Annotated in this window: 99 protein-coding genes and 1 rRNA gene (1 of these 100 running past the window's edge); 43 read left to right on the top strand and 57 right to left on the bottom strand. The window is 71.7% G+C overall.

Translation table 11 applies throughout. The features are described 5' to 3' along the window. Positions 1-170, bottom strand: the start of a protein-coding gene (locus ABT147_RS26470; RefSeq protein WP_351410418.1) for a TetR/AcrR family transcriptional regulator. 448 nt of this gene lie to the left of the window's left edge; the window shows 170 of its 618 coding nt (coding positions 1-170); the start codon lies at positions 168-170; its stop codon lies off the left edge, out of view. 316 nt (positions 171-486) lie between these two features. Here ABT147_RS26470 and hmgA point away from each other — a divergent pair, with 316 nt between their 5' ends. The 3 genes from hmgA (at position 487) to ABT147_RS26455 (ending at position 3,858) form a co-directional block, all read left to right on the top strand. Continuing rightward, positions 487-1,803, top strand: a complete 1,317-nt coding sequence (hmgA, locus tag ABT147_RS26465) for a homogentisate 1,2-dioxygenase (protein WP_351410416.1) — start codon at positions 487-489, stop codon at positions 1,801-1,803. 27 nt (positions 1,804-1,830) lie between these two features. Beyond that, a complete protein-coding gene (locus ABT147_RS26460; RefSeq protein ID WP_351410414.1) occupies positions 1,831-2,580 on the top strand; it encodes a GntR family transcriptional regulator in 750 nt (249 codons plus the stop codon). 72 nt (positions 2,581-2,652) lie between these two features. Next, positions 2,653-3,858 (top strand): type ISP restriction/modification enzyme, encoded by a 1,206-nt coding sequence (locus tag ABT147_RS26455; protein WP_351410412.1) that lies wholly within the window; start codon positions 2,653-2,655, stop codon positions 3,856-3,858. 117 nt (positions 3,859-3,975) lie between these two features. Here the strand turns inward: ABT147_RS26455 and ABT147_RS26450 are convergent, their stop codons facing one another. Further along, positions 3,976-4,683, bottom strand: a complete 708-nt coding sequence (locus ABT147_RS26450) for a TetR/AcrR family transcriptional regulator (protein WP_351410410.1) — start codon at positions 4,681-4,683, stop codon at positions 3,976-3,978. A gap of 63 nt (positions 4,684-4,746) precedes the next feature. Here ABT147_RS26450 and ABT147_RS26445 point away from each other — a divergent pair, with 63 nt between their 5' ends. The 3 genes from ABT147_RS26445 (at position 4,747) to ABT147_RS47385 (ending at position 6,802) form a co-directional block, all read left to right on the top strand. Beyond that, positions 4,747-5,715, top strand: a complete 969-nt coding sequence (locus ABT147_RS26445; protein WP_351410408.1) for an ATP-binding cassette domain-containing protein — start codon at positions 4,747-4,749, stop codon at positions 5,713-5,715. Next, positions 5,712-6,494, top strand: a complete 783-nt coding sequence (locus ABT147_RS26440) for an ABC transporter permease (protein ID WP_351410406.1) — start codon at positions 5,712-5,714, stop codon at positions 6,492-6,494. The genes ABT147_RS26445 and ABT147_RS26440 overlap by 4 nt, the downstream gene beginning before the upstream one ends. A 140-nt stretch (positions 6,495-6,634) precedes the next feature. Then, the gene (locus tag ABT147_RS47385; protein ID WP_502983162.1) at positions 6,635-6,802 is read left to right on the top strand and encodes a hypothetical protein; all 168 of its coding nucleotides are present in this window, start codon (positions 6,635-6,637) and stop codon (positions 6,800-6,802) included. A gap of 40 nt (positions 6,803-6,842) precedes the next feature. Here the strand turns inward: ABT147_RS47385 and ABT147_RS26430 are convergent, their stop codons facing one another. The 3 genes from ABT147_RS26430 to ABT147_RS26420 all read right to left on the bottom strand — a co-directional run bounded on the left by ABT147_RS26430 (position 6,843) and on the right by ABT147_RS26420 (position 8,662). Further along, the gene (locus ABT147_RS26430) at positions 6,843-7,109 is read right to left on the bottom strand and encodes a hypothetical protein (RefSeq protein ID WP_351410404.1); all 267 of its coding nucleotides are present in this window, start codon (positions 7,107-7,109) and stop codon (positions 6,843-6,845) included. 115 nt (positions 7,110-7,224) lie between these two features. Continuing rightward, the gene (locus ABT147_RS26425; protein WP_351410402.1) at positions 7,225-8,037 is read right to left on the bottom strand and encodes an anti-sigma factor; all 813 of its coding nucleotides are present in this window, start codon (positions 8,035-8,037) and stop codon (positions 7,225-7,227) included. Between the two features lie 82 nt (positions 8,038-8,119). Next, complete coding sequence (locus tag ABT147_RS26420; protein WP_257547173.1) at positions 8,120-8,662, bottom strand: sigma-70 family RNA polymerase sigma factor; 543 nt, start codon at positions 8,660-8,662, stop codon at positions 8,120-8,122. A gap of 265 nt (positions 8,663-8,927) precedes the next feature. Between ABT147_RS26420 and ABT147_RS26415 the strand changes: the two genes are divergently transcribed. From ABT147_RS26415 to ABT147_RS26400, 4 genes are all read left to right on the top strand, one after another. Then, positions 8,928-10,451 (top strand): DUF4331 domain-containing protein, encoded by a 1,524-nt coding sequence (locus ABT147_RS26415; protein ID WP_351410399.1) that lies wholly within the window; start codon positions 8,928-8,930, stop codon positions 10,449-10,451. Positions 10,452-10,588: 137 nt separating this feature from the next. Continuing rightward, entirely contained in the window at positions 10,589-12,241 is a 1,653-nt protein-coding gene (locus tag ABT147_RS26410; RefSeq protein ID WP_351410397.1) for a tetratricopeptide repeat protein, read from the top strand. Next, the gene (locus ABT147_RS26405; RefSeq protein ID WP_351410395.1) at positions 12,238-14,154 is read left to right on the top strand and encodes a nickel transporter; all 1,917 of its coding nucleotides are present in this window, start codon (positions 12,238-12,240) and stop codon (positions 14,152-14,154) included. The genes ABT147_RS26410 and ABT147_RS26405 overlap by 4 nt, the downstream gene beginning before the upstream one ends. A 94-nt stretch (positions 14,155-14,248) precedes the next feature. Then, entirely contained in the window at positions 14,249-15,994 is a 1,746-nt protein-coding gene (locus ABT147_RS26400) for a serine/threonine-protein kinase (protein WP_351410393.1), read from the top strand. On the opposite strand, the gene ABT147_RS26395 is transcribed toward ABT147_RS26400, so the two are convergent. After that, entirely contained in the window at positions 15,978-16,784 is an 807-nt protein-coding gene (locus ABT147_RS26395; RefSeq protein ID WP_351410391.1) for an SGNH/GDSL hydrolase family protein, read from the bottom strand. The two genes, ABT147_RS26400 and ABT147_RS26395, sit on opposite strands and share 17 nt — an antisense overlap. Before the next feature lie 315 nt (positions 16,785-17,099). Here ABT147_RS26395 and ABT147_RS26390 point away from each other — a divergent pair, with 315 nt between their 5' ends. The 7 genes from ABT147_RS26390 (at position 17,100) to ABT147_RS26360 (ending at position 27,002) form a co-directional block, all read left to right on the top strand. Then, entirely contained in the window at positions 17,100-18,305 is a 1,206-nt protein-coding gene (locus tag ABT147_RS26390; protein ID WP_351410389.1) for a S8 family peptidase, read from the top strand. Positions 18,306-18,539: 234 nt separating this feature from the next. After that, positions 18,540-18,902, top strand: coding sequence for a hypothetical protein (locus ABT147_RS26385; RefSeq protein WP_502983161.1), 363 nt, complete (start codon positions 18,540-18,542; stop codon positions 18,900-18,902). 3 nt (positions 18,903-18,905) lie between these two features. Beyond that, on the top strand, positions 18,906-20,027 hold the full coding sequence (locus ABT147_RS26380; protein ID WP_351410385.1) for a GNAT family N-acetyltransferase: 1,122 nt from the start codon (positions 18,906-18,908) through the stop codon (positions 20,025-20,027). Between the two features lie 352 nt (positions 20,028-20,379). Beyond that, positions 20,380-21,234 carry a glycosyltransferase family 2 protein gene (locus tag ABT147_RS26375; RefSeq protein WP_351410383.1) on the top strand — a complete coding sequence of 285 codons (855 nt, stop codon included), beginning with the start codon at positions 20,380-20,382 and terminating at the stop codon, positions 21,232-21,234. After that, complete coding sequence (locus tag ABT147_RS26370; RefSeq protein ID WP_351410381.1) at positions 21,231-22,253, top strand: glycosyltransferase family 2 protein; 1,023 nt, start codon at positions 21,231-21,233, stop codon at positions 22,251-22,253. The genes ABT147_RS26375 and ABT147_RS26370 overlap by 4 nt, the downstream gene beginning before the upstream one ends. A gap of 74 nt (positions 22,254-22,327) precedes the next feature. Next, entirely contained in the window at positions 22,328-23,098 is a 771-nt protein-coding gene (locus tag ABT147_RS26365) for a polysaccharide deacetylase family protein (RefSeq protein ID WP_351410468.1), read from the top strand. Continuing rightward, positions 23,091-27,002, top strand: coding sequence for a lipopolysaccharide biosynthesis protein (locus ABT147_RS26360; RefSeq protein ID WP_351410380.1), 3,912 nt, complete (start codon positions 23,091-23,093; stop codon positions 27,000-27,002). Before ABT147_RS26365 ends, ABT147_RS26360 begins: the two co-directional genes overlap by 8 nt. 80 nt (positions 27,003-27,082) lie before the next feature. On the opposite strand, the gene ABT147_RS26355 is transcribed toward ABT147_RS26360, so the two are convergent. Next, positions 27,083-28,498: a GH39 family glycosyl hydrolase gene (locus tag ABT147_RS26355; protein WP_351410378.1), complete on the bottom strand. Its 1,416-nt coding sequence runs from the start codon at positions 28,496-28,498 to the stop codon at positions 27,083-27,085. A 202-nt stretch (positions 28,499-28,700) separates the two neighbouring features. Here ABT147_RS26355 and ABT147_RS26350 point away from each other — a divergent pair, with 202 nt between their 5' ends. Further along, positions 28,701-29,795 (top strand): DUF5925 domain-containing protein, encoded by a 1,095-nt coding sequence (locus ABT147_RS26350; RefSeq protein ID WP_502983160.1) that lies wholly within the window; start codon positions 28,701-28,703, stop codon positions 29,793-29,795. Positions 29,796-29,824: 29 nt separating this feature from the next. After that, positions 29,825-30,592, top strand: a complete 768-nt coding sequence (locus ABT147_RS26345) for a DUF72 domain-containing protein (RefSeq protein WP_351410375.1) — start codon at positions 29,825-29,827, stop codon at positions 30,590-30,592. A gap of 101 nt (positions 30,593-30,693) precedes the next feature. Here the strand turns inward: ABT147_RS26345 and ABT147_RS26340 are convergent, their stop codons facing one another. Beyond that, entirely contained in the window at positions 30,694-31,062 is a 369-nt protein-coding gene (locus tag ABT147_RS26340; protein WP_351410373.1) for a GntR family transcriptional regulator, read from the bottom strand. A 71-nt stretch (positions 31,063-31,133) separates the two neighbouring features. Here ABT147_RS26340 and ABT147_RS26335 point away from each other — a divergent pair, with 71 nt between their 5' ends. After that, positions 31,134-32,063, top strand: coding sequence for a GNAT family N-acetyltransferase (locus tag ABT147_RS26335; RefSeq protein WP_351410371.1), 930 nt, complete (start codon positions 31,134-31,136; stop codon positions 32,061-32,063). Next, on the top strand, positions 32,044-32,547 hold the full coding sequence (locus tag ABT147_RS26330) for a ribonuclease FAU-1 family protein (RefSeq protein ID WP_351410369.1): 504 nt from the start codon (positions 32,044-32,046) through the stop codon (positions 32,545-32,547). The genes ABT147_RS26335 and ABT147_RS26330 overlap by 20 nt, the downstream gene beginning before the upstream one ends. A gap of 56 nt (positions 32,548-32,603) precedes the next feature. On the opposite strand, the gene ABT147_RS26325 is transcribed toward ABT147_RS26330, so the two are convergent. Beyond that, positions 32,604-33,263 carry a class I SAM-dependent methyltransferase gene (locus tag ABT147_RS26325; protein WP_351410367.1) on the bottom strand — a complete coding sequence of 220 codons (660 nt, stop codon included), beginning with the start codon at positions 33,261-33,263 and terminating at the stop codon, positions 32,604-32,606. Positions 33,264-33,400: 137 nt separating this feature from the next. Between ABT147_RS26325 and ABT147_RS26320 the strand changes: the two genes are divergently transcribed. Beyond that, positions 33,401-33,535 (top strand): hypothetical protein, encoded by a 135-nt coding sequence (locus tag ABT147_RS26320; RefSeq protein ID WP_267893159.1) that lies wholly within the window; start codon positions 33,401-33,403, stop codon positions 33,533-33,535. 107 nt (positions 33,536-33,642) lie between these two features. Here ABT147_RS26320 and ABT147_RS26315 read toward each other — a convergent pair whose 3' ends face one another. Then, positions 33,643-34,413 carry a dienelactone hydrolase family protein gene (locus ABT147_RS26315; RefSeq protein WP_351410365.1) on the bottom strand — a complete coding sequence of 257 codons (771 nt, stop codon included), beginning with the start codon at positions 34,411-34,413 and terminating at the stop codon, positions 33,643-33,645. A gap of 315 nt (positions 34,414-34,728) precedes the next feature. Here ABT147_RS26315 and ABT147_RS26310 point away from each other — a divergent pair, with 315 nt between their 5' ends. Then, positions 34,729-35,871, top strand: coding sequence for a lytic polysaccharide monooxygenase auxiliary activity family 9 protein (locus tag ABT147_RS26310; protein WP_351410363.1), 1,143 nt, complete (start codon positions 34,729-34,731; stop codon positions 35,869-35,871). Positions 35,872-35,935: 64 nt separating this feature from the next. Here the strand turns inward: ABT147_RS26310 and ABT147_RS26305 are convergent, their stop codons facing one another. Both ABT147_RS26305 and ABT147_RS26300 read right to left on the bottom strand, forming a co-directional pair. After that, positions 35,936-36,805: an esterase/lipase family protein gene (locus tag ABT147_RS26305; protein ID WP_351410361.1), complete on the bottom strand. Its 870-nt coding sequence runs from the start codon at positions 36,803-36,805 to the stop codon at positions 35,936-35,938. A 173-nt stretch (positions 36,806-36,978) separates the two neighbouring features. Then, a complete protein-coding gene (locus ABT147_RS26300) occupies positions 36,979-37,425 on the bottom strand; it encodes a MarR family winged helix-turn-helix transcriptional regulator (RefSeq protein ID WP_329900417.1) in 447 nt (148 codons plus the stop codon). A gap of 129 nt (positions 37,426-37,554) precedes the next feature. On the opposite strand from ABT147_RS26300, the gene ABT147_RS26295 reads away from it, so the two are divergent. Continuing rightward, a complete protein-coding gene (locus ABT147_RS26295) occupies positions 37,555-37,929 on the top strand; it encodes a cupin domain-containing protein (RefSeq protein WP_329900418.1) in 375 nt (124 codons plus the stop codon). 30 nt (positions 37,930-37,959) lie between these two features. Here ABT147_RS26295 and ABT147_RS26290 read toward each other — a convergent pair whose 3' ends face one another. Both ABT147_RS26290 and ABT147_RS26285 read right to left on the bottom strand, forming a co-directional pair. Next, positions 37,960-38,928: a DNA polymerase Y family protein gene (locus ABT147_RS26290; RefSeq protein ID WP_351410358.1), complete on the bottom strand. Its 969-nt coding sequence runs from the start codon at positions 38,926-38,928 to the stop codon at positions 37,960-37,962. Continuing rightward, entirely contained in the window at positions 38,925-42,485 is a 3,561-nt protein-coding gene (locus ABT147_RS26285; protein WP_351410356.1) for a DNA polymerase III subunit alpha, read from the bottom strand. Before ABT147_RS26285 ends, ABT147_RS26290 begins: the two co-directional genes overlap by 4 nt. A gap of 206 nt (positions 42,486-42,691) precedes the next feature. Between ABT147_RS26285 and ABT147_RS26280 the strand changes: the two genes are divergently transcribed. Continuing rightward, positions 42,692-43,744, top strand: coding sequence for a DUF3533 domain-containing protein (locus ABT147_RS26280; protein WP_351410354.1), 1,053 nt, complete (start codon positions 42,692-42,694; stop codon positions 43,742-43,744). 25 nt (positions 43,745-43,769) lie between these two features. Here the strand turns inward: ABT147_RS26280 and ABT147_RS26275 are convergent, their stop codons facing one another. The 6 genes from ABT147_RS26275 to ABT147_RS26250 all read right to left on the bottom strand — a co-directional run bounded on the left by ABT147_RS26275 (position 43,770) and on the right by ABT147_RS26250 (position 52,913). Beyond that, the gene (locus ABT147_RS26275; RefSeq protein WP_351410352.1) at positions 43,770-44,849 is read right to left on the bottom strand and encodes a S1 family peptidase; all 1,080 of its coding nucleotides are present in this window, start codon (positions 44,847-44,849) and stop codon (positions 43,770-43,772) included. A 739-nt stretch (positions 44,850-45,588) separates the two neighbouring features. After that, entirely contained in the window at positions 45,589-46,464 is an 876-nt protein-coding gene (locus ABT147_RS26270; RefSeq protein WP_351410466.1) for a slipin family protein, read from the bottom strand. 268 nt (positions 46,465-46,732) lie between these two features. Continuing rightward, positions 46,733-47,635 carry a S1 family peptidase gene (locus ABT147_RS26265; RefSeq protein ID WP_351410350.1) on the bottom strand — a complete coding sequence of 301 codons (903 nt, stop codon included), beginning with the start codon at positions 47,633-47,635 and terminating at the stop codon, positions 46,733-46,735. A gap of 545 nt (positions 47,636-48,180) precedes the next feature. Then, positions 48,181-49,380: an LLM class flavin-dependent oxidoreductase gene (locus ABT147_RS26260; protein ID WP_351410464.1), complete on the bottom strand. Its 1,200-nt coding sequence runs from the start codon at positions 49,378-49,380 to the stop codon at positions 48,181-48,183. An 82-nt stretch (positions 49,381-49,462) separates the two neighbouring features. Beyond that, complete coding sequence (locus tag ABT147_RS26255; protein ID WP_351410348.1) at positions 49,463-51,304, bottom strand: FAD/NAD(P)-binding protein; 1,842 nt, start codon at positions 51,302-51,304, stop codon at positions 49,463-49,465. A 397-nt stretch (positions 51,305-51,701) separates the two neighbouring features. Then, positions 51,702-52,913, bottom strand: a complete 1,212-nt coding sequence (locus ABT147_RS26250) for a DUF5685 family protein (protein WP_351410346.1) — start codon at positions 52,911-52,913, stop codon at positions 51,702-51,704. A gap of 302 nt (positions 52,914-53,215) precedes the next feature. Here ABT147_RS26250 and ABT147_RS26245 point away from each other — a divergent pair, with 302 nt between their 5' ends. Further along, positions 53,216-53,659, top strand: coding sequence for a cell division protein SepF (locus tag ABT147_RS26245; protein ID WP_329900427.1), 444 nt, complete (start codon positions 53,216-53,218; stop codon positions 53,657-53,659). A 51-nt stretch (positions 53,660-53,710) separates the two neighbouring features. Here ABT147_RS26245 and ABT147_RS26240 read toward each other — a convergent pair whose 3' ends face one another. Together ABT147_RS26240 and ABT147_RS26235 are read right to left on the bottom strand one after the other, a co-directional pair. Beyond that, entirely contained in the window at positions 53,711-54,886 is a 1,176-nt protein-coding gene (locus tag ABT147_RS26240; protein WP_502983159.1) for an acyl-CoA dehydrogenase family protein, read from the bottom strand. A gap of 128 nt (positions 54,887-55,014) precedes the next feature. Further along, positions 55,015-56,625, bottom strand: a complete 1,611-nt coding sequence (locus ABT147_RS26235) for an MFS transporter (RefSeq protein WP_351410342.1) — start codon at positions 56,623-56,625, stop codon at positions 55,015-55,017. 337 nt (positions 56,626-56,962) lie between these two features. On the opposite strand from ABT147_RS26235, the gene ABT147_RS26230 reads away from it, so the two are divergent. Continuing rightward, positions 56,963-58,156, top strand: a complete 1,194-nt coding sequence (locus tag ABT147_RS26230) for a glycosyltransferase family 39 protein (protein ID WP_351410340.1) — start codon at positions 56,963-56,965, stop codon at positions 58,154-58,156. A gap of 239 nt (positions 58,157-58,395) precedes the next feature. Continuing rightward, positions 58,396-59,496 (top strand): phosphatase PAP2 family protein, encoded by a 1,101-nt coding sequence (locus ABT147_RS26225; RefSeq protein ID WP_351410338.1) that lies wholly within the window; start codon positions 58,396-58,398, stop codon positions 59,494-59,496. Positions 59,497-59,603: 107 nt separating this feature from the next. Here the strand turns inward: ABT147_RS26225 and ABT147_RS26220 are convergent, their stop codons facing one another. Continuing rightward, positions 59,604-59,819: an I78 family peptidase inhibitor gene (locus tag ABT147_RS26220; RefSeq protein ID WP_351410336.1), complete on the bottom strand. Its 216-nt coding sequence runs from the start codon at positions 59,817-59,819 to the stop codon at positions 59,604-59,606. Between the two features lie 380 nt (positions 59,820-60,199). Here ABT147_RS26220 and ctaD point away from each other — a divergent pair, with 380 nt between their 5' ends. Next, positions 60,200-61,933, top strand: coding sequence for an aa3-type cytochrome oxidase subunit I (ctaD, locus tag ABT147_RS26215; protein WP_351410334.1), 1,734 nt, complete (start codon positions 60,200-60,202; stop codon positions 61,931-61,933). On the opposite strand, the gene ABT147_RS26210 is transcribed toward ctaD, so the two are convergent. The 5 genes from ABT147_RS26210 to ABT147_RS26190 all read right to left on the bottom strand — a co-directional run bounded on the left by ABT147_RS26210 (position 61,842) and on the right by ABT147_RS26190 (position 67,101). After that, complete coding sequence (locus ABT147_RS26210) at positions 61,842-62,852, bottom strand: helix-turn-helix transcriptional regulator (RefSeq protein ID WP_351410332.1); 1,011 nt, start codon at positions 62,850-62,852, stop codon at positions 61,842-61,844. The genes ctaD and ABT147_RS26210 overlap by 92 nt on opposite strands. 93 nt (positions 62,853-62,945) lie before the next feature. Next, positions 62,946-63,782, bottom strand: a complete 837-nt coding sequence (locus tag ABT147_RS26205; protein WP_351410462.1) for a hypothetical protein — start codon at positions 63,780-63,782, stop codon at positions 62,946-62,948. Beyond that, positions 63,782-65,044, bottom strand: a complete 1,263-nt coding sequence (locus tag ABT147_RS26200) for a glycosyltransferase family 4 protein (protein ID WP_351410330.1) — start codon at positions 65,042-65,044, stop codon at positions 63,782-63,784. The genes ABT147_RS26205 and ABT147_RS26200 overlap by 1 nt, the downstream gene beginning before the upstream one ends. 202 nt (positions 65,045-65,246) lie before the next feature. Next, positions 65,247-66,539, bottom strand: a complete 1,293-nt coding sequence (locus ABT147_RS26195) for an ABC transporter substrate-binding protein (protein ID WP_351410328.1) — start codon at positions 66,537-66,539, stop codon at positions 65,247-65,249. Then, entirely contained in the window at positions 66,514-67,101 is a 588-nt protein-coding gene (locus ABT147_RS26190; RefSeq protein ID WP_351410326.1) for an MTB12 C-terminal domain-containing protein, read from the bottom strand. The genes ABT147_RS26195 and ABT147_RS26190 overlap by 26 nt, the downstream gene beginning before the upstream one ends. Positions 67,102-67,233: 132 nt before the next feature. Between ABT147_RS26190 and ABT147_RS26185 the strand changes: the two genes are divergently transcribed. From ABT147_RS26185 to ABT147_RS26175, 3 genes are read left to right on the top strand one after another with little or no spacing between them, the layout of a single operon-like run. Next, a complete protein-coding gene (locus ABT147_RS26185) occupies positions 67,234-67,725 on the top strand; it encodes a hypothetical protein (protein WP_351410324.1) in 492 nt (163 codons plus the stop codon). Next, positions 67,725-70,940, top strand: a complete 3,216-nt coding sequence (locus ABT147_RS26180) for an ABC transporter permease subunit (protein WP_351410322.1) — start codon at positions 67,725-67,727, stop codon at positions 70,938-70,940. The genes ABT147_RS26185 and ABT147_RS26180 overlap by 1 nt, the downstream gene beginning before the upstream one ends. Beyond that, positions 70,937-71,578, top strand: coding sequence for an ATP-binding cassette domain-containing protein (locus tag ABT147_RS26175; RefSeq protein WP_351410320.1), 642 nt, complete (start codon positions 70,937-70,939; stop codon positions 71,576-71,578). Before ABT147_RS26180 ends, ABT147_RS26175 begins: the two co-directional genes overlap by 4 nt. Positions 71,579-71,609: 31 nt before the next feature. Here ABT147_RS26175 and ABT147_RS26170 read toward each other — a convergent pair whose 3' ends face one another. Then, positions 71,610-72,287, bottom strand: coding sequence for a LysM peptidoglycan-binding domain-containing protein (locus ABT147_RS26170; protein ID WP_351410318.1), 678 nt, complete (start codon positions 72,285-72,287; stop codon positions 71,610-71,612). A 536-nt stretch (positions 72,288-72,823) separates the two neighbouring features. Here ABT147_RS26170 and ABT147_RS26165 point away from each other — a divergent pair. Together ABT147_RS26165 and ABT147_RS26160 are read left to right on the top strand one after the other, a co-directional pair. Further along, entirely contained in the window at positions 72,824-73,600 is a 777-nt protein-coding gene (locus tag ABT147_RS26165; protein ID WP_351410317.1) for a DUF8842 C-terminal domain-containing protein, read from the top strand. 226 nt (positions 73,601-73,826) lie between these two features. Further along, positions 73,827-74,195, top strand: a complete 369-nt coding sequence (locus ABT147_RS26160; protein ID WP_351410315.1) for a hypothetical protein — start codon at positions 73,827-73,829, stop codon at positions 74,193-74,195. Between the two features lie 101 nt (positions 74,196-74,296). Here the strand turns inward: ABT147_RS26160 and der are convergent, their stop codons facing one another. From der to aroH, 5 genes are all read right to left on the bottom strand, one after another. After that, positions 74,297-75,757 (bottom strand): ribosome biogenesis GTPase Der, encoded by a 1,461-nt coding sequence (gene der, locus ABT147_RS26155; protein WP_351410313.1) that lies wholly within the window; start codon positions 75,755-75,757, stop codon positions 74,297-74,299. Between the two features lie 108 nt (positions 75,758-75,865). Beyond that, positions 75,866-76,576 (bottom strand): lysophospholipid acyltransferase family protein, encoded by a 711-nt coding sequence (locus ABT147_RS26150; RefSeq protein WP_502983158.1) that lies wholly within the window; start codon positions 76,574-76,576, stop codon positions 75,866-75,868. Beyond that, on the bottom strand, positions 76,573-77,250 hold the full coding sequence (gene cmk, locus ABT147_RS26145) for a (d)CMP kinase (RefSeq protein ID WP_351410309.1): 678 nt from the start codon (positions 77,248-77,250) through the stop codon (positions 76,573-76,575). Before cmk ends, ABT147_RS26150 begins: the two co-directional genes overlap by 4 nt. 286 nt (positions 77,251-77,536) lie before the next feature. After that, entirely contained in the window at positions 77,537-78,622 is a 1,086-nt protein-coding gene (locus ABT147_RS26140; RefSeq protein ID WP_351410307.1) for a prephenate dehydrogenase, read from the bottom strand. After that, positions 78,619-78,981, bottom strand: coding sequence for a chorismate mutase (aroH, locus tag ABT147_RS26135; protein WP_351410305.1), 363 nt, complete (start codon positions 78,979-78,981; stop codon positions 78,619-78,621). The genes ABT147_RS26140 and aroH overlap by 4 nt, the downstream gene beginning before the upstream one ends. A gap of 270 nt (positions 78,982-79,251) precedes the next feature. Between aroH and ABT147_RS26130 the strand changes: the two genes are divergently transcribed. From ABT147_RS26130 to ABT147_RS26115, 4 genes are read left to right on the top strand one after another with little or no spacing between them, the layout of a single operon-like run. Next, positions 79,252-79,941, top strand: a complete 690-nt coding sequence (locus tag ABT147_RS26130; protein WP_351410303.1) for a hypothetical protein — start codon at positions 79,252-79,254, stop codon at positions 79,939-79,941. After that, positions 79,938-80,519 (top strand): DUF6529 family protein, encoded by a 582-nt coding sequence (locus tag ABT147_RS26125; RefSeq protein WP_351410301.1) that lies wholly within the window; start codon positions 79,938-79,940, stop codon positions 80,517-80,519. The genes ABT147_RS26130 and ABT147_RS26125 overlap by 4 nt, the downstream gene beginning before the upstream one ends. Then, positions 80,516-80,950, top strand: coding sequence for a Rieske (2Fe-2S) protein (locus tag ABT147_RS26120; RefSeq protein WP_351410299.1), 435 nt, complete (start codon positions 80,516-80,518; stop codon positions 80,948-80,950). The genes ABT147_RS26125 and ABT147_RS26120 overlap by 4 nt, the downstream gene beginning before the upstream one ends. 22 nt (positions 80,951-80,972) lie before the next feature. Further along, positions 80,973-81,788, top strand: coding sequence for a nucleotidyltransferase domain-containing protein (locus ABT147_RS26115; protein ID WP_351410297.1), 816 nt, complete (start codon positions 80,973-80,975; stop codon positions 81,786-81,788). Here ABT147_RS26115 and ABT147_RS26110 read toward each other — a convergent pair. The 12 genes from ABT147_RS26110 to pyrG form a co-directional block, all read right to left on the bottom strand. Continuing rightward, positions 81,705-82,466 (bottom strand): nucleotidyltransferase domain-containing protein, encoded by a 762-nt coding sequence (locus ABT147_RS26110; RefSeq protein ID WP_351410295.1) that lies wholly within the window; start codon positions 82,464-82,466, stop codon positions 81,705-81,707. The two genes, ABT147_RS26115 and ABT147_RS26110, sit on opposite strands and share 84 nt — an antisense overlap. Before the next feature lie 3 nt (positions 82,467-82,469). Beyond that, positions 82,470-83,492, bottom strand: a complete 1,023-nt coding sequence (locus tag ABT147_RS26105) for an ADP-ribosylglycohydrolase family protein (protein WP_351410293.1) — start codon at positions 83,490-83,492, stop codon at positions 82,470-82,472. Further along, on the bottom strand, positions 83,492-84,217 hold the full coding sequence (locus tag ABT147_RS26100) for an NUDIX hydrolase (protein ID WP_351410460.1): 726 nt from the start codon (positions 84,215-84,217) through the stop codon (positions 83,492-83,494). Before ABT147_RS26100 ends, ABT147_RS26105 begins: the two co-directional genes overlap by 1 nt. Positions 84,218-84,418: 201 nt before the next feature. Beyond that, the gene (locus ABT147_RS26095) at positions 84,419-85,540 is read right to left on the bottom strand and encodes a pseudouridine synthase (protein ID WP_351410291.1); all 1,122 of its coding nucleotides are present in this window, start codon (positions 85,538-85,540) and stop codon (positions 84,419-84,421) included. Continuing rightward, positions 85,540-86,193, bottom strand: coding sequence for an SMC-Scp complex subunit ScpB (gene scpB / locus ABT147_RS26090; RefSeq protein WP_351410289.1), 654 nt, complete (start codon positions 86,191-86,193; stop codon positions 85,540-85,542). Before scpB ends, ABT147_RS26095 begins: the two co-directional genes overlap by 1 nt. Continuing rightward, positions 86,190-87,383 carry a segregation and condensation protein A gene (locus ABT147_RS26085; RefSeq protein ID WP_351410287.1) on the bottom strand — a complete coding sequence of 398 codons (1,194 nt, stop codon included), beginning with the start codon at positions 87,381-87,383 and terminating at the stop codon, positions 86,190-86,192. Before ABT147_RS26085 ends, scpB begins: the two co-directional genes overlap by 4 nt. An 18-nt stretch (positions 87,384-87,401) precedes the next feature. Then, positions 87,402-87,980 carry a hypothetical protein gene (locus tag ABT147_RS26080; RefSeq protein WP_351410285.1) on the bottom strand — a complete coding sequence of 193 codons (579 nt, stop codon included), beginning with the start codon at positions 87,978-87,980 and terminating at the stop codon, positions 87,402-87,404. Further along, complete coding sequence (locus ABT147_RS26075; RefSeq protein ID WP_328840009.1) at positions 87,965-89,092, bottom strand: ParA family protein; 1,128 nt, start codon at positions 89,090-89,092, stop codon at positions 87,965-87,967. Before ABT147_RS26075 ends, ABT147_RS26080 begins: the two co-directional genes overlap by 16 nt. Before the next feature lie 402 nt (positions 89,093-89,494). Beyond that, positions 89,495-90,619: an alanine dehydrogenase gene (gene ald, locus ABT147_RS26070; protein ID WP_351410282.1), complete on the bottom strand. Its 1,125-nt coding sequence runs from the start codon at positions 90,617-90,619 to the stop codon at positions 89,495-89,497. Between the two features lie 166 nt (positions 90,620-90,785). Further along, entirely contained in the window at positions 90,786-92,876 is a 2,091-nt protein-coding gene (locus ABT147_RS26065; protein ID WP_351410280.1) for a tetratricopeptide repeat protein, read from the bottom strand. Between the two features lie 261 nt (positions 92,877-93,137). Next, a complete protein-coding gene (locus ABT147_RS26060) occupies positions 93,138-93,764 on the bottom strand; it encodes an NUDIX domain-containing protein (RefSeq protein WP_351410278.1) in 627 nt (208 codons plus the stop codon). Positions 93,765-93,860: 96 nt separating this feature from the next. Further along, the gene (gene pyrG, locus ABT147_RS26055) at positions 93,861-95,519 is read right to left on the bottom strand and encodes a CTP synthase (protein WP_351410458.1); all 1,659 of its coding nucleotides are present in this window, start codon (positions 95,517-95,519) and stop codon (positions 93,861-93,863) included. A gap of 575 nt (positions 95,520-96,094) precedes the next feature. Between pyrG and ABT147_RS26050 the strand changes: the two genes are divergently transcribed. The 3 genes from ABT147_RS26050 to ABT147_RS26040 all read left to right on the top strand — a co-directional run bounded on the left by ABT147_RS26050 (position 96,095) and on the right by ABT147_RS26040 (position 101,130). After that, entirely contained in the window at positions 96,095-97,897 is a 1,803-nt protein-coding gene (locus tag ABT147_RS26050) for a glycoside hydrolase family 15 protein (protein WP_351410456.1), read from the top strand. A 179-nt stretch (positions 97,898-98,076) separates the two neighbouring features. Then, complete coding sequence (locus ABT147_RS26045) at positions 98,077-99,459, top strand: FAD-binding protein (RefSeq protein WP_351410276.1); 1,383 nt, start codon at positions 98,077-98,079, stop codon at positions 99,457-99,459. A 21-nt stretch (positions 99,460-99,480) separates the two neighbouring features. Continuing rightward, positions 99,481-101,130, top strand: a complete 1,650-nt coding sequence (locus ABT147_RS26040; protein ID WP_351410274.1) for a PucR family transcriptional regulator — start codon at positions 99,481-99,483, stop codon at positions 101,128-101,130. Between the two features lie 63 nt (positions 101,131-101,193). Here the strand turns inward: ABT147_RS26040 and ABT147_RS26035 are convergent, their stop codons facing one another. The 5 genes from ABT147_RS26035 to ABT147_RS26015 form a co-directional block, all read right to left on the bottom strand. Next, entirely contained in the window at positions 101,194-102,330 is a 1,137-nt protein-coding gene (locus tag ABT147_RS26035; protein ID WP_351410272.1) for a glycosyltransferase family 4 protein, read from the bottom strand. Positions 102,331-102,689: 359 nt separating this feature from the next. Continuing rightward, a complete protein-coding gene (recN, locus tag ABT147_RS26030; protein ID WP_351410270.1) occupies positions 102,690-104,432 on the bottom strand; it encodes a DNA repair protein RecN in 1,743 nt (580 codons plus the stop codon). A 149-nt stretch (positions 104,433-104,581) separates the two neighbouring features. Continuing rightward, positions 104,582-105,487 carry an NAD kinase gene (locus ABT147_RS26025; RefSeq protein WP_351410268.1) on the bottom strand — a complete coding sequence of 302 codons (906 nt, stop codon included), beginning with the start codon at positions 105,485-105,487 and terminating at the stop codon, positions 104,582-104,584. Continuing rightward, positions 105,484-106,299 (bottom strand): TlyA family RNA methyltransferase, encoded by an 816-nt coding sequence (locus ABT147_RS26020; protein ID WP_351410266.1) that lies wholly within the window; start codon positions 106,297-106,299, stop codon positions 105,484-105,486. The genes ABT147_RS26025 and ABT147_RS26020 overlap by 4 nt, the downstream gene beginning before the upstream one ends. 55 nt (positions 106,300-106,354) lie before the next feature. Continuing rightward, positions 106,355-106,699: a hypothetical protein gene (locus ABT147_RS26015; RefSeq protein WP_351410264.1), complete on the bottom strand. Its 345-nt coding sequence runs from the start codon at positions 106,697-106,699 to the stop codon at positions 106,355-106,357. 42 nt (positions 106,700-106,741) lie between these two features. On the opposite strand from ABT147_RS26015, the gene ABT147_RS26010 reads away from it, so the two are divergent. Further along, positions 106,742-107,089 (top strand): SCP2 sterol-binding domain-containing protein, encoded by a 348-nt coding sequence (locus ABT147_RS26010; RefSeq protein ID WP_351410262.1) that lies wholly within the window; start codon positions 106,742-106,744, stop codon positions 107,087-107,089. Here ABT147_RS26010 and ABT147_RS26005 read toward each other — a convergent pair. From ABT147_RS26005 to ABT147_RS25990, 4 genes are all read right to left on the bottom strand, one after another. Further along, positions 107,073-107,996 carry an ABC transporter ATP-binding protein gene (locus ABT147_RS26005; protein WP_351410260.1) on the bottom strand — a complete coding sequence of 308 codons (924 nt, stop codon included), beginning with the start codon at positions 107,994-107,996 and terminating at the stop codon, positions 107,073-107,075. The two genes, ABT147_RS26010 and ABT147_RS26005, sit on opposite strands and share 17 nt — an antisense overlap. Then, positions 107,993-109,096: a FecCD family ABC transporter permease gene (locus ABT147_RS26000; RefSeq protein WP_351410258.1), complete on the bottom strand. Its 1,104-nt coding sequence runs from the start codon at positions 109,094-109,096 to the stop codon at positions 107,993-107,995. Before ABT147_RS26000 ends, ABT147_RS26005 begins: the two co-directional genes overlap by 4 nt. Positions 109,097-109,107: 11 nt before the next feature. Then, positions 109,108-110,151, bottom strand: coding sequence for a FecCD family ABC transporter permease (locus ABT147_RS25995; protein ID WP_351410256.1), 1,044 nt, complete (start codon positions 110,149-110,151; stop codon positions 109,108-109,110). Positions 110,152-110,318: 167 nt separating this feature from the next. Continuing rightward, positions 110,319-111,347 carry an HAD hydrolase-like protein gene (locus ABT147_RS25990; protein ID WP_351410254.1) on the bottom strand — a complete coding sequence of 343 codons (1,029 nt, stop codon included), beginning with the start codon at positions 111,345-111,347 and terminating at the stop codon, positions 110,319-110,321. A gap of 137 nt (positions 111,348-111,484) precedes the next feature. Here ABT147_RS25990 and ABT147_RS25985 point away from each other — a divergent pair, with 137 nt between their 5' ends. Further along, positions 111,485-112,777, top strand: a complete 1,293-nt coding sequence (locus ABT147_RS25985) for a DUF1015 family protein (protein WP_351410252.1) — start codon at positions 111,485-111,487, stop codon at positions 112,775-112,777. 102 nt (positions 112,778-112,879) lie between these two features. On the opposite strand, the gene ABT147_RS25980 is transcribed toward ABT147_RS25985, so the two are convergent. Together ABT147_RS25980 and rrf are read right to left on the bottom strand one after the other, a co-directional pair. After that, positions 112,880-113,806: a tetratricopeptide repeat protein gene (locus ABT147_RS25980; RefSeq protein ID WP_502983163.1), complete on the bottom strand. Its 927-nt coding sequence runs from the start codon at positions 113,804-113,806 to the stop codon at positions 112,880-112,882. A gap of 1,444 nt (positions 113,807-115,250) precedes the next feature. Further along, positions 115,251-115,343 (bottom strand): 5S ribosomal RNA (rrf, locus tag ABT147_RS25970); the annotation flags it as partial.

The following is a 115,343-nucleotide window of genomic DNA, read 5'->3' as shown; positions in this document are numbered from 1 at the left end:
GAGCCGATGGGCACACCCGCGCGCAACGCCACGGCACGGGTGCTCAGCGCGTCGTAGCCCACCTCGTCGAGGAGGTCGGCACAGGCGTCGAGGATCCTGGTCAGTCGTTCGGCACTGCGCCGCTGCACGGGTGCGCGGCGCAGGGAGGTCGCCTGGGACACGGGCTTCATGATGCCTTTCCGCCGAGGTCCGATGAGCCTTCCGAATATCAGTACGGGCGCTACCGCCGCCCCCGCTCAGCAGTGGACGTGAGAACGGCAAACATCCGCACGACCACAGCCTGCCGGGAGACTAAGGCACCGCACTGACAGGACGGATCCCCTCCCGATCCGGTTCTCCCTGTCCGCCCGATGCACCCGATCTGTCGACGTCCCGACGGCGTCCGGTTGTCGCCCCGTCCCCTCGCCGCCCCGAGCTGTCCTCTTGCGCCCGCCCCGGGCGAATCCTACGGTGAAGCATAGGAATCAGGATCGCGAAGGAGCGGGCATGAGCGGGGACGCGAGGAAGACGGCCGAGGGGCTGGAGTACCTCTCCGGTTTCGGCAACGAACACGCCTCGGAGGCGGTCCCCGGCGCGTTGCCGCACGGCCGCAACTCCCCGCAGCGCGCCCCCCTCGGCCTGTACGCGGAGCAGCTCAGCGGCACCGCGTTCACCGAACCGAGGGCCCACAACCGGCGGTCCTGGCTCTACCGGATCCGGCCCTCGGCCGCGCACCCCGCCTTCACGCGCACGGACCACGGCACCCTCCGCACGGCCCCGTTCACCGAGACGGTGCCCGACCCCAACCGCCTCCGCTGGAACCCGCTCCCGGCGCCCCCGGCGGGCACCGACTTCCTCGGCGGCCTGTGGACCCTCGGCGGCAACGGCGACGCGGCGCAGCGCACGGGTATGGCCGTGCACCTGTATCACGCCAATTCCGCCATGGAGCGGGTGTTCGGCGACGCGGACGGCGAACTCCTGATCGTCCCGGAGCGCGGCGGTCTCCTGCTGCGCACGGAGTTCGGCCTGCTGCACGCCGAGCCGGGTGAGATCGCCCTGATCCCCCGGGGCGTCCGCTTCCGCGTGGACCTGCTGGACGCCTCCGCCCGCGGCTATGTCTGCGAGAACTTCGGCGCCCCCTTCCGCCTGCCCGACCTCGGCCCGATCGGTGCCAACGGTCTGGCGAACGCCCGTGACTTCCGGGCGCCGGTGGCCGCGTACGAGGACGTCGAGGGCCCGGTGGAGGTGGTGAACAAGTTCTGCGGGAACCTCTGGACGGCCACGTACGACCACTCCCCGCTCGATGTGGTCGCCTGGCACGGCAACTACACGCCGTACGTCTACGACCTGCGGCGGTTCAACGTCATCGGGACGATCTCGTACGACCACCCGGACCCGTCGATCTTCACGGTGCTGACGTCGCCGAGCGACACCCCCGGCCTTGCGGGGGTGGACTTCGTCGTCTTCGCGCCGCGCTGGCTGGTGGGCGAGGACACGTTCCGGCCGCCGTACTTCCACCGGAACGTGATGAGCGAGTACATGGGCCTGATCGAGGGCGCGTACGACGCGAAGGCGGAGGGCTTCGTGCCGGGCGGCGGTTCGCTGCACAACATGATGTCGGCGCACGGCCCGGACCGGGAGACGTTCGACCGGGCGAGCGCGGCGGAGCTGAAGCCGCAGCGGGTCGACGACGGGCTCGCCTTCATGTTCGAGACGCGCTGGCCGATCCTCACCACGGCACAGGCGGCGCGCGCGGAGCACCTGCAACAGGGGTACGACGAGGTGTGGTCCGGGCTCCAGCGCCACTTCGGCCCGTTGCGCTGAGCGCGTCCCCCGGGTACGGATACCGTCGTGACCTCATTCGCTCCGGATTCGATCGTCCTGAACCGCAAACTGCCGCTCTGGTACCAGGTCTCGCAGTCCCTGCGTGCCTCGATACTCGGCCGAACGCCCCGGGATCCCCTGCGGCTGCCCACCGAGGAGCAGTTGGCCGGGCACTACGGGGTGAGCGTGCTGACCATGCGGCAGGCGCTGAAGGAGCTGGAGGACGAGGGGCTGATCTCCCGGCACCGCCGGCGCGGCACGTTCATCGAGCCGAGCGCCCAGCGGGGCTCGCCGGTACGGCTGCTCGGCTCGGTGGACGCGATCGTGGCCCAGCAGTCGGGCATGACGACCGAGCTGCTGGACCAGGGCAGCACCCCTCTGTCGGGTGAACTCTCGGAGTACTTCCCCGACTTGACCGAGGTGGCCACCTACCACCGGCTGCGCGGCGACGAGCGGACGGGCGAGCCCACCAACCACGCCCGCAACTACGTCCGCCCCGAGCTGGCCGCACGCATCGACCGCGACGATCTGCTCCGCTGGCCGATGACCAAGGTTCTGCGGGATGTCGTGGGCGTGGCCATCGGCCGCATCACCGACACCGTGGAGGCCCGTATCGCCGACCCGGAGACCGCCCGCCTCCTCCAGGTCCCCCTGCTCAGCCCGATCCTCCACTACACGGGCGTCACCTATGACGACTCCGGCCGCGTCCTGGACGTCGCGGTCATCCATTACCGCGGCGACCGCTTCTCCTTCACGGTGACCCTCGATGCCAACTGATGCCTCACCGGCCGCCGCGATGCCCGCTGATCCTTCGCCGGCTCCTTCGACGCCCCTGGACGAGGTCGTACGATGCCCAGCGTGACGCCCGACGACGTTCCGCCGCTCGCGGACCTCATGCCGTGGTCCGTCGCACCGCCACGGCTGGGCCGGGGGTGGCCGACGGCTCCCGACGCGGCATCCCTGAAGGCTCGCTGGGACGCCCTGATGAAGGCGGAGGGCCCGGACCGCGAGGCCCTGTTCGCCCCCACCCGCTCCCGGACCCTGACCTCGGCGGTGACCCAGCTGCCGGGCCAGTCCAGCGGCACCGGCCGGCTGGCCCGTGAGTCGGGCCCCTGCCCCGAGCCCGTACGGATCCTGGCCGCTCCCTTCGACGAGCAGTGGCTCATCCCCGACCACCGCCTGATCGACTCCGCCCGCCCCGAACTGTGGCGTGTGGCGGACGAGCGGCAGGTCTTCGTGGTCGAACAGACGGTCACGCAGACGGGCGCGCCGGATTCCGCCGGCCCTGTGCTCCTGGCGTCGTCCGTCCTCCCGCTGGCCCTTCCCCACGGCCCGCGCATCGGCCCGGTCCGCCCGCTGTACCGGCGCCCCGGGGGCGTGGAGCCGAACCTCGCGCCGGGTCTGCCGGAGTACGTCGGCGAACGCCTCGGCACCGGCCCCGTCGCGCCCCTCGACCTCCTCGCCTGGATCCTGGTGGCCGCGCGCCCCGGCCCCCGCCGCGTCGAGGTCCCCCTCCCCACCGACCCCGAGACCTGGTCCCACGGCGTCGAACTGGGCCGCCGCACCCTCTGGCTGATGCGCCGCGACGGCGACCGCCCCAAACTCCCCGGTGGCCGCCGCCCCTACGTCCGCGCCCCGCTCCCCTCCCGGCCCCTGGAACTGCGCTACGACCGCGACGACGAGACCCTCCTCATCGACGAGGGCCGTGTCTCCCCCGTACCGTCCGAGGCCTGGGACTTCCAGGTGGGCGGCGTCCGCGTCCTGGAGGAGTGGTTCACCCGCAGGACGGAACAGGTGGACCCGGGCACGCTGGAGGCGATCCGCCCGACGACCTGGCCGCAGCCCTGGACGTCGGAACTGCTGGAGCTGATCACCGTGCTCGCCCTCCTGGCGGAACTGAGGCCGCGCCAGGCCGAGTTGACGATCGACCGGCCCATCACGACAGCCGACCTCCGCAAGGCGGACGTACTCCCGGTCCCGGAAACCTCCCGGGCCCCCGCCTCGGTCCTGGACCACCACGAGGAGGGCCCGGAGGGCCAGTTCACGTTGTTGTGAGGAGGGGGAAACTCTCGAAGCCGCCGGGTACCCCCTCCAGGGGCGCGGGGAACTGCGCGACCAGCCCCCACCGAACCCGCACCCGCCCACGCACCCCGCACCCCCGCCCCGCACCCCCTACGGCGCGAACGAATCCAGCACCCTCCCCACCATCCACTCGAACGCCGCCTCCAGATCGATCGGCCCCGAGTCCTCCGTGAACGCCGCCGCCATCCGCGGATACGCCCCGGAGGCGATCTGCCCTCCGAGATACGCGATCCGCACCTCGTTCTCCCGCTCCACCGACCACGGCAACGACCGCGTCCGCTCGGCCGTCGCCAGTTCGTTCGAGACGTACACCGTCACGCAGCCGTTCAACATCGCCAGCAGCTGGATCTTCGTCCCGTACGGCGCCTCGATCGGATCCAGGCAGCTCAGACAGTGCTCCAGATACCGCAGCGCGTTGGGGCTGAAGCCGTACACCGGTGACATCAGCCGCGGCAGCCACGTGTGCCGGTGCATCAACTCACGCGACTGGTACGCCACCCGCCGCATGTCGGCCCGCCAGTCCCCGCTCGGCTCCCACAGCTCGTGCTCACCGCCGACCGCGTCGACCATCAGCTCGTACAGGTCCTCCTTGCGCGGCACGTAGTTGTAGAGCGACATCGTGCCGCAGCCCAGCTCGGCCGCTACATGACGCATGGACACCGCGTCGAGACCCCCCGCGTCGGCGAGCCGCACGGCCGCCGCCGCGATGTCCGCGCGGCTGAACGCGGGCCTCGGGCCTCGGCCGGTGCGCTCGGGGCGCGCCCAGATCACTTCGGGTACGGCAGGTCGGCCGGCCATCGATCATCACCTCGGCCACCATCCTAGTTACGTACAGCGTACGTAGTGCGCTATGGTCAACCCATGACTACTACGTACGCTGTACTTAGTGAGGGTCTGGAGAAGCGCTTCGGGGACGTCCATGCCGTCCGCGGCCTCGATCTGGCCGTGGCGGAGGGCACGGTCGTCGGGATGCTCGGCCCGAACGGGGCGGGCAAGACGACGGCCGTACGGCTGCTGGCGACGCTGCTGCGGCCGGACGCCGGCTCGGCGCGGATCGCGGGCCACGACCTGGTCCGGGAGCCGGGCGCGGTCCGGCGGGCGATCGGGGTGACGGGGCAGTACGCGTCGGTGGACGGGGATCTCACCGGGCGGCAGAACCTGCGGCTGTTCGCACGGCTGCACCGCGTCCGCGACACGGCGGGCCGCGCGGCCGAACTCCTCGACCGCTTCGGTCTTTCCGAGGCCGCCGACCGCCCGGCCTCCACCTACTCGGGGGGCATGCGCCGCCGTCTCGACCTGGCGGCGAGCCTGATCCGGCACCCGGCGGTGCTCTTCCTCGACGAGCCCACGACCGGCCTCGACCCGGTCAGCCGCAATCAGATCTGGGACGCCGTGCGCGCCCTGAAGGCGGAGGGGACGACCGTGCTGCTGACCACGCAGTATCTGGAGGAGGCCGACCAACTCGCCGACCGGATCGTGCTGATGGAGCGGGGCCGGATCGCGCACAGCGGCTCGCCGCCTCAGCTCAAGGCGCTCATCGGCTCGTACGCGGAGGTCGTCGTCGCCCACGCGGACGCGATGATCGCGGCGGCGGGCGTCCTCGACCAACTCACCGGCGCGGAGCCCTCGTTCGACCACGACCGGCACGCGGTGGGCGCGGTCACGCTCGACCCGACGCTCACGCTCCCCCGGCTCGTGCGTGAACTCGACGCGGCGGGCGTGCCGTTGGTCGACGCGAGCCTGCGTCCACCCACCCTCGACGACGTGTTCCTCCGCCTCACCGAGGGTCCCGTCACGGACCTCTCCGACCTCAAGGAGCGTGCGGCATGAGCGGGTTGGCGTACGACGGCACGGCGATGCTGGGCCGGCAGTTGCGGCGGGTCCGGAACAACCCGGGGCTGCTGATCCTCACCCAGATCATGCCGATCTCGATGCTGCTGTTCTTCGGGTACGTCTTCGGCAGCGCCCTCGCCGTGCCGGGCGAGGAGTACCGGCGGTTCCTGGTGCCGGGGCTGCTGGTGGCGACGGCGGCCGGCGGGATCATGACCGGGATGTTCCAGGCCGCCGGGGACACGCACCGGGGTGTGATGGACCGCTTCCGGACGCTGCCGATGAGCCGGGCCGCCGTGCCGCTCGGGCAGGCGCTGGCGGATGTGCTGGTGACGGCCGCCGGGACGGTGCCGTTCCTGCTGGTCGGGCTCGCGGTGGGCTGGCGGATCGAGGGGGGTGTGCTCGCGGCGGCCGGTGCGTTCGGGCTGTTGCTGCTGTTCCGGTTCGCGGCGGTGTGGATCGGCATCTTCCTGGGCCTGCTCACCCGCAGCGAGGAGGCGGCCGGGCAGCTGGGCGGGGCGACGTTCCTGCTGCCGCTGCTGTCCAGCGCGTACATCCCGACCGAGGGGCTGCCGGGCTGGCTGCGCACGGTCGCCGAGTGGAACCCGATCAGCGCGGTGGCCACGGCCCTGCGTGACCTCTTCGGGAACGCGCCCGTGCCGGCGGGAGCCGCCTGGCCGGTGACCCATCCCGTGGCCGGGTCGCTGCTCTGGTGCGCGTTCCTGCTCGCGGTGTTCGTGCCGCTCGCGGTCCGTACGTACGCGGCCGGGCCGAAGTGACCTCCGGCCCGTTCGGGGGACGGGCCGGAACCAGCTGGTGGCGGCGGCTCGCCGACGGGGTGCCGAACAGGTGGCGGGGCGGCCGGAGTTGGCGGACCGGGATCAGGACCGGGGACCGGTGGTGGGAAGGGGAGTCACCGGTGGGGTCGCTCCGGGCGCTGCCGGCGCCGATCGCGCTGCCGGGCGGGGGCGAGGCGCGGGTGGGTGCGGTGCCCGCGCTCGGGGAGTACACCGGGTCGCCGCTGCGTGCCGCGGGGATGACGGACGAGGAGATCGCAGCGCTGCGCCGGGACGGTGTGGTCGCCTGAGCGCGGGCCTTCTGCGGGAAAGCCCTTGGTGCTTGTGGTGCTAGCGGCTGCCGAACAGCGAGCGGCGCAGCCTCTTCAGGGGTGCGAACAGCGAGACCCTGCCGACGCGCGTGTCCTTGCGGCTGCTGCGCTCCTGCGGGGAACGTGACGTTATCTCAAGCATCAGCGAGGTCGCCTCGGCCGTCTCGCGCTGTGGCACGGCGGGGCCGCCCAGCACCGAGAGATGGCGGTCGAGGCGCGAACTGGTCGCGCTGCTCCCGCACGTGATCGCAGGGACTCGCGCCCTGCGCACCGTTATCTGTTCCATGTCACTCCCCACCCGTACGAGTCCACCCGGCCCGGGCAGCGTAACCATATCGCTCCGTCGGAGCACTCGGGAATCATGGCCCCGGTATTCCTCTACCCCGTGACAACACTGTTGACTACTCTCCGAATCCGACCGATTCCAGGGCGAGTTGGACAACTGGCTGGCTGGTGGGTTGCGCTGATCCTCCGTCGGGTTCGACGGTCACGGCGAGTGACGTCGCGTCGGTGTTCATTCCGCTGGTGACCAAGGGCGTGTCGCCGTCGAAGAGGCCCAGGGAGCGTGGTTGCACGTCGGGGCGCATGAGCCAGAGCTGGTGCACCCGGTTCTTCGGGAGGTCCTCGAATCCGCTGAGGGTCACGACCGCGCTCCCCTCCTCGGCGGAAGCGATCACTCCGATTCGATGGCCCTCCGTGTCCCGGTCGCTGGTCGCGCGGGCGTCCGGCGCGGCGAGAACGTGGGCGATCTCACTGGCCTGTTCGCGCTCGGCGGCCAGTTGGTCCTGTGTGCGGTTCGCCTGGACGGCGAAGAGGGACGCCACGACGAGTGCGGCGGCGGCCGTGGCGGTGGCCAGCGGGGCGAGCAAAGAGCGCATCCGGGGCGCACGGGCGCGCGCATGCGGCGGCGGCTCGGTGCCCCACACATGGCGTGGCAGATGCTGGGGCCGCGTGGGCTGGGCGCTCCAGGACCGGTTCTCCTGGGGTGTGTTGCGTACGGCGGCGAAGACCCGGTCGCGCATCGCCGCGGGCGCCGGGGCGGCCGTCGACCAGGCCAGGCGTACCGCGTCCTCGGACAGGGCGCGCACCTCGGCGGGGCAGCGGTCGCAGCGCTCCAGGTGCTTCTCGAAGCGGCGCCGCTCGTCGGGCTCCAGGGCGTCGAGCGCGTAGGGAGCGGCGAGCGAGTGGAGGTCCTCACGACGGAACAGGCTCACGCCGCACCTCCCCCGGGCACACACGCCCCACGTGGCGCGCGGACGAACGGGGCCTCACGTGCCGCGAGGCCGATCAGGGCGCTCATGCGACTCCTCCCAGGCATTCGCGCAGCCGTGTGAGTCCGTCGCGCATACGGGTCTTGACCGTGCCGAGGGGCAGCGAGAGCCGCTCGGCCACTTCACGGTAGGTGTAGCCGTCGTAGTAGGCGAGGGTGACGGACTCGCGCTGGAGGGTGGTGAGCTTCTCCAGGCAGTGGCGCACCCACTGACGTTCGAGTCCGGCCTCGACCTCCTCGGCGACCTGGTCGAAGGCGGGGTGGTGGTTGCGCCGTCCCTCGCGCTGCTCGCGCTCGGTGGCGGCGCGGGCGCTGCGCACCCGGTCCACCGCCCGCCGGTGCGCGAGGGTGAGTATCCAGGACAGGGCGCTGCCGCGGGCGGGGTCGAACCGGCCCGCGGAACGCCAGAGTTCGAGCAGCACCTCCTGAGCCACCTCCTCCGACTGCGCCGGGTCCCGTACGACCCGGCGGACCAGCCCGAACACCGGGCCGGACACCAGTGCGTACAGCTCCTCGAACGCCCGTTGGTCGCCTCCGGCCACCCGGACCAGAAGCTTGTCCGCCTCCACTCGCTCCCCCTCGCCTCCGGTCGAGCACGGCCATCCCCGCGCGTAAGGCATTCGCAACCAACCCACCTCCGGATGGGGTTACGGATCAGCCTGCCCAAAACGCGGGTCGCCGGTCGACCGATCCGAACATCGGATCAACGAATCCCGCTCTCCGCTGAAACAACCTTTCAAACGCGCCGTAAGAACGTTTGGGATTCGACCAATCCACCCTGCCGACCGCACCGAATGGCGTTCGTCAGGCAAGTTGGGACAGAGGACGGACGGCATGACGACACCTACTTCCAGGAGCGGCGCGGGACGGCGGAGCATCGCGTCCCTCATCTGTGCTTCGCTGGCCGCCGGAGGGCTCGCAGCCGCCGGCGTGACCGTGTTGCAGCCGGGGGCGGCTTCCGCCTCCAGCCACCGGGAGGCCCCGCTGATCTCGGGTGAGCCCCAGTTCGACAACACCGATGTGTACGCGTTCGTCAGCCCCGACAAGCCGGACACGACGACGGTGATCGCGAACTGGATCCCCTTCGAGGAGCCGGCGGGCGGCCCGAACTTCTTCACGTTCTCCGAGGACGCGGAGTACGACATCCGCGTCGACCAGGACGGCGACGCCCAGGAAGACCTGGTCTTCCGGTACACGTTCAAGACGAAGACGAAGAACGACAGGACCTTCCTGTACAACACGGGCGTCGTGGAGAGCCTCGACGACCCGGACCTGAACATCACGCAGACGTACGACATCGACCTCATCAAGCTGAAGAACCGCCGCGCGGTGTCCAAGACGAAGCTCGCGGACGATGTGTGGGTGGCGCCGTCGAACGTCGGCAAGGCGTCGATGCCGGACTTCAAGAAGCTGCGCGACGAGGCCGTCTACAAGACCGCGAGCGGGGTGACGACGTACGCCGGCCAGGCCGACGACCCGTTCTTCCTGGACCTGCGCGTCTTCGACCTGCTGTACGGCGGTGACCTCTCCGAGGTCGGGCGGGACACGCTCAAGGGCTACAACGTCAACTCGATCGCCCTGCAGATCCCGAGCGAGGCGCTCGTCCAGTCCAAGGACCAGCCCATCGTCGGCATCTGGTCGACGACCCAGCGTGCGGGCGCCGACGGCCAGTACCACCAGGTGTCGCGCCTGGGTATGCCGCTGGTGAACGAGGTCGTCAACCCCATCGGGGACAAAGACAAGTTCAACGCGTCCTCGCCGGTGGACGACGCCCAGTTCCTGAAGAACGTCACCGAGCCCGAGCTGCCCAAGCTGATCGAGGCGATCTACAAGATCCCGGCTCCCAAGGAGCCGCGCAACGACCTCGTCGACGTCTTCCTGAAGGGTGTCGAGGGCCTCAACCAGCCGCCGCACGTGACTCCTTCGGAGCAGCTGCGCCTCAACACCTCCATCGAGCCCACCAAGAAGCCGAAGCGGCTCGGTGTGCTGGACGGTGACAACCAGGGCTTCCCGAACGGGCGCCGGCTCACCGACGACGTGCTCGACATCGCGCTGCAGGTCGTCGAGGGCGAACTGGTCGACGCTCCCAACGACCTGGGTGACGCGGTCGACAAGAACGACAAGAAGTTCGGCAAGTCCTTCCCGTACGTCGGTCTGCCGACGGCCGGTTCGCGGGGCAAGACCGTCAAGGGCAACACCACGAACAGCGTCCGCAGCGCGATCGGCACGGGTGTCGAGGGCGGTACGGACGACACCACGCTGATCGCCGCCTCGGCCGGCGCCGGCGCGGCCGGTGTCCTGCTCATCGGCTCGGGCCTGCTGTGGTGGCGTCGTCGGAACGACCGCGCGTACTACTAGTCCGCCCCGACCGGGCCCACTCCCATCGGGCCCGGTCCACCGAGACCGGCGCGGCCCGCTCGTATCCATCCCCCACGGCGCGGGCCGCGCCCCACGATCACGATCACCGCACTCGGCAAGGATGTTGAGGAGAGGGCATGTCCCCGCGTACGAACGAGAACGCGTCGAAGGACGGACGTCCACGTCCCGACGCGGGGGCTCCCGAGGACGCCCGCCCCGACTCGGCCGAGTCAGGTGCCGCGTCGAAGGCCGAGGCCGGCCCGTCGTCCGAGACGAAGGCCGACGGGCGTGACCTCACCAAAGCCCGGCCCGTGTCCGGTGCCCACGCCGAGGCCAAGGCCGACCGGCGTGACCTCGCCGAGGCCGGCCCCGCGTCCGAGGTGGAGCCGGGCCCGGAGCCCGGTCCCGTACCCGTACCCGGTCGTCGGCCCTCGGCCCGCGGCGCCGGTCCCGAGCCGGCCCGGTGGCGGGTGCTGCGGCTCACCGCGTGTGCGGCGGCGCTGGCCGTGGCGTTCACCGGGTTCGCCGTGGCGCTGGGTGCCAAGGACGACGACCGGACCGTGGCGATGTCCTCCTCGCCGGGTGTCTCGGCGGCGCAGCTCGCCGGAGGCGATCTGGACACGGCGGTCGAGCGGCTGCAGGCCCATCTCAAGGAGCAGCCCAAGGACTTCGGCTCCTGGTCCACGCTGGGCCTCGCCTATGTCGAGCAGGCCCGCGTCAAGGGCGACCCCTCCCGCTACCCGCAGGCCGAGCAGTCCCTGAAGCGCTCGCTGAAGCTGCGGCCGGACAACGACCCGGCCCTCGCGGGCCTCGCCGCGCTCGCCGCCGCCCGCCACGAGTTCGAGGACGCGCTGCGGTACGCGGACTGGGCGCTCGAAGAAAACCCGTACAGCGAACGCGCGTTGTGCAGCCGCGTCGACGCCCTCGTCGAACTCGGCCGCTACGACGACGCGTTGAAGGCGGTGAAGCTCGCCGACACCCGCCGCCCCGGCATCCCCGTCTTCACCCGGTACGCCTACGTGTACGAGCTGCGCGGCGACGTGAAGACCGCCCGGCGCGTCCTGGAACGGGCCCTGAGGTCGGCGGCCACCCGGGGCGACATCGCCTACGTGGCCACCCAGCTCGGCCAACTCGCCTGGAAGCAGGGCGACTACAAGACCTCGCTCGACCACTACGCCCGCGCCCTCGGCGCCGACGACACCTACCTCCCCGCTCTGGAGGGCCGCGCCCGCGCCCAGGCCGCGAGCGGCGACGGCGCGGAGGCGATCCGCGGCCTGGAGCAGGTCGTGTCCTCCTACCCGCTGCCCGGGCCGCTCGTCGTGCTCGGCGAGCTGTACGAGGCGAAGGGCGACAAGACGCGGGCGGGCGACCAGTACGCGCTGGTGGACGCCTACACCGCCATCGCCCGCTCCAACGGCGTCAACGCCGACCTCGACACCGCGCTCGCCGCCGCCGACCACGGCGACACCAAGGCCGCGCTGCGGGCCGCCGAGGCCGAGTTCGAGCGCCGGGAGACAGTCCACACGGCGGACGCCCTCGCCTGGGCGCTGCACGTCAACGGCCGCGACGACGAGGCCCTGCCGTACGCCCGCCGCGCCACCGCCACCGGGTACAAGGACGCGACGTTCCTGTACCACCGGGGGATGGTCGAGTACGCGGCCGGCGACAAGAAGGAGGCCCGTACCTCCCTGAAGGCGGCGCTCGACCTCAACGCCGGTTTCTCGCCGCTCGGCGCGGCGGAAGCCCGTAGGACCCTCAAGAAACTGCAGGCTCTGGAGACCGCCAAGTGATCTCTCCCCGGCGCGTGTTCGCCTCCGGCACGGCGGTCCTGGTGGCCGCCTGCGCGCTCGTCCTCGGCCCCGCCCAGGCGGCGAGCGCCCACCCGCTCGGCAACTTCACCGTCAACCGGTACGACGGCCTGGTCGCCGCCCCCGGACAGCTGAGGATCCTCCATGTCGAGGACCTCGCGGAGATCCCGGCGACCCAGGCCGCGCCCGCCATCAAGCGGCAGGGCAAGGAGAGCTGGGCCCGGGAGCGGTGCGAGAAGGCCGCCGAGGGCAGTGAGGTCACGGTCGACGGGAGTGCCGTCGAGGTGGCTCTCAAGTCGAGCCGGGCCGAGGAGCGGCCGGGCCAGGCGGGGCTGAAGACGCTGCGCGTGGAGTGCCGGCTGACGGCTCCGCTGCCGGACCGGGCCGCCGACGTACGCTTCCACGCGGCCGTCGACTCCGGGCCGGGCTGGCGCGAGGTCACCGCTCAGGGCGACCGGGCGACGCTGACCGGGTCGGACGTGCCCGAGGAGTCGCTGTCGAAGCAACTCACCGACTATCCGGCGGAGTTGTTGCAGTCGCCGGAGGACACGGCGAAGGCCTCCCTCCAGGTGCGGCCGGGCGGTCCCGCGCTGGCCGAGCAGGAGAGCGACGCGCCCGGCGCCTCGATCCTCCCGCGCGGCGCGGACCGCTGGACCCGGGCCCTCGACGACCTGGTCTCCAGCCAGGACCTCACCTTCGGCTTCGGCGCCCTCGCCTTCGGTATCGCCCTGTTCCTGGGCGCCATGCACGCGCTCGGCCCGGGCCACGGCAAGACTCTGATGGCCGCGACGGCCGCCGCCCGCGACCGGGCCCGGATGCGTGACGTCCTCCCCATGGCCGCGTCGGTGACGGTGACCCACACCCTGGGCGTCGTCGCCCTCGGACTCCTCGTCCTGGCCGGCTCCGCCGCCGCCCCGTCCGTGATCACCTGGCTGGGCATCGCGAGCGGCCTGTTCGTGATGGGCGCGGGAGTCACACTCGCCCGCCGCGCATGGCTGAACCGCAAGCTGACGCTCACCCACGCGAAGGCCCACGGACACGGGCACACGCACGATCACGATCACAGTCATGGCCACGACCATGACCACGAGCACGGCCATGACCACGATCACCAGCACGGGCACGGGCACTCCCACAGCCACGAGCACGAGCACGAGCACAGTCACCAGCACGGCCACGGGGACGGCCACTCCCACACGCACGACCACGCGCCCGAGCCCGGCCGGGAGCTCGTACTCGCCCAGGCCGCCCCCGCGCGCACCCACGCGCACGGCGAGACCCACTCGCACACCCACGCGTCGGTCGCGACCCACACCCACGACCACGCACCGGCCGGGCCGCACACCCACTCCCCCGGCGAGGGTCACTCCCACAGCCACGACCACAAGCACGGTCATGACCACAAGCACGACCACGGTCACGACCACAGCGCCCCGCACACCCACGACCACGACCACGATCACGACCAAGCCCCCACCCAGAAGCGCTCCCTCTTCGGCGGCGGCATCACGCACACCCACGGCGGCTTCACGCACACCCACCCCACCGCGCCCACCCTGCGCGGCACGATCCTGCTCGGTTTCGCGGGCGGCATGGTGCCGAGCCCCTCGGCCGTGGTCGTGCTGGTCGGCGCGGCGGCGCTGGGCAAGGCGTGGTTCGGGCTGCTGCTGGTGCTGGCGTACGGCATCGGGCTGGCGCTCACGCTGACGGCGGCCGGGTACGCCGTGGTGAAGGCGGGCGGCTGGGTGACGCGGGTGATGGACAAGGGCGAGGGCCGGCTCGGCGGGCCGACGGCCGCGCTGGTGCGCAGGACCGTACCGCTGGCGTCGGCGCTGCTGGTCGTCGCGCTCGGGGCCGCTCTGGTCGTCAGGGGGGCAACATCCGCACTCGTCTGAGCTACTTTTGGGGAGAAATCACACGGAGTGCTCGGAGTACGCCGCGTACTCGGAGCACGAGGTGGAGATTTCACGCGGATACGAGTGACGGGGGATGGCCGTGTCCGAAGAACCCGGCAGTGAACGTGTGATCGCGGGCCGCTACCGCCTGCTGACCCCGCTCGGCGAGGGCGGCATGGGCACCGTGTGGCGGGCCCGCGACGAGGTGCTGCACCGCGAGGTCGCCGTCAAGGAGGTGCGGGCGCCGGGCGGTGTCGCGGTGTCCGACGTCGAGCGGATGTACGCCCGGCTGGAGCGGGAGGCGTGGGCGGCGGCCCGGGTCGCCAACCGCAATGTCGTCACGGTGTACGACGTGGCCATGGAGGACGGCCGCCCGTGGATCGTGATGGAGCTGGTGCGCGGGGTGTCCCTCGCCGATCTCCTGGACGCCGAGGGCCCCCTCTCCCCCCAGCGCGCCGCGCACATCGGCGCCGAGGTGCTGTCCGCGCTGCGGGCCGCGCACGAGGCCGGGGTGCTGCACCGGGACGTGAAACCTGCCAATGTGCTGATGTCCAACGACGGCCGGGTCGTCCTCACCGACTTCGGTATCGCCACGGTCGAGGGCAGCTCCGCGCTGACGATGACCGGCGAGGTCATCGGTTCCCCCGAGTTCCTCGCCCCGGAGCGCGCACTCGGCCGTGCGTTCGGCCCCGAGTCGGACCTGTGGTCGCTCGGTGTGCTGCTGTACGCGGCGGTCGAGGGCAACTCGCCGTTCCGGCAGAACACTCCGCTGAGCACCCTGCGCGCGGTCGTCGACGAGGAGCTTCCGCCGCCGCTGCGGGCCGGTCCGCTGGGCCCGGTGATCGAGGGGCTGCTGCGCAAGGATCCGGCCGACCGGATCCCCGCCGAGCGGGCCGAGCGGGATCTGCGGATCATCGGCGCCGGGGGCACCCCCTCCGGCGGAGACGCCCCGCGCTCCGACACGGTCCCCTCGGCCCCGTACAGCCCGACGGTGGCGGCCTTCCCGAGTCGGGGCGGGGGCCCGGGGCGGGGCACGAACGAGTTCGGGCCGCCGACCCCACCGCATCCGGTCCCGGCCGCCGTGACCCACCCGTCCGGGGCGCCGACCCGCGAGCCCGATCGCAACCGCCGGGCCCTCGTCTTCCTGGTCGCCGGTATCGCGGCGATCGCGTTCGCCATCGCCGGACTGACGTACGCCCTGGTCAACCGTGGCGACGACGGGAAGGACGGCAACCCCACCAACGGGGCGGGCACGGTGGGCGGCACGAACGAGCAGACGGGCGACGGGGGCACGGGCGAGGAGACCGGCGACGACACGGGCGACGACGGCGGCACCCCCTCCAGGACACCCGACGAGGAGAAACCGACCACCGAGCCGCCCGCGCAGTCGGTCGGGGTGACCGTCGAGGGCACGAACACCGACTACTCCGGGGCCTGTCCGCCACAGGACGCCGAGGCGCCCGCCTTCACCGCGACGTTCACCGTGGGCAGCGTCCCCGTGGACGTCGACTACCGCTGGGTGGCCAAGAGCGGTGAGGTCGAGGACCCCGGCTGGAAGACGCTGTCGTTCGGGTCCGGCGGTGAGAAGACCAAGCAGGACAAGGTCGTCGTCTCGACGAACGGGAGCTACACGGACGAGATCAGCGTCGAGGTCCGCGGACCGGTGAAGGTGACGTCCAACTCCGTCGCGTTCTCGGTGACGTGCGAGACGGAGGCCCCGACCACGGGCGGGACCTCCCCCTCCGACGACTCGGAGAACCCCGGCGAGTACAGCGACTCCGAATCCGACTACGAGAACGAGGCCGGAGCGCTGAGCGGAGCCGTCAGGCCGCGTTCCTGAACACCGGCAGATAGCCGCCCGACTGGCCCGCGGCCTTCGGGTGGTACGACTCGCCGATGTTCAGCAGGTTGAGACTGTGCAGCCACGCGCTGCCCGAGCACAGTTCGTGCCCGGTGAACGCGGAGCGGACGTCGCCGAAGGTGAAGCCGTGGTCGGCGGCGCGTTTCGCGAGGGCGGTGTTCAGGTAGTCGGCGGCGTTGTTGATGGCGGTCCGCTTGGCCTGGGAGAGGCCGGGGCAGGTGCCGCCGAGCTGGTAGAAGCGGGGGTAGCCGAGCACCACCACATGGGCGGCCGGTGCCTTCGCGCTGATCGCCGAGTAGACCTTGTCGAGCTGGCCGGGGAGCGTCGAGTCGACGTACGCCTTCGCCGTGTTGATGCGGGAGACGCAGGAGCTGTCGGACTGCAGGACGCAGGTGGTCATGACGTCGGCGAAGCCGGCGTCGTTGCCGCCGACGCTGACCGAGACGAGCCCCGTGCCCGCGCCGAGCGGTCCCAGTTGATCGGCCAGAACATCACCCGTTCGGGCGCCCGAGCAGGCCGTGAAATGGAACGACGAGGGCGCGTTGGCGGCCGCCCAGAGGTACGGATAGGCCTTCGTGCTGCGCTTGCAGTCGCCGCTGGAGGAGATGTAGCTCCCCGCGCCGACGCCCGAGGAATAGGAGTCGCCGAGCGCCACATAGCCGGTGGCGGCGGCCTGTTGGGACGCCTGCGCCGTCGTGGCCCCGGTGAGGGCGGTGCCGACGGCGAGGAGGAGTGAGGTCATGTATGCCGCGAGTCGGGAACGTCTCATGGAACCTCCCTTTAGCAGGATCTCTGCCTCAACCGTCGTAGCAACTACGCGTGTTGATCGGAAGTGTCCATGTCAATACTTTCCCTCCCGCAAGGGAACGTACCGACCGCGTTCCGCCCTTGTTCGATTTCACGTCTGTGACAGAAACATGACAACACTTCAACTCTCTTGAGCTACACCCGTAGATCACCCAGTCTGCTTACAGCCCCGAGCGGAACGCGACGCTCCCGGCCGTGAGTGCGATCCCGCACGCACCCCCCACAGACGTACGCCCCACCCAAGGCGTGCGCCGCCTATGAGGAGGAATCCCTCGTAATGGCACAACTGCGTATCAAGAACATGCGTGTCGCCGCCGTCACCACCCTGGCGACCGCCGCCCTGCTCGGCGGCCTCACCGCACTCCCCGCCCAGGCCGCTCCGGCCGAGGGCAAGGTGCTCGCGGCCGACTCCCCCACCGCGATCAAGGGCAGCTACATCGTCACGCTCAAGAAGAGCGCCGGCCTCAAGGCCGCGTCGAGCGCCGGCAAGGGCCTGGTCGAGGAGTACGGCGGCTCGGTGAAGCGGACCTTCAAGACCGCGCTCAACGGTTACGCGGCCGAGCTCTCCGCGACCGAGGCGAAGAGACTGGCCGCCGACCCGGCGATCGCCTCCGTGGAGCAGAACCAGGTCTTCACCGCCGACGCCACGCAGTCCAACGCCCCGTGGGGCCTGGACCGCTCCGACCAGGCGTCGCTGCCGCTCTCCGGCACGTACACCTACCCGGACACGGCGGGCAGCGGTGTGACGGCGTACGTCATCGACACCGGCGTACGCATCTCGCACTCCCAGTTCGGCGGCCGGGCGTTCAACGGCTACGACGCGGTCTCCGGCGACAACGTCGCGCAGGACGGCAACGGCCACGGCACACACGTGGCGTCCACCATCGCGGGCTCGACCTACGGCATCGCCAAGCAGGCGAGGATCGTGGCCGTGCGCGTGCTGGACAACGCCGGTTCGGGCACCACGGCCGGTGTCGTGGCGGGCATCGACTGGGTGACCGCGAACCACAGCGGCCCCTCGGTCGCCAACATGTCGCTCGGCGGCGGCGCCTCCACCGCGCTCGACACGGCCGTGGCGAACTCCATAGCCAGCGGAGTGACCTACGCGGTCGCGGCGGGCAACAGCAGCGCCAACGCCTCCTCGTACTCCCCGGCCCGCGTCGCCTCGGCGATCACGGTCGGCGCCACCACCAGCACGGACGCCCGGGCCAGCTACTCCAACTTCGGCTCGGTCCTGGACATCTTCGCGCCGGGTTCGTCGATCACGGCCGGCTGGTACACCAGCGACACCGCGACGAACACCATCTCGGGCACCTCGATGGCCACCCCGCACGTCGCCGGCGCGGCCGCCGTCTACCTGGCCGGTCACACCTCGGCCACCCCGGCCCAGGTCGCCACGGCCCTGACCGGCGGCGCCGTCACCGGCAAGGTCACCAGCCCCGGCACCGGTTCGCCGAACCGTCTGCTGCAGCTCGTCCCGTAACGGCGACCGCACCACTGTGAACACCGGATTCCCCGGAGGCGCGAGTCGCCTCCGGGGAATCCTCGTACGCGGCCGGGCGTTCTACTTTGCCGAGGCATTGCAAATCGGCCGTACGGCCGCCCGGCCCGTCTCGACGTATTGACGCCCCCGCGCCCGCTGAGCGACATTGAAGCCCGGCATCCGGCGCTTCAGGGGGCAAAGTCGCCAATGCAGACCTTGGGTATCAAGCCATCCTTGTCAGGCGGTGGCGGGCCACTGCTGGCGGGCGTGGCCGCGGCCGTGGCGGGGGTCGGCGCGGCGCTCGCGTTCGCCGACGCGGACTCGGTGCTGCGCGGCCCGTTCACCCTCTTCTTCCTCCTCGTCGCGCCAGGAGCCGCCATCGGGGCCGTACTGCGCGGACTGGAGCCGTTCGGCCGGGTCGTGACGTCCCTCGCGGGCGCGATCGCGGTGAACCTCCTAGTCGCGCAGGGCATGATCGCCACCCACTCGTGGTCGGTGACCGGTGGGATCGCGGCCGTGACCGTGATCAGCACGCTCGTTCTCCTGCCGAGTCTGGTACGGCGCCGCGGTGCCCGTACGGAGAGAAGACGGACCTGAGACGTGGACATCAGTGTGTACCGCCCCGGCGAACTGTCCGCCGCCGACCGGGCGGCCTGGACCGCCTTGCAGTCGAAGGCCCATCTCCACGGCAGGCCAGAGCTGGCGAACCCGTTCCTGTCCCCGGAGTTCGCGCTCGCCGTGGGCCGCTGCCGGCGCGGGGTGCGGATCGCGGTCGTCCGGGAGGACGGTGAACCGGCGGCCTTCTTCCCGTACCAGAGATCCACCGTCGGGGTGGGCAGAGCCGTCGGTCTCGGCCTCTCCGACTGCCAGGGTGTGGTCCACCGCCCCGGATTCACCTGGGACGCCCAGGAGCTGCTGCGGGCCTGTGGGCTCGCCGTATGGGAGTTCGACCATCTGGCCCAGGGCCAGACGCCGTTCGCGGCCCACATCACCGGCACCTTCCCCTCCCCGGTCATGGACCTGGAACAGGGCTACGAGGCCTATCTCGGCCAACTACGGGCCGACTCGCCGAAGTTCGTCCGCTCGACGCTCGCCAAGGAGCGCAGGCTCGGCCGCGCGATGAGCGAGGTGCGCTATGTGCACGACGAACGCGACCCGAAGGTCCTGCGCACGCTGATGGCCTGGAAGTCGGCGCAGTACCGCAGGACGGGTCGCAGCGACCGCTTCGCGCACCCGTGGATCACCCGCCTGGTGCACCGGCTCTTCCACACCCGCTCCGAATCCTTCGCTGGACAGCTCTCCGTGCTGTACGGGGACGGCGAACCTGTCGCGGCTCATTTCGGGCTGCGCTCCGAGCGGGTACTGACATGCTGGTTCCCGGCGTACGACCCGGCGTTCGCGAGGTTCTCGCCGGGCCTGCTCCTGCATCTGCACATGGCCGAGGAGGGTGCCGCCGACGGCATCGCCTATCTGGATCTGGGCCGGGGGCAGAAGCAGTACAAGGATTCCCTGAAGACCCGGGAGATCTCCGTGTCGGAGGGGTGGGTCACCCGGCGCCATCCGGTGGCACTCGGGCACCGGGCTCGCCGAGCCCCGGTCCGGGCGCTGCGGAACGCGGTGCTGGCACGACCGGAACTGTTCGAACCCGCGGACAGACTGTTGAAGCGGATGGGAAGAATCCGGTCGGGAGGTCAGGTAACGGACACAACAACAAAAAAGTGAGGCCTCGTACTAGGCCTTGCCATTAGGGCTCAACCATCAATACCGTCTTACATCGTTGTACTTCCACCCGCATCGGTCCGTCGGCACATGCTCCTAGGGGAGGGCTCAAGGAGCGCGACGGTCCCGGCGCGGGGCGCGGTAGGGGGGTGCCGTGCTCGGTGACCGCACCGTTTACCGAGTCGTGCCGCGCGACCGACTGCCGAGCCGCGACAGTCGGCCGGCTTTGCCAGCTCACCCGGCGTGCACGGAGATCGACTTCGGCATGCCATGAGTGAGAACCCCCCTTTCGAACCGGACACATTGCCGGACCGCCCAGGGGCGGGTGGTCCACCGGACGAGAGGGACCAGACTCATGAGCTCAGTTCTGCGCCCGGCGATATCCGAACCGACATCGCCGACATCACTGTCCGATACCACCGACGCCGACGAGTCGGCGCTCGCGAAGTACCGGCCGATCTCCAACCACCTGGCCATCGCGCCGCCGGTGAGTGTGGTGATCCCCGCCATGAACGAGGCGGAGAACCTTCCGTACGTCTTCAAGACGCTGCCGGGCTGGATCCACGAAGTGGTCCTGGTCGACGGCAACTCCACCGACGACACCGTCGCGGTGGCCCGTGAGCTGTGGCCGGACGTCAAGGTCGTCCCGCAGCGGGGCAAGGGCAAGGGCGACGCCCTCATCACCGGCTTCGCGGCCTGCACCGGCGACATCATCGTGATGGTCGACGCGGACGGCTCGGCCGACGGGCACGAGATCGTCTCCTATGTCTCCGCCCTCGTCTCGGGCGCCGACTTCGCCAAGGGCTCCCGCTTCGCCAACGGCGGCGGCACCGACGACATGACCCTGATCCGCAAGCTCGGCAACTGGGCGCTGTGCACCACCGTGAACCGCAAGTTCGGCGCCCGCTACACGGACCTGTGCTACGGCTACAACGCGTTCTGGCGGCACTGCCTGGACAAGATCGACCTCGACTGCACGGGCTTCGAGGTGGAGACCCTGATGAACATCCGGGTCGTCAAGGCGGGCCTGAAGGTGCAGGAGATCCCCAGCCACGAGTATCTGCGCATCCACGGCGCGAGCAATCTGCGGGCCGTCCGCGACGGACTGCGGGTGCTGCGGGTGATCCTGAAGGAGCGCAACAACCGGCGTGCGCTGCGCAGCCGTTCGCACGCGACGATGCTCACCGCGCGCCGGGGAGAGTCGTCTTGAGCGAGCCGGCCGTCTCGGTCGTGATCTGTGTGTACACCGAGGACCGCTGGGAGGACATCCTCGCGGCGGTCGCCTCGGTGCGTGCCCAGTCCCGGCCGGCCCTGGAGACGCTCCTGGTGGTGGACCACAACCAGGCCCTCCTCGAGCGTCTCACCAGGGAGTACAAAGAGCATCAGGAGAGCGGCGAGGTGCGGGTGCTCGCCAACGCGGGCCCCCGCGGGCTGTCCGCGGGCCGCAACACGGGCATCGCCGCCTCGTACGGGGAGATCATCGCCTTCCTCGACGACGACGCCGTCGCCGAGCGCGACTGGCTCGCGTACTTCGTCGAGGGGTACACCGACCCCCGGGTCATGGCCGTCGGCGGCCGTACGGTGCCCATCTGGGCGTCCGGCCGCCGCCCGGCCTGGTTCCCGGAGGAGTTCGACTGGGTGGTGGGCTGCGCCTACAAGGGCCTGCCCGGTGGTGTCGCCGAGGTCCGCAACGTCCTCGGCGGCAACGCCTCGTTCCGCCGCGCCGCCTTCGACGCGGCCGGCGGCTTCGCCACGGGCATCGGCCGCGACGGGGACAAGCGCCCGCTGGGCTGCGAGGAGACGGAGCTGTGCATCCGGCTCTCCCGGGCCCGGCCGGACGCGGTCCTGCTGCTCGACGACCGGGCGGTCATCCACCACCGGGTGCCCGACGCGCGGGAGCGCTTCGGGTATTTCCGCACGCGCACGTACGCCGAGGGCCTGTCGAAGGCGCTGGTGGCGCGGAGCGTGGGCGCCGGCAAGGGGCTGGAGTCCGAGCGCCGGTACACGACACGGGTGCTGCCCGCCGGGGTGGCGCGCGGCCTGCGGGACGCGCTGCTCGGCCGCGCGGGGGGCGCGGGACGGGCGGGCGCGATCGCCCTGGGGGTGGCGGCGGCGGCCGGGGGGTACGTTGTCGGGAGCGTCCGGGCCCGCAGGGGCGACGTCACGTTCTCGGTCGGCGAGATCCCGGGCGGCGCGGCCGGCAAGGGGGGCGAGGGGGGCTCGTCATGACGGAGACGACGGGAACGACGAGGACGACGAGGGCCGCGGAGGCGACGGGGACGACGGCGGCCGTACCGATCCTGATGTACCACGCGGTGTCCACCGCGCCGAACGACGCCACCCGGGACCTGTCGGTGACCCCGGAGGCCTTCGCGGAACAGATGGCGGTCATCGACGACCTGGGCCTCACCCCGGTCGACACGGCGGATCTGGCGGCGAGCTGGCGACTGGGCCGCCCGCTCCCCGCCCGGCCCGTCCTGATCACCTTCGACGACGGCTACGCGGGTGTGCACCGGCACGCCCTGCCCGCCCTCGTCAAACACGGCTTCGCGGCCTCGCTGTTCGTCACCACGGGCTGGATCGAGGGCCCGTACGACAACGGCGAGGCCCTCGACACCATGCTCGACTGGGACCAGGTCCGCGAACTCGCGGGCAACGGCGTGGAGATCGGCGGGCACAGCCACACCCATCCGCAGCTCGACACGCTGGACGACGACCGGCTCCGCTTCGAGCTGCGGCGCTGCCGGCAGATCGTCGCCGACGAACTGGGCACCCGGCCCGACTCGTTCGCCTACCCGTACGGCTACTCCAGCCGCCGGGTGCGCGTCGCGGTACGGGAGACGGGGTTCGCCCAGTCGCTGGCGGTCGGCAACGCGCTGGCCCGGCGTACGCAGGGCCCGTACGCGCTGCGGCGGGTCACCGTGCGGCGCTCCACCGGAATCGCGGAGTTCGAGCGGCTCGTCGAGGGCCGTGCGATCGCCCGCAACTTCGCCCGGGACCGTGCCCTGACCAAGGGGTACGCCATGGTCCGAAGAGCACGACAGGTCCGGAAGGCCATCCGTTCCCGTGTCTGACACGACGACCACCACGGCGCAAGAGGCCGAGAACACCACGACCGAGGAGACCGAGCGGAAGTCCGGGTCCGGCCGCAGGCTGCGGCTGCCCGGCCTGGGCAAGGGGGCGGGGGGCGACCAGCTGTTCCGCAACGCCTACGCCCTGATGCTCAACACCGGTATCTCGGCCGTGCTCGGCCTCGGCTTCTGGCTGGCCGCCGCCCGCTACTACACCGAGGCCTCGGTCGGTCAGGGCTCCGCCGCGATCGCCGCGATGAAGCTCCTCGCCGGGCTCACCGCGCTGACGCTGACGGGCGCCCTGGCCCGGTTCATCCCGGTCGCGGGCCGGGACACCGGCCGGCTGATCTTCCGTACGTACGCGGGCAGTTCGCTGACCGTGGCGCTCGCGGCGGGTGTGTTCCTGCTGACACTGGGTCTGTGGGGGTCGTCGTACAGCTTTCTGCACGATCCGCTGAACGCCGTGTTCTTCGTGCTCGCGGTGGTCGCCTGGTCGGTGCTGACGCTCCAGGACGGGGTGCTCACCGGGCTGCGCAGCGCGGTGTGGGTGCCGGTCGGCAACACCGTGTTCTCGGCGGTGAAGCTGGTGCTCCTGGTGGTGTTCGCCACCGCGATCCCGACCATGGGCGTGTTCGTGTCCTGGGTCGCGGCGATCGCGATGTCCGTGCTGCCGCTGGGCTGGCTGGTGTTCCGCCGGCTGATCCCGAAGCATGTGAAGGCCACCGCGGAGCACGCGCGCCCGCCGTCGCTGCGGGAGATCGGCCGCTTCCTCGCCGGCGACTACACGGGCTCCCTGTTCTCGCTGGCCGTGGTCTATCTGGTCCCGGTGATCGTCGCCGCCCAGGTCAGCTCCGCCGACAACGCGTACTTCTACATCACCACCACCATCGGCGGCACCGTCAATCTGCTCGCCATCAACATGGGCGCCTCCCTGACCGTCGAGGGCGCGCACGACCCGGCCCGCCTCGCCGCCAACACCCGGGCCGCGCTGAAGCGGATGGCCCGGATCATGCTGCCGGTGTGCGCGGTGCTGTTCTTCGGGGCGCCCTGGATCCTGGCCGTCTTCGGGCAGGCGTACGCGGACGCGGCGACGCCGCTGCTGCGCTGGTTCGCGGTCGGCGCGCTGCTGCGGGTCGTCATGGAGACGTACTTCGCGGTGCTGCGCGCCCAGAGCCGTACGGCCGGACTCGCCTGGCTGCAGGGCCTGCTGTGCGCCCTGGTCCTCGGTCTGACCCTGGTCCTGCTCCCCCGGATGGGCCTGACCGGCGCGGGTGTCGCCGAGATCTCCAGCCTCGCGGTGATCGTGCTGATCGCCGCGCCCCGGCTGTACCGGATCCTGCGCGCCGCCGGGCCCGCCGAGGTGCCCGCGGACGCGGCTCCGGACGGCGACCTCGCCGATCTGGGCCGGGTGGCGTCCGCCGCGAAGAAGCAGAGCGGCGCCTGGTCCCGGCGGCTCGACTCCGACACCCTCGCCCTCGGCGTCCACGTCGACTTCGACCACCTGGAGCGCCGCCCGGACGTACGGCCCGGCCCCGGCACCCCGCCCACCGGAACCGCGTCCGTGCGCAAGGACCACCGGCCGACCTGGGCCCAGGACCGGCCGACCCGTCCGCTCAGCCTGTCGCCCTCGCTGGGCCTGCCGGTGGAGGCCCGCGAGCCTGGTTCGGAGTCGTCCCTGGGCCCGGCGGAGGTCCCGGAGGTGGACGCCCCGTTCGAGGAGGCCGTACGGGAACCGGCCGTCCGGGAACAGGCCGTCCGGGCACGGGCCGTACGCGAACCGGCCTTCGTGAGGAAGGCGGAGGCACCGGAGAAGCCCGACGTGAAGACCCCGGTCCAGGAGGTTCCGTCCGCCGGGGAGGCACCGCGGGTGCCCCTGCGCGAACGGCTGCTGCACCCCACGATCACCGGCGTGGTCCTCGGCTTCCTCCTGCTCTCCGCGCTGCTTCTGTACTGGGTGCCCGCGCTGGCGCTGGACGACGCCGACCTGGACCGGATGGGCGGGCTCGGCCTGATCTCCGTGCTGCCCACGCCGACGCTGGTCGGGGCGGCGCTGCTGGCCACGGTGTTCGCCTCGCTGCTGTGGCCGGCCCGAGAGCACCGCGCGCTGCTGCTGATCACGCTCCTTGCCACCGTCTTCTCCCTGCACGCGCTGCCCGCCGTGATCGAGACCGAACCCCGGTTCGCGACCGCCTGGCAGCATCTGGGCTTCATCGACTACATCGACCGCACCGGCTCGGCCGTCCCCGACCTGGACGCCCGCTGGAGCTGGCCGGGCTTCTTCGCGGCGGCCGCGTTCGTCGCCGAGGCCTGCGGGGTCACCGACTTCACCGAGATCATCCGCTGGTGGCCGACGGCGATCCAACTCCTCTATCTGCCCCCGCTGTTCCTCCTCACCCGCCATATGCGGGCGGGCTGGCGCGCCAAGTGGACGGGCGTCTGGATCTTCGTCCTGAGCGGCTGGGTGGGCCAGGACTACTTCTCCCCGCAGGGCTTCACCTACCTCCTCTATCTGGCCTTCGTCGCGATCCTCCTGGTCTGGTTCCGCGCCCCGCACGTGCTGTGGGGCAAGGTGCGCCCCGGCGAGGCGGAGGTGGAACCGACGGACCGCCGCCAACGCGCGGTCCTGCTGATGGTCCTGATCGCCCTCTACGCGGCGACGGTCCCGGCCCACCAGCTCACCCCGTTCGTGATGCTGGGCGTCCTCGCGGCCCTCGTCCTGATCGGCCGCTCCGAACTGCGGGGCCTGCCGATCCTGTTCGCCGTCCTGGTCGCGGTCTGGGTGGGCTATCTCGCCGAGCCGTACTGGTCCGGCCACTTCGACGAACTCTTCGGCGGGGTCGGCGGTGTGGGCGGCAATGTCACGTCCTCGGTCTCCGGCCGGATCGGCGAGGGCAGTTCCACCCACAAACTCGTCCTCTACGCGCGCGTGGCCCTCGCCGGCACGGTCATGCTCCTGGCCTGCTACGGCTTCTGGCGCCGCCGCGAGAACAAGTACCGCGAACGCTCCCTGCTCGTCCTGACCTTCGTCCCGTTCCTGGGCTTCGGCATGCAGTCGTACGGCGGTGAGATGGCCCTGCGGGTCTTCATGTTCGCCCTGCCGGGCGCCGCCCTGCTCGCCGGCCTCGCCCTGTTCCCGCGCACCGGCGCCACCGCCGAGGAGCGTGACAAGGACCGGGTGAGCCTCGCCCCGCTGGCCGCCCTGATGGCCGGTCTCGTCCTCATCGGCGGCTTCCTGGTCGCCCGTTGGGGCAACGAACCCTTCGAGCGGGTCCGGCCGGGTGAGGTCGCCGCCATGGAGTACGTGTACGCCCACGACGACCCGACCGTACGGCTGCTGTGGCTCAGCGACGACCCGGTGAACAATGTGACGCCCGCGATGCCGTGGGGCGCGCGGGACATGGAGAAGGTCGAGTACGTGCCGACGCTCGCACCGAGCGACCCCGTGCTGGTGTCCGGGGTGGCCAAGGCGCTGAAGGACGCGGGCGCGAACTCCTTCCTGATCGTCAACCGCAGCCAGGTCGTCAACCTGCAGATGGACGCCGGTTACTCCAGGAACTGGGAGTCCCGGCTCATCCAGAACCTCGACGAGCGCGCCGACATCGAGCGGGTCTTCGCCAACACCGACGCCACGATCTTCGCCCTGCGCGACCGGACGGGCAAGGCCCCGGCCCCCGACCCCGGCCCGATCGGCCCCCAGGTCACCTGGACCCCGTGGTCGGTCGTCGGCGGCCTGGCCGCGATCGCCCTGATCGTCCTGCTGAGCGTCCGCGAGGTCGTACGGGTGGCGGTACGCCCCGGCGTCCGCCAACTCCGCTGGCTCCAGAGCAGCTTCTGGTTCAGCCTGCCCCTGCTGGCACTACTGCTGGCATCACTGGTGCAGCGCTTCTTGACGATGGGCGCGCCCTGACGTCTTTCTGAGGGGCGAAGCCCCCCTCAAGGGGCGCGGGGAACTGCGCGACCAGCCACAACCGGCCCGCAGTCCCCCAACTACCTGTCGAGCCACTTCGTCTCGTACGCCCCCATGTCGAACCTCTCCCCATCGACGACCGCACTGATCTTGCGGTCAAGGGTGTTGACGACCAGCACGGCCTTGTCATCGGCGAGCACCCGGACGTTCGGCTTGTCATCCGCCGCGACGGACACCGACTCGTACCTCGTCCCCGGCGGAAACTCCTCGCTGAACCGGGACAGCAGCCCGTACATGGGCAACTCCCGCCCCCCGTCGGCCTTGTCGGTCGGAGTCCACAGACACCCGGGGCACTCCCCGCTCTTCTCCTCCGGATTCCAGTAGAACCCGGAGGTCGCCCCGCCACGAGCCATCGCCATCAACCCGGAGGCCTGGACGGCGACCCGCCGGTTCTCGGACCAGCCGTGCCGGTTGTCGTCACCGTCGGCCGGTTCGACGTAGTACTCGGCCCACCACAACGGCAGATCACCGGACCGCTCCCGGACCCACTCGCTCACGGCCGTGAACTTGTCGGTCGCCGCGAACTCGTCGGGGATCAGCTCGTCGTCCTTGCTGTAGCTCGACCCGTCCACCACCACGAAGTCCGCGCCGGCCTTGTTCTTGTCCCAGTAGTCGAACGCGTCGAGGACCCGCTGGTCCAGGGCACCCCACGGCCCCTTCAACGACGTGGACGCGTCCTGCTCCTGCCGTGGGTCGAGGCTGTCCATCACCAGATACGGGCCGCCGACCATGATGTCCTCGTCGACCTTCTTGAGGGCCTTGTAGACGAGGTTGTACAGCTCGGTGTACCCCTCGTAGTCCCAGCGGGCCTCGCCGTTGTTCCAGAAGCCCTTGAACTCGTTCCAGACGATGAAGTGGCGTACGTCGGGGTAGCGCTTGGCGACGGTCGCGGCGAGATCGGCGTAGTCCTGGAAGTGCTCCGGCTCGGGCGCGGTCTCCAGCGCGGCCTGGCTCCAGTCGGTCTTGTCGGCGCCGGACGTGCCGCCCTTCATCCAGTCGGGCGCGCAGCACAGGGTGACGACGGGGGTGCCGCCGGTGGCGCGGACGAAGTCGACGCGCCGGTCCATCTCCTCGAAGTCGTAACGCCCCTCGACGGGTTCGGGGTTGCCGGCGCCCCAGCCCATGATGTGCTGGATCTGCGGCAGGGGCCGCTCACCGAGGCGTTTCTCGACGCGCTCGACGGCCGTGTCGGAGCCCTCGTCGGCGCTGAACTGGGTGTGGGTGAAGCCCCAGCCCACATCGGGTCCGACGTCCCCGGACGGGGTGGCGGGCGTGCCGTGCACCTTGTCGCCGTCCGGCGAGGTGCCGGCGGTGCTGCCGCCCCCGGGGAGGGTGCCGAGCAGGGTCACGATCAGGGCCAGAGCGGCCGCGCCCACGCCGAACAGCGCGATGAGTCGCCACCGCCGCTCCCCCGAATTCCACCCATGACGTGCCATCAAGGGCAACAGTAACGGCGTGGGGTGGTGGTGGGGGAGCTTCCGCCGGTGAACTCCTGGGCAATCCGCCCCACCGTGTGGCCGGGGAGCGCGGGGCGCGGCGGACACGACCGGCGCACCACGAGCGGGTCGGGGGCGGACACACCCGGCGCACTACGGAAAGCGGATGCACGGGGAGCCCTCGGTGACGGATCATGGCGACATGTCTGCCAACCCACACGACGCACTGCCGATCCGGCTCAACGTCGACGACAGCGACTCACCGTCCGATGTCGTCGACGCGCTGTTCCTCGGCCGTTTCGCGACGGGCGAGCAGCCGTACGCGCACGCGGCGAACATCGACCGGGTGCGGTCCGGGGCCACCCTGCTCCCGCCCGGCGCCCGGGTGCTGCGGGCCGCGCGGGACGACGACCGCAGCGCCACCCTCGCCGAGGGCGACGGCTGGACCGTACTGATCTCCCGCTGGAACCGCGGCGCCGACGTCACGGTCACCGCGACCACCGCCGAGCTGGCTCAGAAGGTCCTCGGCCAGGCCACCGACGGCGCGGCCGACGAGCCCGAGCCGCAGCCGGAGAACGTGACGATGGGCTTCTGGTACGTCTCGCCGCGCCGGGGCCCGCACCGTACGACCCGGCAGATCTCGGCGGGGACGTGGGAAGAGGTACGGCCGAACTACACGGCGCCGGTGGCGGACGCGATGGACAGCCTGATGAAGACGACCCCCGAGGACATCGCGGGCCGCCTTCTGCTGCTGCACGGCCCGCCCGGCACGGGCAAGACATCCGCGCTGCGCACGCTGGCCCGTTCCTGGCGGGACTGGTGCCAGGTGGACTGCGTCCTCGACCCCGAGCGGCTCTTCTCCGACGTCGGCTATCTGATGGACATCGCGATCGGTGAGGAGGACTCGGCGGGCAAGGGCCGCTGGCGTCTGCTCCTGCTGGAGGACTGCGACGAACTGATCCGCGGCGAGGCCAAGCACACGGCGGGCCAGGCGCTCTCCCGGCTGCTGAACCTCACGGACGGCCTGCTCGGCCAGGGCCGCAACGTCCTGGTCGGCGTCACCACCAACGAGGACCTGGAGCGCCTCCACCCCGCCGTGGTCCGCCCCGGCCGCTGCCTCGCCCGGATCGAGGTGGGCGCGCTGACCCGCGCGGAGGCGGTGAGCTGGCTCGGCACGGACGAGGGAGTCGGCCGCGAGGGGGCGACCCTGGCCGAGCTGTACGCGCTGCGTCGCGGCACCTCACCGACCTCGCTGCCGGAGCCGAGGGGCGGGTCGGACGCGGGCCTGTACCTGTAGGAGGCTCCTCAGGATGCTTTGATGGATATATGACCCTGTTCGTCGGCACGTCGGGGTGGCAGTACAAGGACTGGCGGGGCGTCCTCTATCCGGAGGGCTGCCCGACCCGGCTGTGGCTGGAGGAGTACGCGGCGAGCTTCGCGACGGTCGAGCTCAACAACGCGTTCTACCGGCTGCCGACGCGGGAGAACTTCGAGGCGTGGCGGGAGCGGGTGCCGGGGGACTTCGTGGTCGCGGTGAAGGCGAGCCGGTACCTGACCCACATCAAGCGGTTGCGGGACCCCGAGGAGCCGGTGCACCGGCTGATGAGCCATGCGGAGGGCCTGGGCGACCGGCTGGGCCCGGTCCTGCTCCAACTGCCGCCGACACTACGGGCCGACGCGGAACTGCTGGACACCTGCCTGGGCTGCTTCCCCTCCGGCACCCGGATCGCGGTCGAGCCCCGCCACGATTCCTGGTGGACCCCCGAGATCCGCGAGGTCCTGGAGTCCCGCGACGCGGCCCTGTGCTGGGCCGACACCCACTCCCGCCCCGCCACGCCCCTCTGGCGCACCACCGACTGGGCCTACCTCCGCCTCCACCAGGGCCGCGCCCACCCCTGGCCCCACTACGGCCCCCGCTCCCTGACGACCTGGGCCCACCGCCTCACCGACACCTGGCCCCCCACCGCCGACACCTACGTCTACTTCAACAACGACCCGAACGCGGCAGCGGTGGGAGACGCGACGGTGTTCGCACGAGCGGCCCGAAGAGCGGGCCTGAAGCCGACCCGAACCCCGAAACGCCTGGTTCATTGAACCTCCGGTGACCCACCCTCTTGTTTCCGCCGCGACGGCGCTCGGCCACGGCGGTGTGGCTCGGCGGTGCCCGGCCGGCGTGAGCCCCGGGTCGGCGCTCGTTACTCGGCGTACGCGGCCCGCAGGGCATCGCGGGCCACCGCCAGGGCCTCCGCCTCACTCAGCCCGAGTCGGCGCACCCGCTCCGCGTACGCCCCGGCGGCCACGGCGGCCTCCCGCTCCGCGGCGGACCCGGCGGCGGCCACGAACGTCCCGTTGCGCCCCCGCGTCTCGATCACCCCGTCCGTCTCCAGCGCGCGATACGCCTTGGCGACGGTATTGGCGGCGAGCCCGAGCTGCTCGGCGAGCCCCCGTACGGTCGGCAGCCGGTACCCCACGGGCAGGGCGCCGGAGCGGGCCTGTTCCGAGATCTGGGCGCGCACCTGCTCGTAGGGCGCGCCCCCCTCCATGATGCGAATCTTCAAGGTCACGCGGCGATTGTCCCGTACCCGCCGGAAATTCGGAGGCAGCCCACCGTGCGCCCCGCGTACCGTGCGCTCACATGACAGTGATCGTGCGCGACCTCCGCGCCGCCGACCCCGCGGACGCCGAGGCCTTCGTCGAGGTACGACGCCTCGCCCTGCCCTTCATGGTCAGCACCGCCGAGTCCCTGCTCCACGACGCCACCCACGCGACCCCCGAGGCCCACTACCGGCAACTGGTCGCCGAGGCGGACGGCGAGGTGATCGGCACGGTGCAGCTGGGCATCGCCGACGACAGCCCCGTACCGGGCCAGGGCTATCTGAACGTGTACGTGCACCCGGGGCATCCGCGCCGGGGCGCCGGCGACCTGCTGGTGCGCGCCGCCGAGGAGCGGCTGACGGCGGTGGGCGCGCGCCGGCTGCTGTCATGGGTGCTGAACACCCCGGAGAACCGCGCGTTCGCCGAGCGGCGCGGCTACACGGCCAGCCGCTCCGCGCACTTCCTCCGCCTGGACCTTGCCCACGGCGCCCTCCCCCCGCTCCAGGCGCCGCCCGAGGGCGCCGCACTGCGTACGGCGGCCGACTTCGCCGACGACCCGCGCCCCCTCTTCGACCTGGACGCGGAGTCGTCGGCGGACGAACCGAGCGACCTCGACGCGGAGTTCGACGACTACGAGCTGTGGCTCGCGGAGACCTTTCGCCACCCCCTCCTCGACCACGCCCTGAGCACGGTGGTCGTCGTGGACGGCACACCCGCCGCGTTCACCGCGGTCCGCACGGACGGCCGGGACCGCTACTTCACCGGTATGACGGGCACCGCCCGCGCCTCCCGCGGCCGTGGCCTCGCCAAGCTCGCCAAGAACGACTCCCTGCACCGCGCCCGCACCGCCGGCTACACGGAGGCCTTCACGGGCAACGACGCCGGCAACGGGCCGATGCTCGCGATCAACAAGTGGTTCGGGTACGAGGTGTGCGCGACGGAGGTGCGGTATGTCCGTGAACTCGGTTGAGCCGGTGGCGGAGTTGGATGTCGTCCTGCTCAAGGCGGGCCGCACGAAGATCCGTTACCCGGCACGGCTGCTGAGCGACGACGGCACCCGGATCACGGTCCGCGCCGCCTGGGCGGGCGAGGCCGTACGGGACTTCGGGTTCGTACGCTTCGAGCCCGGTGACATCTTCACCGAGTACTACTGGCGCGACCGGTGGTACGCCGTGAAGGAGGTCCGGGACGCGCGGGGCGCGCTTAAGGGCTGGTACTGCGACATCACCAGGCCCGCCACGCGCTCCGGCGGGGAACTCGTCGTCGAGGACCTCGACCTGGACCTGTGGCGCTCCGCCGACGGCACGACCGTGCTGCGGCTGGACGAGGACGAGTTCGCGGAGAGCGGGCTCGCGGACAGCGACCCGGAGGCCGCGGCGGCGGCCGTGGCCGCGCTCGACGAACTGGAGGCACTCGCCACCGTCGAAGGCGGCCTGGAGTCGCTGCTGACGTAGGCGGTACGGAGGGGAGCGGGTGCCGACGTCGACGGGCACCGACGTGAGCGGCCCGGTCAGAGCCGGGCCAGCACCGCATACCGCTCGTCCTCGACCGGCTTCCCCCACAGCAGCGGGTCGTCCCCCAGCGGCACCACCGCCGCCTCGGAGACGAGCGGCGCGACCAGCCCGTACAGCCGCTCGGCGGGGATGCCGACCGGGGCGACCGTGCCCCACACCCCCTCGACCAGGACGAGCCGGCCACCGGGCCGGAGCAGCCCGCACCAGCGGCGCAGGACGCGGCCCGGGTCGGGCAGGGTCCACAGGACATGGCGGACGAGGATCACGTCGAACCGCTCCTCCCCCACGGGCGGGGCCGCCGCGTCACCCACGAGAAACACGGCGGGGCGTCCGGCGAGTTTGGCGCGGGCGAGGGCGACCATCGCCGTGGAGGCGTCGATTCCGGTCACCTGGTGCCCCTGTTCGGTCGCGAGGAGTGACAGGCTGCCGGTGCCGCAGCCGAGGTCGAGCACGTCGCAGGCGCGGTGGGGCAGCCACTCCCGCAGCCGGGCCGCCCAGGCCTCCCGGACGGCGGGTTCCCGCAGGCCATGATCGGGTTCGTCGTCGAACGTGGGGGCTTCCGCGTCCCAGTCGACGGTCTCCGGAGGGTCATCTGCCGCCGGTTTATTCGGTGTTCGAAGGGTCGGGGAGGTTTCGCCGTCGTCGATGTTGGTCATGCCGCCAGAGTGACACCTGCCACTGACAGTCCAGATGGTGACAGCCGCCACTGACAGAGCCCGAACGATGAGTAACGCTCCCGGAAAAGGTCTACCTCCGTGAAAACGCGGAACCTGGTAGACGCAAGGAGGCAGCCATGCGCCGTACGACCGTGCAGAAGCCCCTGAGGAAGTCCACGTCCCGCCAGGTGCGGGACGAGGCCGACGAACGCCCCGTCGAGCGCCGGGAAGTGCGAAAGGACATCGCGCGCACCTGGTGGCCGGACGGCTGAGCACCCGCGCCCCAGCCCGCCCGACCACCCGACGCTCCACGACCTCCTACCCGAACCTCGGGCAGATCTTCTGGTTCTCCCCGGTCATCCCCTCGCGCGGGCCTCGGTCATGACCGGGGCCGGGGCAGGGCGCGGTCCAGCAGGTCCAGCAGCGCGGTCCAGTGGCGTGCCGTCGCCTCGGCGTCGTAGGCGGCGGTGTCGGCCTGGGTGTAGCCGTGCGAGGCGCCCGTGTAGACCTCGGTGCGGTGGCGGACGCCCGCCTCGGTGAGCGCCTTGTCGAACAGGTCGATCTGCTCCGGCGGCAGGGACGGGTCCTGGTCGGCGTGGCCGAAGTACACCTCGCCGGTGATCCCGGCCACGGACAGGTGCGGGCTGTCCGGGTCGTCGGTCGCCAGGCGCCCTCCGTGGAAGCCGGCCACGGCGGCGACCCGCTCCGGGAAGGCACCGGCGGTGTACAGGGCCAGCCGGGCGCCCAGGCAGTACCCGGTGGTCCCGACGGGCCCGGCGGCGGCCCGCGGGCTGTCGGCCAGCCATCCCAGATACGCCGCCGCGTCCCGCCGCGCGAGTTCCGGCGTCAGCGTCAGCATGACCGGCAGGACCTGGTCCCATATCTCCGGACGCGCGTCCGGATCGATGAACTCCGGCAGGTCGAACAACGGGGTCCGGCCCGACCGGTGGAAGACATTGGGCACGAGGACCGTGTACCCGGCACCGGCGAGCCGGTCGGCCATGGCCCTCAGATGCGGCCTCAGCCCGAACGCGTCCATGTAGAACAGGACCGCCGGATGCGCGGCGTCGTCGTCGGGGTGGACGAGGTAGGCGTCGGCGACGCCGTCCTCGGTGGTGATGTCCACGGTCGTTCCGCGTACGGCGGTCATGCGCGGGTTCCCTTCTCTCCAACGTGTACGGAGGCCCCAGTCTCACGCACCGGGGTAAGAGTCAGATCTCGAGTCAGATCTTCGAGTCAGATCGTCGTATCGGATCTTCGGGTCGGATCTTCGGCGGGCTCCTCAACGGGCTTTCCTCAGCCCTTGATTAGCCCTTCCTTAACGCCACCATAAGGATCTCCCGCGCCCGCTCCCAGCAGGCGATTTCGCGCTTCCCTGGGGCTAGCTTGCTGATCGCCCCCGGCGCCCGGGACCGATCCCGGAGCCGCCCAGGACCGCTGTCCCCTCTTCGAGGAGTGCCCCGCCATGCCCGCTGCCCGCCGCAAGGCCACCGCGTCCGCCACCGCCCGTGTCGCCGCCGTCGCCCGGGGCGTCGGTGCCGTCGGTGTCGCCCGCGTCGTCGGTACGGTCGGTGCGGTCGGTGTCGCCCCGCTCGTCCTGACCGCGTTCGCCGCCGGGCCGGCCGTGGCGCACGGTTCGCTGGGCGACCCGGTGAGCCGGGTGGCGCAGTGCTACGCGGAGGGCCCCGAGAGCCCGAGGTCGGCGGCCTGCCGGGCGGCGGTCACGGCCGGCGGCACCCAGGCGCTGTACGACTGGAACGGCGTACGGATCGGCGACGCGGCAGGCCGCCACCGGGAGCTGATCCCGGACGGTGAGCTGTGCGGCGCGGGCGACGAGGCGTTCAAGGGCCTCGACCTGGCCCGCGCCGACTGGCCGACGACGAGCGTGCGCGCGGGCTCGTACACCTTCCGGTACCGGGTGACGGCCCCGCACAAGGGCACCTTCGAGGTGTACGTCACCAAGCCCGGCTACGACCCGTCGCAGCCGCTCGCCTGGGACGACCTCGATCTCGCGCACCCGGTGGCGACGGCCACCGACCCGGCCGCGTCGGGCGGCTTCTACACGTTCTCCGGCACCCTCCCGCAGCGCTCCGGCAAGCACCTGCTGTACGCGGTCTGGCAGCGCTCGGACAGTCCGGAGGCGTTCTACTCCTGCTCCGACATCGCCTTCGGCGGCGGTCCGGGCGACGGCGAGGCCTCCGCGCCCTCCGAGGAGCAGATCGAGGACGGCGCCGACGAGTCGACCGTCGAGCACGGCGGCCACGGCGACGACGACGCGAGCACGACGACGGACCCGACCCCGAAGGCATCGCGGCAGCCGTCGGCGGGGGCGGAGGCGGCGAAGGATGCCGCCGATACGACCTCCGCCGACGCGTCACCGACCGCGAAGTCGACGTCGGCGACGGCGACGGCGACGGCCGGCGGGCCGACCGTGGGGACCGGCCTCTCGAAGCCCGCCGGAGACAGGGAAGGGCTCGCCGACACCGGCGGCGAGGGCATGACCCCGTATCTGGCCCTCGGCGGCGCGGCCGTCCTGGCGGCCGGTTCCTCCCTCCTCTTCGCCGCGGCCCGCCGCCGCGCGACACCCGGCGGCCGGCACGGTCGCTGACGGCTTCCGGGGCCTGTCGGGCGGCTCAGGCCGGACAGGCCCCGGCGGAACGTACCGGCACGTGTCAGCCGACGGCCGAGAGACAGGTCGTCGGGGTGGCGTGGGCCGGGTCCAGGGCGTTGGTGACCTCGTGGAACGCGATGCGGTCGAGGAGCCCTATCGCCGCGTGCTCGGAGAGGTCGAGCGCGCAGAGGTCCTGGATGACGATGTTGCGTACGTTCGGCCCGTCGAGGAACTGGGACCGGTACGGCGTGACCACCTCGTCGTACTTGGTGGCGAGAACCGTGTACGCGACACCGGGGACGGTGTCGCCGCCCGCGTTGAGCTTGGTCATGAAGGGGGACCCGGCCACCTGGTCGGCGAGGGCCGGGGTCGCGCCGGACAGCAGGTCCCCGGCGCCGGGGAAGTACTTGAGGAGTTCGGTGAGGCCACCCAGGGTGGTGCCGTGGTTGGAGGGGGCGATACCGACGAGGGCGTTCACCTCCGCGGCTCCGCCGAGGAACTTGAGGTAGTAGCGGGGCATCATGCCGCCCTGTGAGTGACCGACGAGGTCGGCCTCGTCGGCGCCGGTCGCGGCGAGCACCTTGTCGACGAACGCGTCGAGCTGCTTCGCGGACTTGTCGATGGGGCCGAGCCCGTTGAAGAAGGCGACACCGGGGAGTTGGCCGTAGTCGAGGGAGAAGACGCAGTAGCCCCGGTTCACGAGGTACGGCGCGAGGCCCAGCCAGTTGTCGACGGAGTTCGCGAACGTTCCGTGGACGAGGACGACGGGGCGCGGGTGGGCGTCGGAGGGTTCACAGGAGTAGTCGTTCCAGCCACGGCTGGGCGCGGAGCCCGTGTCGGCGGCCTCGGCGGCGGTGGCGGGGACGACGGTCGCGGCGGCGGCCAGGCACAGGGCGGCCAACGGTCTGATCAGGCGCTTCCAGGGCAGCATCGGGTGATCTCCTTGCGGCTCAAGGGACGTGCGACGACGTTCGCCCTGTGATCCGGATCACGAGGATGCTGTTCTAAATCGCCAAGTTACGGGCGAGTAGAAAAAGTGGGAAGTTACGCGTCAGTAAAAACTTCAAGTGATGACCGTGGGCACTGACACGTGACGTCGAACCGTCACCAGGCGGGCCTGATGGGACCGTAGGGAGCGATACGCCCCAATTGGCCACGCAATACCCGCAGTTCGCCCTCGCCGCCGAGCAGTTCGGCCCACCCCGCCACGACCTCGGCCGCCACCTCCTCCGCCGCCCGGGCACAGGCCCACCCCTGCTCGGTCATGACGACGAGCCGGGCCCTGGCATCGCCGGGATGCGGTCGGCGCTCCACGTACCCCTTGCGCACCATTTCGTCGACCAGCTGACTCGCCGCCTGCTTGGTCACCCCGAGATGGACGGCGAGTTCGGTGACCGTCGCCCCGCCCGGTGCGAGCCGGGTGAACGCGAAGCCGTACGAGGGCCGCCCGTCGAAGCCGCGGGCGGTCACGCCCTCGTCGATACGCCGTGTCAGCTCACCGGCGGCGGCGATCAGGGCGGCGGTCAGGGCCAGGGCTTCGGAGTTCTGCACGCCTGCATTGAAACACTCTTGACGAACTGGTCAAGTAGCTTGACCATATAGTCAATCTGCTTGACCAACCAGTCCCGGAATCCCGGAACGGCCGGAGCCCCGGGGCCCCGAAAGACCCAGGAGACGCCCATGCCTGTCGTCCGCCCGTCCGAAGCCGTCGTCCATGAGATCCACGGCGCCCGCTTCGTCTCGTACGCCACTCCCCGCACGGGCAGCAGGGAACTGGCCGCCTGGCGGGGCGAGATCCCGCCGGGGACCAAGGCGCCCGCGCACACCGTCACCAAGGAGGAGATCCTTCATCTGCTCAGCGGCGAGCTGCTGGTCACCCTCGACGGCCGCACCGACCGCGTCGCCGCGGGCGACACCCTGATCATCAACCCGGGGGCGACCCTCACCGTCGAGAACCCGACGACGGAGACGGCCGTCACCTGGGTCACCACCTCCCTCGGTCTGGAGGCGGAGCTGGCCGACGGCACGCGGATCGTGCCACCGTGGGCCAACTGACAGCCGCAACCGGCAGCCGTACGAGGGCGGTTACGCGGCCAGCGTCCCCGGAATCACCGCGTGCGGGCCGAACTTCGCCCGGGCGCGGTCCGCGACCTCCTCGATACGGCGGAGCTTCTCGTCGACCGGGTCGAAGGCGAGCTGGTGGGAGGCCTGGTCGGCGGGGGTGAGACCCTCGGCGCGCAGGGCGATCACGCGGACGCGGGCGCGCTGGAGGCCGAGGGAGTCGTACAGGCCGTAGGCCACCGAGGTCAGCGCCGGGGAGTGGGCGGTCGGCTCCTTGAGGGTGCGGGTGCGGGTCGTGGAGGAGCGGTCGGCATAGCGGACGGTGAGGGTCAGGGTGCGGCAGACCTTCTCCAGGGCGCGCAGCCGGGAGCCCAGCTCCTCGGTGCCGGCGAGCAGGGCCCGGCGGTGCCGGTCGGGGTCCAACTCGTCGAGGGGGAAGGGGTGTTCGGTGGCCAGGGAGCGCGCGACGGCGTTCGGTACGACCCGGCCGCGGTCGACGCCGTTCGCCTTCTCGTGCAGTTCGCGGCCGGTCCGCGCGCCGACCAGGCGCTGGAGCGTGGACAGGGGCGCGCAGGCGACCGAGCCGAGGGTCTCCAGGCCGTACTCGCGCAGGGTGCGGGCGGTCGCGGTGCCGACGCCGGGGAGCGCGGCGACGGGCAGTTCGGCGAGGAAGTCCACGGCGAGGTCCTCGGGCACCGCGCACGGCACCCCGGGCGCCGCCGCCCCCAGCGCCAGCCGTGCCGTCAGCGGTCCGGGCCCGGCGCCGATCAGACAGTCGACGCCGTACAGCGCGAGGGCGCGGACCCGGATCAGCCGGGCCAGCTCCACGGTGTCCCGGCCGAAGTACCGTTCGGCGCCCCGCAGATCGGCCAGCGCCCCGTCGGGCGGCAGCGCCTCCACGACCGGGGTGAAGTCCTCGACCAGACCGAGGAGACCGGGCAGAGCGGCCTCGTACTTCGGCGGCAGCTGGAAACGTACGCAGAGGATGGTCATCCCGCACTCCCTGGACTCTGGTGCCACAACTTCCGTATCCGAGAAGGACCTTGTGAGGGCTCTTCGCCCGCGGGCCGCAGATCGGCCCATGGATGCATCTCGTAGCCGGTGGGCATCCGGATCCGGCGTCCGGTGTCACCGCCTCGTCCGGTGTCGCCGCCTCGCCCGCCGTCGCCGTCGGGCGCACCACCGCCCCCGGTGTCCGTGGGCTCCGGCTCCGCCAGCCGGGGTGCCACCGCGTCGAGGCCGCCCTCGCGCCGCAGCTCCACCAGCTCGGCGAGGTTCCAGGCCGCCGCGCCCACCACGCTGAGGCTGCGCGGGCCGCGCCGCTGCACCACTCCGCGCACCAGCAGCAGCCAGGAGTGGAAGACGGTGTGGGCGCAGGCGTCGTGGGAGTCGTCGAAGAAGGCGAGGTCGACCAGGCCGGTGCCGTCGTCGAGGGTGGTGAAGACGACCCGTTTGCCGGAGCGGATGGGCGGGGTCTGGGTCGCCGCCTTGGCGCCCGCGACCAGCACCGTCTCCCCGTGCCGCGCCTCGCGCAGCCGCCGCGCGGACACCACGCCCAACTCGTCGAGGAACGCCCGGTGGTCATCCATCAGATTGCGCGAGACGTCCATCGACAGCACCCCCAGCTCGGCGCTGAGCCGCTCGGCGGAGGACAGGTCCGGCAGCCCGGCCGACGCGGTCCGCCGCCCGCCGGCCAACGGGAGTTGACCGCCGCCCGCACCCCGGCCGCTCCGGTGCAGCTCGGTCAAGTGCAGTTGCAGATCACGCCGGTTGGCGCCGAAGGCGTCCAACGCGCCCACCTGGGCCAGCCTTTGGGCCAGCGGTCGGCTCGGCCGCGCCCGCTCCCAGAAGTCCAGCAGCGAGGCGTACGGCTGCCCGTCCGCGATCCGCGCCGCCTCGGCCTCGCTGATCCCGTGCACATCGGAGAGGGCGAGCCGGATCCCCCACACCTTCACCTCTCCCGCACCCGAACCCGGCTCCGCACCCGTCCCCGAACCCCTTGATTCAGACACCAGTTCGATACGGTGAGCGACCGCCGACCGGTTCACGTCCAACGGCAGCACCGGCACCCCCCGCCGCCGCGCGTCCGCCAGCAGCAGCCGCTTCGGGTACATCCCGGGGTCGTGCGTGAGCAGCCCCGCGTAGAACGCCGCCGGATGATGCGTCTTCAGCCACGCCGACTGGTACGTCGGTACCGCGAACGCCACCGCGTGCGCCTTGCAGAAGCCGTACGACCCGAAGGCCTCGACGATCTCCCAGGTCCGGGCGATCGTCTCGGCGTCGTACCCCTTCGCGGCGGCGTGCTGCGCGAACCAGACCCTGATCCGCCCCTGCGACTCGGGGTCGGACAGCCCGCGCCGCACCCGGTCCGCCTCGTCCCGGCCGCAGCCGGTCATGAGGTGCACGATGTCGATGATCTGCTCATGGAAGACGACCACGCCGTACGTCTCCCGCAGCGGCTCCGCCAGATCCTCGTGCGGGTAACGGACCGGCGCCCGCCCGTGCCGGGCCGCGATGAACGGCCGCACCATGTCGGCGGCCACCGGGCCGGGCCGGAAGAGGGAGATGTCCACCACGAGGTCGTGGAAGGTGGCCGGCTGGAGCCGCCCCACCAGGTCCCGCTGCCCCGGCGACTCGATCTGGAAGCAGCCCAACGTCTCGGTGGAACGGATGAGTTCGTACGTCGCCGGGTCACCCTCACCCCGTTCGAAGTCGAGCGCGTCCAGGTCGACCCGCTCCCCCGTCGCCCGCGCCACCTCCGCGACCGCGTGCGCCATCGCCGACTGCATCCGCACGCCCAGGACGTCGAGCTTGAGCAGCCCGAGGTCCTCGACGTCGTCCTTGTCGAACTGGGACATGGGGAACCCCTCGCCGCTGGTCGGCATCACCGGCGTACGGCTCAGCAGGGACGCGTCGGAGAGGAGCACCCCGCACGGGTGCATGGCGACTCCGCGCGGCAGGGCGTCGAGCGCCTCGACCAGCTCCCACAGTCGGCCGTACTTCTCCTTCTCCCCCGCCAACTGCCTGAGTTCGGGCAGCTCTTCGAGCGCCGCGCGCGCGTCGCGGGCCCTGATGTGCGGGAAGGACTTGGCGATCCGGTCGATGTCGGCGGGGTCCATGGAGAGGGCCGCGCCCACGTCGCGGACGGCGTGGCGGACCCGGTACGTCTCCGGCATCGCGACGGTCGCGACCCGCTCGGTGCCGAAGCGGCCGATGATCGCGCGGTAGACCTCGAGCCGGCGCGCGGACTCCACGTCGATGTCGATGTCGGGCAGCACGGTCCGCCGTTTGGACAGGAACCGCTCCATCAGCAGGCCGTGTTCGACGGGGTCGGCGTGCGCGATGTCCAGGAGGTGGTTCACCAGGGAGCCCGCGCCGGAGCCGCGCGCGGCGACCCGGATGCCCATCCTCCGTACGTCGTCGACGACTTGAGCGACCGTCAGGAAGTAGGAGGCGAAGCCGTGGTGGGCGATCACGTCCAGCTCCCGGTGCATCCGGTCCCAGTACGCGTGCCGGGCGTCGTACCCGTGCCGCACCATCCCGGCCGCCGCCCGTGAGGCCAGCGCCCGCTGCGCGGTGCGGCGGCCCGCGCCGACGAGATGCGGCTCGGGGAAGTGGACGGTGCCGAGGCCGAGATCGTCCTCCGGGTCGACCAGACACTCGGCGGCCGTGGCCCGGGTCTGCTCCAGCAGCCGGTACGCGGTGTCGCGGCGGTACCCGGCGGCCTCGACGACCCGCTCGGCGACGCCCAGCATGGCGTCCGCGCCCTTGAGCCAGGCCTCGCCGGAGTCCAGTTCGCCCCGGGGGTCGACGGGGACGAGCCGCCGGGCCGCGTCCAGGACGTCGGCGACCGGGCCCATGCCGGGGTCGGCGTACCGGACGGCGTTGCTGAGCACGGGCCGTACGCGCTGGTCGGCGGCGAAGCCGACGGTACGGGCGGCCAGCCGCAGCGAACCGGGGCCGGTGCCCTCGCGGCCGTGCCACACCGCCTCCAGCCGCAGGGCGTCGCCGTACCTCTCCCGCCAGGGCACGAGGAGCTTCGTGGCACGGTCGGGGCGCCCGGCGGCCAGCGCGCGCCCCACGTCGGAGGCGGGGCCGAGGAGCACGGTCAGGCCCTCGGCGGCACACTCCGACCAGGGCAGCAGCGGCGGAGTCTCGTTCCCGCCCCCACCCGGACCGCTGCCCGCATGCGCCGCCGAAACGATTCTGCAGAGCTCGGCCCAGCCGGTCGCGCCCTCGCGCGCGAGGAAGGTCACCCGAGGAGTCGACTCGTCGATGAAGGCGCCGCCGCGCACGGGAGCCCGCCGCCGCGCCTGCCGTACGGCGGCGGCGGGCACCTCCACCGCCAGCTCCACCCCGAACAGCGGGCGGATCCCGGCCCGGGCGCAGGCCTTGGCGAACCGGACGGCGCCCGCGAGGGTGTCCCGGTCGGTGAGCGCGAGGGCGTCCATCCCCCGTTCGGAGGCACGCTCGGCGAGCCGCTCCGGATGCGAGGCCCCGTACCGCAGGGAGAACCCGGAGGCGGTGCGCAGATGCGCGAACCCCGGCACACGCACCTCCCGCACTCGATCGACCACTCGCCCGGCCACCGATCGACCACCCGACCACCCGGTCAAGCACTCGGTCGATCACTCGACTCGAACATCAGTCCACAACCTTCCCGGCTCCACCATAGACCACTTCTCGAACTTATGTGCGATGACCATTCGGCCCCATCCCACCTGCGCAAACGCCGTCCGCCCCGGACCGTGGGGACATGACACAGACGGCCGGCCCCGCCCCCGGATCCTTCCTCGACGAGCTCAAGGACGGGGTCACCCCACGGGCCACCCTGCTGGTCATCGGCGTGCTCGCCCTGCAGCTGCTCTTCATCGCCTCGTACGTCGGGGCGCTGCACAGCCCGAAGCTCAGGGACGTGCCGTTCGGGGTGGTCGCGCCGCGGGCGGCGGCTGCCGAGCAGTCGGTGACCCGGCTGGAGCGGCTGCCGGGCGAGCCGCTGGACCCGAGGGCGGTGGCCGACCGGGCGGCGGCGCGCGAGCTGATCGTGGACCGGGAGATCGACGGCGCCCTGCTGATCGACCCGGCCGGCACCACCGACACCCTGCTGGTCGCCTCCGGGGGCGGCCGGACCCTCGCGGCCGCGCTGACCACGCTCGTCGCCACGCTGGAGAGGTCCGAGGGCCGCACCCTGCGGACGGTGGACGTGGCCCCGGCCGACACCGGGGACGCGAACGGGCTCACGTCCTTCTATCTGGTCGTGGGCTGGTGCGTGGGCGGCTATCTGTGCGCCTCGGCGCTGGCGATGAGCGCGGGCGCGCGCCCCACCAACATCCGGCGCGGGGTGATCCGGCTCGGCGCCCTGGCACTGTTCGCGATCATCGGCGGGCTCGGCGGCGCGGTCATCGCCGGGCCGGTCCTGGGCGCCCTGCCGGGGAGCGTGGCGGCCCTGTGGGGGCTGGGGGCGCTGGTGGTCTTCGCGGTGGGCGCGGCCACACTGGCGCTCCAGTGCGTGTTCGGGATCGCCGGGATCGGTGTGGCCGTCCTGCTGGTGGTGATCGCGGGCAACCCGAGCGCGGGGGGCGCGCTGCCACCGCCGCTGCTGCCGCCGTTCTGGGCGGCGATCGGCCCGGCGCTGCCCCCGGGCGCGGGTGTCTGGGTGGCCCGCTCGATCGCGTACTTCGAGGGCAACGACGTCACCGGCGCGCTGCTGGTGCTCTCGGCCTGGGCAGTGGCGGGGGCCGCCATCACCTTGGTGATGGCGGCCCTGAGGAAGAGGCCGGAGCGTGAGCCTCGGCCCACGGGAGCGTGAGCCCGGCCCATCGGCTCTTCGAGTCTCAGCCGATCTGCGTACCGGTCGCCGACAGCGCCTCGGTGACGGGCTGGAAGAAGGTCTCGCCGCCCGAGGTGCAGTCGCCGCTGCCGCCGGAGGTGAGGCCGATGGCCTTGTCGCCCGAGAAGAGCGAGCCGCCGCTGTCGCCGGGCTCGGCGCAGACGTCGGTCTGGACGAGGCCGTTGACGATGTCGCCGTTGCCGTAGTTCACGGTGGCGTCGAGGCCGGTGACCGTGCCGCTGTGGACCTGGGTGGTCGAGCCGCTGCGGGTGACCTTCATGCCGACGGTCGCCTCGGCGGCGCCGGAGATGGCCTGGGTGGAGCCGTTGTAGAGGTTGACCTCGCTGGGGTGGTCGACGTCCGCGGTGTACTTGACCAGGCCGTAGTCGTCGCCGGGGAAGCTGGAGGCCGCGTTCTCGCCGATGACCTGGCCGCCGGCCGACCACGTGGAGATGCCCTCGGTGCAGTGACCGGCCGTCAGGAAGAACGGCTCGCCGCCCTTGACCACGTTGAAGCCGAGGGAGCAACGGCCGCTGCCGCCGGTGATGGCGTCGCCACCCGCGACGAAGGGCTTGTACTCGCCCTTGGTGCGCTTGAGTTCGGCCTTGGCACCGAGGCCGTCCACGACCTTCGTGAGTCTCGCCAGCTCGGCCTCGGAGACGGTGCGGTCCGCGGTGACGACGACCTTGTTGGTGGTCGGGTCGGTGGCCCAGGCGGTGCCGGGGATGGTGGCGTCCGCCTTGAGGGTCGTCCGGGCGCTCTTCAGCTCGGCGAGGGAGTTCTCGACGATGCGGGCCTTGGCGCCGGCCGCCTCGACGGTCTCCGCGGCGGTCTCGTCGAGCACGTTCACGACGAGGAGCTTGCTCTTCGCGTCGTAATACGTTCCCGCGGCGTCGGCGCCGAGGTCCGCGTCGAGGGTCAGGGCGAGCTTTCCGGCCGCCGTGATGGAGAGCGCTTTCGGCTCGGGGGTCGGTGCGGTTTCGCTCGCGTTCGCAGTCTGGAAGGTCACTCCCGCGGCGACCAGTGCGGCGATGCCCGCGCCCGTCACGACGGCACGGCGCCTGGGTATGCGTCGGTGCTTCAACTCACGTCCTCCTGTGGGGGGTTGGCCGAGAGGGGCGTGGGGGCCCCGCTCGGCCGGAAGTCGTACGGTCCAGAAGGCGGTGGACGATAAAAACGCCGCGTCCATGCCAACTGTGCGGCGCCCACTATTCCTAGGCGCCCAGGGGGCACACAAGGTCGACTTCAGGCCTCGCGCACAACCAGGGCGCACGCCCCCTATGTCATTACCGTCCGGTAACGCCCCACCTCGTGGTCACGGGAATTCACACTGCAAACACAGGAAGCAACGGCCACCTACGCAACGGGTGAGGTCTAGGCCTGTCTGAAAATCGCCCCACGGGGGTCCGATTCCAAACGGCCCACGCGGGACGACAGTTGCTTCCGCACCGATTCCTTCGCCCCCGCCGCCCCTACCCGTCCCATCCCCCAGGGGCTGCGCCCCTTCGACCCCCACAGCGCGCGTCCGGTGGGGCTTCTCGCGCAGTTCCCCGCACCCCTGAAAAGCCGGGGCTACGCCCCACGCTTTTCAACCCGCAGTCCCGCCACCTTCGGATCCGCAGCCCCGCCACTTCCAGACCTTCAGACCCGCCACCTCCAGGGCCCGTCGACCCTCCACCTCCAGGGCCCGCCGACCCGTCACCTTTCAAGCCCGCGGGACCGTGGCTTTCAGGCCCGCAAGGGCCTGAAGCTTTTAGGGGCGCGGGGAACTGCGCGAGAAGCCCCACCGGGTCGCGGACGACTGACCACTGACGACCCACCGGCTACGGCACAGCAGGGGGCGACGACGCACCATGGGCCGGCGGCTGCGGCACTCCCGGAACCGACGCCACACCGTGGGCCGGCGGCGCCTGCGGCACCCCCTGAACCGGCGGAGCCGCCTGCTGGGCCCGCTCAAGGAACCGCAGCAGTTCCACCGGGAACGGCAGCACGAGCGTGGAGTTCTTCTCGGCCGCCACCGCCACCACGGTCTGCAGCAACCGCAGTTGAAGCGCGGCAGGCTGCTCGGACATCTCCTTGGCTGCCTCGGCGAGCTTCTTGGAGGCCTGAAGCTCGGCGTCGGCGTTGATGACCCGCGCCCGCCGCTCCCGGTCCGCCTCGGCCTGCCGGGCCATGGACCGCTTCATGGTCTCGGGCAGCGACACATCCTTGATCTCGACCCGGTCGATGGTGACCCCCCACTCCACCGCAGGACTGTCGATCATCAGCTCCAGCCCCTGGTTGAGCTTCTCCCGGTCGGCGAGCAGATCGTCCAGCTCGCTCTTGCCGATGATGGACCTCAGCGAGGTCTGGGCCATCTGGGAGACGGCGAACCGGTAGTCCTCGACCCGCACGATCGCGTCCGCCGCCGAGGTCACCTTGAAGTAGACGACGGCGTCCACCCGTACGGTGACGTTGTCCCGGGTGATGCCCTCCTGCGCCGGCACCGGCATCGTCACGATCTGCATGTTGACCTTCTGGAGCCGGTCGACGAACGGCACGATCATCGTGAACCCGGGCCCACGCTCCGCCGGCCTCAGCCGGCCGAGCCGGAAGACCACCCCCCGCTCGAACTGCTTCACGACCCGCGCCGCCGACATCACGTACACCGCGCCGACGGACACGAGGGCCACCCCCGCCGTCACCAGCTCCTCGACCATCACGGCCCCCAGGGTCCGAAGTGGGCGTATGAGAGGGAGTACTCCATGAGCGTCCGTAAGCGTCCACGGGCATCCGCGGGCGTAAGAAGGGAGTACTCGCGGCGTCGCACGCGCCCTCGGCGCGCACCCGCACGCATCTCGAAGGTAACTCCGCCTCCCGAACGAGGGCGAGCCCCCGCACACGAGGTGTGCGGGGGCTCGCCTGCTGCCGATCGCAGCTGAATGGGTGCCGGCGCCGGGGGGAAGTGCGCCGGCGTTCCCGTTCGGCCTAGTAGACGCTGACGCCGTACGCGCTCAGGGCCTCGGTGACCGGCTGGAAGAAGGTCGTACCACCGGAGGAGCAGTTGCCGCTGCCGCCGGAGGTAAGACCGTACGCCACGCCGTTGCTGCCGTAGAGCGGGCCGCCGGAGTCGCCGGGCTCGGCACAGACCGTGGTCTGGATCATGCCGTAGACGATGTCGCCGCCACCGTAGTTCACGGTCGCGTTGAGGGCGGTCACGCGTCCGGTACGGGTACCGGTGGTGGAGCCGGTGCGGATGACATTGGTGCCGACGCTCGGGGTGGCCGCGCTGGTGATGTCCACGCTGCCCGCGGTGCCGTCCTTGGCGATGGTCGTGTTGCTGTAGCGCACGAGGCCGTAGTCGTTGGTCGGGAAGCTCGACCCCGCGGTCGGGCCGAGGACCGTGGTGCGGCCGGAGTTGGAGTACCAGGTGCCCGCGCCGTCGGTGCAGTGACCGGCGGTCACGAAGTAGTACGTGCTCCCGCTGCGGACGTTGAAGCCCAGGGAGCAGCGCCAGCTGGCCGCATAGGTGGCGTCGCCACCCTTGATCAGCTTGTTGAACTTGCCCGGGGTCCGCTTGATCGTCAGAGCGCCGGCCTTGTCGCCCGCCGCCTCCTTGATCTGCGCGAGCTCGCCCTGGGAGACGGTGCTGTCGATCGTGACGACGACCTTGTCCGTCGCCGGGTCGATCGCCCAGGCGGTGCCCGGGATATCGGCCTTGAGCACCGATGAGCTGGCGCTCTTGAGCTCGGAGGCGCTGAACGTCTGGGTGCCTGCCGCGTTGGCGGTGGGGACCGTGACGGCGGCCGCGGCCGCGAGTCCGGCGGTCACGGCGATCAGCCGGGTCCGTCTCGCTATACCGCTGCGGGGGGTGGTGCGCTTGATCCTCACTAGTCGTTCCCTCCAAAGGGAAGTCGGGGGCCCGCGTGGGGTCGGGGCCCGTGAGGCGCAGATCAGGGACATCGGTCCGGATTCCGAACACGCCGTGCCCCTGACAAGGCGCTGGGGGGAAGTATTCGGCCGTACCGCCGACCCACGCAAGGGTGCCTTTCGGCCTCTCGGATTCCAACCGCCGCGCCCTTCACGCCAGTTGATATCGCCAGGCCATATGTGCGGGTTCTGTGTGAATGCTGAGCGGCTCCCGGAGGGACCGTCTGACGGGTCGTCGGAGCAGGCCGCAGGGCCCGGGAGGTTCGATCACCACTATCGTCGGCCGCGGCGCGGGACACCCTCCGAGGCGCCCGGTCGGAGTACGCGGGTCCACCACCCGGGGGTGTCCGGAAGTCATGCGTTGGGCCGTTCAGCCGTCCGGTCCCACCACCCGGGCTCGGACGGCCCGAGCCCGCACCCGGGAGCCGGGAGCCGGCCACGAACGTCCCGCACCGCTCCCCGTGGCCCTTCCTCCCGTGTCCCTTCCTCCCGTGCCGCTCCCCATGTCACGGCGTACCGACTGGCCGGCGGGCGAGGCCCAGGTGCTCGCGGAGGGTGCTGCCCGGGTAGAAGGTGCGGAACAGCCCGCGGTGCTGGAGCAGCGCCACCGTCCCGTTGACGAGTCGTTCCAGGTCTCGGCGCGGCTCGACGGGGACAAGGTGGAAGCCGTCCGCGGCCCCGGCCCGGTGCCAGGCGATGACCAGCTCGGCGAGGTCGACGGGCCCGCCACGGTACAGCGGGCCGTGCGCGGTCTGCCGCGGGCCTCCCCCGCCGTGCCCCGGCTCGGCCGCGTGCTCACCACCGCCGAGATCCACCCTGAGACTCACCAGAACCCGCAGCTCATCGGGGTCCCGCCCGAACCCGGCCGCCGCGTCCCGCAGTTCCGTCCGTACGGCGTCGGCGTGGGCCGGGGTGGCGACCCGCACGAGCGCGACATCCGCGTACGCGGCGGCGGCCCCCCGACTCACCCCCTCGGTCATGTCGACGACCCGCACCGGATGCCCCTGCGGCGGCCGGCCCACGTCCGAGGCCCCCCGGACGGCCGGCCCGGCCACCCCGGAGAACCCGGCCCCCTCAACACCCCCGGCACCCCCGGCCCCCTCGAAGCCGACACGGCGCGCCTTCTCCCGATCGCCGGACCGCCCAGCCCCGACACCCCGGATCCCGGCGTCGCCCTCCCCGCTGTCCCACAACCGGACGACCGCATCGGCCACGCCACCCACGCCGGCCACATCAGCCACGTCGACCACGTCACCGGAATCGCCCGACTCACCGGACCCACCGGACCCACCCTGCCCCCGCCCGAACAGCCGCGCCTCCTCCTCCGCGCTCACCACGTCGGTCCACCACCCGGCCCGCCCCCGGCTGACCCGGTCGAGCGTCGCCACCGCCGCCCGCACGGCGAACGGCTCGGTACGCGCCGTCGACACCGCCGACACCGTCGACACCGCCGGCACCGCCGGCACCAGCCCGATCCGCCCCGTCTCCGGCGCCACCCGCGCCAGCACCGCGAACGCGTCCGCCCCCGCCGACGCGTCCGGCCCCGGCCGCCCGGACGGATCCCCCAACGTCACGAAATCCAACACCCCCCGCTCCGCGAGCCGGGCAAGCTCGACGAACGCCCCCGCGTCTCCCGCCTCCCCCGCCTCCCGCTGGTCAATGGCTGCGGCCAGGTGCAACCGCCCGCGCCCGTACGCCGATTCCATACCGGTCAACCTCTCTCCATCACTTCGACCACGCACGCTCACCTCACCCCCCGGCACCTCCTCGGCCCACCCCTCACGCCCCTCACGCCGCCGCCCGACACTCCAGGTCGCGCAGGAACGCGAGTACGGCCCGAGCCGTCGCGTCGTTCTGGCGGAAGGCGGGCCCACCCGTACGCGGCCGGGTGAAGGCCCCCGGCGTACGGCTGTTCGTGTAGGGCCCGAGTGCGAAACGCCGGGGATGCGGGCGCCCGGACCGGTCCAGCACGCGCCCGTCCGTGGGGTCGACGGCGACGAGCCCCTCCGCCGTCTCGACGACGCCCCCGTCCTCGTACAGCTCGCGCAGCAGCCCGTCGCGGACCCGCGCGACCGTCGGCTCCGGCAACCGCGCCTCGACCAGCGCCCTCGCCTCGACGGACGCCCCGGGCACGGTGGAGCTGGAGGCCCGGAAGACCCCGTCCTCGGCGACGACGCCCATGTCCGCCCCGACGAAGTGCAGGATCCCGGCCCGCGACAGGGCGAGCAGCTGCCGCAGCCGGGGCCCGGGCGGTCCGGAGGCGAGATAGCTGAAGAACCCGTGCCACCAGGACCCGACGTCACCGAGCCGGATCAACTGCCCGTAGACGGACAACAGCCCGAAGAAGACCCCCAGGTCGGCGCTGAAGGAATCGTCATGACGCCGTGCCAGATCGGCCTCGACATAGCCGCGCAGCCCGTCCTGGAACTCCTCGTACGAGCCGTACCGCACCCCCTCCAGCGGACGGTCCAGCGCGGCCAGGTCCAGCCGGTCGGCCGCGTCCGGCACCGCCGACGCCACCAGCACCGCCCGCTCCCCCGTGCCCACGGCCGCCGCGTACTTCTCCTCGAAGTCCGCCCAGGCCATGGCCGTCCGCTCGGGATGGGCCGTGAACAGCCGGTGGTAGTGCGCGAACCCCAGCTCCTTCTCCACGAACGGCCACACATCGCGCCGGAAGTCCAACTCGCCGATCCCGCCCGCCCGCTCCAGCAGTGCGTCGACCTCGGCCGGCCCGAAGAACCGTGGCAGCGGCGGCCGTTCCCCCTCCAGTTCGTACCCGATCTTCGAGTGGTACGGCACCCCGCGCCGCGACCCGACGTACAGGACGGGCTCCCGCCCGGACGGGTGGTACGTCAACTCCCCGTCCGGGTCCGCCGGATCCCCCTCGTACCGCCCGCCGCGCCCCTCCGTCAGCAGCACCATGAGGTCGACGAAGGCGAGCCCGAAGCCCCGTACGAGCACCGGTTCACCGGGGGCCAGCGGAGACAGGTCACTGTCGGCGGTGAAGTCCGGCGGCAGGTGGACGAGCCCATGGGCGCGGGCGTAATCCGCCAACTCCCGCTGTTCGTCGTCGAGTTCTGCGTCCAGATGGCCGAGCGCGAGGACGACGAGGTCCGCGAGCAGCGGACGCGGGTGCCCCTCCAGCCACACCTGCTGACGCCCTTCGCGCGGACCGCCCACCCGTAGCGCCCGTCGCGCGTGATGGTGGACCGTGACCCCCTCGGGCAGCTCGGCCACGGCGCTCTCGTGCACCCAGCGCAGATACTCGCCCTGGATGCGCCGGTCCGGGAAGAAGCTCCCGTCGAGGCCAGCCCACTCGTGCAGGGTGGGCCCCTCCCGTACGGGCCCGTCCATCCGCACCGTCTCGTCGGTGAACATGGTGACGTCCTCGGCCTGCGAGTTCATCCACAGCAACGGGGACTGGTCCGCCCGCCAGATCCGCCCGGCCCCCGGCGGATGAGGATCGACGAGATGGATGTCGAAGCCCGCGCCCGCGTACAGCGCGTCGGCGTTGGCGGCGATCCGCTCGATCAGCCCGGTACCGCGCGGCCCGGCCCCGACGATCACCAAGGACGGCCGCGCGGAGAGGGAGGAGAGCGTGGAGGGGTGAGGAGAAGAGGCAGACGGCATGCGAAAGGCTCCGTGATGTCCGAGTCGAACACGGGTGCCTTCACACGGAGCGCGTCCAGGATCCAGGGATGTGGACGCGGGCGACCGAGCCCCTCAGCAGCGGTCTGTGCCGAGAGTACGGCGGCCTTTCCCCTCGCTGTCAAGGTTGTCCGAACTGTGAGCGCTACGTCTCAAGCCGGTTGACGCACAATCGGATGCCTGTTCCACTTAATCCCATGTATTCGCAGCAGTGGCTGGTCACGCGCTCCCACATCGACTTCGGTCGAGTGTGGTCCTCGTCCTGTTGAGCTGACCCGACCCCACTGCGCGCCCCGATTCCGAGGGGCGCCGTTCGCGTTCTCCCTCTCTTCGGCCTTCACACGCGCACCCCTCCCCTCGCGCTCTCCCGTTTCTCTGTTCAGCAGTCGCAGCAGTCGCACGCGTCACAGCAGTCACTGTCCCGGCAGAGGCCCTCGCGCTTCTTCCGGGACCAGGGGCCCTCGTACTCCTTCGCGCAGCACAACTGGCAGGTGCAGCACAGCAGCGTGAACATCCCGCACCCCGCCCAGAACCCCCGCCGCCGCGGCGGCTGCGGCGACGGCACCCCGCCGAAGCCCCCGCCCCCACCACCACTGCCCCCACCACCGAAGGGATGCCCACCGCCTCCGGCATACGGGTTCCCGCCACCCCCGGCATACGGGTCACCGGCGCCGCCCGCGTACGGATTCCCCGGCCCCGGCACCGGCCCGCCCTGCTGATGCGCCGAACACACCGGCACCGCCCCGAACGCCCGGTCCACCGACCTGCGCAACTCGTGCACGAGCAGCAGATGGGCGAGCTTGCCGTCCACGAAGTCGGCCTCGCGCAGGGCGAGCCGGATGCCGTGCAGGGCGTCGTCGGCGAGTCGCCGGGCCTCGGCGAGGGGGGTGCCCGTGGCGGTCAGCGGGTTCCACGCGCCGGCGGCGGCGTCGGCGGCCCGGTCCTCCACCGCGTCCAGCAGATGGGCGAGCCGTCCGAAGAGGCGTCCGGCCTCGGCGAGCGGCTCGGCGTTGCCCGGCCGTCCGGCGAGGATCGCGGTGTGGGCGAAGGCCGCCGCGGTCGCCGTCTCGGTGGGCTCGGTGACCGTGAGCAGCGAGGTGCCCGGCCCGGCGAGCGCCTCGATGCCGACCTGCCGGTCCACGGCGTCGACCAGCACCGCCGTGTCGAACCCGATGTCCGATCCCGTACGCGCCCCGGCGCGTCCCCAGTTCGTCGCGATCCGGCGCGCGGCGCGCGCGACCGGCTTGCGCCCCAGTACTCCATCCCCGTCGGCCACATGATCACGGACCTTGGCCGAGGCGAGCACGAGTGAGACGGCGGCGGCGAGCCGCGCGCCCTCGCCCTGGGCGACCGAGGCGGTGCGCATCCCGCGCAGCGGACAGGGCCCGGCGGTGCGCCGCCAGTCGGTGCTGCGCTCGGCCTGAGCCTCCGTCAGAACCGAGACCAGCAAACCGTCATAATTAGTGACGATCCGGGCGAACTGCCCGTGATCCCCGCGCAGTGCGAGACAGAGTCCGCACAGATGCGCCATCCATTGCGTCCGCAGCCCTTCGCCGAGCCGATGGCCGCAGGGCCTCACTATTCCGAACACGACACTCCCCCGTGTCTCCCCGTGTCTCCGTACGCCCGTCGGCGTCGCCGCATCGTAGCCGCCGGAACGTTCACCCGGACGGCCCCGACTCACCCAAACGCCGCGAACAATATTATTTCACTCCCTGTCAGCAGGTGTGTACAGCGGAGCCCTTGGGGCACATGGACTCTCGACGAATTCGTTCTGCACCAGTACCGTCACGAAACCCCCGTGCGGCGTCTATCCACTTGGCGAGACATCCGCATCATGGACGACGATAGGGATGCGGAAAGCACGAAAGACCGCTGCGAGAGGAGGCGTCCATGGGATCGGTGCGCAAGGCGAGTGCCTGGCTTGGCCTCGTCGACGACAACGATGACGAGCGTTACTACGACGACGACTACGCCGATGAGCGGGAGTCCGGCTCCGGCGAGGCCTGGGTCACCGACCCTCGCGTCAAGGTCGCGTCCGAGGCCGCGCAGGACCACGGCCGCCGGATCGGCACGGTCACGCCGGACAGCTTCCGTGACGCCCGGCACATCGGCGAGCTCTTCCGGGACGGCGTCCCGGTGATCATGAATCTCACGAACATGGAGCCCGCCGACGCCAAGCGTGTCGTCGACTTCGCGGCCGGCCTGATCTTCGGTCTGCGCGGTTCGATCGAGCGGGTGTCCAACCGCGTGTTCCTGCTGACCCCGGCCGACACGGAGATCGTGAGCGGCGAGGTCGCGAGCCGTCCGGTCGACGGTTTCTTCAACCAGAGCTGAGGCAGGGCCGCTCGCCGGCCCTGCCTCCGCCACCCGGGCGTGCGACGTGGCTCACCGGAAGGCGTCGAGACCGGTGAGCGCCTTGCCCAGCACGAGTTGGTGCATTTCGACAGTGCCCTCATAGGTGAGCACGGACTCCAGATTCGTCGCGTGCCGCATCACCGGGTACTCCAGGGAGATCCCGTTCGCGCCGAGAATCGTGCGGGCGGTACGGCAGATCTCGATCGCCTCCCGTACGTTGTTCAGCTTGCCGAAACTGATCTGCTCGGGACGGAGCCGTCCCGCGTCCATCCGCCGCCCCAGATGGTGGGCGAGCAGAATCCCCTTGTGCAACTCGACCGCCATATCGGCGAGTTTGGCCTGGGTGAGCTGGAATCCACCGATCGGCTTCCCGAACTGCTCCCGTGTCCTGGCGTATTCGACGGCCGACTCGAAACTCGCCCGGGCCGCGCCCATCGAGCCCCACACGATTCCGTAGCGGGCGTGCGAAAGACAACTCAGCGGGCCTTTCAGCCCCTTGACCTCCGGCAGTACGGCGTCTTCGGGCAACCGCACGTCGTCCAGGACGAGTTCACTGGTGACGGAGGCGCGCAGGGACCATTTGTGCTTGATCTCCGGCGCGGAGAACCCGGCGCTGTCCGTCGGTACGACGAATCCGCGGATGCCGTCCTCGGTCTGCGCCCACACGACGGCGACCCCGGCGACGGACCCGTTGGTGATCCACATCTTCCGCCCGTTGAGGACCCAGTCGCCGCCGTCCCGTTTGGCGTAGGTCCGCATCGACGCCGGGTCGGACCCGTGGTCGGGTTCGGTGAGGCCGAAGCATCCGATCACCTCGCCGGAGGCCATGCGCGGCAGCCACGTCCGCTTCTGCTCCTCGCTGCCGAACCGGTGGATGGCGTACATCGCGAGCGAGCCCTGCACGGACACGAGCGACCTGATCCCCGAGTCCGCCGCCTCCAGCTCCAGACAGGCGAGCCCGTACTGCACCGCGCTGGCGCCCGCGCACCCGTACCCCTGGAGTGACATCCCCAGCGCCCCGATCGCCCCCAACTCCCGGGTCAGTTCCCGGATTCCGGGCAGCTCCCCCCGCTCGTACCACTCGGCGACATACGGCAGCACCCGATCCCCCGCCCAGCTCCGCACGGTGTCCCGCACGGCGAGGTCCTCGGGTTCGAGCAGCTCGTCGAGGCCAAGAAAATCAGCGGGGTCGAAGCTCACGGACACACCTCCGGCTCACAAAACTAGCGACGCTAACCACCGTACCCATTGTTCGCCGTCCTCAGCTGCGGGCCGTCCGTGGCTGGTCGCGCAGTTCCCCGCGCCCCTTACGGGGCCGGACGGCCCCGACCACCTCAGCGCACCGACTCCGCCCGTACAGGCTCAGCCGCCTTCGCCTCCCGCGGCCCCGGCACCTCCGCGGAGCCGCCGCACTCCATCCCCCGAGGCAACCGCAGAGCCATCACCGCACCGAGCACCAGCAGCGCCGCACTCACCAGCAGCGTCACATGCAGCCCATGCACGAACGAGTCCCGGGCGGCGTGCCGCAGCGCCTCCCCCGAGGGTCCGCCCAGCCGGTCCGCCACCTCGTACGCCTCGCCGAGCGAATGCCCGGCGGCCTTCGACGCCGATGTGGGCACCCCCGGCACGGACGACAGCCCGGGCGCGTACGCCGCGTTCATCACGCTCCCGAGGAGCGCGATGCCGATGCCGGCGCCCAGCTGGTAGGAGGTCTCACCGATCGCGGCCGCCCCGCCCGCGGAGGAGGCGGGCGCCTCGCTCAGCATCGACTCGTACGCGCCGAAGAGGGTCGTCTCCAGGCCGAAGCCCAGCAGGACGAACCCGGCGAGCAGCAGCCCCGCGTTGTCGTGGCGCCCCATGGCGGTCAGCAGGACGACCGCGAGGGCGGTGAGGCAGAAGCCGAGGGACACCATGCGGCGTGGCCCGAAGCGGTGCAGCAGGTGGGAGCCGGCGAGCCCGGCCGCCATCGCGGCGATGGTCAGCGGAAGGAGTCGTAGACCCGTCTCCAAGGGGGAAAGACCGAGGACCAGTTGCAGGTACTGGGCGGCGATCAGCTCCAGACCGACCAGCGCGAGCATGGCCAGCACGATGCAGCCGACCGACGTGCTGAACGCGGGGCGCGCGAACATCCGCAGGTCGACCAGCGGATGCGTCCGGCGTCGCTGCCGTCGGACGAACGCGATGAGCAGCCCGGCGCCGCCGAGGAGCGCGAGCACGGTGCCCGGATCGAACGCCGGGTGTCCGCCGCCGAGCCGCTTCACGCCGAAGACGATGCCGAAGAGGCCGACGGCCGCCATGAGGGCGCCGAGCACGTCCCAGGGGCCGTCGCGGTCGCCCGTCGACTCGGGCAGCAGCAGCCGTCCGATCGGCAGGCTGACGAGCATCAGCGGGATGTTGACGAGGAAGACCGAGCCCCACCAGAAGTGCTCGAGGAGGAATCCGCCGAGCAGCGGTCCGACGGCCGCGCCCACGGCGGCGACCGCGCTCCAGACACCGATGGCGAGTGCCCGCTCGCGCCGGTCGGGGAAGACCTGGCGCAGGATCGACAGCGTCGCGGGCATGATCATCGCGCCGCCGACGCCGAGCAGGGCGCGGGCCGCGATCAGGACCTGGGGGTTGTCGGCGAAGGCCGCGAGGCCGGAGGCGACGCCGAAGAGGGCATAGCCGAGGAGGAGGATCCGTCTGCGGCCGACCCGGTCGCCGAGCGTGCCGAAGAGGATCAGCAGCGAGGCGCAGACCAGCGGGTAGACATCGACGATCCAGAGCAGCTCCATGGCGCCCGGCTTGATGTCCTCGGTGACGGCGGGTACCGCCACATGCAGCACGGTGGCGTCGACGGCGACGAGCAGCAGACTGACGCAGAGAACGACGAGGACGACCCAGCGGTTGGCACCGGCCCCGGCTTCCCGACGGCGTCGTGCGGCGGCCGTGGGCGTCCCGGACATGTACGTACCTCCCAGAATGCTCTCGCGTTCGGCGGAACCGGCGGGGTGGGGACTCCCCGGCGGCTACGGCCCGGGAGGAGCGGTGTCCCGGACCCGCGCAACGAAAGGCGAGCGAGCCGTCAGCGTACGCGAGTCACAGCCGGTGGGAGGTGGCGGGTGTCTCATGGAACCCTCATGTGACATGTGGCATACGCCACGCCCCGGGCCGTCCACCGGTCCTCCATGACTCCTTCATCACTCGTCCGTGGCCGGCCCGTCACGGATCATCACGGACCACTCACGGACGACCACGTGAGGGCGTCCCGGCCGGTTCCAGGATCCGCCGATAATCGAGCGCGTGACCGATCTCGCTACGCGCCCGGCGCCTCCCCTCCTGAGGCGGGCCGCCCCCGCGCTCCTCGGGTACGCCGCCGTGCGCGCCCTGGGCCTCGTCGTCCTCGCGGTGTGGAGCGCCGCGCGTGACAAGAGCGCCCTGACCCTGCTGTCGGCCCGCTGGGACTCGCTCTGGTACACCCGGGTGGCCGAACTCGGTTACGGCTACGAGGTGCGCCTGCCGAACGGCGACGTCCACTCGAACCTGGCGTTCTTCCCGCTGCTGCCGTGGCTGGAGCGGGCGGTGTCGGCGGTCACCCCGCTGTCGTACGCCCATGCCGGCCTCGTCGTCGGCACGCTCGCCTCGCTCGCCGCGGCCTGGGGGATCTTCGCGGTCGCCGACCAGGTGTACGGCCGCCGGGTCGGGGTGTGCGCGGTGCTGCTGTGGGCCGTGCTGCCGGTGGGGATCGTGCAGTCGATGGCGTACACGGAGGCCCTGTTCACCGCGCTGGCCGCCTGGTCGCTGTACGCCGTCCTGACCGGCCGCTGGGTGACGGCGGGCGCCCTGGCCGCCCTCGCCGGGCTGACCCGCCCGGTGGGCCTGGCGGTGGTCGCGGCGATCTGGGCGGCGGCGATCGTGTCGTCCCTGCGGGAACGGCGACACGAGCCCGCTCCCCCGTCCGTACGAACCCGGAGTGCGGAGACACCGGACGGCGCTCGCCTCTCGCCGCGCGCCCTCGGAATGCTCCTCGCGCCCCTGGGGGCCGCCGGGTACGTCCTGTGGGTCGGCCACCGCACGGGCAAAGGCCCGCTCGGTTATCTCGACGTCCAGGCGGGGTGGCGCAACGGCTTCGACGGCGGCTACGCGTTCGCGCGTTTCGTCGCCGACAAGTTCACGTCGTTCCCGTCGGCCCTGGCGGGTGTCGGGCTGATCATCGCCGTGGCCTCGCTCGTCTGGCTGTACGTGGTGTGTGTAAGACAGGGACAGCCGCTCCCGCTGCTGGTCTACGCGGGAGTCGTCACCTCGCTGGCACTGTGCGCGTCGAGCTACTTCGGCTCGAAGCCACGGCTGCTGATGCCCGCCTTCCCGCTGCTGCTGCCCTTGGCCCGCGCCCTCGCCGAAGCACGTATGCGCAGGTCAGCGGCGATTCTCGGCACCGTCGCGGTGGTGTCGGCGCTCTACGGGGCGTTCTGGCTGAATGGCTCCGGTCCGCCCTGACCCGCTTGCCACGGACGGCGAGCGGGCGGGTAATTCCACGCAAGCATTCGGTGAACGAATTCAAAAGGGGCGTAAAACGAGTGCTCAGTATTAGGCCATGGAATTGAAGGCCGAGTGGCGCAACGATTCGTCATTCAGCAGTAATAAACATCAATCTGAGAGCAATCCCACATCACGGCGTCATCACAAAGCCGGTGATTCACGCCGCGTCGGAGCTCACTCGCTGTAACGTCGATTGAGTGCGTACCGAACTAAAGCCGACCCGTCTGGACCGGGTCTTCTCCAGGCTGGACCGTGAGCCGGAACGACCGGCCCACATCGATGTGCCGGTGATGACCCGGCACCGGGTGGTGCTCTTCGCCTCCACCCTGGCCTTCTACGTGGCCATCGTGTGGGCCGTCGTGATCACCTCGTGGCTGGTCCGGCTCGACTGGCAGATCATGTTCTTCCGGCCGTACCAGCAGTGGCAGCAGATCCACGCCTTCCTGGACTACTACGTCGTCCTGGGCCAGCGCGGTCCCACCGCCGTGATGGTCGCCGCCTGGCTGGGCTGGCGCTCCTGGAGACAGCACACCCTGCGCCCGATGCTCGCCCTCGGGGTCTCGCTGCTGCTGCTCAACATCACGGTCGGCGCCGCCAAGATCGGCATGGGCCGGCTCGGCCCGCACTACGCCACCGAGATCGGCTCCAACGAGATGTGGCTGGGCGGCGACATATTTCCTTCGGGACACACCGCCAACGCCGTGGTGACCTGGGGCATCCTGGCCTATCTGGCGTCGACGCCGAGAGCCCGGCGCTGGCTGTCCGCGCTGTCCGCCGTGATCTCGCTCGGCGTCGGTCTCACCACGGTCTACCTCGGTACGCACTGGTTGAGCGACGTCCTGCTGGGATGGGCCGCCGGTCTGCTGATCATGCTGGCGCTGCCCTGGTTCGAGCCGCTGATCGCCCGCGCCGAGGCCCGGCTCTTCTCGCTGCGGGACACGCTGCGCGACCGCCGTACGGCCCCGGTGCCGGCCTCCACGCCGACATCCGTGCCGGCAGCCGCACCGACGTCCGTGCCGGCAGCCGCACCGACGTCCGTGCCGGCGGCGGCGCCGACGCCCACCGCCGTGGGCACGGCCTCGCTGCGGGTGCCCGGGGAGGAGCCCGCGGGCGTCCGGGAGACCGGTGTCGCGGCGCGCGCCGCGCATCCCCCTATCGTGCCGCTGCATCTGTCCCCCGGCCCCCATCTGACCAGGTCGGAGCGGGCCCCGGTCACCCCGACCGGCTCCCGCCGGCCGCCCCACGCGGACCGGGTCGCGCACAACGCGACCTCGGCCCGGCCGGTCGCGGGCGGCTGACACGAGACAGCGGGGCCCGGTACGCACAACCGATCCCCCGCACGGCGAAGGCCCGGCTCCGAAGGGAGCCGGGCCTTCGCCCGTCCTGGACCTGACGACGCTCGGGTTCAGCCCTTCCAGGCCCGCCTCACCCGGCCGTCCGCGACCTCGAAGTTCAGCCGGCCGACGCGGTACTCCATGGTGATGATCGCGCCCGGCGGCAGCTTCCTGACGGTGGACCAGCCGCGCTCCACGGCGCGGCGCTCGGCGTTCGGCGCCTCCAGACCGACATACGCGTCGGGGTCGTCCTGGGGCTCTTCGGAAGGGGTGGGAATGGGTGCCATGACCGCCACGGTAGGCGGCCGGAGGTCCCGCTGTCCTCCCGCAGTCACGCTTCTGTCACAGAACCACGACACCCGTTTCGGCCCAACCCAGTCACACGTACGAGCGGTTCCTTACGCCTTCCGCGTGCTGCCGAACATAATTCCCGACCACTTCGGCACCATCGCGAATAGCCCGTAGGAAAGCGTGTCCGGGGCCCTGTGTGTCCGGTGCATGTCCAGCCTTTTCCCACCGATTCCCGGAGGGCTCCAGGAAGCCCCCACCACATGGGAAATACACGGTTCCCGCACACTTCCCCCGTACGCCCCCTGTCGGGGCGACCGGGGCGCGAGCATCATGGCGTGCATCACGGGCCCAGGACGCGGCAGCGAAGGGGCGAGCGATGGGGACCGAGACCGTACAGGCACGGCCGGTACGACCCGTACGGACCAGGCAGCCGGGCCGGATCATGGTCGACTGGCTGACCACTACGGACCACAAGAAGATCGGCCATCTCTATCTGGTCACGTCGTTCCTGTTCTTCCTGGCGGCCGGTCTGATGGCGCTGATGATGCGCGCCGAGCTGGCCCGGCCGGGCACGCAGATCATGGACAACGAGCAGTTCAACCAGATGTTCACGCTGCACGGCACGATCATGCTGCTGCTCTTCGCGACGCCGACCTTCGCCGGGTTCGCCAACGAGATCATGCCGTTGCAGATCGGCGCGCCCGATGTCGCCTTCCCCCGGCTGAACATGCTGTCGTACTGGCTGTTCCTGTTCGGCGGGCTGATCGTGCTGGGCTCGCTGCTGGTGCCGTCGGGGCCCGCCGACTTCGGCTGGTTCGCCTACGCGCCGCTGAACAGCCTGGAGCGGTCGCCGGGGATCGGGGCCGATATGTGGATCATGGGTCTCGCGCTGTCCGGCTTCGGGACGATCCTCGGCGCGGTGAACTTCCTGACCACGATCATCGGGATGCGCGCCCCCGGCATGACGATGTTCCGGATGCCGATCTTCACCTGGAACACGCTGTTCACGTCGATCCTGATCCTGATGGCGTTCCCCGTGCTCGCCGCGGCGCTCCTGGTCCTGGAGGCGGACCGGCGGTTCGGCTCGCAGGTCTTCGACGCGGCCAACGGCGGCGCGCTGCTGTGGCAGCACCTCTTCTGGTTCTTCGGGCACCCGGAGGTCTACATCATCGCGCTGCCGTTCTTCGGGATCATCACGGAGATCATCCCGGTCTTCAGCCGCAAGCCGATCTTCGGCTACCTGACCCTGGTCGGGGCGACGATGGCGATCACCGGTCTGTCGGTGGTGGTGTGGGCGCACCACATGTTCGCCACAGGCGCGGTGCTGCTGCCGTTCTTCTCGTTCATGAGCTTCCTGATCGCCGTGCCGACGGGGGTGAAGTTCTTCAACTGGACGGGGACGATGCTGAAGGGCTCGCTGTCGTTCGAGACGCCGATGCTGTGGGCGACCGGCTTCCTGGTGTCGTTCCTGTTCGGCGGCCTCACGGGGGTGATCCTGGCCTCGCCGCCGATGGACTTCCATGTCACCGACTCGTACTTCGTGGTGGCGCACTTCCACTACGTCGTCTTCGGCACGGTCGTCTTCGCCACCTTCGCGGGATTCTTCTTCTGGTGGCCCAAGTTCACCGGGAAGATGCTCGACGAACGGCTCGGCAAGATCCAGTTCTGGACGCTGTTCGTCGGCTTCCACACCACGTTCCTGGTGCAGCACTGGCTGGGCGCCGAGGGCATGCCGCGCCGGTACGCGGACTATCTGGCCGCCGACGGCTTCACGGCCCTCAACACGGTCTCGACGATCGGCGCGTTCCTGCTGGGCCTGTCCACGCTGCCGTTCCTCTACAACGTCTGGAAGACCTCGCGGTACGGGGTGAAGGTCGAGGTCGACGACCCGTGGGGCTACGGCCGGTCGCTGGAGTGGGCGACGTCGTGTCCGCCGCCGCGCCACAACTTCGTGACGCTGCCCCGGGTCCGCTCCGAGGCCCCGGCGTTCGACCTGCACCATCCGAAGTTCGCGGCGATCACCCCGCCCCAGACCCGGAAGGGCCAGGAGAAGACTCCGCATCCCCGGTTCGGTCAAGAGCGGCCGACAGACGGTCCCGCAGGGCCCTGATCGTCCCGGTCAGCTCGGCCGGTTCGACGACCTCGAAGTCGACGCCCGTCATCGCCACGTGAATGGCCATCACATCGAGGCTCGGGGCCCCGGTGCGCAGCAGACAGCTGTGCTCGTCGACGGCCTCCAGGGTGCCCGCCGAGGGCGATATGCGTTCGGCGGCCTCATGGAGGGGCACCAGCAGCCGTACGACGGCGTGCGAGGCGTACACGCGCGTGGAGACCCCCTTGGAGACGTATGCGGCGAGGTCCTCGGCCGGTGGCTCGCGGGGCGTGAAGCGCGGGCCGTGCGGCGGCCTGGGCGTGACCCGGTCCACCCGGAAGGTGCGCCAGTCGGCGCGCTCGACGTCCCAGGCGACCAGGTACCAGCGGCGCTCGGTGCACACCAGGCGGTGCGGCTCGACGGTACGGCGGGTGCTGGCGCCGCCGTGGTCGCGGTACTCGAAGCGCAGCCGCTCGGCGTCCCGGCAGGCGTTCGCGATCTCGGTGAGGACCGCCGGGTCGATCGTGGAGAGCTGGGGGCCGCGCAGCAGCGGCACGGTGAAGGCGTTCAGGGCGCCCACCCGGCGGCGCAGCCTGCTCGGCAGCACCTGTTCGAGTTTGGCGAGGGCGCGTACGGAGGACTCGCCGATGCCGTCGATGCCCTGCCCGGCGGCCGAGCGCAGCCCGACGGCCACCGCTACCGCCTCCTCGTCGTCGAGGAGGAGCGGCGGCAGCTCGGCCCCGGCGCCGAGCTGGTAGCCGCCGCCCGTGCCGGGGCTGGCGTTGACCGGGTAGCCCAGTTCACGCAGCCGGTCCACGTCCCGGCGGACCGTGCGCGCGGTGACGCCGAGCCGGTCGGCGAGCTCCGGGCCGGACCATTCGCGGTGGGACTGCAGGAGCGAGAGCAGCCGCAGCAGCCGTGCCGATGTCTCCAACATGGGGCGAGTCTGCCAGCCGTTGAGGACAGGGAGTGTCCTCAACGGCTGCGCTCGGCCCCAGCCTCAGCCTCGGCCTCGGTCTCGGTATCGGCCTCAGCCGGCGGCTACGACCGTGACGGACAGGTCGTTGTGGGCCGTGTAGTACGGCTCGCCCTCCACCGGGCCGTGCTCGCTCTCGGCACGGGACTTGGGATAGACGAAGACCGGGTGCTTGTCGACGATGTCGTCGAGCAGCCGCGCGATCCGCACCCGCGGGCCGGTCTCGCCCTGGGGACGCAGCCACAGGTCCCAGTGGCCGGGCCGCAGATCGCCGTAGGAGACGGTGAACCGCAGACCGCCCCGCTCGTCGTTCGCGGTGAGGCCGGTCCGTACGGCGGGCAGCACCCCGTTCTGGTCGGTGAGTTCGACGTACGCGTCGGGGGTGGGCCCGGCGCCGTACGCCCGGACGGTCACCTCCAGTTCGCCGTCGCCGATGTGGAGTTCACCGGCCTCGGCGTGGGGGGAGCGCTCCCAGCTGCGGACGGTGAGGTTGCCGTGCTTGGTGCCGTACGGGATGCGGACGACGATCCGGTCGGCGGAGGGGGTGGGGGCGCGGTCGACGAGGGAGCGCAGGTCGTTGACGCCGGGGGCCAGACGCTGCGGTTCGCCGTCGGCCACCTGGAGGTAGACGTCCCAGAAGCCCTCGGGGACGGCCACGCTGCTGGGCAGCGCGGCCCGCAGACGGCCACCGCCGGCCGGGGTGAGCGGCAGGCGCACTTCCTGGTCGCCGTCGCGGTCGACGAGGACCAGATGGGCGGGGCCGGACACGCCCAGGTCGGCGATGTCGAAGGTCAGGCCGCCCGCGAAGTCGGCGACGCAGTCGGTGCGCGGGGGCGTGTCCCTGTCCTCCTGGTCGTCGCGGTGCGTGGGCTGCTGCGGAGCCAGCGTCATCATGCGGTGCGCCCCTTCTTGAAAGCGGAACGTCCGGCATCCCGAACGGCGTACGCGCCGCCGAGCAGGGCGCCGCGGGTGCGGTGCAGGGAGCCGCGCATCCGGCCCACCGACGAGGAGCCGCCACGGGCGACGAGGTCGCCGAAGAGCGTCTCGTAGCGCTCGGCGATCCGGGACGGGTCGAAGCGCTCGGAGTCCTTGAGCGCGGCCTGCGCCATCCGCTGCCGCTTGTCGTCGTCGTTGATGAGTTCCAGGAGACCGCCGGCGATGGCCTTGACGTTGCCGACCTTGACCAGGCGGCCGTCGACGCCGTCGTCGATGATCTCGCCGGGGCCGTGCGGGCAGTTCGTGGAGACCACCGGCAGGCCGCAGCGCATGGCCTCGACGATCGTCATGCCGAACGACTCCAGGCTGGAGGTGACGGCGGCGATGGAGCCCTTGGCCCACTCGGGCTCGATGGGGTTGGCGGGGCCCATCAGGTACACGTGGTTGTAGAGGCCCAGTTTGTCGACGAGGGCGCGGAGTTTGTCCTTCTGCTTGCCGCCGCCGTAGATCCGCAGCCGCCAGTCGGGCCGCTCCTCACGGACCTTGTCGAAGGCCTTGATGAGCAGGTCGTAGCGCTTGACGGGCGCGAGCCGGCCCGCGGCGACGACCCACTTGCCGGTGCCGTCGGCCGGATCGATGCCGGGCGCGGGCACCGGGTTGGGCACGGCCTGGAGCTGGACCCCGGGCAGCCGCATCTTCGAGCCGTACGCGCGCGCGTCGGCCTCGGTGGTGGTGGTGAGCGCGTCGAGCCGCGGGTAGACGCCGCGCAGGGTGGCGCGCAGGGCCGGGGAGTGGCTGTCGAGCGTGAGGTGCTCCTGGCCGACGCGGATCGGGCCGCGGCGGGTCTGCCGGGCCATGTGCACGTTCAGCCCGGGGCGGGTGCCGACCAGGACGTCGGCGTCGACCGAGGCGAGATGCCCGGCGATACGCCGGTCGGTCAGGACGCTGTACTGGTGGTGACGGCCCTCGGCGCGCGGGAAGACCTTGGCGGGACGCTCCAGGTCGGCGTGCCCCTTGTCTGCGCCGCCCTCCCGGATGTCGACCAGGCCACGCAGCCGGACCTTCGGGCTCACGTCGAAGACGGGCTCGTCACGGTGGCGGAAGACGGAGACGATCTCCACGTCGTGCTGTTCGGCCAGGGTGTTCGCGAGGTTGTAGGTCGTCCGGATCGTCCCCCCGATCCCGTACGCGTTGTGTATGAGGAAAGAAATGTGCATGCGTCCCCCGAGCCCCCTGTTGTCCCTGGTCGTCCGTCAATGGAGGTGCTGGTCCACCACCACACGCTTAGACCCGGGATCCCTGGTAATGGTTGGACATCATCACCAACTTGTTTCGCAACGGTTGCCCGATCGATAGCCGGATGAGGGAACCTGTTCGCCGCGAAACGCATCGGGGTCTGAAGTGGGTTGGTGAAGCGCGTCAGGGCCTGTAGGGCAGTTGCGGCACGTCGAAGCAGGTGTCGTTCATGTCCCCCTGGCTCACCCACCCCTTCCCGTCCTGCCAGCGGGCCACGGACACACACGTCCGGCGTGTCCTCGGGGGCTCGGTGAGCCGCTCGAACCGGACGGGGACGAGGAGTCCGTCGGCGCTGTAGGGCTCGTCGCGGTTCATGAACCGGTCGACACACGCGCGCGTGACGCCCTCCCGGCTCCCCGCGCACGAGCGCGCCGCGTCCGTGAACCACATCGCGGCCGCCCAGCCCTCCAGCTGCCACTGGGAGTGCGTCTTCAGTCCCTTCGTCGCGTCCCGGAACTCCCGTACGGCCTCCTCGCCGGTGTCCTCGTAGTTGCGGCTGGACCCCGTGGCCCACAGGGCGTTGCGGCAGCGCGGAGCGTCCTTGTAGTCCCCGGCGACCGAGGAGGTCCAGTTCTGCACGTTGGTGACCTTGGCGGTGAGCTCGACGCCGGCCTCGTCCAGCGCCTCGCAGAGCCGGGCGTTGCCGTGCCCGTCGATGGCGTCGAAGACCAGGTCGGCGCCCCGCTCCTCGATGTCGGCGGCGGCCGCGCGGAAGTTGGGCAGAGCGAAGTCGACCTGCTCGGTGACCACCTCGTACCCCTCGGCCTTCAGCCCCCGCACGATCAGACGCGCGTACGCGGCCGACGCGGACTGGTTGTACGACACCACCGCGGCCGAACGCGCCCCGTGCTCGCGCTTGAAGTAGCGGTAGACCTCCGTGCCGCCGTACTGCTCGCCGTCCCAGCCGGTCGTGCCGTTCCTGGGCGCGAGGCTGCCGTAGACGCTGTACAGGTACGGGTAGGTGTCGTAGGCCGGGCCGATGGGCTGGCCGCCGATGTCGGGCACGCGCGCGCGGGCCACCTGGGAGGCGCCCGCGTAGTCGAGGGCGGTGGTGGCGACCAGGGCCACCACGTCGTCCTCCTCGACGAGCCGGTGCACGCACTCGTTGTTGCCGACGCCGCTGCCCCCGTCGTCGCACTCCCGCACCTCGACCCGGCGGCCGTCGATGCCACCGCGCGCGTTGAGCGCGGCGAAGTAGGCCTTCGCCCCGTCGCGCGGCCCGGTGAACGCGGCCCCGCCGACCGGGCTGGTGACACTGGTGATGATCCCGACGCGCAGGGGCTCTGCGCTCACCGGCGGCGTGGTGGCGCCCCGGTTCTCGAAGTCGCTCTCCGGGAGCCGGCTGCCGCAGGCCGTCGCCAGGAGGAGCAGCAGGCCTGCGGCGGCCGTCTCAGCAGCCCGGACCGGGTGTCGCATTGCCGCTCAGCGCGACCAGTCCGCACAGTGTCTTGACGGAGACCTTCCAGGTGCCGTCCTGCTCGACGGCCGTGCCCGCCGCGTCCGGCAGGGCCGTGGCGCCCTCCAGGAGCAGCGTGTAGGTCACGTCGGCGTCCGTCGCCGAGGTGAACGTCACCTTCTGGACCTCGGCCTCCACCTGCCCGCCGCGCTCGTCACCGCTGAAGGCGGCCAGCACCGGGCCCATTTCCTCGCCGTTCTCCAGAACCGCCTGCTTCTCCTTGGTGGAGGTGGAGGGGTCGAAGAACGTCTTCCAGTTCTCCTTGATCTGCTTCTCGGCCGCCGCCGTGTCCGCGGGCCCGCTCGCGCTCGTGGGCGATTCGGCGGGTTCGCTCGTCGTCCGTTCCACGGTGGGCGTGGGCGGTGCCGTGTCACCGCCGCCACCGCTGTCGTCGCTGCACGCCGCGAGGGCCGGGGCGAGGAGGAGGACCAGGGCGGCCGCCAGGGCCGTACCCCGTCCCGCCGTCCGTGGGCCGGGGCCCCGCCGTCCGTTCGCCCGCCTGAGGTCGCTCCCGAGAACCATCTGGCTCACCACCGGGTGTCGGACCGGGCGGCACGCGCCCGGTTCTTTCAGGGTCAGCTTGCAGAAGGCATAGTGCAAGCCATCGGCTGCGATGGACAGACACACGACGTGTGGGAGCCCCGGATGCCCCGGATGCGGACAGCCCGACTGCGGACCGTGCACCCCGTCCTGTGGGCCGGCTGGGCCTCGCTCGCCGGCGGCGCGGTCCTGTGTGTCGTCGGCTGGTACGGCGTCTCGGGTGAGCGCTTCGCCGAACGGCAGCTCCCCTATCTGGCCTCCTGCACGGTCCCCGGCGCCGCGCTGATCGTCGCGGGCGCGATCCTCCTCGCCCACGGCCGGAACGCCCTGGCCGCCACGCGGGTCGAGGAGTTGTACGGCCTCCTGGTCGCCGCCGAGCCGGCCGACACTCCCGGGCCGGCGGTGTCCGCGCCCCTCGCCACCAGCGGCACGCTGCTGATGGTGCCCGGCGGCACCCTCTGGCACCGCGCGGACTGCCCGCTGGTGGCCGGCAAGGCGGAGGCGGTGCCGGTGGACTCCCGGGTGCTGGCAGGCGGCGAACTGCGGCCGTGCCCGATCTGCGACGCGCCCTCCGGAAGCGACCCGGCCGGGCCCGCGGAGGGCTGATGGCGTCGCTGACGTACGACCTCACGCTGGCCGGGCTCTCGGTCGGCAGCGCGGCGGCCCTCACCGGAATCGGTCTGATCGTGACGTACCGGGCGACCGGGGTGCTCAACTTCGCGCACGGGGCGATCGCCATGGTGTGCGCGTATCTGCTGCGGCAGTGCACCGTGGAGTGGGGGTGGCCCCTCTGGCTCGGCGCCCTCGTGACCCTGCTGCTGGTCGCCCCCGCGATCGGCCTGGCCCTGGAACGCCTCGTCTTCCGCCCGCTCGCCGTGCTCGGCGGCGACCCGGCGCAGACCCTGGTCGCCTCCATCGGCGTCTTCGTCCTCCTCGTCGGCGGGGCCGCGCTGCTGTGGGGCCAGGGGGCGCGGGACGACGCGCCGACGCTGGTGTCGGCCGACCCGTGGGGGCAGCTGGCGGTGGCCGTGGCGGTCGCGGCGGCCGTGGGCGCGGTCACCCGCTGGACGCGCTTCGGCCGCGAACTCCGCGCCGTCGTGGACGACCGCTCCCTCGCCGTCCTCGGTGGCGTCGACGCGGACCGGGTCGCCGCCGCGGGCTGGGCGTTCGGCTCCTTCACGGCGGGCCTGACGGGCGTCCTGCTGGCCCCGTACGTACGCCTCGACCCGTACGGCCTGCCGCTGCTGGTGATGGAGGTGGTCGCCGTGGCGGTCGCCGCCCGGATGCGCAGCCTCCCGGTGGCCGTGGTGGTGGCGCTGGGCATCGGGATCGCGCAGAGCCAGCTGACCCGGTTCCATCCGTCGGGCTGGGCGGAGCCACTGCTCCAGGCCGTGGGCGCCAATCTCTTCGTGGTCGCCCTCCTCGTCACGGCCCTCGTCCTGCCCGGCGTGGGCACGCGCGACGCGCTGCCACGCACGGCTACCGCGCGGGTCGGGACACCCGCCGGTGCCTGGATCGTGGCGGTCCTGCTGTTCCTGATCCCCCTGGGCTTCGCGGGCCGGGACCTGCACACGTCCGTCCAGGTGCCCGCGCTGGGCGTGATCCTGCTCTCCCTGGTGGTGGTGACGGGCCGGGGCGGTCAGATCTCCCTGGGCCAGGCGGCGTACGCGGGCCTGGGCGCCCTGTTCACGGCACTCCTGGCAGCCGGCCGCTTCCCCTTCCTCCCCGCCCTCCCCGAACTCACCGCACTCCTGGTGGCCGTCCTTCTGGTGGCCCCCCTCGGCCTGCTGACCGGCTGGCCCGCCATCAGCCGCCACGGCCTCGCACTGGCCCTCGCCACCTTCGCCGTGGGCGTCGGCGTGAGCCGTTTCGTCTTCGCCCAGCCGTACGCGGTCTCGGGCCTCACCGTCACCCGCCCCCCGGGCTTCGAGGGCGACCGCGCGTACTACGTGCTGGAGCTGGGCCTGCTGTCCCTGGCGCTCCTGGCCACCCACGCCCTTCGCCGGGGCCGCACCGGGCGGGCCCTCGCCGCGCTGCGGGACCACGAGTCGGGGGCGTCGGCGGCGGGTGTACGCGTCCCGTCGCTGAAGCTGGCGGCGTTCGTGACGGGCGCCGCCCTCGCCGCCCTCGGCGGCGGCATGCTCGCCATGGGTGTCCGCGCCTTCGACCCCGCCGCCTACGACCCCGTCCGCGGCCTCCTCTGGTTCGCCGCGATCGTCGTCCTGGGCGCCGACAGCACACTCGGCGCCCTCGCCGCGGCGGCCCTGCTGGTGGGCCTGGACGCGGGCACCGAGGGCGGCGTGGCCGCGGCGGTCATCGGCGTCCTGGCCGTCCTGGTGGGCCGCTTCCCCGGCGGCCCCTACGAGGCGGTGCGGACCGGGCTCGTACGGCTGCGACCGGGGGCCGGGGGCCACCGCGAGCTGACGGCGGCGGGGGTACGGGCTCGGGAGCGGGTGCGGGTGGGGGCCGGAAGGCCGACGGGGCACGGCAGTGCGGTGGCTGTCCGCCCGACGGACGGTTCGGCAGGGGGCGGTCGGGGCGTCGCGCGGGCGCGGCGGGACGTGCCCGAGGTCACGAGGCCGACGGACGCCTCGACAGCGGCCGGGGGCGTCGGCGGGGCGGACCGCGACGCGGGCGCCGGGGCCACTGCCCGAGACCCCGCCGCGAGCCGACCCGCGACCGGCCACCCGCAGGACCGCGAAGGCACGGGCAAGGGCCGGAGGCGGGTCCGAACCGGCCCCGGACAGCCCACGCCCGAGGCCCACCGCTCATCGCGAGACGGGCAGGACGACCAGGCCGGGCATGAGACGGGCGGGACCGAGCCCGACACGGGCGGAACCGAGCCCAGCACGGGCGAGCCTGGCGGCGTACGGCCCGGGGACCACGCCGGGGAGCGGATCGACGACGTCCACAGACCGCCCACGCCCGACACCGACGCCGACACCGGCATCGGCACCGGCACCGGCACCGGCACCGGCACGCGCACCGAGCACCCGCCCGAGGCCCGCACGGGCGCCCCGCCCCGCCCTGCCCCCGGCCCCACCCCGTCCGCCCGCACCCCGCGCCCCGCCCCTACTCGCTCCCCCTCGTCCTCCCCTTCTCCCTCCCTCCAGGCCCGCCGCCTCCACCTCAGCTACGGCGAGTTCGCGGCCCTCGGCGGTGTCGATCTCGATGTTCTTCCGGGGCGGGTCAGCGCGGTGGTGGGACCCAACGGTGCGGGGAAGAGCACGCTCTTCCACTGTCTGGCCGGGACACTGCGGCCCGACGCCGGGCAGGTGCGCCTCGGCGGGCGGGACATCACCCGGCTGCCCGCGCACGCCCGTACCCGGCTCGGCATCGCCCGGACCTTTCAACAGCTGGCGGTCTTCCCGTCGTTGACCGTGGCCGAGAACGTCCGGGTGGGCGCCGAGCAGGGGCGGATCGCCGATCCCGGGGCCGTGGAGCGGGCGTTGCGGCTGTTCGGGCTGGACGGGCCGGTGCGGAGGGCGCCGGCGGCCGGGCTGCCGACCGGGACGCTGCGCCGGGTCGAGCTGGCGCGGGCGCTCGCCGGAAGCCCTCGGGTGCTGCTGCTCGACGAGCCGGCCGCCGGGCTCGACACGGCCGAGGTGGCCGCCCTCGCCCGGGTGCTGCGCGCCCTCGCCGACGACGGCATGGCCCTGCTGGTCGTCGAGCACGACCTCGACCTCGTCGCGGACCTCGCGGACGTCGTGCACGTCATGGCGGCGGGCCGGATCGTCACCTCCGGACCCGCCGACCACGTCCTCGGTCCACCGGGCGCCCTCGGCCCGCCGGACCCGCCCGACCAGGCGGTCGGACGATGACTCTCATCTCCCTCCGTCACGCCCGCGTCCGCTACGGCCCGCTGGAGGCCCTGCACGGGCTCACCCTCACCGCCCCGGGCCCCGGCGTCACCGTGCTGCTCGGCCGCAACGGCTCCGGCCGTACGACCGCGCTGCGGGCCCTCGCCGGCACGGTGCCGCTCTCCGGCGGTGCCGTGGTGTGGGACGGGGCCGACATCACCAGGACGCCCGCGTACGAGCGCGCCCGGCGGGGCCTGGTCCTCGTACCGGAGCGGCGGGCCGTCTTCGGTTCGCTCACCGTGCGCGAGAACCTCGAACTCGCCGCGCCGGACCTCTCGTACGCCCTGGACGCCTATCCGGGGATCGAACCCCTGCTCCCCCGCCGCGCCGGCACGCTCTCCGGCGGTGAGCAGCGCATGCTCGCCCTCGCCCGCGCGCTGTCGGCCCGCGCGCGTGTCGTCCTCGTGGACGAGCCCACCCAGGGCATGTCACCGGCGGTCGCGGCCCGCACGTACGAGCTGCTGAGCGGCCTCGACGCCTGTGTGGTCGTCGCCGAACAGCGCCTGCCGCCGGGCCTGCGCGAGGTGCCGGGCGTTCTCGTGTACGAACTGCGGCGCGGGGCACTGGCGTTCGGCGGCGAGGCGGCCGAACTCGCCTGACAGGGCGCGGGGAGGGAGCGAGCCGGTCGGGTCAGAGGTCGAGTCGCTGACCGGGCACGATCATGTTCGGGTCGCCGCCGATGACGGCCTTGTTGGCGGCGTAGACCTGTCGCCAGGTGGTGCCGTGCCGGGTGGCGATGCCGCTGAGCGTGTCGCCCTGCCGGACGGTGTAGTCACCGCGGGACGCGCTGCGGTCCGGGTGGCCGGCGGGGCGCGCCGGTGTCTTCGCGGGAGCCGACTTGGCGGACTTCGCGGGCTTCCCGGACCCGGCGGAGTCGGCCGGCCGGGTCGGCTTGCCGGCGGCCGAGCCGGTGGAGGGCGCCGCGGGCGCGCTGCCGGACGCTCCGGCGCGACCGGAGCAGATGGGCCACGCTCCCCAGCCCTGGGCGCGCTGGACCTTCGTGGCGATCGCGATCTGCTGGGCCTTGGAGGCCTTGTCGGCGGTGGCCGCGTAGGCGGTGCCGCCGTAGGCACGCCAGGTGGAGGCGGAGAACTGCAGGCCGCCGTAGTAGCCGTTGCCGGTGTTGATGCGCCAGTTGCCGCCGCTCTCGCACTTGGCGATGCGGTCCCACACTCCGCTGTCGGCCGCCGAGGCGCTGCCGGTGACGGCCAGGAGCCCGAGCGGGGCGAGCAACGCCGCCCCGGCGAGGACCGCCGTCGTACGCGTCCTGCGAGCGCTGCCGCGCGTGGTATCGGCACATTCGGACATGAAGATTCCTCTCCACGGACCCGGGGTCCCCCAAAGGCGGGGCGCTTCCCGCGCGGGGACGCGGGTGTCGCGCTCCGCCCCGTCCGCCGGAGGTGGTGCTGCGCGCTGTCTGGCTCTGCGCGGCCGGCGGACGTACCCGAGCGGTGCTCGTTGCACACGGCCGGGAATGTAGAGAGGTTGACGGGTTGTCAGCAAGCAATCGCTTGTCATACGAGGCCAGTTCGCCGTTACCGCGAGTAGCGACCAATTCCGGCCACCCACTTCATTCCCTGATTTCCGGATATGTCGACCAAGACCCCGGTCGGCCTGTGACCCACTTCACCGGGCCAACTTCGCCGGAGCCTCGGGAAGTTGGCGCGGAGTAACCGATTCCGCCCAGGGATTCACCCTGCGCTGCGGTTGGTTCGATTCCGTTCGTCATCGGGCGTGACTCCGGCCACAGATCGTCCGTTGTCTCCTTCATGAGCCGGAACCTCCGTGCTCATGGGCCGGGCGCCACCCGGCACCGACACCGCACCGCATCCCGAGGAGCCACCGTGCCGCGCATGCTCGACGTCAGCGACGAGGTACGCGCCGAGATCGGCGACGTAGAAGCCGACCGGCTGCTCGCCGGAGAGAACGCCCCCGGCGGCTACGACTGCACGTCGTGCCGCACCCCCGGCGACTCCGAGCAGGAGCGCACCAGCACCGTCCTCTTCGTCGGCGACGAGACAGCCGTGCTCGCCTTCGCCCACGCCACCTGTCTGCCCTCCCAGGTCGTCCAGGTCACCGAGGAGCAGTTGCAGGGCGCCGCCCGTTCCATCGCCGGGGACAGCCCGGCCCAGGCCCAGGCCGCGCCCGAGCAGGCGGTGCTCGGCGTCACCAGCGGGCTGATCCTGCTCAGCGGCGAACTGCACCCGGCGCTGGTCGTCGAGCCGACCGCCCCCATCGCCCGCCCCGGCACGACCGGCGCCGGCGACGACTTCCTGCCACTGCTCATCGAGCAGGGCTTCATGCCGCTCCCCCAGATCGACTCCGTACCGCCCGTGCTGCACGGCTGGTCCGTCCTGCTCGCCATGGGTCAGCTGCACGCCATCCTGCAGCCGGGCACCCCCGGGGGTTCGCCGGTCGCGTGGTGGCAGGCCCATCAGGCGCTGCAGGTCGCCGACGCGTGGCGGGCGGCCGCGAACAAGCATCAGCAGGTGCTGATGTTCGCGGCGCCCGTGGGGTCGATCGGGCGGCAGCCGCGGGAGGATCTGCTGCGGGACGCGCTCGACAAGGCGGCGGCGAACGGGAAGTTGGTGGCGGCGACCCTGCCGCTGGCCGGGACCTGATTCTGCGCCGGGGGTGCGCGCTCGGAGTTTCGCCGTAGGTTGATCGCTGGTCGGCCGGCTGCGGGTCGTACGGGGCTGGTCGCGCAGTTCCCCGCGCCCCTGAAAACAGCAGCGCCCCGGAGGCTGAATGGTTGAGGGAGCGCATCTCTTCCGGGGCGGGGTCGTTGGCACAGACGTGCACGCATTTGACGTTCCCCGCCGCCAGTCCTATCAGTCGATCCCGTCCATGCGGCCGACTCAGGATCCTTCGGGCGGCCCCTCGGCCACGCCCATCTACGACATGCTCTACGCGGAGTGGGTCAGAACCTATCGGTCCCTGCCGGGCGACCGGCACGGGGAGGAGGGCTTGGGGTTCACGGGTTTCGGGAACCTCACCCACGGCTCGGGCGGACAGCACGGCACGGGCTCGTACAACTCCGGCTCGTACGGCGCCCGGCACGCGGCGGGGCATCTCGCCACGCAGCGAGAGACCCAGCCCGGTCACACGGCCACGACGGCGGCCGTGTGGCAGCCGGTCGGGCGGATTCCCACCGGACACACGGGGATGCACCACATCCCGTCGCCCCTGCCCCCGAACCCACGCCGGGGCCTCTGACCACGAAGAGACTCGAAGCGGCGCGCAGGGACACATGAGGAGGGCGGCTGCCCGAGGTCACCGGACCTTCGGGCAGCCGCCCTCCTCATGTACTCGGACCGCTACTTCTTCTTGCCGCGCTTCTCGCGCACCCGCACCGAGATGTGGATCGGGGTGCCGTCGAAGCCGAACTCCTCGCGCAGCCGGCGCTCGATGAAGCGGCGGTAGCCCGCCTCGATGAAGCCGGAGGCGAAGAGGACGAAGCGCGGGGGCTTGGTGCCGGCCTGGGTGCCGAAGAGGATGCGGGGCTGCTTGCCGCCCCGGATCGGGTGCGGGTGGGCGGCGACCAGCTCGCCGAGGAAGGCGTTCAGGCGGCCCGTGGGAACCCGGGTCTCCCAGCCGGCGAGGGCCGTCTCGATCGCGGGGACCAGCTTCTCCATGTGGCGGCCGGTGCGTGCCGAGACGTTGACCCGGGGCGCCCAGGCGACCTGGCCGAGCTCGGTCTCGATCTCCCGCTCCAGGTAGTAGCGGCGCTCCTCGTCGAGGGTGTCCCACTTGTTGTAGGCGATGACGAGCGCGCGGCCCGCCTCGACGGCCATCGTCACGATCCGCTGGTCCTGGATCGAGATGGACTCGGAGGCGTCGATGAGGATGACGGCCACCTCCGCCTTCTCGACGGCGGCTGCGGTGCGCAGCGAGGCGTAGTAGTCGGCGCCCTGCTGGAGGTGGACGCGCTTGCGGATGCCCGCCGTGTCGACGAACTTCCAGGTGATACCGCCGAGTTCGATCAGCTCGTCGACCGGGTCACGGGTGGTGCCCGCGATCTCGTTGACGACGACGCGCTCCTCGTTCGCCACCTTGTTGAGGAGCGAGGACTTGCCGACGTTCGGACGGCCGATGAGCGCGATACGGCGCGGGCCACCGACGGCTGTGCCGAAGCTCTGCTCGGGCGCCTCCGGCAGGGCCTCCAGGACGGCGTCCAGCATGTCGCCGGTGCCGCGGCCGTGCAGCGAGGAGACCGGGTGCGGCTCGCCGATGCCGAGGGACCACAGGGCGGTGGCGTCGGCCTCGCCGCTCGGGCCGTCGACCTTGTTGGCGCAGAGCACCACGGGCTTGTTGGCCTTGCGCAGCAGCCGGACGACGGCCTCGTCGGTGTCGGTGACGCCGACCTTGGCGTCGACGACGAACACGACGGCGTCGGCGGCCTCGATGGCGTACTCGGCCTGGGCGGCGACGGAGGCGTCGATGCCGAGGACGTCCTGCTCCCAGCCGCCGGTGTCGACGACCTTGAAGCGGCGGCCCGCCCACTCGGCCTCGTAGGTGACGCGGTCGCGGGTGACGCCGGGCTTGTCCTCGACGACGGCCTCGCGACGGCCGATGATGCGGTTCACCAGGGTCGACTTGCCGACGTTCGGGCGGCCGACGACGGCGAGGACGGGCAGCGGACCGTGGCCCGCCTCCTCGATCGCGCCCTCGACGTCCTCGATGTCGAAGCCCTCTACCGCGGCGAGCTCCATGAACTCCGCGTACTCGGCGTCGCCAAGCTCTCCGTGCTCGTGCTCGGAGGGAAACTGGTCGTTCATGAAGTCCGTACCTCGTAGTTCATCGTGGTGATCGGTGGAGCGCCCGGCGTGTCCGCCGGACAATCCACTACTCAGTGTCGCCCAGCGCCCGATCGGACGCCCGGCGTTTTACCGGCGGCCGGTGAGCCGCCGGGCATGGTCCAGGTGGGCGCCGAGCTGCTTCTGGATGAGCACGGTCGCCTCGTCGAGTGCCTTGCGTGTACGCCGTCCGCTGCCGTCGCCCGCCTCGAACGGGTCGCCGAAGACGATGTCGACGCGGGAGCGCAGCGGGGGCAGTGCCTTGACCAACCGTCCGCGCCGCTCCGTGCTTCCCAGTACGGCGACCGGGACGATCGGCGCGCCGCTGCGCAGGGCGAAGTAGGAGAGCCCGGCGCGCAGCGAGGCGAAGTCGCCCTCGCCGCGGGTGCCCTCCGGGAAGATGCCGAGCACGCCGCCGTTCGCCAGGACGGCGAGCGCCTGGGTGATGGCGGTGCGGTCGGCGGTCGAACGGTCCACCTCCACCTGGCCGACGGCGCGCATGAACGGGCCGAGCAGCCCGACGAACGCCTCCTTCTTGACCAGGAAGTGCGACGGCCGGGGTGCCACGCCGATGACCATCGGGCCGTCGACGATGTGGGAGTGGTTGGGGGCGAGGATCACCGGGCCGGTCGTGGGGACCCGCCAGGCGCCCAGTACGCGCGGCTTCCACAGCCCGTACATCAGGCCGACACCGATACGCCGGCCCACCTCGGCGCCGCGCGACGAGGGAGCCCCGGCCGGCGGTGTCCCGGCCGAGGTCGCCCGGGCCGACGGGGCCCGGTCCGCGGAGGCTTCGCTCACTTGCCCGCCCGCTTCTCCTCGACGAGGGTGACGACGCACTCGATGACCTGCTGGAGGGTGAGGTCCGAGGTGTCCACCTCGACCGCGTCGTCCGCCTTGGCGAGCGGCGACGTCTTACGGCTGGAGTCGGCCGCGTCCCGCTTGAGCAGGGCCTCACGGGTCGCCTGGACGTCGGAGCCCTTCAGCTCACCGCTGCGGCGGGCGGCGCGGGCCTCCGGGGATGCGGTGAGGAAGATCTTCAGGTCGGCGTCCGGCAGCACGGTCGTACCGATGTCACGGCCCTCGACGACGATGCCGTTCTCGGCGCCCGCCGCGATGGACCGCTGCAGCTCGGTGATACGCGCCCGCACCTCGGGGACGGCGCTCACCGCGCTGACCTTGGAGGTGACCTCCTGGGTGCGGATCGGCCCGGCGACATCCGTGCCGTCGACGGTGATGGTCGGCCCGGACGGGTCGGTCCCCGAGACGATCTCCGGCTTCCCCGCCACGTCGGCGATCGCCGACGGGTCGTCTATGTCGATGGCGTTGTTGACCATCCACCAGGTGATCGCCCGGTACTGGGCCCCCGTGTCCAGGTAGCTCAGCCCGAGCTGCGCGGCCACGGCCTTCGAGGTGCTCGACTTGCCCGTGCCGGAGGGGCCGTCGATGGCAACGATCACTGTGGCGCGTTCCACTGGGGAGCACCTTTCCTGGTCCGAGGTAGGTGGGGCGGGACGGAAGACGCCCCGGACAAGGGTACTGGGTGCGCGTACCCCATCCGGCCGCCCCTCCAGCGCCCCCACCGGTGCCCCTTCCAGCACCGCCCAGCCTTTCCAGCCCGTCCGGCGTTTGAGGACGAGGCCGTCCAGGCCGAAAGCGGGGGCCAGGGGGCGCAGCCCCCGGCGGGGTCCGGGGCGGAGCCCCGGGGATGGGACGGGTAGGGGCGGCGGGGGCGGAAAACCCACGCCGCGCACCGACCCCCTACTGCCGAATCGCCCAGCCCCGCTCCCGCAAGGCCCCCGTCAGCACCACCGCCGCCTTCGGCTCCACCATCAACTGCACCAGCCCGGCCTGCTGCCCGGTGGCGTGCTCGATCCGCACGTCCTCGACGTTGATCCCGGCGGCCCCCGCATCGGCGAAGATCCGCGCCAGCTGCCCCGGCTGGTCGTCGATCAGCACCGCCACCACCTCGTAGACCCGCGGAGCGGACCCGTGCTTGCCGGGCACCCGCACCTGCCCCGCGTTGCCCCGCCGCAGGACGTCCTCGATACCGCTGACGCCCTCACGCCGTTTGGCCTCGTCGGAGGCCTGGAGGGCACGCAGGGCCTGGACGGTCTCGTCGAGGTCGGCGGAGACATCGGCGAGGAGGTCGGCGACCGGCCCGGGATTGGCGGAGAGGATGTCGATCCACATACGCGGGTCGGAGGCCGCGATCCGGGTCACGTCCCGGATGCCCTGCCCGCACAGCCGTACGGCCGCCTCCTCCGCGTGCTCCAGCCGCGCGGCGACCAGGCTGGAGACGAGGTGCGGCATGTGCGAGACCAGGGCGACGGCCCGGTCGTGGGCGTCCGCGTCCATGACCACCGGGACGGCCCGGCAGTGCGAGACCAGCTCCAGGGCGAGGTTCAGGACCTCGGTGTCGGTGTCCCGGGTCGGGGTGAGCACCCAGGGCCGGCCCTCGAAGAGGTCACCGGTGGCGGCCAGCGGCCCGGACTTCTCGCGGCCCGACATGGGGTGGGTGCCGATGTAGGAGGAGAGGTCGAGGCCCAGCTCCTCCAGCTCACGCCGTGGGCCGCCCTTGACGGAGGCCACGTCGAGGTAGCCGCGCGCGAGACCCCGGCGCATGGCGTCGGCGAGGGTCGCGGCCACATGCGCGGGCGGGGCCGCGACGATCGCGAGGTCCACGGGGCCTTCGGGCGCCTCGTCGGTACCGGCGCCGAGCGCGGCCGCCGTACGGGCCTGCTCGGGGTCGTGGTCGACGAGGTGGACGGTGACTCCGCGCTGGGCCAGGGCGAGGGCGGCGGAGGTGCCGATCAGCCCGGTGCCGATGACGAGGGCGGTCCTCACTGGGCGATGTCCTTGCGGAGTGCGGCCGCGGCGCCCAGGTACACGTGGGCGATCTCGGAGCGGGGCCGGTCGGACTCGATGTGCGCGAGGATCCGTACGACCCGGGGCATGGCGCCCGCGATGTCCAGCTCCTGGGCGCAGATCAGCGGGACGTCCACGATGCCGAGCTTGCGCGCGGCGGCGGCCGGGAAGTCGCTGTGCAGGTCGGGGGTGGCCGTGAACCAGATGCTGATCAGGTCGTCCGGGGTGAGTCCGTTGCGCTCCAGGACCGCGGTGAGCAGCTCGCCCACCTGCTCGTCCATGTGCCCCGCCTCGTCCCGTTCGAGTTGGACGGCGCCCCGGACCGCTCGTACCGCCACGGCTCTGCTCCTCGCTGATGTACGTCCCGACTGTCGTTACGTCCAGCGTAGTCAGCGGGCCCCGGGCCGGTGCGCGGCGCCCGCCTGCCGAGACGCCCGGCCCGGGAGGGCGCCCCGGTCGCGGATCACTACCGCAGACCCTGACAATGTCACGCGAACGTCACTGTCCCGCCACTTGGGGTGAAATACCTCCGTGCGCCCCTGGACGCCGTCCCGAGGGTCCGCTTGCATGGGGGAGGCCGTCCGCGCCACGCCTCGGGGGAGGCTCGTATGAAGCGCTCCGGACCACTTCTCACCCTGCTCGGCGGGCTGGTGCTGGCCCTGTTCGTGCTGTCGCTCAACGCGACGACGGGGACCCGTGCCACCTCGTCCTCCACCACGGACGACCCACCACCCGCCTCGGCGTCGCCGGACAGGTCACCCGGCAGGTCACCGAGCCCGTCGCCGGCGAAGACCTCACCGTCGCCGAGCCCGACAGCCGCCCCGCCGGCCGACGCCGACTACGCGGGCCGCACCGACGACGACTCCGCGGCGATCGCCGTCACCCTGCGCGACGGCAGGGCGGTCGCGTACTTCTGCGACGGCCGCGACAAGGAGTCCTGGCTCAGGGGCGACGTCGAGGACGACGGCGGTATGAGGCTGACGAGCAAGGACGGCGCCGAACTGAACGGCACGCTGAAGGGCGCGAGCGTCAGCGGCACGGTCGACATCGGCGGCCTGGAGTACGGCTTCACGGCGCCCGAGACCGGCGAGTCCGCGCTGTACCGCGCCACCGCCAACGTACGCGGGGCCGAGGTCGACGGCGGCTGGATCGTGCTGCCGGACGGCCGCCAGGTCGGCATCGTCAAGCGCGACGGCAAGCCCTCGGCGGCCCCGGAGATCGACCCGGAGACCGGCGCGGTGACGGTCGACGGACGACAGCTCACGGCCCGCCCCGTCACCCCGGAGAGCAGCTCATGACCGTCGACCCGAACGCCGCCACCCAGGACTTCCCTTCCCCGCGGCCCGCCCCCGCCCCCGGCGCCGCCCGCTATCTGGTCCCGGCACTCGTGGCCTGCGCGGTCGCGGTCGGCCTCGGCGCCTACGGCAAGGTGCACGACCCGGCGGGCACCGCGTTCAACCTCGCGGGCTTCAGCAGCACGGGCGCCGTGAAGTCCTGGCTGGCGACGGCGTCGTTCGGCTTCGCGCTCGTCCAGCTGACGTCGGCGCTGATGCTGTACGGCAGGCTGCCGGGCCCGAGTTGGTCGGGGGTGCTGCACCGCTGGTCGGGGCGGGCGGCGTTCCTGATCGCGGTGCCGGTGGCGGTGCACTGTCTGTACGCCCTCGGCTTCCAGACGTACGAATCGCGCGCTTTGTGGCACTCTCTCCTGGGTTGCTTCTTCTTCGGTGTTTTCAGTGCGAAGATGCTGCTGCTCCGCTCGGAGCGACTCCCCGGCTGGCTCCTGCCGATCGTCGGCGGTCTCGTCTTCACCGCGCTCACGGTCGTCTGGCTGACCTCCGCCCTCTGGTTCTTCCGCACGTTCGGAGTGACGACATGACGATGGGTTCGACGCGGCGCACGGTGCTGGCGACCGGCGCGGCGGGCACGGCGGCGCTGCTGGTGGGGTGCGGCGAGTACGGGGACGACGGCGGCGATTCCCAGGAGGAGACCTCGCCCGAGGACACCGGCACGGGCGGGGCCGCCGAGGAGCTGGCGAAGACGGCCGACATCCCGGTGGGCGGCGGCAAGATCTTCAAGGATCGGAAGGTCGTCGTGACGCAGCCCGAGGAGGGCGCCTTCAAGGCCTTCTCGGCGGTCTGCACCCACGCGGGCTGCATCGTCAGCAGTGTCTCGGACGAGACGATCGACTGCGCCTGCCACGGCAGCAAGTTCAAGATCACGAATGGTGCGGTGGTGAAGGGACCGGCGACCGAGCCGCTGCCCGCCGAGGAGATCGAGGTCGCGGGAAATTCGATTCAGCTGGCCTGAGTCACCCCGTACGCTCCCGGGCATGCAGCCCCCGAACCCGCACGCCCTGGTCCGCGACCACACGATCTACGCCTGTGTGATGGGGTCGCGGGCCTTCGGTCTCGCGACGGAGGACAGCGACACGGACCTGCGGGGTGTCTTCCTGGCCCCCACCGAGTTGTTCTGGCGCTTCGAGAAGCCGCCGACGCATGTGGAGGGCCCGGCGGAGGAGCAGTTCGCCTGGGAGCTGGAGCGCTTCTGCCATCTGGCGCTGCGCGCCAACCCGAACATCCTGGAGTGCCTGCACTCCCCCTTGGTGGAGCACGCCGACGCCACCGGCCGCGAACTGCTGGCCCTGCGCGAGGCGTTCCTCTCCCGCCAGGCGCACGAGACGTTCGCCCGGTACGCCCTCGGGCAGCGCAAGAAGCTCGACGCGGACGTCCGCTCGCACGGCGTCCCCCGCTGGAAGCACGCCATGCATCTGCTCCGCCTCCTGATGAGCTGCCGGGACCTGCTGCGCACGGGCGCGCTCACCATCGACGTGGGCGACCAGCGCGAGCCCCTGCTGGCGGTGAAGCGCGGCGAGGTGCCGTGGGCCCGGGTCGAGTCCTGGATGACCCGCCTCGCCACGGAGGCCGAGGAGGCGGCCGACCGCAGCCCCCTGCCGGCGGAGCCGGACCGGGCCCGCGTCGAGGACTTCGTCGTACGGACCCGACGCGCGTCGGCCCTTCGCTCCGGCTCGGACCAGCAGACCGGTGCAACCCCGCAGTCCGGCTCAGCCCTTCAGCCCCTCCAGGCGGACCCGGACGACGAAGTCGTGCAGGGCGTCGTACGCGGACGGGTTCTCCGGCAGCGCTGACAGAGCCTGTTCCCGGTCCAGCACACCCTGCAACCGCTCCACGTCCTCCGCGACGCGCTCCTGGTCGACGTCGGCCTTGCCGTGCTCCAGGGCCGCCTTCGCCGCGACGAGGTCCGGGAGGTACGCGGGGGCCTCCTCGACCTCCGGCAGCAGGGTGGGCAGATGGGCCCGCACCTCGCGGCTGCGCATCAGGTGGATGCCGGTGAGCAGCACCCGGAACGTGTAGAGCAGCGGCTTGAGTTCACCGGTCTTCTCGAAGAGCCGCCACTGTGTGATGGCGAACCCCCGGTAGTGGTGCGCGTGGTGACGGGTGAGCACGCCGGGGGCGAGCGCGATCAGTTCGCGGTGTGCCTCACCGGTGTGCACGACGAGCGGGGAGAGCAACTGCTCCAGCACATAGCCGTTGCGGCGCAGCATCAGCCGGGCGAACTTGCGCAGGTCGTGGGTGACGAGGTCCATCTCGACACCGTCCCGGTCCCACGTCCTCGACCGGGTCTCCTCCGGCTCGCGCAGTCCGACCAGTTCGGCCGCCGGCAGCAGATGCACTCCGCGCAGGTCGACGTCCGAGTCGCGCGAGGGGAAGCCGTACAGATGGGCGCCGGAGACGGTGGCGAAGAGCAAAGGGTCAGGCTGTTCCGCCACCACCGGGGCCAGGTCGAGGTCGAGGGTGTCCGTCATCCCTCAAGCGTCCCAGAGGGCCCCCAGCGACACGAGGTCGCCCTGGTACTCGATCCGGTCGGCCCACTCGGCGGGCCAGGCGTCCGGCCCGTGATAGGCGCCCGCGAACGCGCCGGTGAGGCAGGCGATGGAGTCGGAGTCGCCCGAGGTGCAGGCGGCGCGGCGCAGCGCGGTGACGGGTTCGTCGACGAAGAGCAGGAAGCACAGCAGCCCGGTGGCGAGGGCCTCCTCGGCGATCCAGCCCTCCCCGGTGGCCAGGCAGGGGTCGGTCTCGGGCGACGGGAGCCGCAGGGCCTCCTGGACGCGGTCCAGGGCCTCCAGGCACTCGTCCCAGCCCCGGGAGATGTAGTGCTCGGGCGAGGGGTCATGGCTGTAGGTCCACAGGTCGCCGAGCCAGCGCGCGTGGTACCGGGAGCGGTTGTCGTACGCGTACGAGCGCAGCCGGCCCACCAGCCCCATCGGTTCGACGCCCTGGGCGAGCAGCCGTATCGCGTGGCACGTGAGGTCGGAGGCGGCGAGCGCGGTGGGGTGCCCGTGGGTGAGGGCGGCCTGCAACTGGGCGGCGCCCGCGCGCTGTTCGTCGCTGAGCGGGCCGATCAGACCGAGCGGGGCGACCCGCATGTTGGCGCCGCAGCCCTTGGAGCCGATCTGGCTGGCGAACTGCCACGGGTGGCGCTCGACGGCGAGGAGGCCGCAGGCGACCATGCAGGTGTGGCCGGGGGCGCGGTTGTTCTCCGGGGAGCGGGACCACTCCACGAACTCCTTGCGGACGGCCCGCTCCAGGGCCTCGGCGCCGAGCGAGCCGCGGTCCATGGCCGCGCGCAGCCCGTGTGCCAGCGCCAGGGTCATCTGGGTGTCGTCGGTGACGAGCGCGGGCTTCGGCAGCTCCATCTTCCGCCAGGGGCCGCACTTGGCGAGGATCGACGGGATGTCGTTGAACTCCGTCGGGAAGCCGAGTGCGTCACCGAGGGCGAGACCGAGCAGGGAACCGGTGGCGGAGCGCTTCGTACGCAGCGTCATGGTCATCAGGACCGTCCTTCCGAGGTGGGTCGCAGCAGGGGCGGGTGCAGGGCGGTGGCCCCACCCGCTCGATACAGCGCGGCGGGCTTGCCGCGACCGCCGGTCAGGCGGGCGGCGCCGGGCACCTGTTCGACGAAGCCCGGCGTGGCCAGCACCTTGCGCCGGAAGTTGGGCCGGTCGAGCGGAGTGCCCCACACGGTCTCGTAGACCTGCCGCAGCTCGCCGAGGGTGAACTCGGGCGGACAGAAGGAGGTGGCGAGACAGGTGTATTCGAGCTTGGCGCCGACGCGTTCGTGGGCGTCGGCGAGGATGCGGTCGTGGTCGAAGGCGAGCGGGCCGATGGCGTTGAACCGCAGCCACTGGGCCTGGGCCGCGTCACCGCCGCCGTGCGGGGCGGGCAGGTCCGGGAACAGCGCGGCGAACGCGACGGTGACGATCCGCATCCGGGGGTCCCTGCCGGGTTCGCTGTAGGTCCGCAACTGCTCCAGGTGGAGCCCGGGGACGTCCGTGACCCCGGTCTCCTCCGCGAGCTCGCGCCAGGCGGCCTCCTCCGCGGACTCGTCCGGCAGCACGAACCCGCCGGGCAGCGCCCAGCGTCCCGCGTACGGCTCCTGCCCGCGCTCGACGAGCAGCACCTGGAGGGTGCCCGCGCGGACGGTGAAGACGGCCAGGTCGACGGTGACGGCGAAGGGCTCGTAGGCGTACTTGTCGTAGCCCTCGGGTGAGGCCATGCCCACCACCCCCTTTATGGTCACCATGACTAATAGTCATAACGACCATAAACCTTGCGAGCGCCCGGGCACAACCCTTTTACGGGGAAAGGAAGCCCAAGAGCGGGGCCGGGAACGGCAAAGGGCCGCCCCCGGAGGCAAACCCGGGACCGGCCCACCGCTCGAACGCGGCCAAGGATTCCGAACGGAATCCGGTGGAATCTAGAGGTCGACCTCCTGCATCAGCATCCCGACCTCGGTGTTCGACAGCCGGCGCAGCCAGCCCGACTTCTGGTCGCCGAGGGTGATCGGCCCGAAGGCGACGCGCACCAGCTTGTCGACCGGGAACCCGGCCTCCGCCAGCATCCGGCGCACGATGTGCTTGCGCCCCTCGTGCAGGGTCACCTCGACCAGGTAGTTCTTGCCGGTCTGCTCGACGACCCGGAAGTGGTCCGCGCGCGCGTACCCGTCCTCCAGCTGGATGCCGTCCTTGAGCCGCTTGCCCAGGTCGCGCGGGATCGGGCCCACGATGTGCGCGAGGTAGACCTTCTTCACGCCGTACTTGGGGTGGGTCAGCCGGTGCGCCAGCTCACCGTGGTTGGTGAGCAGGATGACGCCCTCGGTCTCGGTGTCGAGCCGTCCGACGTGGAAGAGCCGCGTCTCGCGGTTGGTCACGTAGTCGCCGAGGCACTGCCGGCCCTCGTTGTCCTCCATCGTGGAGACGACACCGGCCGGCTTGTTCAGCGAGAAGAACTGGTACGACTGCGTCGCGACCGTCAGCCCGTCGACCTTGACCTCGTCCTTCTCCGGGTCGACGCGCTTGCCCTGCTCCAGGACGATCTCGCCGTTGACCTCGACCCGCGCCTGCTCGATCAGCTCCTCGCAGGCCCGCCGGGAGCCGTAGCCCGCGCGCGCGAGGATCTTCTGCAGCCGCTCGCCCTCCTGCTCGGCGCCCGGGAAGGTCTTGGGCAGCTTGACGTCCTTCTTGTTCGCGTACCGCTCCCGGTTGCGCTCCTCGGCGCGCGCGTCGTACTCACGCGAGGTCGCCGGGGCCCAGCGGCCGCGCCCTCCGGTCGGGGACTGCCTGGGGCCGCCCTTGGCACCGCCGCGGGCGGACGCGCCGCGCCCCGACTTCGGGCCGTCCTGGGTGCCGCCGGCGCCCACGTCGTAGCGCCGCTCCTCCGGGCGCGGCTTCTTCGGCCGGCCGCCCTGCTTGTCGTCGCGGTCGTTCCCGGCGCCACGGTAGTTACCGCGGCCACCGCTGCTCCCGCCGCGGCCGCCGCTGTTGCCACCACGGCTCCCGCCGTTGTTTCCGCTGCTGTTCCTGCCGCTGCTGCTTCGCATCAAAGTTCCGTCTTGTCGTCTGCGTCCTCGGAATCCGGAGCGTCCGGATCGAACGACGGGACCGCTTCCAGCGTCTCGGCCTCGATCGCCTCCGCCTCCGGGAGGAAGGGCGCGAGCTCCGGGAGCTCGTCCAGGCCGCGCAGGCCCATCCGCTCCAGGAAGTAGTTCGTCGTCCTGTACAGGATCGCACCTGTTTCGGGTTCCGCGCCCGCCTCCTCGACCAGACCCCTCTGCAGCAGGGTCCGCATGACCCCGTCGCAGTTGACTCCACGCACGGCCGAGACCCTGCTCCGGCTCACCGGCTGCCGGTACGCGACCACGGCCAGCGTCTCCAGCGCGGCCTGGGTCAGCCGGGCCTGCTGCCCGTCCAGGACGAACCGCTCGACGGCGGCGGCGTACTCGGGCCGGGTGTAGTACCGCCACCCGCCGGCGATCAGCCGCAGCTCGAACCCACGCCCCTGGACCGCGTACTCGTCGGCCAGTTCCCTGAGCGCCTTGGCGATCTGCCGCTTGGGCCGCTCCAGGATCTTGCTCAGATGCTCCACCGTGGCGGGCTCGTCCACGACCATGAGGACGGCCTCCAGGGCGGGCTTGAGGTCGAGGTCGGCGACGGTACGCAGACCCGCGGGCACCTCGGTTCTCTCCTCGCTCACGCCTTCTCCTCCTCGGACGACCCGGACGACTCCTTGGTCGGCCCGGACGGCTTGGACGACTCGGGCAGCTCGGGCGGCCGGTCGAACTCGTCCGTGACCATGGGCTCCGCGCCCTCGTCCCCACCGGTCCAGCGCACGAGCAGCTCCCCGAGCGCGGTCTCCTGATCGAGGGCCACGGCCTTCTCCCGGTACAGCTCCAGCAGCGCGAGGAACCGGGCAACGACTGTGAGGGTGTCATCGGTGTCCTCGACGAGCACCCGGAAGGACGCCTCCCCCAGCTCCCGCAGCCGCGCGACGACGATCCCGGCCTGCTCCTGCACGCTGACGAGGGGCGCGTGGATGTGATCGACGTACACCTGGGGCTTCGGCTTGGGCTGCATCGCCTTCACGGCCAGCCTGGCGAATCCTTCCGCCCCGATGCTGATGACCACCTCGGGCAACAGCTCCGCGTGCTGCGGCTCCAGCCCGACGGTCCGCGGATACCGCCGCGCCTCCTCGTCCAGCCGCCGGTTGAAGATCTCCGCGATCCGTTTGTACGCCCGGTACTGCAGCAGCCGCGCGAACAGCAGATCCCGGGCTTCGAGCAGCGCGAGATCCGCCTCGTCCTCGACCTCGGCGGCGGGCAGCAGCCGGGCGGCCTTCAGATCCAGCAACGTGGCGGCGACGACCAGGAACTCGGTCGTCTCGTCGAGATCCCAGTCCGACCCCATGGCCCGGATGTGCGCCATGAACTCATCGGTCACCTTGGACAGCGCGACCTCGGTGACGTCCAGCTTGTGCTTGGAGATCAACTGAAGAAGCAGATCGAAGGGCCCCTCAAAGTTGGCAAGCCGAACCTTGAAGACCCCGTTATCGGACTCCTCGGGCTCGACAGCAGAGGCCACCGCTTCGGCTTCGGCTTCGGCGGGGACGGCAGCAGGCGACGCCTCATCACCGCCGCCCGCGTTGTGGGCAGGCGTTCCGTAGGGCGATGGGGGTGCCCCCGCTCGAGCGAAGTCGAGAGTGGGGGAGGGTGGGCACAACGCACCACCGGCCTCGGCCGAAGAACGCTCCTCAGCCGAGGACTCGCTCGTGACCGGCTCAGCCGGCGGAGCCAAAGGCGGAGCGGCCGGCCCCTTCCCCAGCGCACGCCGACGACCGGCGGAACCACCGGAGGCCGAGCCGGCGCCAGAGGAGTCAAACGAGGTCATAGCCCCCGCAGGCTACCTCTACCGCCCACGAAGCCGTCGTACGAGGATGCTCGCGTCCCCACGGGACTCCAGATCCGCCAGCACCACGGCGACAGCCTCCCGCACGATCCGCCCACGGTCGACGGCGAGCCCGTGCTCCCCGCGCAGCACCAGCCGCGCGTGTTCGAGGTCCATCAGCTCCTCGGCGGAGACATACACGGTGATCTTCTCGTCGTGCCGCTCCCGCCCACTGGGCCGGCGCCCGGAACCCCGCCCCCGCTTGCGCGGCGCACCGGCGGCAGAACCTTCCTGCGGCTTGGGCGGACGCCCACCCGCGGCGGCCCGCTCGGACCCGGCCGCGGCGGAACGACTGCGCGGCTGTTCACCGTCGGACTCGGCGTCCGCGGCCACATGCTCGGACCCCTCGCCGTCACCGCCCTGTACGGGCACGGACGGCGGCGCGTCCTCCGCTCCGGCGGCCCCGTCGCTGTCCCCGGCGGGAGCGGGCACACGGGCTTCTCCGTTGGCCCCCCGCCGGGGAGTGGACGGCTGCAGCGCCATTCCCCCTGTCGTACGGAAGAGTTCGTCGGCCCCCGGCAGACTCACTCGGCGTGACACCGGGCGAGCACCTCCCTGGCGAGCTGACGGTAGGCGGCGGCGCCGACGGAGTTGGAGGCGTACGTGGTGATCGGCTCACCGGCGACCGTGGTCTCCGGGAAGCGGACCGTGCGCCCGATGACCGTGTGGTAGACGTGCTCGTCGAACGCCTCGACGACACGTGCGAGGACCTCACGGCTGTGCACGGTGCGCGAGTCGTACATCGTGGCGAGGATGCCGTCGAGCTCCAGGTCGGGGTTGAGCCGCTCCTGGACCTTCTCGATGGTCTCCGTCAGCAGTGCGACTCCGCGCAGGGCGAAGAACTCGCACTCCAGGGGCACTATCACCTTGTGTGCGGCCGTCAGCGCGTTCACGGTGAGCAGGCCGAGCGAGGGCTGACAGTCGATCACGATGTAGTCGTAGTCGGCCAGCAGCGGCTTGAGCGCCCGCTGCAGCGTGGACTCGCGCGCGACCTCGGAGACCAGCTGGACCTCGGCCGCGGACAGGTCGATGTTGCTCGGCAGCAGGTCCATGTTGGGGACCGCGGTCTTCAGCAGGACCTCGTCGGCCGACATGCCCCGCTCCATGAGCAGGTTGTAGACCGTGAGGTCGAGCTCCATCGGGTTCACGCCGAGGCCGACCGAGAGGGCGCCCTGCGGGTCGAAGTCGACGAGCAGGACCCGGCGGCCGTACTCCGCGAGCGCGGCACCCAGGTTGATGGTCGACGTGGTCTTGCCGACGCCGCCCTTCTGGTTGCACATCGCGATGATCTTCGCGGGCCCGTGGTCGGTCAGCGGGCCCGGGATCGGGAAGTACGGCAGCGGGCGACCGGTCGGACCGATGCGCTCGCGGCGCTGGCGGGCCGCGTCGGGCGCGAGCGTGGCCGCGTACTCCGGATCGGGCTCGTACTCGGCGTCGGGGTCGTAGAAGTGCCCGTCGGGCAGCTCGTCGTAGTCGGCGAAGTGGTTGTGGACCCCGCCACTTCCGTCGCCGGCCATGGCGTTCACGTGTAGGCCATCCATGCTCTGGAGTGCTGTCGGAGTTGCCTGCGGACTCTGGTGGGCTGCGAAGGTGCGGACAGCGACGGAGCCGACAGCCGCGAACCCCATAGGGCCCGAGACCGGCGCAGGCATTCCTGGTTGACCACCCCCGGGAGTAAATGTCGACTCATTCACAAGTCGTCTTACCTCCTTGGTGACCAGGAAACTTCTAGATAGGTCAGCGTGGCACCATGCCGACAGCTGGCGACTCTATGGCGTGTCGGCGGTCCGCAGCAACACAATCCGCCGGACCCGGCCCGATGTGTCGGCAATGAAACATGCGGCTGTCAAGGGCGTAGGGCCGTCGCACGGCAGGTTTCACCGGTGCGCGAAACATCCGAACGGTTACGTTCGAGGCGAGTTGCGCGAGTGTCGCAAAGTGACCATACACACATCCGGCCGGACCTTGTCGGGCAAGATCCGGCCGGGAAGGTGCTGTTGACGACCTGTGTTGACGTATCGCCTTTTACCGAAAGGTGACTTAAAAACAGCCGGTCAGCCGAGCAGCGACGCCAGCTCGACGTGCTCCAGGCCGTGCGCCTCGGCGACCTCGCGGTAAACGACCCTGCCGTCATGGGTGTTGAGCCCCTTGGCCAGTGCGGGGTCCCGGCGCGAGGCCTCGGCCCAGCCGTGGTCGGCGAGTTCCACGATGTACGGCAGCGTGGCGTTGGTCAGCGCGTAGGTGGAGGTGTTGGGCACCGCGCCGGGCATGTTGGCGACGCAGTAGAAGACCGACTCGTGGACCGGGAAGGTCGGCTCGGCGTGGGTGGTGGGGCGGGAGTCCTCGAAGCAGCCGCCCTGATCGATCGCGATGTCGACAAGGACACTTCCCGGCTTCATCCGCGACACCAGCTCGTTGGTGACCAGCTTCGGGGCCTTGGCGCCGGGGATGAGGACGGCCCCGATGACGAGGTCGGCCTCCAGGCACGCCTTCTCCAGCTCGAAGGCGTTGGAGACGACGGTCTGGATCTTCGTACCGAAGACTTTGTCGGCTTCCTTGAGCTTGTTGATGTCCTTGTCGAGCAGGGTCACGTGGAAGCCCATGCCGATGGCGATCTGAGCGGCGTTCCAGCCCGACACGCCGCCGCCGATGACGACGGCCCGGCCGGCGAGCACGCCCGGCACACCGCCGGGGAGCACACCGCGGCCGCCGTTGGCCCGCATCAGGTGGTAGGCGCCGACCTGCGGGGCCAGCCGGCCCGCGACCTCGGACATCGGCGCGAGCAGCGGGAGCGCGCGATTGGGCAGCTCGACCGTCTCGTACGCGATCGCGGTGGTGCCCGACAGGACGAGGGCGTCGGTGCACGCCTTGGAGGCGGCCAGGTGCAGATAGGTGAAGAGCGTCTGGTCCTTGCGGAGGCGGTGGTACTCCTCGGCGATGGGCTCCTTGACCTTGAGCAGCAGGTCGGCGGCGGCCCACACCTCGTCGGCCGTGGCCAGGATCTCGGCGCCGGCGGTGACGTACTCGGCGTCCGGGATCGACGAGCCGACACCGGCGCCCTGCTCGATGACGACCTGGTGGCCGTGGCGCACCAGCTCGTGCACGCCGGCGGGGGTGATGGCCACCCGGAACTCGTTGTTCTTGACCTCGCGGGGGATGCCGACCTTCACGTCGATCACGGTCCTTGGCTCGGAGGGGTGTGGGGGCTCGCACGCGCGGGCGGAACATGCCCACGCGATGCAGGACATACCCGTACGCATCGGAGCGCACCGGGAGACACCGCAGGAGAACCGGCGGCGCAGCCAGTCTAATGAAGGTGTCCCCGCTGTCTAGCCTTTCAATGCATCAATCTTTCGCGGATGCACTACGGATTTCGCAGGCGTTAGAGCTGTGTTCCGGCTCGATCTCGTTGGTTTCGGGGTCCGGGACCTCGTCACCGAGCAGTCGCTCAGCGGCTCCCCGGTGCAGTCCGGCCGCCGCCGGGTCGCCGAGCCGCTCCAGGGTGTCGGCGATCCGGAGCTGGATCGCCGCCTGCAGCCGGGTGTCGTCGGCGCGCCGTGCCCACTCCGCCGCCTCCTGGCAGGTCCGCAGCGCCTCCTCGGGCCGTCCCGCGTACTCCTGGACGCGCGCCATCTCGCTCAACGCCCTTGCCTGGCCGCCCACATCGCCGAGCCGGCGGTGGCCGGTGAGCGCGGAGCTCCAGTTGCGTAGCGCCTCGCCGTAGCGGCCCGCGTAGGTGTACGCGGTGGCGATCCGGCCGTAGAGCCGGGCGGCGTCCTCGCGCTCGTCCCGGGCGAGCCGCTGGGCGAGCGCCCTGCCGTACCAGTCGGCGGCCCGTTCGTAGTCCTCCAGCTCCTGGTGCGCGCCGCCTACGGATTCCATCGCGCGGCCGGTCGCGTACGGGTCGTTCGCCCGCCGTCCGGCGTCGAGCGCGGCCCGGTAGCGGGCCAGCGCCGCCTTCGTACGGCCGGTACGGGCGTCCAGGTCGCCGAGGTTCAGCAGCGCCGCCGCCTCCTCGCGGGGCAGCCGGCGGCGCTCGGCGACATCGAGGACGAGCCCGTGGATGCCGTACAGGTCGGGGGCGGCGGCCCGGGTGCCGAAGTGCGCCACCATCGCCCGGACCAGCTGGGACATCAGGCGCCGGGCGAGGGTGTCCAGCTCCCCGTCGGCGACCGCGAGCCGGGCCGCGGCGAGCAGCGCGGGGCGGCGCACGCGCAGCCACTCCTCGGCGGCCCGGGGGGTCGGGAACCGCAGCGCCTTGGGCATCGCGAGGAGCTTCTCGCGGGCCAGCGGGCTGTCGGTCTCGGTGATGGCCCGGCAGGACTGCAGCAGCCGTACCGTCCGCTCCAGCATCCGCGCGCGGGCGAGGCGAAGCTCGCCCGGCCGTTCCTGGCTCTCGGCGAGGGACCACAGCAGCGGCTGGAGGCAGCCGGGGACCTCGTACTGCGGCAGCGCCGGATCGGCCTGGTGCAGGAAGCCGAGGGCCACGAAGTCGTCCAGCGTGGTGCGGGCCGCGCCGACCGAGCAGCCGGCGAGCCCGGAGGCGATGTGCGGGTCGACCAGGCCCGCCGGGGCGAGCGCGAGGAGGCGCAGTATCCGGGCGGCGGCGGTCGGCAGCGAGGCGTACGCCAGCTTGAGGATCTTGGCGAGCGGCGGGCTGTCGTCGTCCTCGGCGCGCAGTTGTTTGGCCAGGTCGGAGACGGCGGCGGAAGGCCGGGCGGCCAGCCAGCCCCCGGCGAGCCGGAGCGCGGCGGGCTGGGCCCCGCACACCTCGGCGAGCCCTTCGGCCGAGCGCGGGTCCACGGTGATGCGCACCGAGCCGCTGAAGCGTTCCAGCAGCTCCACGGCGGACTTGGTGTCCAGTCCGCCCAGAGTGCACGGGCGGACGTCGGAGATGCCCGTCAGGGGCCCCTCGGAGACCGCCACGACGAGGGAGTCGGGGGTGTCCGGGAGCAGCGCGTCGACCTGCTCGGCGTCGGCGGCGTCGTCCAGCAGGAGCACCACCCGGCGGTCGGCCAGCGCCTCGCGCAGGGCCTCACTGAGGTCGTCCTCGTCGGCCCCCGCCGGGGCCGGCACTCCGAGCTCCCCGAGCAGGTCACGCGCGGCGCGCTCGATCGGCACCCGGGTGCCGTCGGGTTCGGTGAGCCGGGCCCGCAGCACCCCATCGGGGTAACCGTCGGTAACCTGGCGGACGAGTTCCTCGGCGAGCGCGGTCCGGCCGTAGCCGGGCCGGCCGGCGATGAGCAGCACGCGCGCGTGGGGCGCCTTGCGGCCTGCGAGGGTGTTGAGGCCGGCCCGGTCGATGTCGGCCCGCAGTTCCTTCAACTCTCTTGTCCGGCCGAGGAACTGACTGTCCGTGGGGGCGGCCTCGACAGCCGCGGGCCGCCCTGTTCCGGACACCCGGGCGCCCCCGAGGTCCACCGCCTGATCCACCACGGGCCACGCTCCCGTCCCACCGCACGAGCAAGCCCGCCGGTTCTCCGGTTCGGGCGTTTCCCGAGCCTAGTTCACGCTCTGCGACGATCTGGGCGGAGCGGGGCGGTGAGGTCGCTCGATCGGATCAGCAGATCGTACGACTGATGTGGTCGGGTTGCCGTGAAGAAGAGCCGCGCCCCGGACGCTTTTGCTTTCAGGGGCGCGGGGAACTGCGCGACCAGCCACAGACGGCCCGCAGTTCACCAACGACCCCAAGAACCCCTAATTCTCGAACGGCCGCGCAGGCCAAGGCGCCTCAGCCGCCCGCAACGACTCCACCCCGTCCCCACTGCGCGCGGCGACCAGCGAAAGCACCCCCACCACAAGGCAGTTGTTGTGCAGCTCCCCCGCGAGCACCCCCCGCACCAGCTCGTCCAGCGGCACCCGGGCCAACTCCATGTCGGCCTCCTCGTCCTCCACCTCGAACCGCTGCCCCTCGGCCTCGGAGAGATCCCGCGCCAGGAAGATCCGCACAGCCTCGTCGCAGCCGCCGGGAGTGGTGTAGACGTCGGTCAGCACCCGCCACTCCTCAGCCTTGACGTGCGCCTCCTCGTACAGCTCGCGCTGGGCGGCGTGCAGCGGGTTCTCCCCCGGCACGTCCAGCAGCCCCGCCGGGATCTCCCACAGCTTCTCGCGGACCGGGTGGCGGTACTGCCGGATGACCAGGACCCGGTCCTGGTCGTCGACGGCGAGGACGGCGACGGAGCCGGGGTGGACCTGGTAGTCGCGGCGGACGACCGAACCGTCGGGCATGACCACGTCGTCGGTGCGCACGGAGGTCTTCTTGCCGACGAACGGCGTCTCGCTCGCCCGGACCTCCCACTCCTCGGCGGTGTCCTTGATCGTCATGTCGACTCGTCCTCCCACACGTACAAAAAGAAACCGGGGCACACATCCCGAAAGACGCGCACCCCGGTCACCGTACAGCTCTCGTGCGGCCCGGATTTACTTACCGGTCTTCCGCTCCACCGCGGCCTTCACCAGCCCCGCGAACAGCGGGTGCGGGCGGGTCGGGCGGGAGCGCAGCTCGGGGTGCGCCTGGGTCGCGACCAGGTACGGGTGGACCTCGCGCGGGTACTCGACGTACTCGACGAGCTTGCCGTCGGGCGAGGTCCCGGTGAACTGCAGCCCGGCCTTCTTCTCCAGCTCAGCGCGGTAGGCGTTGTTCACCTCGTAGCGGTGACGGTGGCGCTCCTCGACGTACTCCTTGCCGTCGTACACCTCGCGCACGATGGAGCCCTCGGCGAGCTTGGCCGGGTACATGCCCAGCCGCATCGTGCCGCCCATGTCGCCCTCGCCGGCGACGATGTCGAGCTGCTCGGCCATGGTGGAGATGACCGGGTGCGCGGTGGCGGAGTCGAACTCGGTGGAGTTGGCGTCCGGGATGTCGGCCAGGTTGCGCGCGGCCTCGATCACGATGCACTGCAGGCCGAGGCAGAGGCCCAGCAGCGGGATGCGGTTCTCGCGGGCGTAGCGGATGGCGCCGACCTTGCCGGAGACACCTCGGTCGCCGAAGCCGCCGGGGATGCAGATGGCGTCGACGTCGGCGAGCTGGGCCGCGGCGCCGGCCGGGGTCTTGCAGTCGTCCGAGGTGACCCACTTGATCTTCACGCGGGCCTTGTTGGCGAAGCCGCCCGCGCGCAGCGCCTCGGTGACCGAGAGGTAGGCGTCGGGAAGGTCGATGTACTTGCCCACCAGCGCGAGGTTGATCTCGTGCAGCGGGTTGTGGACGCGGTCGAGCAGGTCGTCCCAGGTCGTCCAGTCGACGTCGCGGAACGGCAGGTCCAGCTTGCGGACGACATAGGCGTCCAGGCCCTCGCCGTGCACGGTCTTCGGGATGTCGTAGATCGAGCGGGCGTCGGGACACGCGACCACGGCGGCCTCGTCGACGTCGCACATCAGGGAGATCTTGCGCTTGATCGCCGCAGGAACTTCACGGTCACAGCGCAGAACGATCGCATCTGGCTGAATACCGATGTTGCGCAGCGCCGCAACCGAGTGCTGCGTCGGCTTCGTCTTCAGCTCTCCCGAGGGCCCGATGTACGGCAGGAGCGAGATGTGGACGACGAAGACGTTGTCACGGCCGACCTCGTGACGGACCTGGCGGACGGTCTCCAGGAACGGCAGCGACTCGATGTCGCCGACGGTGCCGCCGACCTCGGTGATGACGACGTCGACCTCGTCGGAGGCCATGCGCCGGATGCGGTGCTTGATCTCGTTGGTGATGTGCGGGATGACCTGCACGGTGTCGCCCAGGTACTCGCCGCGCCGCTCCTTGGCGATGACCGTGTTGTAGACCTGGCCGGTGGTGACGTTGGCCGAGCCGTCCAGGTCGCGGTCGAGGAAACGCTCGTAGTGGCCGATGTCCAGGTCGGTCTCGGCGCCGTCGTTGGTGACGAACACCTCACCGTGCTGGAAGGGGTTCATCGTGCCCGGGTCGACGTTCAGGTAGGGGTCGAGCTTCTGCATCACGACGCGCAGGCCCCGGGCCTTGAGCAGCATGCCGAGGCTGGAGGCGGTCAGACCCTTGCCGAGCGAGGAGGCGACACCCCCGGTGACGAAGATGTGCTTGGTCGTCGTGTTTCGAAAAGCAGCGGGCGGCATGGCCAACTGGGGGCTCCCGTGGTCGCGGTTCGGTGTGCGGGTCGGCCGCCGCCCGATCTCATGCTCGGGGGTGCCTTCGCTGCGGTTCGGGGGTCCCTCAGGCGAATCTTCGACGTGGGGCGCCCACCGGTCCACGGGCTACCAGGGTATCAGCGACAGAACACGATCGCTTCCGGCCACGCTCCGCGCACGGGCCGACACGGACCTCGTACGACAGTCGGCGAATCTCGGTCGGCCTTCACCCTTGGCTCACCCGTTCGGCTCACTCGTGTTGCCTGGAGCGGCACGCGGAGCCCTCCGGTGCGTCGTATCCTCTTCGGACACTCGCTGCCGAGCGCGGCCGCCGCGACGGCACCACCCCCGCCCGTCTCCGGTAATCATGAGAGCTCGTCAGTCCGTTGAGCAACGATCGCCTCATATGCGTTGAGGATCGTTGAGCGACATCGCATGACACCGTCCCTTGGATCACTCTGGAAACATGGTTCCTTTGCCGATCCCTCGGGTCCCTTGACCGCACACCGCACAGCGACCGCCCCTCGGGGGGCGACGACGTGGCCGTTCGACTGGAGTTGCACGTGGCCGGGCGCATCGAAGACTACGCACTCATCGGAGACATGCAGACAGCGGCGCTGGTCTGCCGGGACGGCACGGTCGATTGGCTGTGCCTGCCCCGCTTCGACTCCCACGCCGTCTTCGCGGGACTGCTCGGCACCGAGGAACACGGATTCTGGAGACTGGGCCCCGCGCACGCCTCGGACGCACAGCCCCCGACGGCCTCCCGCCGCCGGTACCGCGGCGACTCGCTGATCCTGGAATCCGAGTGGGACACCCCGCGCGGCACGGTCCGTGTGACGGACTTCATGCCACCGCGTGACGGCGCCCCGCAGCTGATCCGGATCGTGGAGGGCGTCAGCGGCCGGGTGCCGATGCGTTCGGCGCTGCGGATGCGGTTCTCGTACGGCCGGGTCGTGCCCTGGGTGCACAAGCACGAGGGGCGCACGGTGGCCGTCGCCGGGCCGGACTCGGTGTGGTTCGACACCGAGTGCGAGACCTACGGCAAGGCGCTGACCACGTACGCCGACTTCACGGTGACCCCGGGCGACCGGATCGCGTTCACGATCTCCTGGGAGCCCTCGCACAAGCAGCCCCCGCCGCTGCCGGAGCCCGAGCCGTCGCTGCGGGCCACCGAGGAGTTCTGGCACGACTGGGTGGAGCAGTGCACGTACCACGGCCCGTACCGCGAGGCCGTGATCCGCTCGCTGATCACGCTGAAGGCCCTGACGTACGCCCCCACCGGCGGCATCGTCGCCGCGCCGACCACCTCGCTGCCGGAGCACATCGGCGGTGTCCGCAACTGGGACTACCGCTACACCTGGCTGCGCGACGCGGCCATCACCCTCTCCTCCCTGCTGCGCACCGGCTACCGCGACGAGGCCCGCGCCTGGCGCGAGTGGCTGCTGCGGGCCGTCGCCGGCGACCCGGAGAACCTGCAGATCATGTACGGCATCGCCGGTGAGCGGGAGCTGGGCGAGGCCGAACTGGAGTGGCTGCCCGGGTACGAGAACTCGGGCCCGGTCCGGGTCGGCAACGGCGCCGCGCACCAGCTCCAGCTGGATGTGTACGGCGAGGTCACCGAGGCCCTGCACCTGGCCCATATGACGGGCCTGGCCCGCAACGACTACGCCTCCCTCCTCCAGCTGAAGCTGATCCGCTACCTGGAGGACCACTGGGACCAGCCGGACGAGGGCATCTGGGAGGTGCGCGGCCCGCGCCGCCACTTCGTGCACTCCAAGGTCATGACCTGGGTCGCCGTGGACCGCACGATCAAGCTCATCGAGTCCGGTGACGCGGACGGCCCGCTGGAGAAGTGGCGCGAGCTGCGTGACGACATCCACCGGGACGTGTGTGAGAAGGGTTACGACAAGGAGCGCAACACCTTCACACAGTCGTACGGCTCGAAGGAGCTGGACGCCTCCCTGCTACTGATCCCGCAGATGGGCTTCCTGCCGCCGGACGACAAGCGGGTCATCGGCACCATCGAGGCGATCCAGCGCGAGCTGTCGACCCCGGACGGCTTCATCCTGCGCTACCCGACCTCCGGTGAGGACGAGGGCGTGGACGGGCTGCCGGGCGACGAGGGGGCGTTCCTCGCCTGCTCGTTCTGGATGGCCGACGACCTGGCGATGATCGGCCGGGTGGACGAGGCCCGCAAGCTCTTCGAGAAGCTGCTCTCCCTCCGCAACGACCTGGGTCTCCTCGCCGAGGAGTGGGACCCGGTGCTCAAGCGCCAGGTGGGCAACTTCCCGCAGGCCTTCAGCCACGTCCCGCTCATCGACACGGCCCTGCGGCTGACCGCCTCGGGGGCGTACGGCGGCTGAGCGCGCGCCCTCCGGTCCGGCGCACACGGCGGCGGACCGGAGCGCGAACAGGCGCGCGCGGCAAGCGCTTGCGCTCGCTGGTACGGGTTGCTCCGGCCTCCCCGAGAACAGGCCCCGTCCCCCGCCCCCGCCTAGCCTGGAAAGAGCCCTGTCCCCTGACCGAAAGGGGGCGGCTCACCATGGCTCCCCTCTCGAAGGCGCACACGGCCCTCACCGCACTGCGCGAGGACCTGACCGGCGATGTGTTCGCCCCGGTGGATCCGGGCTACGACGACGCCCGTACGGTCTTCAACGCCATGATCGACCGACGCCCGGCCGTGATCGCCCAGTGCGCGGACGAGACCGACGTCGTCCGCTCGGTCCGCTTCGCCCGCGACCTGGACCTGCCGATCGCGGTACGCGGCGGCGGCCACAGCGTGGCCGGAATGGCTCTCAACGACAACGGGCTCGTCATCGACCTGCGCCGGATGCACGCCGTCACGGTCCGTCCCGGGTCCATGAGCGTCCGGGTCCAGGGCGGCGCCACCATGAGCCATCTCGACCGCGCCACCGAGCCCCACCGCCTGGCGACCACGGGTGGCCGGGCGTCGACCACGGGCGTGGGCGGCTTCGTCCTCGGCGGCGGCAGCGGCTGGCTGGACCGCACCTTCGGGCTCGCCGTCGACAACCTCCTCGACGTCGAACTGGTGACCGCCGACGGCCAGTCGGTCCGTGCGAACGCCGAGGAGAACCCGGACCTGTTCTGGGCCCTGCACGGCGGCGGCGGCAACTTCGGCGTGGCCACCGCGCTCACCCTCCGGCTGCACGACCTGCCCGCGTTCGCCGTCGCCCTGCTGTTCTACCGCCCGGAACACGGCCCCGAGGTGATCCGGGTGTACCGCGAGGTCATCGAGACCGGCCCACCGGAGGCGAGCGGCGCCGTCCTCTATCTCACCGGCCCGCCCGAGGAGTTCATGCCCGAGCATCTGGTGGGCAAGCTCACCTGCGGGGTCCTGCTGACGTACGCGGGGACCGAGGAGGACATGCGCAAGATCGCCCAGCCGCTGCTGGCGCTGCCGCACGAGGCCGAGGTCGTCGGCGCGATGCCGTACGCGGACGTGCAGTGCATGATCGACGATCCGCCGGGCATGCGGAACTACTGGTCGGCGGAGTATCTGACCGGTCTGCCGGACGAGTTGGTGGACGTCTTCGCCACGCGCGCGTGGACGATGCCCGTGCCGACCGGCACCCAGCATCTGCTCTTCCCGCTGGGCGGTGCGATCGCCGAGGGCCCCGCCGACTACCCGGTGCCGTACCGGAACTCCCCGTGGGCCGTGCACCCCTTCGGCATCTGGGACGACCGGGCGGACGACGAGCGGTGCCTGCGGTGGGTGCGGGACGTCCGCGCCGACGTCCGGCCGTGGAGCACCGGCGCGGTCTACCTCAACTTCGTCGGCGACGAGGGCGCCGACCGGGTCGTGGCGGGGCACGGCGTCGACGACCACCGGCGGCTGACCGCGGTGAAGACCGAGTACGACCCCGACAACGTCTTCCGCTTCAACCACAACATCCCGCCGGCCTGACGACCGGGTACCGTCCGCTCCATGGACACCCGTGACAGCCGCGCACCAGGTGACGGCCGCGAGGCGCAGGGCGGTATCACCGTGCGGCGGGCGCTGGAGCTGCCCGGGCTGCGCGGTGGGCTGCCGGAGATCCTGGCCGGCGCCGACCGGCTGCACCGGACCGTGCGCTGGGTGCACGCGGGCGAGGTCCCGAACATCGCCTCGCTCCTCAAGGGCGGCGAGCTGCTGCTGACCACCGGGTACGGGCTCGGCACCCGCCCAGCCGACCAGCGCGCGTTCGTCCGTACCCTCGCCGAGCGCGGCATCGCGGCGCTGGTCGTCGAACTGGGCCCGCGCTTCAGCCGCCTCCCCGCCGCCCTCGTCGAGACGGCGCGCTCGGCCGGTCTGCCGCTCGTCCAACTCCACCGCGAGGTGGCCTTCGTGACGGTCACCGAGGAGATCCACACCGAGATCGTCAACGGCCACTACGCGCTCCTCCAGCAGGCCGAGGAGGTCCACCGCCGCTGTACCGAGGCCCTGCTCGGCGGGGGCGGGATCCCGCAGGTCCTCGGCATCCTGGCCGACTTCAGCGGCAATCCGGTCTTCCTGGAGACCACCGACGGACAGCTCCTGTACGCCGCCGGGACGGGCCCCGCGGACACCGATCCGCTCCAGGTGTGGGAGGGGCTGCGCGACCGGCATCAGGACGCGCCGCCCGCCGGGACGGCCATCGTCGACGTACCGGGCGGCGGCCCCGGCACGGGCTCGGTACGGGCCCGGCTGGTGCTGCTCCCCGTCGTCGCCCCGCTGGCCCCCGTGCACCGGATGGCCGTCGAGCGGGCGGCCGGTGTCCTCGCCGTCGTCCTGATGCAGGCCCGGCAGGAGGAGGAGCTGGCGGCGCGCGGACGCGGCGACTTCCTCACCGACCTCGCCGAGGGCCGTATCCAGGCCGAGGACGCCCCCGCGCAGGCCCGTGTCCTCGGCTTCAAGCCGGGCGGCGGCCCCCTGCTCCCCGTGGTCATGCGACTCGCCGACGGCCTCTCCCCCGGCGGCGGGTGGGCCGTCCTCGCCCGCGCGGTGGCCGAGGAGCTGGCCTCCGTGGGGGTGCCCGTCCTGCTCGGTGTGCGCCCCGTCGAGGGCCGCGTACCGCTGCTGCTGGGCCTGCGGGCGGAGTCGGAGCGTCCTGCGGTGGCCGACAAGGTGGCGGCGGCGTTGCGGGCCGGCGCGGAGCGGGCCGGGATGCAACGGCCGGGCGGGCGGCCGCCCGTGGTGGTCGTGGGCGTGCCCGGCGGCTGGGCGGCCGCCTCGGCGGGTCTGCGGCACGCGGCGGAGACGGCGACGGCCGCGCAGGGGCTGGCCGACCGCCCCTGGTACGACGCCCGGCGGCTCGACATCGACCTGCTGCTGTGGCGGCTGCGCGACCATCCCGACCTGGCCGCGTTCGTGGACCGCGCGATCGGTCCCCTCCGTGACCACGACGACCGTGCCAAACCCCCGCTGCTGCCCACCCTGGAGACCTATCTCGCGCACGCCGGCCGCAAGGCGGAGACCGCCCGCGAGCTGCACCTCAACCGCCAGACCCTCTACAACCGCCTCGCCCGCATCGGCGAACTGCTCGGCACCGACCTGGACGACCCCCAGGCGGTCCTGGCCCTGAGCCTGGCGCTGAGGGCCCGCAGACACGTCACCTGAGCCGAGACCGTGCGCGAGCGCGTGCCTGGGCCCGTGTGCGAGCCGGTGCCCGTCACCTGCCCGTCAGCCGAGGGGCCTCAGCTGCGTCAACTCGTCGTAGACGCTGAGCACCTGGGCCACCGTCTCGTCCTCGGTCGGCCAGGTGGCGGCCTGCCGGATGCCCCGTTCCCGCAGGGCCTCACGGCGGGCGGGCTCGCCGAGGAGGCGTACGACGGCCGTGGCGAGCGCCTCCGCGTCGCCGTACGGGACGAGTTCGGCGCCGTCGCCGACCAGATCGGGCACCGAGCCGACGGCGGCGGCGACGAGCGGCACGCGCGCGTGCAGGGCCTCCTGGGCGAGGACGGAGCGGGCCTCGGGGCCGCCGGGCAGCAGCGCGAGGTCGGCGGCGGCGATCAGCTCGGAGACGTCGTCGCGCCGTCCGACGAGCCGTACGGGCAGTTCCTCGTCCTCGATGCGCCGCTGCAGGACGCTCCGCAGCGGGCCCTCGCCCGCGACGACGACCAGCGGCGCCGGATCGAGGCCGCGCCACTTCCGGGCGGCGTCGAGCAGGGTGTCGTACCCCCGGTGGCGGTCGAGTGTGCCGACGGCCATGAGCAACGGGCGGTCCGTGGCGCCCAGTTCGGCCCGGACCTTGGAGGCGGCCCGGTCCGGGTCGTCACCGGAGTCGGCCCGGCGGGGCGCGGGCAGGGCGACGGCGGCGAGCCGGGCGTCGCGCGCGCCCCGGCTGCGCGCCCGGTCGACCAGGTCGGAGGAGGTCCCGAGGACCACTGCGGCGGCCTTGGCGACCCGGCGCTCCAGCAGCCGCAGCAGATGCGCCCGCGCCCCCTCCGCGTACGAGCGCGTGTGCCAGGTGACGACGAGCGGGGTGGTGCGCCGACCGAGCGCGAGGGTGGCGCGGAAGCCGGCGTGCAGGCCGTGCGCGTGCACCAGGTCGGCGTCCGCGCAGACGCTGCGCAGGCTGGCCACCGAGGCCGGGTCACTGCTGCGGGGCACGTGGACGTGGTGGGCGCCGACGCCGGTGAAGTCGTACACACCGTCCGCGTCACTGGGGGCGCACACGGTGACCCGCACACCCCGGGCGACCAGACCCGACGCCAGCGACCGCACATGCGCGCTGCTCACCGCGCTGCCGCCGCCGAGCACTTGCACGGTTCGCAGCGGCGACTGGCCGTGCGGTGAGTGGCTGCTCACGTGACTCACGTGGCCGGGGCTCCTGGTTCGGGGTCGGACGGTCACGAAGAAACGAACAGAAGGTACCCGCGGTGGGGATGGACCGTTCGAAGCGCTTCCGTGCGGTCCGCGCGACACGTCCTGCTACGTCGTACCTGTCCAAGGATGCCAGGCCGCAAGGGTGTTCCGGGACAGCCGGACGGGGCGGGCGCCGGAGGGCCGGGCAACCCCGGACCCAGTGTCACCCACACGAGTGAACACCCGCACGAGGTTGCCCCTCGGCACACCTCCCGCCCCACCCATTCCCGTCGAATTCACCGCCTCGTTCACTGCCGGCCGACGAACGAGGCAGTGAGCGAGGCGGTGAATGAGGCGGTCCTCGCCGCGCCCTACGCGTCCGCGCGGGCCGCCGCCAGCAGTTCCTCCGCGTGGGCCCGTGCCGTCTCGGAGTCCTCCTGGCCGGCGAGCATGCGTGACAGCTCGCGCACCCGGTCCTCGCCCTCCAGGACCTTCACCCCGGACCGGGTCACGGACCCGTCGTTGGTCTTCTCCACCAGCAGCTGCCGGTCGGCGAAGGCGGCCACCTGGGGCAGGTGGGTGACGACCACGACCTGCGCGGACTTGGCGAGCTTGGCGAGGCGTCGGCCGATCTCGACGGCCGCCTTGCCGCCGACACCGGCGTCGACCTCGTCGAACAGATACGTCGGCACCGGGTCCGTCCCGGCGAAGACGACCTCGACGGCCAGCATCACCCGGGACAGCTCACCGCCGGACGCCCCCTTGGCGATGGGCCGGGGCGGCGCACCGGGGTGCGGGGCGAGCAGCAGTTCGACCTCGTCGGCACCGGACGGCCCGTACGCGACCGTGCGCCCGCCCACCTCGACGCCCTCGGGGTCGTCGCTCTGCCGGATCTCGAACGACACGCGCGCGTGCGGCATGGCGAGCGAGGCCAGCTCGGCGGTGACGGCGGCGGCGAACCGTTCGGCGGCCTCCGTCCGGGCGTCCGTCAGGGCCTGTGCGAGCCCGCCCAGTTCGGCCCGCAGCGCGTCCCGCTCGGCGGTCAGCTCGTCGATCCGCTCGTCGTCGCCGTCGAGTGCGGTGAGGCGCTGGGCGCCCTGCTCGGCCCAGGAGAGCACGGAGGCGATGTCCTGGCCGTACTTCCGCGTCAGCGCGTTCAGCGCGGCCCTGCGCTCCTCGACGGCCGCCAGCCGCAGCGGATCGGCGTCCAGGTCGTCGGCGTATCCCGCCAGCTCCCCCGCCACATCGCCCAGCAGGATCCCGATCTCCCCGATCCGCTCGGCGAGCGCGGCGAGCGCCGGGTCGTGCGACCGCACGGCCTCCAGCGCCCGGTGTGCGCCCGCGACGAGCGTGGTGGCGTCCACGCCCTCCGGGTCCTCGGGGTTGCCCGCGAGCGCCGCGTGCGCGGCCGTGGCGGCGGACGCCAGTGCCTCCGCGTGCCCGAGACGCTCGGCCTCCTCGGCCAGTTCCACGTCCTCGTCGGCCCGCGGCTCGACGCCCGCGATCTCGTCGAGTCCGTACCGCAGCATGTCGGCTTCCTGGGCCCGTTCACGGGCGCGGGTGACGATCTCGTCGAGTTCGCCGGCCACGGCCCGCAGCCGCCGGTAGGCCTCGCCGTACTTGGTGAGCGGCACGGCCACCGCGTCGCCCGCGTACCGGTCGAGCGCCGCCCGCTGCCGGGACAGCTTCAGCAGCCCCTGCTGGTCGGTCTGCCCGTGCACGGCGACCAGCTCGTCGGCCAGCTCGGCGAGCACGCCCACGGGGACGGAACGCCCGCCCAGGTGTGCCCGCGACCGTCCCTCTGCGGAGACGGTACGGCTGATCAACAGCGCCCCGTCGTCGAGTTCGGCCCCGGCCTCCTCGGCCCGGACGACCGCCGCCGCGCCCTCGGGCACGGTGATCCGGCCCTCCACGACGGCGTTCTTCGCGCCGATCCGTACGAGCGCCGGGTCCGCCCGCCCGCCGAGCAGCAGGCCGAGACTGGTGACGACCATGGTCTTGCCCGCACCCGTCTCACCCGTAACAGCGGTGAAGCCGGGCGACAGCTCGACCACCGCGTCGTCGATGACTCCGAGCGACCGTATCCGCATCTCCTCCAACACGGACACGACCATACGAGGTCGAGGATGCCGACCGCGACGCCCCCCGGTCCCAATGTCACTCCGGCGAGCGACAGCGCGCCCTACAGGGGCGCGGGGAACTGCGCGAGCAACCACAACGAACCCGCGGCCGCCGACGAGTCCCCGCCATCCCCCACGAGACGCTAGTGCCGAGCCCCCCGCCACCCGGAAACGGGCAAAGCGAACTTGGCCACCAGCCGGTCGGTGAACGACGCGTGATGCAACCGAGCCAGCCGCACAGGCACAGCCCCCCGCCGCACCTCGACCCGCGCCCCCGGCGGCAACTCCACGGTCCGCCGCCCGTCACACCACAACACCCCCGGCGGAATGTGTGGCAGAACCTCCACCGCCAGCACAGAATCCGGCGACGTCACCAACGGCTTCGCGAACAGCGCGTGCGCACTGATCGGCACCATCAACAGCGCCTCGACCTCCGGCCACACCACGGGCCCGCCCGCGGAGAACGCGTACGCCGTGGACCCGGTCGGAGTCGACAGGACGATCCCGTCGCACCCGAACCCGGTCACCGGCCGCCCGTCGATCTCCAGGACGACTTCGAGCAGCTTCTCGGCGCCCGCCTTCTGCACGGCCGCCTCGTTCAGCGCCCAGTCCGTGTGGACGATGTCCCCGTTCTGATGAACGACGACATCGACGGTCATCCGCTCCTCGACCTCGTAGGACTTGGTCACCACCCGGTCGACGACCTTGTCGAGGTCGTCCCGCTCGGCCTCCGCGAGGAAGCCGACGCTGCCGAGGTTGACGCCGAGCATCGGCACCCCGGACGCACGGGCGAACTCGGCGCCGCGCAGCAGCGTGCCGTCACCGCCGAGGACGATGAGCAGCTCGCACCCGTCGAGGCACTGCGGGGTGGCCTCCTTGACGAGCTCCACCTCCTCCGGCACCGGGATGTCCTCGGCCTCGTGCTCCAGGACCCGCACGGTGATGCCGTGGTGGAGCAGCCCCTTGACGACGAGTTCGGCGCTGCGGATCGCGGCCGGCCGCCCGGTGTGGGTGAGCAGGAAAACAGTTCGAGATCGGTCCTGAGTCAACGCGGCCCCTCCGCCACTGCTCGATCGACGTCGGCCGGGTCCAGTGCGGGAGCCCCGGCACGCAGCCACAGAAAGTACTCGACATTGCCCGAGGGCCCGGGCAGCGGACTGGCCGTCACACCCTTCACCCCGAGCCCCAGTTCCCCGGCGCGCCGGGCCACCCCGCGCACCGCCTCGGCGCGCAGCTCCGGACTCCGTACGACTCCCCCACTGCCCAGCCGCTCCTTACCCACCTCGAACTGCGGCTTGACCATCATCACCAGATCGGCGTCAGGTTTCACACACCGCACCAGGGCGGGCAGTACCAGGCCGAGCGGGATGAAGGACAGATCCCCCACGACAAGATCCACAGGCTCCCCATCGATCGCTTCGAGCGTCAACTCGCGTACGTTCGTACGGTCCTTGACGGTGACGCGTTCATCGCTTTGAAGAGTCCACGCGAGTTGTCCGTATCCGACGTCCACGGCGACGACGTGCGCGGCTCCGGCCCGCAGCAGTACGTCGGTGAAGCCGCCGGTGGAGGCGCCGGCGTCCAGCGCCCGCCGCCCCTCGACCGCGAGCCCCTGCGGGACGAAGACCTCCAGGGCGCCCGCGAGCTTGTGCCCGCCCCGGGACACGTACTCCGGGTCGCTGTCATCGCTCACGACCACGATCGCGGCGGCGGTCTCCACCTGGGTGGCGGACTTGGTCGCGACGGTCTTGCCGACGGTGACCCGCCCGGCGGCGATCAGCTGGCTCGCGTGCTCACGCGACCGCGCGAGCTTCCGCCGGACCAGTTCGGCGTCCAGACGGCGGCGTGCGACTCCTGCCACGGTGGGTTCAGCTCCTGCTCTCGTACGGCGATCAATAGGTGCGACCCGAAGGGTCTCATTGAGGGGCGGTGGTCGGGTGACGGGTGGGAGCCGGTGGTCCCGGGCGGGCGTCGAGCGCGGTGAGCGCGTCGCGCAGCCCCCGGTGTACATCCTCGTACACCTCCACATGGCCGTCGGTGGCGAGGTGGTCGGCGTCGGCCAGCCGGTCGAGGGCGGTGTCGACCTCGGGGTGGCCGGTGGCGGTGCGGGGCACGTTCAGCGGGGCCGGGGCGGCGGGGTCGTCCTCGGCTTCGGCGACCGGGGGCTCCGACCACGGGCCGGGCTCGCCGGTCGTCCCGGCCGCCACCTCCGGAACCACTGCTTCCACCCCGGCCTCGACCTCGGGCAAAGAGTCGCTCATGCCCAGACGCTACCGCGAAGCTCTGGGGTACCGTCGATCGCGATGGCAACGATTGAGGAGTGCCGCGCCGCACTCGAAAAGCTCTCGGACAACATGGCGGGCGCCGAAGGACACGTGAGCGAGGCGACGGCCCTCGACCGCTCGGTGAGCTGCCATGTCAAGGACCTCGACGTCACCTTCGTGGGCCGTATGCACGACGGGCGGATCGAGGTGCGCGACACCCTTCAGGGGCCGCCCACCGAGAAGGCCCAGATCCGGCTCGCCATGACGGGAGACGACCTGGTGGCCCTGGTCGACGGCGAACTGAACTTCGCCAAGGCCTGGGGATCCGGCCGGGTGAAGCTGGAGGCGGGCTTCCGGGACCTGCTCCAGCTCAGGAAGCTTCTGTAGCGGCCACCTTCTCCATCACCTTCGCCATCTCCTTCTCCGTGCCGATGCGCGCCTTGCGTGCCGCCGGCACCACCAGCGGTGTCCCCGTCTCCGGGTCGTCGATGACCTGGCAGCGCAGCCCGAAGACCTCCTCGACCAGCTCGGCCGTGACGATCTCGGCGGGGGCGCCCTCGGCGATCACCGCGCCGCCGCGCAGGGCGATGAGGTGGGTGGCGTAGCGGGCCGCGTGGTTGAGGTCGTGCAGCACCGCGACCAGGGTGCGGCCCCGCTCCTCGTGGAGTTCGGCGCACAGGTCGAGGACGTCGATCTGGTGCTGGATGTCGAGGAAGGTGGTCGGCTCGTCGAGCAGCAGCAGCGGGGTCTGCTGGGCGAGCGCCATGGCGATCCAGACGCGCTGGCGCTGGCCGCCGGACAGCTCGTCGACGTAACGGTCGGCCAGCTCGGCGACCCCGGTCGACTCCATCGACTCCCGGACGATCCGCTCGTCCTCGGTGGACCACTGCCGCAGCAGCCCCTGATGCGGATACCGGCCGCGGCCCACGAGGTCGCCGACGGTGATCCCGTCGGGGGCGATCGACGACTGCGGCAGCAGACCGAGCGTCCGGGCGACCTTCTTGGCGGGCATCGACTGGATGACGTTCCCGTCGAGCAGCACCCGCCCCTGGGACGGCTTCAGCATCCGGGACAGGGCTCGCAGCAGTGTCGACTTGCCGCAGGCGTTGGGGCCGACGATCACGGTGAACGAGTTGTCGGGTATCTCCACCGACAGCTGCTCGGCGATGACCCGCTGGTCATAGGCGAGGGTGACGTTCTCGGCGGACAGGCGGTTCACAGTGCTCCTCTTGTCGTTCGCGTGCGCCGACGCGCTGTCGTGTCCGTGCGCCGACGCGCTGTCGTTCTCGTTCATATCCGCCCGGCCTTCCGCTCGGTGACCAGCAGCCACAGCAGATAGACGCCGCCGAGCACGCCGGTGACGACACCGACGGGCAGTTGGTCGGCCCCGAACGCCCGTTGCGAGGCCCAGTCGGCGACGATCAGCAGGGTCGCGCCCATGCACATCGCGGGCACCATGTTCGGGCCCGGTGAGCGGGTGAGCCGTTTGGCGAGCTGGGGCGCGGTGAGGGCGACGAAGCTGACCGGCCCGGCGGCGGCGGTGGCTCCGGCGGTGAGCAGCACGGCCGACACCATCAGCAGCAGCCGTACGCGCTCGACGCTCACCCCGAGGGCGTACGACACGTCGTCGCCCATCTCCATCATCCGCAGCCCGCGCGCGTTGCCGAGCACCAGCGGCACGAGGATCGCGCACATGATCAGCAGCGGCCAGACCTGTTGCCAGTCACGGCCGTTGAGGGAGCCGGTCATCCAGACGACCGCGCGGGCCGCGTCGACGAGGTCGGCCTTGGTGATCAGATAGCCGTTGACCGCCGTGACGATCGCCGAGACACCGATACCGACCAGCACCAGCCGATAGCCGTGCACGCCCCGCTTCCACGCCAGCGCGTAGATCGCGAGGCCGGTGACCAGACCGCCGGCGAGGGCCCCGAGCGCCACCTGGCTCGCGCTGCCGGAGAACAGCACGATGACGACCAGCGCCCCGGAGGTCGCGCCCTGGGAGAGGCCGAGCACATCCGGACTGCCCAGCGGATTGCGGGAGATGGACTGGAACAGGGCCCCGCCGAGTCCGAGCGCGGCCCCGACCAGGAGCCCGACCAGGACCCGGGGCAGCCGCAGTTCGTTGACGATGAACTCCTGGCCCGCGTCGCCGTCGCCGAGCAGCGTCTTCAGTACGTCGCCGGCCGGGATCGGGAAGTCGCCGGTGCCGATCAGGACGACACTCGCGGTCAGCGCCGCCACCAGCAGCAGGGCGACGACGACGAACGCCCGTACGTCCAGCCGGACCGACAGCCCACCGGGAGTACGGACCGCGCGGTTGCGCGCGCCGCGCTCGCTCACGACCTCCGCCTCCCCCGCGCCGTCCGTCTTCCCCGCACTGCTCGTCTTCCTCATGACCTGCGTCTTCACAGCTGCGCCGTCCTCCGCCGTCGTACGAGAAAGATGAAGACCGGTCCGCCGAGGATCGCGGTGACGATGCCGACCTGGAGCTCCGCGGGCCGCGCCACCATGCGGCCGAGGACATCGGCGCCGAGCAGCAGCACGGGCGACAGGACGGTCGCGTACGGCAGGATCCAGCGCAGGTCGGGCCCGGTGAAGGACCGTACGACGTGCGGGACCATCAGCCCGACGAAGACGATCGGCCCGCAGGCGGCGGTCGCGGCACCGCAGAGCACGGTGGCGGCGGCCATGGAGAGAGCCCGGGTGCGGTTGAGGTCGGCCCCGAGCGCGCGGGCGGTGTCGTCGCCCATGGCCATCGCGTTCAGCGGCCGGGCGAGCAGCAGCGCGACGACCGTGCCGACGGCCAGGAACGGCAGCACCTGGGTGATGGTCTCGTCGGTCGCCGAGGCCAGCGAACCGACCGTCCAGAAGCGCATCTTGGACAGCGCCGCGTCATCCATGATCATCACGGCCTGCAGATAGCCGTAGAGGGCGGCGCTGATGGCCGTGCCCGCGAGCGCGAGGCGTACCGGCGTCGCGCCCCGGCTGCCGCCGAGGAACCAGACCAGCGCCCCGACGACGGCGGCACCCGCGAACGCGAACCACACATATCCGCTCAGCGAGGTGACACCGAAGTAGGTGATGGCGGTGACCACGGCCGCGGACGCGCCCGCGTTGATGCCGAGCAGTCCCGGGTCGGCCAGCGGGTTCCGGGTGAGCGCCTGGAGCACGGCCCCGGCGAGGCCGAGCGCGGCGCCGGCGAGCAGTCCGAGGAGGGTGCGTGAGATCCGTTCTCCGACGACGGCGTCCCCGTAGGTCCCCGTGTCCTCGAACAGGCCGTGCCAGACCTGCTCCAAGGACAGCTCTTTCGCACCGATCGCGATACTCGCCAGGGCGACCAGGAAGAGGATCACGAGGGACACGAGGAGCCCGACGACACGTATCGCCCGGCGGTTCGGGGGCGCGGGGGCGGTCTCCGCGCTCGGTTCAGGAGGACTGTCGACCAACACCCGGTTAGGTTAGCCTATCCTCCCCTTCCGGCTTGATCGCGTCCGCGAACACCGAAACGGCGTACGGGCCCTACCGGCCGTACGGTGGGCGGCTCGCTGGCACGAGCCACGAACCACGCGCCCCGCACAGCACCAGGTGTCCCGCGTACCCCGAGTACCCCGAACCCTCACAACCCCAGCCGCGCCAGAGCCTTCCCCCCGTCCAGCTCGCACGAGCCCTCCCCGGCAGCCGTCCAGGCCGCCGCGCACAGCGCCCGCAGCCCGTCCAGGGCCTCGCCCTCGCCGTCCAGTTCCAGCCGATCCGCGCCGGCGGTCGCAGTCCAGCCGCCGCAGCGGAAGCCTGCGCCCGCCTCGACGACCTCCGGCTGTCCGGTGAGCATGCCCCGCAGATCGGCGTCGACATACGTCGGCCGGTGCTGCGGGGGCGCGGCCAGCAGTTGCGCGCCGTCGGTCACGCCGGTGAGCACGAGCAGCGAGTCGACCTCGCCGTTGAACGCGCCCTCGATGTCCGTGTCCAGCCGGTCCCCGACCACCAACGGCCGCTCGGCGCCGGTCCGCAGGATCGTCTCCCGGTGCATCGGCGGCAGCGGCTTGCCCGCCACCTGCGGCTCGGCCCCGGTCGCGATCCGGACGACCTGCACCGCCGCCCCGTTCCCGGGTGCGATGCCCCGCGCGCTCGGAATCGTCAGGTCGGTGTTGGACGCGAACCACGGCACCCCGCGCGCGATGGCGAAGCTGGCCTCCGCGAACCGCCCCCAGGGCAGATCGGGACCGCCGTACCCCTGCACCACGGCCGCCGGATCGTCGTCCGCCGACTCGACCGGCTCCAGCCCCCGCTCACGCAGCGCCACCCGCAGCCCCTCACCGCCGATGACCAGCACCCGCGCACCGGCGGGCAGCTGCTCGCTGATCAGCCGGGCCACGGCCTGCGCCGAGGTGATGACATCGCCGGCCTCGGTCGGTATCCCGAGCGCCGTGAGATGCGCGGCCACCGTGTCGGGCGTCCGCAGCGCGTTGTTCGTCACGTACGCGAGGTGCATCCCGCCCGCGCGCGCCGTCCCCAGGGACTCCACGGCGTACGCGATCGCGCTGCCGCCCGCGTACACCACCCCGTCCAGATCGAGCAGCGCCGTGTCGTACGCCTCGCTCAGGGCCTGCCCACTCCCGTCGGGCCGTGTCCTGACTGCCTGGCTCATCGCACTCCGCTCCTCGCTCGGTCCACCGGTCCGTCCGTTGCCCCTCGGTCGCCCCTTGGCCGCCCGCTCGGTCAACAATCGGTTAGGTCGCTTTCTCCGATCATCCCTCACGGCACTGACACCCATACGATGCATCAATGAACTACGCAGGTCCCGCGGAGGAGATCCCGGCGCGCAGCGGCCTCGAACTGACCCCGTTCCGGGGGCTTCGCTACGACCCCGACCGGGTCGGCAGCCTGGCCGCCGTGACATCACCGCCGTACGACGTGGTCGTACGGCCGGACGGTCTGCTCCACCTCGAATCCGCTGATCCACACAACATCGTCCGCCTCATACTCCCCCAGGCCAGAACGCCCGCCGCCCGCGACGAACAGGCGGCCGACACCCTGCGGCGCTGGCTCGCCGACGGTGTCCTCGCCCCCGACACGGAGCCCGGTCTCTACGTCTACGAGCAGGCGGACGGCAGCATCCTCCAGCGCGGCCTGATAGGCGCCCTGCGCCTCTCGGAGCCCACCGCCGGCGTGGTCCTCCCCCACGAGGACGTCATCCCGCACGTCATCGCGGACCGCGCGGGCCTGATGCGCGCCACCTCCACCAACATGGAGCCCCTGCTCCTCACCTACCGGGGCAACGGCGCCACGGCAGGGGCGACAGCCGTGATCGAGCGCACCACACGGCGCGCCCCGCTCTTCGCCACGACCACGGAGGACGGCTTCAGCCACCGCCTCTGGGCGGTCACCGACCCCGCCGACCTCGCCGAGATCCAGTCGGACCTCGCCCATCACCAGGCCCTGATAGCCGACGGCCACCACCGCTGGGCGACCTACCTCCGCCTCCGCGCGGAGCACCCCTCCCCCAGCCCCTGGGACTACGGCCTGGTCCTCCTCGTGGACACCGCCCGCTACCCCCTCCGCGTCCGCGCGATCCACCGCCTCCTCCACCAACTCCCCGTCCGCGACGCCCTCACCGCCCTGACCGGCCTGTTCCGCGTACGCTCCCTCGACGTCCCGCTCCCCGAGGCCCTGGAGTCCCTGGCGGACGCGGCCGCCGCCGGCAACGCCTTCCTGCTCGCGGGCGACGGCGCCTTCCACCTGGTCGACCGCCCGGACCCGGATCTCCTGGCCCGTACGATCCCCGCCGACCGCCCTGCCGCCTGGCGCACCCTCGACGCGACGGTCCTGCACGCCACCCTCCTCGACCAGGTGTGGCACATCCCCGAGGACTCCCCGGCCCATGTCGCCTACATCCACGACACGGCCGCCACCGTCGAGAAGGCCGAACGCGACGGCGGCACGGCCGTCCTCATGCACCCGGTCCGCGAGGAGGTCGTACGCGACCTCGCCCGCCAGGGCGTCACCATGCCCCGCAAGTCCACGTCGTTCGGCCCGAAGCCGGCGTCGGGGCTGGTGCTGCGGGCGCTGGAACTCTGAGAACTCTGCCCGGACATGCGAAAGGGCGGGATCCCTGCACGGGATCCCGCCCTTCACTGTCACAAACTCCGACTCCGACTCCGTGTCCGACTCTGCCGGACGTCAGTCCTTGTCGTCGGCGACGTCCTTGACGGCCTTGACGTCCGGGACATCCTTGACGTCCGGGACGTCGGTGTCGTCGTCCTCGAGCTCGTCATCAAGCTCGTCCTCGTCTTCGAGCTCGTCCTCGAGCTGGTCTTCGATCTCGTCCTCGTCGAGGTCGAGGTCCTTGCTGTCCTCGACGGTGTCCTCGGGAGCGGTGTGGTCCGCGACCGGGGACGTGTCCTGCGGCGCCTCGTCGACCTCGTCGTCGCCGAGGGCGTCGACGAACTCGACACCGTCCATCTCCGCGAGCCGGTCCGACGCGTCCGTGCTGCCGTCCTTGTCGGCCTCGACAGCCTTGGCGAACCACTCGCGCGCCTCGCCTTCACGCCCGTTCGCGAGCAGGGCGTCGGCGTACGCGTACCGCAGGCGCGCGGTCCACGGCTGTACGGAGTTGGAGGCCAGCTCCGGGCTCTGCAGCGTCACGATGGCCGCGTCGAGCTGGTCCATGTCACGCCGGGCGCCGGCCGCCACGAGCCGCATCTCGACCTGACCGGCCTTGTCCAGCTTGTGCACCTCGGGCGCACCGGCCATGTCCAGCGCCTTCTCGGGCCGCCCGAGACCACGCTCGCAGTCGGCCATGACGGGCCACAGGTCGACATTGCCGGTCATCCGCCGGGCCGCCCGGAACTCCGCGAGCGCCTCGCTGTACTTCTGGTTCGCGTACGCGGCGAAGCCGGCGGCCTCCCGTACGGCGGCCACGCGCGAGGCCAGTCGCAGAGCCACCCGCGAGTACCCGTAGGCGCTCTCGGGCTCCTCGTCGATGAGCCGGGCGACCATCACCAGGTTCTTGGCGACCTCCTCGGCCAGCCCCTTGGGCAGGCTCAGCAGCTCCTGGCGTACGTCCTTGTCGATCTCGTCGCCCGTGACGTCCTCGGGGATCGGCAGCCGCTTGATCGGCTCCCGGTCCCGGTCACGCTCGTCACGGAATCCGCCACCGCGCCGGTCGTCACGCCGGTCATCGCCCCGACGGTCGTCCCGGCCACGGAAACCACCGGTGGGCCGACCGCCACGGTCGTCCCGCCGGGGACCACGGCTCCGGTCGTCACGGCCGCCGCGGTCGTCACGCCCACGGAACCCGCCGCTGCGCTCGCCACCACGGGTGTCGCCACGGCTGTCGTCGCGGCGGAAGCCACCACGGTCGTCATCACGGCGGTACGTGGGACGGTCGCCCTCACGACGAACGGGACGGTCGTCCCGCCTGTCGTCCCTGCGGTCATCGCGGCGATCGTCGCGACGGAAGGCCGGCCGGTCCCCGTCCCGGCGGTCATCACGGCGGAACGCGGGGCGGTCCCCGTCCCGGCGGTCGTCCCGCCTGGAGTCGTCACGCCGATCGTCGCGGCGGAAGGGCGGACGCCCACCGCGGTCGTCCCCACGCCGGTCGTCACGGCCGCCTCGGTCGTCACGCCCACGGAACCCGCCGGTGCGCTCGCCGCCACGGGTGTCGCCACGGTTGTCGTCGCGGCGGAAGCCACCACGGTCGTCATCACGGCGGTACGTGGGACGGTCGCCCTCACGACGAACGGGGCGGTCGGGACGGTCGGGGCGGTCGTCCCGGCGGAACCCACGGTCCCGGTCACGGTCGTCCCGGCGGAAGCCGCCACGGTCACCGCTGTCGCGCCGGTCGTCCCTACGGTCGTCCCTGCGGTCGTCGCGGCGGAACGGGGGGCGGTCGTCGCGACGGACGAAGCCACCACGGTCGCCGTCGCGACGCTCGTCACGCCGGTCATCGCGGCGGTCATCGCGGCGGTCGTCACGGCGGAAGGCCGGCCGGTCCCCGTCCCGCCGGAAGCCACGGTCGCGATCGCGGTCGTCACGACGCGGGCCTCCGGAGCCGCCGGGTCCCCCGGTGCCGCCAGGACGCTCGTCGCGTCGGAACGCGGGACGGGGCCCACGGTCGCCGTCACGACGGTCGTCCCGTCCACGGAATCCACCGCCGCCACGCTGGTCACCGCGGTTGTCGCCACGGCTGTCGTCGCGGCGGAAGCCACCGCGGTCATCACGGCGTTCATCGCGACGGAAGCCACCGCGGTCGTCACCTCGACCGCGGTCATCACCACGTCGGTCGTCGCTACGGGGGCCGCCGCTTCCGCGGTCGTCGCGCCTGCCGTAGCTACCACGGTCGTTGTCGCGGCGCTCGTTGTCCCGGCGCGGTCCACCGCGATAGCCACCACGGTCACCACTGTCCCGTCGCCGCTGGTCGCGCTCCGGTCGATCGTCGGGAGAGTTGGTGGACATGGTGACTCCTGTCTTCGGTACTGCAAGCATTCTAGAAACAAAAGGACCCCTGGTCCCAGCTGAACGCTGGGACCAGGGGTCCTTTCCAAAGATTGTTCGGCGGCGTCCTACTCTCCCACAGGGTCCCCCCTGCAGTACCATCGGCGCTGTAAGGCTTAGCTTCCGGGTTCGGAATGTAACCGGGCGT

The sequence above is a fragment of the Streptomyces sp. NPDC001868 genome (genome assembly GCF_040297125.1).
Lineage (GTDB): Bacteria > Actinomycetota > Actinomycetes > Streptomycetales > Streptomycetaceae > Streptomyces.
This window is presented reverse-complemented; position numbering and strand designations above follow the sequence as displayed.

Excerpts from the sequence above, each read along its gene's own strand:
- ABT147_RS26270 (WP_351410466.1), bottom strand. The coding sequence starts at position 46,464 with ATGGTCGAGGAGCTGGTGACGGCGGGGGTGGCCCTCGTGTCCGTCGGC.
- ABT147_RS26440 (WP_351410406.1), top strand. The coding sequence starts at position 5,712 with ATGAGCGGGTTGGCGTACGACGGCACGGCGATGCTGGGCCGGCAGTTG.
- ABT147_RS26130 (WP_351410303.1), top strand. The coding sequence starts at position 79,252 with ATGAAGCGCTCCGGACCACTTCTCACCCTGCTCGGCGGGCTGGTGCTG.
- ABT147_RS26315 (WP_351410365.1), bottom strand. The coding sequence starts at position 34,413 with ATGACCGCCGTACGCGGAACGACCGTGGACATCACCACCGAGGACGGC.
- ABT147_RS25985 (WP_351410252.1), top strand. The coding sequence starts at position 111,485 with ATGAACTACGCAGGTCCCGCGGAGGAGATCCCGGCGCGCAGCGGCCTC.
- ABT147_RS25990 (WP_351410254.1), bottom strand. The coding sequence starts at position 111,347 with ATGAGCCAGGCAGTCAGGACACGGCCCGACGGGAGTGGGCAGGCCCTG.
- ABT147_RS26350 (WP_502983160.1), top strand. The coding sequence starts at position 28,701 with ATGTCTGCCAACCCACACGACGCACTGCCGATCCGGCTCAACGTCGAC.
- hmgA (WP_351410416.1), top strand. The coding sequence starts at position 487 with ATGAGCGGGGACGCGAGGAAGACGGCCGAGGGGCTGGAGTACCTCTCC.
- ABT147_RS26115 (WP_351410297.1), top strand. The coding sequence starts at position 80,973 with ATGCAGCCCCCGAACCCGCACGCCCTGGTCCGCGACCACACGATCTAC.
- ABT147_RS26410 (WP_351410397.1), top strand. The coding sequence starts at position 10,589 with ATGTCCCCGCGTACGAACGAGAACGCGTCGAAGGACGGACGTCCACGT.
- ABT147_RS26000 (WP_351410258.1), bottom strand. The coding sequence starts at position 109,096 with ATGAGGAAGACGAGCAGTGCGGGGAAGACGGACGGCGCGGGGGAGGCG.
- ABT147_RS26345 (WP_351410375.1), top strand. The coding sequence starts at position 29,825 with ATGACCCTGTTCGTCGGCACGTCGGGGTGGCAGTACAAGGACTGGCGG.
- der (WP_351410313.1), bottom strand. The coding sequence starts at position 75,757 with ATGAACGACCAGTTTCCCTCCGAGCACGAGCACGGAGAGCTTGGCGAC.
- ABT147_RS26015 (WP_351410264.1), bottom strand. The coding sequence starts at position 106,699 with ATGAGCGACTCTTTGCCCGAGGTCGAGGCCGGGGTGGAAGCAGTGGTT.
- ABT147_RS26280 (WP_351410354.1), top strand. The coding sequence starts at position 42,692 with ATGACACAGACGGCCGGCCCCGCCCCCGGATCCTTCCTCGACGAGCTC.
- ctaD (WP_351410334.1), top strand. The coding sequence starts at position 60,200 with ATGGGGACCGAGACCGTACAGGCACGGCCGGTACGACCCGTACGGACC.
- pyrG (WP_351410458.1), bottom strand. The coding sequence starts at position 95,519 with ATGCCGCCCGCTGCTTTTCGAAACACGACGACCAAGCACATCTTCGTC.
- ABT147_RS26180 (WP_351410322.1), top strand. The coding sequence starts at position 67,725 with ATGGCGTCGCTGACGTACGACCTCACGCTGGCCGGGCTCTCGGTCGGC.
- ABT147_RS26295 (WP_329900418.1), top strand. The coding sequence starts at position 37,555 with ATGCCTGTCGTCCGCCCGTCCGAAGCCGTCGTCCATGAGATCCACGGC.
- ABT147_RS26415 (WP_351410399.1), top strand. The coding sequence starts at position 8,928 with ATGACGACACCTACTTCCAGGAGCGGCGCGGGACGGCGGAGCATCGCG.
- ABT147_RS26430 (WP_351410404.1), bottom strand. The coding sequence starts at position 7,109 with ATGGAACAGATAACGGTGCGCAGGGCGCGAGTCCCTGCGATCACGTGC.
- recN (WP_351410270.1), bottom strand. The coding sequence starts at position 104,432 with ATGGTCGTGTCCGTGTTGGAGGAGATGCGGATACGGTCGCTCGGAGTC.
- ABT147_RS26260 (WP_351410464.1), bottom strand. The coding sequence starts at position 49,380 with ATGGAATCGGCGTACGGGCGCGGGCGGTTGCACCTGGCCGCAGCCATT.
- ABT147_RS26290 (WP_351410358.1), bottom strand. The coding sequence starts at position 38,928 with ATGACCATCCTCTGCGTACGTTTCCAGCTGCCGCCGAAGTACGAGGCC.
- ABT147_RS26335 (WP_351410371.1), top strand. The coding sequence starts at position 31,134 with ATGACAGTGATCGTGCGCGACCTCCGCGCCGCCGACCCCGCGGACGCC.
- ABT147_RS26045 (WP_351410276.1), top strand. The coding sequence starts at position 98,077 with ATGGCTCCCCTCTCGAAGGCGCACACGGCCCTCACCGCACTGCGCGAG.
- ABT147_RS26195 (WP_351410328.1), bottom strand. The coding sequence starts at position 66,539 with ATGCGACACCCGGTCCGGGCTGCTGAGACGGCCGCCGCAGGCCTGCTG.
- ABT147_RS26320 (WP_267893159.1), top strand. The coding sequence starts at position 33,401 with ATGCGCCGTACGACCGTGCAGAAGCCCCTGAGGAAGTCCACGTCCCGC.
- ABT147_RS26110 (WP_351410295.1), bottom strand. The coding sequence starts at position 82,466 with ATGACGGACACCCTCGACCTCGACCTGGCCCCGGTGGTGGCGGAACAG.
- ABT147_RS26175 (WP_351410320.1), top strand. The coding sequence starts at position 70,937 with ATGACTCTCATCTCCCTCCGTCACGCCCGCGTCCGCTACGGCCCGCTG.
- ABT147_RS26390 (WP_351410389.1), top strand. The coding sequence starts at position 17,100 with ATGGCACAACTGCGTATCAAGAACATGCGTGTCGCCGCCGTCACCACC.
- ABT147_RS26375 (WP_351410383.1), top strand. The coding sequence starts at position 20,380 with ATGAGCTCAGTTCTGCGCCCGGCGATATCCGAACCGACATCGCCGACA.
- ABT147_RS26190 (WP_351410326.1), bottom strand. The coding sequence starts at position 67,101 with ATGGTTCTCGGGAGCGACCTCAGGCGGGCGAACGGACGGCGGGGCCCC.
- ABT147_RS26245 (WP_329900427.1), top strand. The coding sequence starts at position 53,216 with ATGGGATCGGTGCGCAAGGCGAGTGCCTGGCTTGGCCTCGTCGACGAC.
- ABT147_RS26445 (WP_351410408.1), top strand. The coding sequence starts at position 4,747 with ATGACTACTACGTACGCTGTACTTAGTGAGGGTCTGGAGAAGCGCTTC.
- ABT147_RS26040 (WP_351410274.1), top strand. The coding sequence starts at position 99,481 with ATGGACACCCGTGACAGCCGCGCACCAGGTGACGGCCGCGAGGCGCAG.
- ABT147_RS26325 (WP_351410367.1), bottom strand. The coding sequence starts at position 33,263 with ATGACCAACATCGACGACGGCGAAACCTCCCCGACCCTTCGAACACCG.
- ABT147_RS26210 (WP_351410332.1), bottom strand. The coding sequence starts at position 62,852 with ATGTTGGAGACATCGGCACGGCTGCTGCGGCTGCTCTCGCTCCTGCAG.
- ABT147_RS26450 (WP_351410410.1), bottom strand. The coding sequence starts at position 4,683 with ATGGCCGGCCGACCTGCCGTACCCGAAGTGATCTGGGCGCGCCCCGAG.
- ABT147_RS26310 (WP_351410363.1), top strand. The coding sequence starts at position 34,729 with ATGCCCGCTGCCCGCCGCAAGGCCACCGCGTCCGCCACCGCCCGTGTC.
- ABT147_RS26365 (WP_351410468.1), top strand. The coding sequence starts at position 22,328 with ATGTACCACGCGGTGTCCACCGCGCCGAACGACGCCACCCGGGACCTG.
- ABT147_RS26205 (WP_351410462.1), bottom strand. The coding sequence starts at position 63,782 with ATGACGCTGGCTCCGCAGCAGCCCACGCACCGCGACGACCAGGAGGAC.
- ABT147_RS26120 (WP_351410299.1), top strand. The coding sequence starts at position 80,516 with ATGACGATGGGTTCGACGCGGCGCACGGTGCTGGCGACCGGCGCGGCG.
- ABT147_RS26075 (WP_328840009.1), bottom strand. The coding sequence starts at position 89,092 with ATGCCTGCGCCGGTCTCGGGCCCTATGGGGTTCGCGGCTGTCGGCTCC.
- ABT147_RS26105 (WP_351410293.1), bottom strand. The coding sequence starts at position 83,492 with ATGACCATGACGCTGCGTACGAAGCGCTCCGCCACCGGTTCCCTGCTC.
- ABT147_RS26185 (WP_351410324.1), top strand. The coding sequence starts at position 67,234 with ATGCGGACAGCCCGACTGCGGACCGTGCACCCCGTCCTGTGGGCCGGC.
- ABT147_RS26170 (WP_351410318.1), bottom strand. The coding sequence starts at position 72,287 with ATGTCCGAATGTGCCGATACCACGCGCGGCAGCGCTCGCAGGACGCGT.
- ABT147_RS26095 (WP_351410291.1), bottom strand. The coding sequence starts at position 85,540 with ATGCGAAGCAGCAGCGGCAGGAACAGCAGCGGAAACAACGGCGGGAGC.
- ABT147_RS26255 (WP_351410348.1), bottom strand. The coding sequence starts at position 51,304 with ATGCCGTCTGCCTCTTCTCCTCACCCCTCCACGCTCTCCTCCCTCTCC.
- ABT147_RS26330 (WP_351410369.1), top strand. The coding sequence starts at position 32,044 with ATGTCCGTGAACTCGGTTGAGCCGGTGGCGGAGTTGGATGTCGTCCTG.
- ABT147_RS26235 (WP_351410342.1), bottom strand. The coding sequence starts at position 56,625 with ATGTCCGGGACGCCCACGGCCGCCGCACGACGCCGTCGGGAAGCCGGG.
- ABT147_RS26400 (WP_351410393.1), top strand. The coding sequence starts at position 14,249 with ATGGCCGTGTCCGAAGAACCCGGCAGTGAACGTGTGATCGCGGGCCGC.
- ABT147_RS26305 (WP_351410361.1), bottom strand. The coding sequence starts at position 36,805 with ATGCTGCCCTGGAAGCGCCTGATCAGACCGTTGGCCGCCCTGTGCCTG.
- ABT147_RS26395 (WP_351410391.1), bottom strand. The coding sequence starts at position 16,784 with ATGAGACGTTCCCGACTCGCGGCATACATGACCTCACTCCTCCTCGCC.
- ABT147_RS26060 (WP_351410278.1), bottom strand. The coding sequence starts at position 93,764 with ATGACGATCAAGGACACCGCCGAGGAGTGGGAGGTCCGGGCGAGCGAG.
- ABT147_RS26355 (WP_351410378.1), bottom strand. The coding sequence starts at position 28,498 with ATGGCACGTCATGGGTGGAATTCGGGGGAGCGGCGGTGGCGACTCATC.
- ABT147_RS26010 (WP_351410262.1), top strand. The coding sequence starts at position 106,742 with ATGGCAACGATTGAGGAGTGCCGCGCCGCACTCGAAAAGCTCTCGGAC.
- ABT147_RS26220 (WP_351410336.1), bottom strand. The coding sequence starts at position 59,819 with ATGGCACCCATTCCCACCCCTTCCGAAGAGCCCCAGGACGACCCCGAC.
- ABT147_RS26125 (WP_351410301.1), top strand. The coding sequence starts at position 79,938 with ATGACCGTCGACCCGAACGCCGCCACCCAGGACTTCCCTTCCCCGCGG.
- ABT147_RS26085 (WP_351410287.1), bottom strand. The coding sequence starts at position 87,383 with ATGACCTCGTTTGACTCCTCTGGCGCCGGCTCGGCCTCCGGTGGTTCC.
- ABT147_RS26200 (WP_351410330.1), bottom strand. The coding sequence starts at position 65,044 with ATGCACATTTCTTTCCTCATACACAACGCGTACGGGATCGGGGGGACG.
- ABT147_RS26455 (WP_351410412.1), top strand. The coding sequence starts at position 2,653 with ATGCCCAGCGTGACGCCCGACGACGTTCCGCCGCTCGCGGACCTCATG.
- ABT147_RS26005 (WP_351410260.1), bottom strand. The coding sequence starts at position 107,996 with ATGAACGAGAACGACAGCGCGTCGGCGCACGGACACGACAGCGCGTCG.
- ABT147_RS26160 (WP_351410315.1), top strand. The coding sequence starts at position 73,827 with ATGCGGCCGACTCAGGATCCTTCGGGCGGCCCCTCGGCCACGCCCATC.
- ABT147_RS26100 (WP_351410460.1), bottom strand. The coding sequence starts at position 84,217 with ATGGCCTCACCCGAGGGCTACGACAAGTACGCCTACGAGCCCTTCGCC.